Origin of the sequence: Sphingobium sp. UBA5915 (genome assembly GCF_002431195.1) — a bacterium.
GTDB classification, from domain to species: Bacteria; Pseudomonadota; Alphaproteobacteria; order Sphingomonadales; family Sphingomonadaceae; genus Sphingobium; species Sphingobium soli.
The window spans coordinates 1-87839 of record NZ_DJDV01000058.1; the positions used below are offsets into that span (position 1 = coordinate 1).

Annotated in this window: 110 protein-coding genes, 1 tRNA gene, 1 other RNA gene, 4 pseudogenes and 2 riboswitches; of the genes and pseudogenes, 69 read left to right on the forward strand and 47 right to left on the reverse strand. The window is 62.1% G+C overall.

Translation table 11 applies throughout. The annotated features are described in order from the left end of the window. A partial coding sequence (locus B2V90_RS10065; protein ID WP_293921055.1) for an ATP-binding cassette domain-containing protein occupies positions 1 to 1088 on the reverse strand: 1088 nt, incomplete at its 3' end. A 117-nt stretch (positions 1089 to 1205) separates the two neighbouring features. On the opposite strand from B2V90_RS10065, the gene B2V90_RS10070 reads away from it, so the two are divergent. Then, positions 1206 to 2579, forward strand: coding sequence for a M28 family peptidase (locus B2V90_RS10070; RefSeq protein WP_228222487.1), 1374 nt, complete (start codon positions 1206 to 1208; stop codon positions 2577 to 2579). Between the two features lie 156 nt (positions 2580 to 2735). Continuing rightward, positions 2736 to 2948 (forward strand): hypothetical protein, encoded by a 213-nt coding sequence (locus B2V90_RS10075; protein WP_009821667.1) that lies wholly within the window; start codon positions 2736 to 2738, stop codon positions 2946 to 2948. Positions 2949 to 3194: 246 nt separating this feature from the next. On the opposite strand, the gene B2V90_RS10080 is transcribed toward B2V90_RS10075, so the two are convergent. The 21 genes and pseudogenes from B2V90_RS10080 to B2V90_RS10175 all read right to left on the reverse strand — a co-directional run bounded on the left by B2V90_RS10080 (position 3195) and on the right by B2V90_RS10175 (position 12789). Beyond that, complete coding sequence (locus tag B2V90_RS10080) at positions 3195 to 4289, reverse strand: tyrosine-type recombinase/integrase (protein WP_293921057.1); 1095 nt, start codon at positions 4287 to 4289, stop codon at positions 3195 to 3197. 29 nt (positions 4290 to 4318) lie between these two features. Beyond that, positions 4319 to 4483: pseudogene (locus B2V90_RS23145) on the reverse strand (helix-turn-helix domain-containing protein); the annotation flags it as partial. Between the two features lie 37 nt (positions 4484 to 4520). Further along, positions 4521 to 4907 carry a hypothetical protein gene (locus B2V90_RS10085; RefSeq protein ID WP_293921058.1) on the reverse strand — a complete coding sequence of 129 codons (387 nt, stop codon included), beginning with the start codon at positions 4905 to 4907 and terminating at the stop codon, positions 4521 to 4523. Continuing rightward, positions 4897 to 5178 (reverse strand): hypothetical protein, encoded by a 282-nt coding sequence (locus B2V90_RS10090; protein ID WP_293921060.1) that lies wholly within the window; start codon positions 5176 to 5178, stop codon positions 4897 to 4899. Before B2V90_RS10090 ends, B2V90_RS10085 begins: the two co-directional genes overlap by 11 nt. Next, positions 5168 to 5683 carry a hypothetical protein gene (locus B2V90_RS10095; protein ID WP_293921062.1) on the reverse strand — a complete coding sequence of 172 codons (516 nt, stop codon included), beginning with the start codon at positions 5681 to 5683 and terminating at the stop codon, positions 5168 to 5170. The genes B2V90_RS10090 and B2V90_RS10095 overlap by 11 nt, the downstream gene beginning before the upstream one ends. Then, a complete protein-coding gene (locus B2V90_RS10100) occupies positions 5680 to 5868 on the reverse strand; it encodes a hypothetical protein (protein WP_293921064.1) in 189 nt (62 codons plus the stop codon). The genes B2V90_RS10095 and B2V90_RS10100 overlap by 4 nt, the downstream gene beginning before the upstream one ends. Further along, on the reverse strand, positions 5865 to 6269 hold the full coding sequence (locus B2V90_RS10105; protein ID WP_293921066.1) for a hypothetical protein: 405 nt from the start codon (positions 6267 to 6269) through the stop codon (positions 5865 to 5867). The genes B2V90_RS10100 and B2V90_RS10105 overlap by 4 nt, the downstream gene beginning before the upstream one ends. Then, a complete protein-coding gene (locus tag B2V90_RS10110) occupies positions 6259 to 6438 on the reverse strand; it encodes a hypothetical protein (protein ID WP_293921068.1) in 180 nt (59 codons plus the stop codon). The genes B2V90_RS10105 and B2V90_RS10110 overlap by 11 nt, the downstream gene beginning before the upstream one ends. Positions 6439 to 6468: 30 nt before the next feature. Beyond that, the gene (locus B2V90_RS10115) at positions 6469 to 6867 is read right to left on the reverse strand and encodes a hypothetical protein (RefSeq protein WP_293921070.1); all 399 of its coding nucleotides are present in this window, start codon (positions 6865 to 6867) and stop codon (positions 6469 to 6471) included. After that, positions 6867 to 7001 (reverse strand): hypothetical protein, encoded by a 135-nt coding sequence (locus tag B2V90_RS10120; protein WP_293921072.1) that lies wholly within the window; start codon positions 6999 to 7001, stop codon positions 6867 to 6869. The genes B2V90_RS10115 and B2V90_RS10120 overlap by 1 nt, the downstream gene beginning before the upstream one ends. Before the next feature lie 62 nt (positions 7002 to 7063). Further along, positions 7064 to 7390, reverse strand: a complete 327-nt coding sequence (locus B2V90_RS10125; protein ID WP_293921074.1) for a hypothetical protein — start codon at positions 7388 to 7390, stop codon at positions 7064 to 7066. Between the two features lie 29 nt (positions 7391 to 7419). Further along, on the reverse strand, positions 7420 to 7812 hold the full coding sequence (locus tag B2V90_RS10130; protein WP_293921076.1) for a recombination protein NinB: 393 nt from the start codon (positions 7810 to 7812) through the stop codon (positions 7420 to 7422). Then, on the reverse strand, positions 7805 to 8161 hold the full coding sequence (locus B2V90_RS10135) for a hypothetical protein (protein WP_293921078.1): 357 nt from the start codon (positions 8159 to 8161) through the stop codon (positions 7805 to 7807). Before B2V90_RS10135 ends, B2V90_RS10130 begins: the two co-directional genes overlap by 8 nt. 44 nt (positions 8162 to 8205) lie before the next feature. Further along, positions 8206 to 8601 (reverse strand): annotated as a pseudogene (gene ssb / locus B2V90_RS10140) (single-stranded DNA-binding protein); the annotation flags it as partial. After that, on the reverse strand, positions 8601 to 9566 hold the full coding sequence (locus B2V90_RS10145) for a hypothetical protein (protein WP_293921080.1): 966 nt from the start codon (positions 9564 to 9566) through the stop codon (positions 8601 to 8603). The pseudogene ssb and the gene B2V90_RS10145, both read right to left, overlap by 1 nt. Before the next feature lie 11 nt (positions 9567 to 9577). Continuing rightward, a complete protein-coding gene (locus B2V90_RS10150) occupies positions 9578 to 10156 on the reverse strand; it encodes a hypothetical protein (protein ID WP_293921082.1) in 579 nt (192 codons plus the stop codon). 513 nt (positions 10157 to 10669) lie between these two features. Then, positions 10670 to 10969 (reverse strand): hypothetical protein, encoded by a 300-nt coding sequence (locus B2V90_RS10155; RefSeq protein WP_293921084.1) that lies wholly within the window; start codon positions 10967 to 10969, stop codon positions 10670 to 10672. 2 nt (positions 10970 to 10971) lie between these two features. Beyond that, positions 10972 to 11322, reverse strand: a complete 351-nt coding sequence (locus B2V90_RS10160) for a hypothetical protein (protein WP_293921086.1) — start codon at positions 11320 to 11322, stop codon at positions 10972 to 10974. Beyond that, positions 11319 to 11597 (reverse strand): hypothetical protein, encoded by a 279-nt coding sequence (locus tag B2V90_RS10165; protein ID WP_293921088.1) that lies wholly within the window; start codon positions 11595 to 11597, stop codon positions 11319 to 11321. The genes B2V90_RS10160 and B2V90_RS10165 overlap by 4 nt, the downstream gene beginning before the upstream one ends. A gap of 24 nt (positions 11598 to 11621) precedes the next feature. Then, a complete protein-coding gene (locus tag B2V90_RS10170) occupies positions 11622 to 11999 on the reverse strand; it encodes a hypothetical protein (protein ID WP_293921091.1) in 378 nt (125 codons plus the stop codon). 178 nt (positions 12000 to 12177) lie between these two features. Continuing rightward, positions 12178 to 12789, reverse strand: coding sequence for a helix-turn-helix domain-containing protein (locus tag B2V90_RS10175; RefSeq protein ID WP_293921093.1), 612 nt, complete (start codon positions 12787 to 12789; stop codon positions 12178 to 12180). A 53-nt stretch (positions 12790 to 12842) separates the two neighbouring features. On the opposite strand from B2V90_RS10175, the gene B2V90_RS10180 reads away from it, so the two are divergent. The 47 genes and pseudogenes from B2V90_RS10180 to lysC all read left to right on the forward strand — a co-directional run bounded on the left by B2V90_RS10180 (position 12843) and on the right by lysC (position 46481). Further along, a complete protein-coding gene (locus tag B2V90_RS10180; protein WP_293921095.1) occupies positions 12843 to 13313 on the forward strand; it encodes a hypothetical protein in 471 nt (156 codons plus the stop codon). 119 nt (positions 13314 to 13432) lie between these two features. Next, entirely contained in the window at positions 13433 to 13615 is a 183-nt protein-coding gene (locus B2V90_RS10185; protein WP_293921097.1) for a hypothetical protein, read from the forward strand. A 163-nt stretch (positions 13616 to 13778) separates the two neighbouring features. Further along, positions 13779 to 14228 carry a hypothetical protein gene (locus tag B2V90_RS10190; RefSeq protein WP_293921099.1) on the forward strand — a complete coding sequence of 150 codons (450 nt, stop codon included), beginning with the start codon at positions 13779 to 13781 and terminating at the stop codon, positions 14226 to 14228. Then, a complete protein-coding gene (locus B2V90_RS10195; protein ID WP_293921101.1) occupies positions 14225 to 14857 on the forward strand; it encodes a hypothetical protein in 633 nt (210 codons plus the stop codon). Before B2V90_RS10190 ends, B2V90_RS10195 begins: the two co-directional genes overlap by 4 nt. Then, complete coding sequence (locus B2V90_RS10200) at positions 14854 to 14997, forward strand: hypothetical protein (RefSeq protein WP_293921103.1); 144 nt, start codon at positions 14854 to 14856, stop codon at positions 14995 to 14997. Before B2V90_RS10195 ends, B2V90_RS10200 begins: the two co-directional genes overlap by 4 nt. 160 nt (positions 14998 to 15157) lie before the next feature. Further along, a complete protein-coding gene (locus B2V90_RS10205; protein ID WP_293921105.1) occupies positions 15158 to 15661 on the forward strand; it encodes an HNH endonuclease in 504 nt (167 codons plus the stop codon). Then, positions 15658 to 15912 carry a DUF2312 domain-containing protein gene (locus tag B2V90_RS10210; RefSeq protein ID WP_293921107.1) on the forward strand — a complete coding sequence of 85 codons (255 nt, stop codon included), beginning with the start codon at positions 15658 to 15660 and terminating at the stop codon, positions 15910 to 15912. Before B2V90_RS10205 ends, B2V90_RS10210 begins: the two co-directional genes overlap by 4 nt. A 38-nt stretch (positions 15913 to 15950) precedes the next feature. Beyond that, complete coding sequence (locus B2V90_RS10215; RefSeq protein WP_293921109.1) at positions 15951 to 16262, forward strand: hypothetical protein; 312 nt, start codon at positions 15951 to 15953, stop codon at positions 16260 to 16262. Continuing rightward, on the forward strand, positions 16259 to 16513 hold the full coding sequence (locus B2V90_RS10220; RefSeq protein ID WP_293921111.1) for a helix-turn-helix domain-containing protein: 255 nt from the start codon (positions 16259 to 16261) through the stop codon (positions 16511 to 16513). Before B2V90_RS10215 ends, B2V90_RS10220 begins: the two co-directional genes overlap by 4 nt. Before the next feature lie 11 nt (positions 16514 to 16524). Then, positions 16525 to 16695 (forward strand): annotated as a pseudogene (locus B2V90_RS23150) (helix-turn-helix domain-containing protein); the annotation flags it as partial. A gap of 478 nt (positions 16696 to 17173) precedes the next feature. Continuing rightward, positions 17174 to 17713 (forward strand): hypothetical protein, encoded by a 540-nt coding sequence (locus B2V90_RS10225; RefSeq protein ID WP_293921113.1) that lies wholly within the window; start codon positions 17174 to 17176, stop codon positions 17711 to 17713. Positions 17714 to 17717: 4 nt separating this feature from the next. After that, complete coding sequence (locus tag B2V90_RS10230) at positions 17718 to 17924, forward strand: hypothetical protein (RefSeq protein WP_293921115.1); 207 nt, start codon at positions 17718 to 17720, stop codon at positions 17922 to 17924. Between the two features lie 30 nt (positions 17925 to 17954). Continuing rightward, positions 17955 to 18194 carry a hypothetical protein gene (locus tag B2V90_RS10235; RefSeq protein ID WP_293921117.1) on the forward strand — a complete coding sequence of 80 codons (240 nt, stop codon included), beginning with the start codon at positions 17955 to 17957 and terminating at the stop codon, positions 18192 to 18194. After that, on the forward strand, positions 18191 to 18394 hold the full coding sequence (locus B2V90_RS10240; RefSeq protein WP_293921119.1) for a hypothetical protein: 204 nt from the start codon (positions 18191 to 18193) through the stop codon (positions 18392 to 18394). Before B2V90_RS10235 ends, B2V90_RS10240 begins: the two co-directional genes overlap by 4 nt. A gap of 74 nt (positions 18395 to 18468) precedes the next feature. Beyond that, the gene (locus B2V90_RS10245; RefSeq protein ID WP_293921121.1) at positions 18469 to 19014 is read left to right on the forward strand and encodes a putative metallopeptidase; all 546 of its coding nucleotides are present in this window, start codon (positions 18469 to 18471) and stop codon (positions 19012 to 19014) included. Positions 19015 to 19028: 14 nt separating this feature from the next. Further along, on the forward strand, positions 19029 to 19523 hold the full coding sequence (locus B2V90_RS10250) for a DUF2280 domain-containing protein (RefSeq protein WP_293921123.1): 495 nt from the start codon (positions 19029 to 19031) through the stop codon (positions 19521 to 19523). Further along, a complete protein-coding gene (gene terL, locus B2V90_RS10255) occupies positions 19492 to 21000 on the forward strand; it encodes a phage terminase large subunit (protein ID WP_293921125.1) in 1509 nt (502 codons plus the stop codon). Before B2V90_RS10250 ends, terL begins: the two co-directional genes overlap by 32 nt. An 86-nt stretch (positions 21001 to 21086) precedes the next feature. Then, a complete protein-coding gene (locus B2V90_RS10260; RefSeq protein ID WP_293921127.1) occupies positions 21087 to 22436 on the forward strand; it encodes an anti-CBASS protein Acb1 family protein in 1350 nt (449 codons plus the stop codon). Beyond that, positions 22433 to 22648 carry a hypothetical protein gene (locus tag B2V90_RS10265; RefSeq protein WP_293921129.1) on the forward strand — a complete coding sequence of 72 codons (216 nt, stop codon included), beginning with the start codon at positions 22433 to 22435 and terminating at the stop codon, positions 22646 to 22648. The genes B2V90_RS10260 and B2V90_RS10265 overlap by 4 nt, the downstream gene beginning before the upstream one ends. Next, a complete protein-coding gene (locus tag B2V90_RS10270) occupies positions 22645 to 23793 on the forward strand; it encodes a hypothetical protein (protein ID WP_293921131.1) in 1149 nt (382 codons plus the stop codon). Before B2V90_RS10265 ends, B2V90_RS10270 begins: the two co-directional genes overlap by 4 nt. A gap of 3 nt (positions 23794 to 23796) precedes the next feature. After that, complete coding sequence (locus B2V90_RS10275; RefSeq protein WP_293921133.1) at positions 23797 to 24288, forward strand: hypothetical protein; 492 nt, start codon at positions 23797 to 23799, stop codon at positions 24286 to 24288. 12 nt (positions 24289 to 24300) lie between these two features. After that, positions 24301 to 25371 (forward strand): major capsid protein, encoded by a 1071-nt coding sequence (locus B2V90_RS10280; protein ID WP_293921135.1) that lies wholly within the window; start codon positions 24301 to 24303, stop codon positions 25369 to 25371. Positions 25372 to 25445: 74 nt separating this feature from the next. After that, positions 25446 to 25658: a hypothetical protein gene (locus B2V90_RS10285; protein WP_293921137.1), complete on the forward strand. Its 213-nt coding sequence runs from the start codon at positions 25446 to 25448 to the stop codon at positions 25656 to 25658. A 3-nt stretch (positions 25659 to 25661) separates the two neighbouring features. Continuing rightward, entirely contained in the window at positions 25662 to 26162 is a 501-nt protein-coding gene (locus B2V90_RS10290) for a DnaT-like ssDNA-binding protein (RefSeq protein WP_293921139.1), read from the forward strand. A gap of 1 nt (position 26163) precedes the next feature. After that, positions 26164 to 26559: a hypothetical protein gene (locus B2V90_RS10295; RefSeq protein ID WP_293921140.1), complete on the forward strand. Its 396-nt coding sequence runs from the start codon at positions 26164 to 26166 to the stop codon at positions 26557 to 26559. Further along, a complete protein-coding gene (locus tag B2V90_RS10300; RefSeq protein WP_293921141.1) occupies positions 26556 to 27746 on the forward strand; it encodes a hypothetical protein in 1191 nt (396 codons plus the stop codon). Before B2V90_RS10295 ends, B2V90_RS10300 begins: the two co-directional genes overlap by 4 nt. A 10-nt stretch (positions 27747 to 27756) precedes the next feature. Then, the gene (locus B2V90_RS10305; protein WP_293921142.1) at positions 27757 to 27975 is read left to right on the forward strand and encodes a hypothetical protein; all 219 of its coding nucleotides are present in this window, start codon (positions 27757 to 27759) and stop codon (positions 27973 to 27975) included. 1 nt (position 27976) lies between these two features. After that, positions 27977 to 28408, forward strand: a complete 432-nt coding sequence (locus tag B2V90_RS10310; RefSeq protein WP_293921143.1) for a hypothetical protein — start codon at positions 27977 to 27979, stop codon at positions 28406 to 28408. After that, the gene (locus B2V90_RS10315) at positions 28408 to 28854 is read left to right on the forward strand and encodes a phage tail terminator-like protein (RefSeq protein WP_293921145.1); all 447 of its coding nucleotides are present in this window, start codon (positions 28408 to 28410) and stop codon (positions 28852 to 28854) included. Before B2V90_RS10310 ends, B2V90_RS10315 begins: the two co-directional genes overlap by 1 nt. A 342-nt stretch (positions 28855 to 29196) precedes the next feature. After that, positions 29197 to 29460 carry a hypothetical protein gene (locus tag B2V90_RS10320; RefSeq protein ID WP_293921147.1) on the forward strand — a complete coding sequence of 88 codons (264 nt, stop codon included), beginning with the start codon at positions 29197 to 29199 and terminating at the stop codon, positions 29458 to 29460. A gap of 32 nt (positions 29461 to 29492) precedes the next feature. Continuing rightward, on the forward strand, positions 29493 to 29891 hold the full coding sequence (locus tag B2V90_RS10325) for a hypothetical protein (protein ID WP_293921149.1): 399 nt from the start codon (positions 29493 to 29495) through the stop codon (positions 29889 to 29891). Positions 29892 to 30002: 111 nt separating this feature from the next. Next, complete coding sequence (locus tag B2V90_RS10330; RefSeq protein WP_293921151.1) at positions 30003 to 30728, forward strand: hypothetical protein; 726 nt, start codon at positions 30003 to 30005, stop codon at positions 30726 to 30728. Between the two features lie 70 nt (positions 30729 to 30798). Beyond that, a complete protein-coding gene (locus tag B2V90_RS10335) occupies positions 30799 to 31212 on the forward strand; it encodes a hypothetical protein (RefSeq protein ID WP_293921153.1) in 414 nt (137 codons plus the stop codon). Between the two features lie 65 nt (positions 31213 to 31277). After that, entirely contained in the window at positions 31278 to 31583 is a 306-nt protein-coding gene (locus tag B2V90_RS10340; RefSeq protein ID WP_293921155.1) for a phage tail assembly chaperone, read from the forward strand. A 3-nt stretch (positions 31584 to 31586) separates the two neighbouring features. After that, complete coding sequence (locus tag B2V90_RS10345; RefSeq protein WP_293921157.1) at positions 31587 to 34148, forward strand: phage tail length tape measure family protein; 2562 nt, start codon at positions 31587 to 31589, stop codon at positions 34146 to 34148. Continuing rightward, positions 34145 to 34807: a hypothetical protein gene (locus tag B2V90_RS10350; protein WP_293921159.1), complete on the forward strand. Its 663-nt coding sequence runs from the start codon at positions 34145 to 34147 to the stop codon at positions 34805 to 34807. The genes B2V90_RS10345 and B2V90_RS10350 overlap by 4 nt, the downstream gene beginning before the upstream one ends. Beyond that, complete coding sequence (locus tag B2V90_RS10355) at positions 34804 to 35463, forward strand: hypothetical protein (protein WP_293921161.1); 660 nt, start codon at positions 34804 to 34806, stop codon at positions 35461 to 35463. The genes B2V90_RS10350 and B2V90_RS10355 overlap by 4 nt, the downstream gene beginning before the upstream one ends. Next, the gene (locus B2V90_RS10360; RefSeq protein WP_293921163.1) at positions 35463 to 35864 is read left to right on the forward strand and encodes a DUF6950 family protein; all 402 of its coding nucleotides are present in this window, start codon (positions 35463 to 35465) and stop codon (positions 35862 to 35864) included. Before B2V90_RS10355 ends, B2V90_RS10360 begins: the two co-directional genes overlap by 1 nt. Continuing rightward, positions 35851 to 38010: a hypothetical protein gene (locus tag B2V90_RS10365; protein ID WP_293921165.1), complete on the forward strand. Its 2160-nt coding sequence runs from the start codon at positions 35851 to 35853 to the stop codon at positions 38008 to 38010. Before B2V90_RS10360 ends, B2V90_RS10365 begins: the two co-directional genes overlap by 14 nt. Positions 38011 to 38072: 62 nt before the next feature. Then, on the forward strand, positions 38073 to 38411 hold the full coding sequence (locus B2V90_RS10370; RefSeq protein ID WP_293921167.1) for a hypothetical protein: 339 nt from the start codon (positions 38073 to 38075) through the stop codon (positions 38409 to 38411). Between the two features lie 155 nt (positions 38412 to 38566). After that, positions 38567 to 44578, forward strand: a complete 6012-nt coding sequence (locus B2V90_RS10375) for a tail fiber domain-containing protein (protein ID WP_293921169.1) — start codon at positions 38567 to 38569, stop codon at positions 44576 to 44578. Next, positions 44575 to 44709 (forward strand): hypothetical protein, encoded by a 135-nt coding sequence (locus tag B2V90_RS10380; protein WP_293921171.1) that lies wholly within the window; start codon positions 44575 to 44577, stop codon positions 44707 to 44709. Before B2V90_RS10375 ends, B2V90_RS10380 begins: the two co-directional genes overlap by 4 nt. Continuing rightward, entirely contained in the window at positions 44706 to 45077 is a 372-nt protein-coding gene (locus B2V90_RS10385; RefSeq protein WP_293921173.1) for a hypothetical protein, read from the forward strand. Before B2V90_RS10380 ends, B2V90_RS10385 begins: the two co-directional genes overlap by 4 nt. Next, positions 45074 to 45655 (forward strand): glycoside hydrolase family 19 protein, encoded by a 582-nt coding sequence (locus tag B2V90_RS10390; RefSeq protein WP_293921175.1) that lies wholly within the window; start codon positions 45074 to 45076, stop codon positions 45653 to 45655. The genes B2V90_RS10385 and B2V90_RS10390 overlap by 4 nt, the downstream gene beginning before the upstream one ends. Further along, positions 45652 to 45885, forward strand: a complete 234-nt coding sequence (locus B2V90_RS10395; protein ID WP_293921177.1) for a hypothetical protein — start codon at positions 45652 to 45654, stop codon at positions 45883 to 45885. Before B2V90_RS10390 ends, B2V90_RS10395 begins: the two co-directional genes overlap by 4 nt. A 100-nt stretch (positions 45886 to 45985) precedes the next feature. Continuing rightward, entirely contained in the window at positions 45986 to 46315 is a 330-nt protein-coding gene (locus tag B2V90_RS10400) for a hypothetical protein (protein WP_293921179.1), read from the forward strand. Then, on the forward strand, positions 46251 to 46481 hold the full coding sequence (lysC, locus tag B2V90_RS23225) for an Rz1-like lysis system protein LysC (RefSeq protein ID WP_422663667.1): 231 nt from the start codon (positions 46251 to 46253) through the stop codon (positions 46479 to 46481). Before B2V90_RS10400 ends, lysC begins: the two co-directional genes overlap by 65 nt. A 54-nt stretch (positions 46482 to 46535) precedes the next feature. On the opposite strand, the gene B2V90_RS23155 is transcribed toward lysC, so the two are convergent. The 6 genes from B2V90_RS23155 to B2V90_RS10425 form a co-directional block, all read right to left on the reverse strand. Further along, positions 46536 to 46904 carry a DUF551 domain-containing protein gene (locus B2V90_RS23155; RefSeq protein WP_414711597.1) on the reverse strand — a complete coding sequence of 123 codons (369 nt, stop codon included), beginning with the start codon at positions 46902 to 46904 and terminating at the stop codon, positions 46536 to 46538. Next, positions 46894 to 47124, reverse strand: coding sequence for a hypothetical protein (locus B2V90_RS10405; protein ID WP_293921181.1), 231 nt, complete (start codon positions 47122 to 47124; stop codon positions 46894 to 46896). The genes B2V90_RS23155 and B2V90_RS10405 overlap by 11 nt, the downstream gene beginning before the upstream one ends. Beyond that, on the reverse strand, positions 47121 to 47474 hold the full coding sequence (locus B2V90_RS10410) for a hypothetical protein (protein WP_293921183.1): 354 nt from the start codon (positions 47472 to 47474) through the stop codon (positions 47121 to 47123). The genes B2V90_RS10405 and B2V90_RS10410 overlap by 4 nt, the downstream gene beginning before the upstream one ends. A 163-nt stretch (positions 47475 to 47637) precedes the next feature. Continuing rightward, complete coding sequence (locus tag B2V90_RS10415; RefSeq protein ID WP_293921185.1) at positions 47638 to 47817, reverse strand: hypothetical protein; 180 nt, start codon at positions 47815 to 47817, stop codon at positions 47638 to 47640. Continuing rightward, positions 47814 to 48125, reverse strand: coding sequence for a hypothetical protein (locus tag B2V90_RS10420; RefSeq protein ID WP_293921187.1), 312 nt, complete (start codon positions 48123 to 48125; stop codon positions 47814 to 47816). The genes B2V90_RS10415 and B2V90_RS10420 overlap by 4 nt, the downstream gene beginning before the upstream one ends. A gap of 281 nt (positions 48126 to 48406) precedes the next feature. Further along, complete coding sequence (locus B2V90_RS10425; RefSeq protein ID WP_293921189.1) at positions 48407 to 49774, reverse strand: class I SAM-dependent methyltransferase; 1368 nt, start codon at positions 49772 to 49774, stop codon at positions 48407 to 48409. A gap of 203 nt (positions 49775 to 49977) precedes the next feature. Here B2V90_RS10425 and B2V90_RS10430 point away from each other — a divergent pair. From B2V90_RS10430 to cobO, 4 genes are all read left to right on the forward strand, one after another. Further along, positions 49978 to 50054, forward strand: a tRNA-Pro gene (locus B2V90_RS10430). Positions 50055 to 50540: 486 nt separating this feature from the next. Beyond that, the gene (locus tag B2V90_RS10435; RefSeq protein WP_228222518.1) at positions 50541 to 52574 is read left to right on the forward strand and encodes a TonB-dependent siderophore receptor; all 2034 of its coding nucleotides are present in this window, start codon (positions 50541 to 50543) and stop codon (positions 52572 to 52574) included. 21 nt (positions 52575 to 52595) lie between these two features. Further along, on the forward strand, positions 52596 to 53228 hold the full coding sequence (locus B2V90_RS10440; RefSeq protein ID WP_228222486.1) for a DUF4198 domain-containing protein: 633 nt from the start codon (positions 52596 to 52598) through the stop codon (positions 53226 to 53228). Between the two features lie 84 nt (positions 53229 to 53312). Then, a riboswitch (cobalamin riboswitch) is annotated at positions 53313 to 53536 on the forward strand. 232 nt (positions 53537 to 53768) lie between these two features. Next, positions 53769 to 54377 carry a cob(I)yrinic acid a,c-diamide adenosyltransferase gene (gene cobO / locus B2V90_RS10445; protein ID WP_009821670.1) on the forward strand — a complete coding sequence of 203 codons (609 nt, stop codon included), beginning with the start codon at positions 53769 to 53771 and terminating at the stop codon, positions 54375 to 54377. Here the strand turns inward: cobO and B2V90_RS10450 are convergent. Next, complete coding sequence (locus tag B2V90_RS10450; protein ID WP_228222485.1) at positions 54374 to 55240, reverse strand: ABC transporter substrate-binding protein; 867 nt, start codon at positions 55238 to 55240, stop codon at positions 54374 to 54376. The genes cobO and B2V90_RS10450 overlap by 4 nt on opposite strands. Before the next feature lie 41 nt (positions 55241 to 55281). Here B2V90_RS10450 and B2V90_RS10455 point away from each other — a divergent pair, with 41 nt between their 5' ends. From B2V90_RS10455 to cobU, 10 genes are all read left to right on the forward strand, one after another. Beyond that, entirely contained in the window at positions 55282 to 56286 is a 1005-nt protein-coding gene (locus B2V90_RS10455; protein WP_228222517.1) for a FecCD family ABC transporter permease, read from the forward strand. After that, positions 56280 to 57056: an ABC transporter ATP-binding protein gene (locus B2V90_RS10460; RefSeq protein WP_228222484.1), complete on the forward strand. Its 777-nt coding sequence runs from the start codon at positions 56280 to 56282 to the stop codon at positions 57054 to 57056. The genes B2V90_RS10455 and B2V90_RS10460 overlap by 7 nt, the downstream gene beginning before the upstream one ends. Before the next feature lie 46 nt (positions 57057 to 57102). Further along, positions 57103 to 57288, forward strand: a riboswitch (cobalamin riboswitch). A gap of 144 nt (positions 57289 to 57432) precedes the next feature. Beyond that, a complete protein-coding gene (locus B2V90_RS10465; RefSeq protein WP_228222483.1) occupies positions 57433 to 59376 on the forward strand; it encodes a TonB-dependent receptor plug domain-containing protein in 1944 nt (647 codons plus the stop codon). Between the two features lies 1 nt (position 59377). Continuing rightward, a complete protein-coding gene (locus B2V90_RS10470; protein WP_228222482.1) occupies positions 59378 to 59779 on the forward strand; it encodes a DUF1636 domain-containing protein in 402 nt (133 codons plus the stop codon). Continuing rightward, positions 59776 to 60792, forward strand: a complete 1017-nt coding sequence (gene cobT / locus B2V90_RS10475; RefSeq protein WP_228222481.1) for a nicotinate-nucleotide--dimethylbenzimidazole phosphoribosyltransferase — start codon at positions 59776 to 59778, stop codon at positions 60790 to 60792. Before B2V90_RS10470 ends, cobT begins: the two co-directional genes overlap by 4 nt. Next, complete coding sequence (locus B2V90_RS10480) at positions 60789 to 61358, forward strand: histidine phosphatase family protein (RefSeq protein ID WP_228222480.1); 570 nt, start codon at positions 60789 to 60791, stop codon at positions 61356 to 61358. Before cobT ends, B2V90_RS10480 begins: the two co-directional genes overlap by 4 nt. Then, complete coding sequence (locus B2V90_RS10485; protein ID WP_228222479.1) at positions 61355 to 62077, forward strand: adenosylcobinamide-GDP ribazoletransferase; 723 nt, start codon at positions 61355 to 61357, stop codon at positions 62075 to 62077. The genes B2V90_RS10480 and B2V90_RS10485 overlap by 4 nt, the downstream gene beginning before the upstream one ends. Next, positions 62074 to 63051 (forward strand): aminotransferase class I/II-fold pyridoxal phosphate-dependent enzyme, encoded by a 978-nt coding sequence (locus tag B2V90_RS10490; RefSeq protein ID WP_228222478.1) that lies wholly within the window; start codon positions 62074 to 62076, stop codon positions 63049 to 63051. Before B2V90_RS10485 ends, B2V90_RS10490 begins: the two co-directional genes overlap by 4 nt. Continuing rightward, positions 63005 to 63982 (forward strand): adenosylcobinamide-phosphate synthase CbiB, encoded by a 978-nt coding sequence (gene cbiB, locus B2V90_RS10495; RefSeq protein ID WP_228222516.1) that lies wholly within the window; start codon positions 63005 to 63007, stop codon positions 63980 to 63982. Before B2V90_RS10490 ends, cbiB begins: the two co-directional genes overlap by 47 nt. 23 nt (positions 63983 to 64005) lie before the next feature. Further along, the gene (cobU, locus tag B2V90_RS10500) at positions 64006 to 64518 is read left to right on the forward strand and encodes a bifunctional adenosylcobinamide kinase/adenosylcobinamide-phosphate guanylyltransferase (protein WP_228222477.1); all 513 of its coding nucleotides are present in this window, start codon (positions 64006 to 64008) and stop codon (positions 64516 to 64518) included. A 33-nt stretch (positions 64519 to 64551) separates the two neighbouring features. Here cobU and B2V90_RS10505 read toward each other — a convergent pair whose 3' ends face one another. The 13 genes from B2V90_RS10505 to B2V90_RS10565 form a co-directional block, all read right to left on the reverse strand. Next, the gene (locus tag B2V90_RS10505; RefSeq protein WP_228222476.1) at positions 64552 to 65295 is read right to left on the reverse strand and encodes a prepilin peptidase; all 744 of its coding nucleotides are present in this window, start codon (positions 65293 to 65295) and stop codon (positions 64552 to 64554) included. Next, on the reverse strand, positions 65292 to 66014 hold the full coding sequence (gene gspN / locus B2V90_RS10510) for a type II secretion system protein N (protein ID WP_228222475.1): 723 nt from the start codon (positions 66012 to 66014) through the stop codon (positions 65292 to 65294). Before gspN ends, B2V90_RS10505 begins: the two co-directional genes overlap by 4 nt. Then, on the reverse strand, positions 66011 to 66499 hold the full coding sequence (gene gspM, locus B2V90_RS10515; protein ID WP_037542232.1) for a type II secretion system protein GspM: 489 nt from the start codon (positions 66497 to 66499) through the stop codon (positions 66011 to 66013). Before gspM ends, gspN begins: the two co-directional genes overlap by 4 nt. Next, the gene (gene gspL / locus B2V90_RS10520; RefSeq protein WP_228222474.1) at positions 66496 to 67614 is read right to left on the reverse strand and encodes a type II secretion system protein GspL; all 1119 of its coding nucleotides are present in this window, start codon (positions 67612 to 67614) and stop codon (positions 66496 to 66498) included. The genes gspM and gspL overlap by 4 nt, the downstream gene beginning before the upstream one ends. Then, positions 67611 to 68600, reverse strand: coding sequence for a type II secretion system minor pseudopilin GspK (gene gspK, locus B2V90_RS10525; protein WP_228222473.1), 990 nt, complete (start codon positions 68598 to 68600; stop codon positions 67611 to 67613). The genes gspL and gspK overlap by 4 nt, the downstream gene beginning before the upstream one ends. Beyond that, entirely contained in the window at positions 68593 to 69228 is a 636-nt protein-coding gene (gene gspJ, locus B2V90_RS10530) for a type II secretion system minor pseudopilin GspJ (protein WP_228222472.1), read from the reverse strand. The genes gspK and gspJ overlap by 8 nt, the downstream gene beginning before the upstream one ends. A 77-nt stretch (positions 69229 to 69305) precedes the next feature. After that, positions 69306 to 69680 (reverse strand): type II secretion system minor pseudopilin GspI, encoded by a 375-nt coding sequence (gene gspI / locus B2V90_RS10535; RefSeq protein ID WP_228222471.1) that lies wholly within the window; start codon positions 69678 to 69680, stop codon positions 69306 to 69308. Next, a complete protein-coding gene (locus tag B2V90_RS10540; protein ID WP_228222470.1) occupies positions 69673 to 70158 on the reverse strand; it encodes a GspH/FimT family pseudopilin in 486 nt (161 codons plus the stop codon). Before B2V90_RS10540 ends, gspI begins: the two co-directional genes overlap by 8 nt. Positions 70159 to 70183: 25 nt before the next feature. Next, positions 70184 to 70633: a type II secretion system major pseudopilin GspG gene (gene gspG / locus B2V90_RS10545; RefSeq protein ID WP_009821690.1), complete on the reverse strand. Its 450-nt coding sequence runs from the start codon at positions 70631 to 70633 to the stop codon at positions 70184 to 70186. Positions 70634 to 70709: 76 nt separating this feature from the next. Beyond that, complete coding sequence (gspF, locus tag B2V90_RS10550; RefSeq protein WP_228222469.1) at positions 70710 to 71927, reverse strand: type II secretion system inner membrane protein GspF; 1218 nt, start codon at positions 71925 to 71927, stop codon at positions 70710 to 70712. Then, positions 71920 to 73458 (reverse strand): type II secretion system ATPase GspE, encoded by a 1539-nt coding sequence (gene gspE, locus B2V90_RS10555; protein WP_228222468.1) that lies wholly within the window; start codon positions 73456 to 73458, stop codon positions 71920 to 71922. Before gspE ends, gspF begins: the two co-directional genes overlap by 8 nt. Continuing rightward, a complete protein-coding gene (gene gspD / locus B2V90_RS10560; RefSeq protein ID WP_228226678.1) occupies positions 73455 to 75665 on the reverse strand; it encodes a type II secretion system secretin GspD in 2211 nt (736 codons plus the stop codon). The genes gspE and gspD overlap by 4 nt, the downstream gene beginning before the upstream one ends. Beyond that, complete coding sequence (locus B2V90_RS10565; protein ID WP_228222466.1) at positions 75662 to 76504, reverse strand: type II secretion system protein N; 843 nt, start codon at positions 76502 to 76504, stop codon at positions 75662 to 75664. The genes gspD and B2V90_RS10565 overlap by 4 nt, the downstream gene beginning before the upstream one ends. Before the next feature lie 164 nt (positions 76505 to 76668). On the opposite strand from B2V90_RS10565, the gene B2V90_RS10570 reads away from it, so the two are divergent. Next, a complete protein-coding gene (locus B2V90_RS10570) occupies positions 76669 to 77328 on the forward strand; it encodes a prolyl hydroxylase family protein (protein ID WP_293921202.1) in 660 nt (219 codons plus the stop codon). Between the two features lie 3 nt (positions 77329 to 77331). Here B2V90_RS10570 and B2V90_RS10575 read toward each other — a convergent pair whose 3' ends face one another. From B2V90_RS10575 to ssrA, 5 genes are all read right to left on the reverse strand, one after another. Then, a complete protein-coding gene (locus B2V90_RS10575) occupies positions 77332 to 78759 on the reverse strand; it encodes a CYTH and CHAD domain-containing protein (protein WP_228222464.1) in 1428 nt (475 codons plus the stop codon). A 145-nt stretch (positions 78760 to 78904) separates the two neighbouring features. Beyond that, positions 78905 to 81598 carry a TonB-dependent receptor domain-containing protein gene (locus B2V90_RS10580; RefSeq protein WP_293921205.1) on the reverse strand — a complete coding sequence of 898 codons (2694 nt, stop codon included), beginning with the start codon at positions 81596 to 81598 and terminating at the stop codon, positions 78905 to 78907. Positions 81599 to 81691: 93 nt separating this feature from the next. After that, a complete protein-coding gene (locus B2V90_RS10585; RefSeq protein ID WP_228222462.1) occupies positions 81692 to 83293 on the reverse strand; it encodes a hypothetical protein in 1602 nt (533 codons plus the stop codon). Between the two features lie 276 nt (positions 83294 to 83569). After that, entirely contained in the window at positions 83570 to 83953 is a 384-nt protein-coding gene (locus B2V90_RS10590) for a tetratricopeptide repeat protein (RefSeq protein ID WP_228222461.1), read from the reverse strand. Between the two features lie 302 nt (positions 83954 to 84255). Beyond that, positions 84256 to 84599, reverse strand: a transfer-messenger RNA (tmRNA) gene (ssrA, locus tag B2V90_RS10595). A gap of 66 nt (positions 84600 to 84665) precedes the next feature. On the opposite strand from ssrA, the gene B2V90_RS10600 reads away from it, so the two are divergent. From B2V90_RS10600 to B2V90_RS10620, 5 genes and pseudogenes are all read left to right on the forward strand, one after another. Next, a complete protein-coding gene (locus B2V90_RS10600) occupies positions 84666 to 85256 on the forward strand; it encodes an anthranilate synthase component II (protein WP_009821700.1) in 591 nt (196 codons plus the stop codon). A gap of 85 nt (positions 85257 to 85341) precedes the next feature. Further along, positions 85342 to 86334 carry an anthranilate phosphoribosyltransferase gene (trpD, locus tag B2V90_RS10605; RefSeq protein ID WP_228222460.1) on the forward strand — a complete coding sequence of 331 codons (993 nt, stop codon included), beginning with the start codon at positions 85342 to 85344 and terminating at the stop codon, positions 86332 to 86334. Continuing rightward, a complete protein-coding gene (gene trpC, locus B2V90_RS10610; protein ID WP_228222459.1) occupies positions 86331 to 87122 on the forward strand; it encodes an indole-3-glycerol phosphate synthase TrpC in 792 nt (263 codons plus the stop codon). Before trpD ends, trpC begins: the two co-directional genes overlap by 4 nt. Further along, the gene (moaC, locus tag B2V90_RS10615; RefSeq protein WP_228222458.1) at positions 87119 to 87592 is read left to right on the forward strand and encodes a cyclic pyranopterin monophosphate synthase MoaC; all 474 of its coding nucleotides are present in this window, start codon (positions 87119 to 87121) and stop codon (positions 87590 to 87592) included. Before trpC ends, moaC begins: the two co-directional genes overlap by 4 nt. Beyond that, positions 87589 to 87839 (forward strand): annotated as a pseudogene (locus B2V90_RS10620) (molybdopterin molybdenumtransferase MoeA); the annotation flags it as partial. The gene moaC and the pseudogene B2V90_RS10620, both read left to right, overlap by 4 nt.

Genomic DNA, 87839 nt, shown 5'->3' on the forward strand with positions numbered 1-87839 from the left:
GGGCCGATGACGCCGACGATGCCGCCGGGGGGCAGCATGAAGGACAGGTCTTCAAACAGCAGCTTGTCGCCATAGGCTTTGGAAATCCCCTTGGCCTCAATCACCTTGCCGCCCAGACGTTCAGGCACCTGGATAACGATCTGCGCCTTGCCGGGCGCGCGATTTTCCTGGGAGGCTACGAGCTGTTCGAACTTGGCGATACGCGCCTTGGACTTGGTCTGGCGGCCCTTCGGCCCCTGCCGGATCCATTCCAGCTCGTCGTTAATGGCCTTCTGGCGGCCGGTCGCCTCGCGGTCTTCCTGCTCCAGACGCTTGGCCTTCTTCTCCAGATAGGTGGAGTAGTTGCCTTCGTAAGGGAAATATTTTCCGCGATCGAGTTCCAGGATCCAGCCCACGACATTGTCGAGGAAATAGCGGTCGTGGGTGATCATCAACACCGCGCCGGCATATTCCTTAAGGTGATTTTCCAGCCAAGTGACGCTTTCGGCATCCAGGTGGTTGGTCGGTTCGTCGAGCAGCAGGATGTCCGGCTTCTGGATCAACAGACGGGTGAGCGCGATGCGGCGCTTTTCACCGCCGGAAAGGCTTTCGACGCCCCAATCGGACGGCGGGCAGCGGAGCGCTTCCATCGCGATTTCCAGCTGGTTGTCCAGCGTCCACCCATCGGCGGCGTCGATCTGTTCCTGCAAGGTGCCCATTTCTTCCATGAGCGCATCGAAATCCGCGTCCTCCGGCGGATCGGCCATGATCATGCTGATCTCGTTGAAGCGATCCAGCTTGTCCGCCATTTCGCGCGCGCCGTCCTTCACATTTTCAAGGACAGTCTTGTTCGGGTCGAGTTGCGGCTCCTGCGGCAGATAGCCGACGGTGATATTTTCACCCGGCCAGGCCTCGCCCGAAAAATCGGTGTCGATTCCGGCCATGATCTTCATCAGGGTCGATTTGCCCGCGCCGTTGGGGCCGACAATGCCGATTTTGGCGCCGCGATAAAATTGCAGGTTGATCTGATTGAGGACCGGCTTCGCCGCGCCGGGGAAGCTCTTGGTCATGCTCTTCATGACATAGGCATATTGCGATGAGGCGGACATGGGTGCGCGCTGCTCCGAAAGTCTAAGGTAGGAAAAAAGCGGATTGGAAAATTTGCGCCGGGTTAGCGGACGCGGAACATATTGGCAAATAGGGGAAGGCCCGTTACCCCTCCACCCATGCAGAAAATCCGATCGGGCACGCTGGCCGCCCTGCTCCTTGGCAGCATTTTCACCCCTTCCCTGTCTCTCGCCGCGCCTGCGGACAATGACGTGATTCGGGAGGCGGCGCTAAAGGACGATGTGGCGTGGGACTTCACTGAAGGGCTGACGACCGAAGTCGGCCCCCGCCCGGCCGGCACACCGCAGGAAGCGCGTGCGCGCGACTGGGCGGTGGCAAAGCTCAAGGCATTGGGCTTTTCCAATGTCCGCGCCGAACCCTACACCATGCCTGTCTGGGTTCGCGGACAGGACGAGGCGCGCATCCTGTCGCCCTTCCCGCAAAATCTGGTGCTTGCAGCGCTGGGGAACAGCGGATCCACGTCGGACAAGGGTATCGAGGGCGAGATCATTTACTTCCCCAGTATCGATGCGCTGGAAGCGGCGTCGGCCGCCAGCCTGAAGGGCAAGATTGCCTTTGTCGACCATGGGATGGGGGCCACGCAGGATGGCTCTTCCTATGGCTATTATGGTGCCGCGCGTCGCCAGGGGCCCAGCATCGCGTCCAAAAAGGGCGCGATCGCCATCCTGATCCGATCGATCGGCACTGATCATCATCGCGTGCCGCATACCGGGGTACAGATGTGGGCTGACGGAGCCACGCCGATCCCGGCCGCCGCCTTGTCCGTGCCGGACGCCGAGCAACTGGTGCGGGTGGTGAAGCGGGGCCAGCCGGTGAAGGTTCACCTGACGCTCACGTCGAAAATGTTGAAGGATCAGCCGTCGGGTAACGTCGTCGCCGAAATTCCCGGCAGCGATCCGGCTGCGGGCGTGGTGGTGGCGGCCTGTCACCTCGACAGCTGGGATCAGGGCACGGGCGCGATCGATGATGCGACCGGCTGTGGCATTGCGGCCGCCTCCGCCCTTCAAGTGGCCAAAGCCGGCCAGCCTCGGCGGACCATTCGCGTGTTGATGGCAGGCGCCGAGGAAGTTGGCGGTGACGGCGCTCGCGCCTATTTCAAGGCCCACGGAACCGAGCGTCACGCCTTGGCAATGGAATCGGACTTTGGCGCCGATCGCGTCTGGCGCGTCGATTTCAAGCTGCCGCAGGGGCATGATGACCTGGCCAAGCGGATTGCCATGGCGCTTGCCCCATTGGGTATTGGCGCCGGGCGGCAGGAGGCAGGTGGTGGCGCCGACATTGCGCCGCTGGTGAAGGCGGGCGTTCCGGTCATCGACCTGCAGCAGGATGGCACACGCTATTTCGACCTGCACCATACGCCTGACGATACGCTCGACAAGGTGGACGTCGCCCAGTTGCGACAGAATGTCGCAGCGTGGGCAGTGACGTTGAACCTGGTCGCCAATGCGGCAGAAAGCATGAGCGCTAACTGAACTTTTATAGTAGACAACACCCCGTCGTGTGATTCTGCCACTTCACCGACTTAGAAAAGCATTGATTTGTGCAGCGCACACGTTAATGCGGGTCGCTCGCGTAGGGTCACTCTGTAACGTGCCAGACGCGGCATAATGCTATGGGAGCCGTACACAATGAAGAAGATCGCTGTTGTTTTCGCTTCGGCCAGCCTGATGGCCCTCGCCGCTTGCGGTGAGAAGCCGGCCAACGAGACCGCGAACGCTTCGAACGCTGTCGTCGAAAACGTTGTCGAGAACGCCATGAACGCTTCGGACAATGCGATGGACGCCGCGAATGTCGCCGACAACGCCGCGATGAACGCGATGAACGCTTCGAACGCGATGTAATCTTCGCATTAGCGAGATTTCAGAAAGGGCGGGTCCTTCGGGGCCCGCCCTTTTTCATGGCGTGATCCGGGCGTCGGGCGCGAAGCCGTGCCCTGGCAAATGTCGTAAAAGACATTCCGGTGAATTTTTTCCAACTGATGATCTTTCATGGAAGATCGATTGACGGACCGCTCGTTTCCCGGCTAGGGGCCACGCAGTCGGGGAGTGGCGCAGTCCGGTAGCGCGCCTGCTTTGGGAGCAGGAATACTATGCCGCATCATTGGCTGATTTCCTAGCTTTTTCTGCCGTTTCATTTTCCGGTTCGGGACTATTCCGGGACTCGGTTGCAGCGAGCATCGCCCGCACATCTTCCTCCAGCGCATGAGCATATCGGGCAGTGGTTTTGATATCCTTGTGGCCTAGCAGCTTCTGGACGCCACGGAGATTGCCGCTGGCGCGCAGGTTCCGGGTTCCGGCTGTGTGGCGGTTGTCGTGGAACCGATAATTGTCGATCCCGGCGTCCTTGAGCGCCTTCTTCCACTTCCGTGCCCAGCCCAATTTGCTGAACGGATATCGCTCACCCTTGATGCGCCGGGGACGGTCATCGCGCGGCGGCGAATCACGCTCGGCAACATAGGTAAAAACCTGCGGGCATCCTTTCGGCTGCGCCTTGATGATCGCCACCATCCGCGGCGTCAGTGGAAAGCTATGCGGCTTTCCGCCCTTGGCCCAAACCTTTGCCCGCGCCTCCTTGAAGTCCACATCGACCCAGCGCATAGCGATCAACTCGCTGCGCCTCTGACCCGATAGGATGGCGAACTCGACCAGCGGCTTGAGGCTATCGGGCAGATGCTCGAACAGCCGGCGCTCCTCCTCCGCGGTCAATTCGCGCTCGCGCTCGACCGGCTCGGGAAGGATCAGCTTCTTCCATTTGATGTCAGGCGCTTCGTGACGGTCCGCGCACCAGTTGACGACACGCCTTAGAAGGGTCGTCTCCCGATTGACGCTGGCGTTCTTAACGTCCGCCCGGCGCCTGGCGATATAGTCGTCCATGGCGGTGACAGTGATGTCATGAAGCATCACGTTGCGCCCAAGCCCGCGGACCAGATTGCCGAGCTGATAGAGTTCGGTGTAGTGGTTTTTGTGGAACTTTCCGACGCGATCAAACCAGAGGTCGCAAGCCTTTTCCAGGGTAATGGCTGGCTTGGACTTCTCACCTAGCGCCGCCTTCCGTCGCTCTTCGGCCTCGAATCGCTCCGCATCGCGCTTGGACGTGCAGCCAGTCGATCCATGATACCGACGACCTTGGAATTGGAAGTCGAACTGGTAGAAGCGGCTTTTGGCTGGTTTGTAGAGCGACATGGCGGATTGTCCTGGCGGCGCTGGGATGCGAGATATTCCGCGCAGTCCTCTGGCGTGTAAAATACTTTCCGCGGCGATGGGCGGATATAGCGGATCATCCCGGCGGCGCGCAGGCTACGGAGCGTGCGCGGCGAGACGTGGAGGGCTTTAGCCGCTTCCTTTTCGGTCCACAGTGTCAGGCTCTCGTTGCCCATCACCCCTCCTTCGCCGCGCGGATCATGGCGGACGCAATCATGGCTTGGGTTCCTTGTGCTGGAGGGCGGCGTTAATAGCAGAATAATCAGTGAGGTCGGTCAGAGCCATCGCCTCTGCATCGTCGCCACACATGAGCGCCCTTTCAATTTGGCCGATGCGTTCATGCAACTCCGCTATCTGCGCCTCCAGGGTGCGGGTTGCGCGGCGAAGGCGATAGACCTCTGGCATGTTCGGGAGGTCGTGATTGCTCTCGACCCCGAATTTCTCAGCCTGTTTGATAGCGCAAGGCCCGCAGCGCGCAGTGTCGCCATATTCCCAGCACGCGCCCGGCGTCGGACAAATTCCCTCGACATCATCGCGCCAGAGCAGCCGTTGCGGATCTGACAATCTGCGGCGCTCGCGGTCACTCACCTCAACCTGCATGGTCTGATCCTTTCTGACGGATGGCGTAGAGGGTGATCTTTTCCAACCCAAGCGCTTCCAAAACTTGCGGTTCAGCGGCCCGCTCACCACGGACAAGCTGGCGCATCCTCTCTGGATGCAGGCCATAGTGATCGGCTGCGGCCTTAATGGTGGGGAACGGACAACCCTCGCCTATCTGGCTAGCCATCATCGGTTGCAGAAGCCGAGCGTCAAACGCACCTCTCATGCGGAGGTCGTCGAATAGATCGCGGAATATAGGCTCACTCGCCATGACACCCCTCCCCGATCTCGGAATTGGGTTCGGCGGAGGTGGCTAGGCGGTGAGGTAGACCAACTTTCTCACTAGTCGCGTTGAACTTGCGAGCGGTCGCCTCTGCCAAATCAACACCCATCCGCCGCGCCAACTTATCAAGGCAGATCAGCACATCGCCGCACTCGTCGGCGAAATCCTCTGGTGCAGCCCTTGATCCGCGCCAGCCCCTTTGCTCGCGTTCCAGTTTTTTGACGACATTCAACAGTTCGCCCACTTCGCCGCCTAGTTCGAGAGCATCGAACATAATCCCGGCGTCGTTGCTGACAGTGAGATACGGGTGCGGTCGAGTAAATCTATGCTCCTGCTTATCGAATGGCGGCGAGCAGAAGTTGTTATAGCCGGAGTCATCCGCGCTCGGCCTGTCTTTTCCGCAATGCTCGCAAAGCATCATCGGCTGTCTTGCCCATACGTCATAGCGTTCGGTATTGACCCGCCGCAGTTGGGTGAGAAAATCGTCGCTCACTTCTCTTCCCCCTGCGCTTGAGCATCGGACGCGCGCGAGTTCGAATATCGGCCTTCCTCCCAGCCGTCCGCCCAATCATCGTAGAAGATCGTGCCGCGCTGGCGATTGTTGCGGTCGCTCGGAAGGCCGGCTTTGCCAGCCTTGTTACCGGCAACCCATGCTTGCTGGCGTCGATAATCGCTCACGCTTCACCTCCATCGGCATCGGGGGATTTGGTGGAGGCGAGGATCGAAAGACATGCGTCAATGCCGGATATGACCATCCGCAGTTTGTGACGCCAATCTTCCCCCTCCCCAGCAACAGCAGCGGGCGGGTGGGCGTAGAGGGGGATTATCGTCGGCTTCATTTCCTCAAGCCACGGCTCATTCACCTCCGTCAAATCGACGCGAGTGCAGGAGCGTCCCGCGTTCCACCAGAATTTGAGATAGGCTTTTGGTTCCTCCCCCGCCCCGTCATCGGATCGCGAGAGGGTGGCGAGAGCATCGGCCGCAATATCTATCATCTGGAACACGTTGAGGAGCGGGTGACTATACCGCCCGCTGTTCGCGATCCTCTCCAGCGCCTCAACCAGCTTGTCATTCTGCATGGGGGTTCTCCACAATTCTAAGGGGCAATGGCGGCCTTTGATCCGGCTGCACGTCATCCACCAGCCGATCGCGGTAGCCGTGCTGGACTTCGCAGGTCGGGCAGATCATGCGATGGCTTGCCGGGCCTCCGCACTCGACGAACTGGTCATGGCCGTGGTGGCGGGTCATGAGCGCTCTCCGTATGCGCGGATAATTGCCTCAGCGACTTCTTGCGCAGTTTGCTGTTTTGCATCGCCCACAGCGCCATTTGCGCAGAGCTTCTGCTATCCGGTATCTATCCCACTGGTTTAACGGTATGCTCTTGCCGTCTACGGCCGCCGTAATAGTATCCAGCCAGTCCGATACCGTGGCGCGCAGTTTGGCGTTATAAAGGCGGTCACGATCTTGTTTTGACCAATCCCTATACAGGTCGCCGATGATAGTGTCGGCAAGCATAGTCCCAGCGCTTGCCTTTCGGAAAGGCCACCACCAAGACGCAAACAGGCGAAAGTGCCAAGTCGGCCAGTTGCCCTCCACGAAATAGAATATGCTGCAAAAAGCAGAGGTCAGTGCGAAGAAAGCCCCGCCCATCACAACAAAAAGACACAGCAAAAACATCACCGCCTCCCCACAGGCATGATCCACTGCCGATGCCCACGCATCCGCTCGACACGTTCACGCGGCGGGTTTGTCATCAGGGCCAGCGTCTTGGCGCGCAGTTGCTCGCGCTCGCGGTTCATCTCTGTCATCATAAATCCCTTTCCCCTCGCCACATAAAGCCAGAATGGCGAGGGTGTTGCGCTCTGGCGCCGGGTTAAGAGTGGGTGGCGGGCTGCTTCGCCGGCGCATCGCCCCTCGCAATCGCCGCCATGCGCTTGACAGTCGCGTTCGCGCCAGGGGTGGCCTGGGCGGCAATGCGTTCGAGGCGGTCGCGATAGCTGAGGATCGTGTGGCCGGATTCACGACCGCAATGGCGTGAGTAATCAAGGCTGGCCTTCAACTCGCGGATCTTCGCAATCGCGTCGCTCACCTGATGCGCCAGCGACCGACCCCTGATGCCTTCACGATCCAACAGCCGCGCCGCGTCATCAATGACCGCATCCGCCTTCGCGACAATCCGGTCATGCTCCTTCACCGTCATCAGTCCTAGAAATGCCATGGTGTTTCTCCCTATGCTGCGAGTTCGTCAGACAGCACGATCCCATGACGCGCTGCGTATTCGTGGATGGTGTCGATCAGAGCGCTGAATTGCTCCTTGGATAGCCGGGACGATCGGAACCCGACCGGCACCATGCCCTTGCCGTCCAGCGCCATTTCGAAGCGCTGCGAATGGTCTAGGGCGTGGAGGAAAAGCGACTTCCACACGTCAGGGGTGAGCGTCCGCCCCTCTGGCTTGGCGCGGCTGATTTCCGACAAGAGCGCCCACATAAGGGCGTTTTGATCGACGGTCCGGCGCGCCGCCCGAATGTTGAGAACAGCGCCTTGCGGGGCTTGTTCGATCAGTCGGTGCGCCTGCATCCGCGTGTAGTCACTGCGCAGGATGATGGTGTGTCCGTCAGGCACGGCTATCCTCCCATGCCCTGCGACCTGGCCAAGCGTTCCAATAGGCTTTCGACGCCTCCAGGGCATCGATGCGGAAATTGTCTTCGAAGGTCTGCCAGCCCCAATTGTGCTGCGCCCGGTGATGAGCAGAGCAAAGCGGGATGGCGTATCGGTCAGCGACCTTGATCCCGACGCCCTTGCCGCCCGCATAATCAACGTGTGCGGCTTCGATCCGGCCTTCGCACCCGCCCTTGTCGCAAAGCAGGCAGTTGCGACCGCGAAGCCACTGGAGGAAGGATGGAGCGCGCAGATAGAAATCAGCCTTGTGGCTGTTCTTCTTGCGCGGTGCGAAGGCGGATGACCGGAGCATCAATCGAAGCCCGGCACGTAATCATCATCGAAGCCGGGGATGAACCCTTCATCGCCCTTGCTGTAGCCACCGCCCTGCCCGCCCTGTTTGGGCGCATCGAGCATGGTCAGGACAGCGCCCGGTCCCTGCAACACAACTTCCGTGCTGTAGCGATCGTTACCGCCTTGGTCCTGCCATTTGCGGGTGCGCAGCTGGCCTTCGATATAGACTTTGGACCCCTTGCGCAGGAAGCGTTCGGCGACGCCGACCAAGCCTTCGCCCATGATGGCGATGCTGTGCCATTCCGTCCGCTCCTTGCGATCGCCGGTCTGGCGATCCTTCCAGCTTTCGGACGTGGCGATGCGAAGATTGGCAAGCTTGCCGCCATTCTGGAATGACTTGATCTCAGGATCGGCGCCGAGATTGCCGACGATGATGCACTTGTTGACGCTGCCAGCCATTATGCTGCCACCTTCTCTTCGCGGAAATGGAAGCCGGGAACACCGGCAAGGCGATGCGCCTCAATGCGGGCGTCACGGTCCGCCCAACGCTGGATCAGTGCGTGAAATTCATCCATGAAGGCCGGGTTCTGCTTGTAGTGCCCGTAAGCGAGCGCCCAGCTGTTCGGAGCATCGACCAGATCGGCGTGCCAGATCGAACGAAGGCCTACGGCGCGGACACCCTGCCCGGCGCTGACCTTCACCTTTTCCTTGGCGACACCATCAGCTTCGCGCAGCAGTGCCTTCGCCCCGGCTAGGGCGTCCTCCGCTCGGTCCATGACCGCAAGATCGGTAGTTTCCTTCGCCTCTTCGCGAAGAGCGAAGGCCTCCTTGGCGGCAATCAGCGCGGCATCAGCTGCGGCTTTCTCACGCGCCTTTCGCTCTTCTTCTTGCTTCGTCAGCCATGCCGTGGACAACCGGCCAGTGGCTGCGATGGCCTTCGTCAGGCTACCATCCGGCGTGCCCTTCAGCCCCTTCGCTACATATCCGTTGTTCCAGGACTGAATTTCGGTGATAGCATCATTGTGCGGCTTTTTCTCGGTAGCCGCATTGTCCTTCACCAGTTCGGCGGCCTGTTGCAACGATCGGTGAAGCTTGCCGACCTCTGCCGCCTGCCCTTCGGTTTCAATCGCGACGCCATCGGCCCAATTGGCTACCTCGGTAAGCAGATCCGAGACATGGACATCAATTGCTTCCCGCCCTGACACCTTAACCGCCGGCTCTTCCGGGGGCTGGTTATCGCCGACGACGGCACGCGAGTTGCCCGAGCCTTCCGCCTCCAGCTTGGCGATATGCTCGGTAAGCGCCTTGATTTCTTCAATCCGCTCGGGGCTTTCCCGGTTCAACTTCTTGAGCGCGTTGGTGGCGTATGGGAATGGCATGGTGGCGATCGGGACCGCCCCTTTGCTCGACAGATACATCGTCATTGTCGGTCCTTTCAGTAAGGGATTTCGTCGGCAAGCTCTTCGGAGCGCTGCGGATTAACGGGCTGCTTTTTGGCAATCCGATCATTCAGAGATTTCATCGCGGCAGCGAAATGGGCTGCGGGAAGATCGCGTGCGTTGCTGACCCCAGACGGGGCAAGGAACCTCGCGGGATCGACGCCGGCTTCGCGCATCTTGTCCTCAAGCATCAGTTCCTGTTCGGGGCTGAGTGTTTCTGCCTGCTGACGGCGAGATTCTGTCTTGCGGTCTTGCGTCGGAGCTTCGGTAAAATAGGCATCCTGGACGCTGTCGAAGCCTTCCAGCGGAACCTCTTCGGCAGGGGTTGTCGAAAGGCCGGCGTTCATCATAACAACGACATGCGCAAAGGCAGACCGGCACGCCCTGCTAATCGCGCGAGTTTGCGCCATCGCGCGGATCGCATAGTCCGCCCGCTTGGGCATTTCCTTGTCGAACCAGACTTTTTCGCCGCGCTTCTGGCCCCATTTCCATGAGCGCATGGTTCCGCCATACCAAGTAGGCTCGTCTTCACCGACGAAGCCTTCAGCCTCGGCGATAACCGCGCCATCGGACATGCGGCGAACCTCGCCGATGGCGCGAACGCCGCCCTCAACCTTTTCGACAGCCCGAGCCGACGCAGTGCATCCATGGGCGATGGCGATGGCCTGCCAGCCCTCTACACAGACATAGTTTCGGTCGCCCAGCTTCTTCGCGGTGTTGACCACGATGTCCTTGCAGAGGCTCGCCGCGTCAGTGGAGGCACGATAGGCGTCAACATTGGTTTGAGGATGGATAGGGACAAGCGCATTCATTGCTCGTTGCCTTTCGGTTGATAGAAGGGATCGGGATCGTTCCGGCCTGCCTCAGCAGCAGCGACGATCCAGGCGACAGGGATAGAAGCCCGGCAGGGGCGAGACGGGGACCGGCTCGACGGCGCAGCCGCGACAGCCCGACCCGAAGGGGTCGCCCGGCTCATGAGAACACCACCCAAGCCATCGCAAAAACGATCCCGGCAGAAACAATCGCCTCACCTGGCGTCATGCGCTCAAACGGGCCGGGGTAGCGGAGGGCGGATAGGATGCGGGTCATCAGAAGCCTCCCATCAGCTGGTCACGGCGGCTCTGCGCGCGCCATTCTTCCGCATCGGCGGCATCCTCGTCCCAATCAGCCAAGCATTCGGCGATCAGTTCGTCAGTCGCCTCGTAGTCGTCGGGAAGCGGGCATCCCTCGATCACCTTGATATCGTCAATTTCGACGGTCGCGGGTTCGGGCGGGTCGATATGGTCGCCGCAAAAGCCTTTGTGGCCAGTGTAGCTGACGCCAACATAGGCTTCGCATTCACCGCCCTGGCTGCCATGCCACATGATGCTGGTCTTCAGATATCCCATCACTAAGCCCCCACCTTCTTGATCGCCGCAGCCACGGAAATCACATCGTGGCGCAGGGCATCGTTGAACTCTTCGACAGCATCCCACTGGGCATCGGTCATTTCCGAAAGGCCGATCATGGAATGGTCGCAAATGGCTTCTTCGCGGACGCCCTCAATGATCGCGTAGAGGCTGGCGCTGGCCTTCTCGATGATGGGCCATGCTTTCTCAAAGGTGCGCTTGTCCGCCTCGCACAGGTCGTGCTCCGTGGCGTAAAGGCCCAACCACGCACGGATAACCGGAGCAGCGCTGGCGACCCACTGGTTTGCCCGATCAGCAGCATGCTCAAGGGATTGGGTGGCGTTCATAATCATTCCACCCCTCCCACGCTGGTATCAATGGGGTCGAGGTCGGTGGACTTGGCGCGCTCGGCCAGCATGGCGTCGGCGATGGCATATGCCTTGGCGGCAAAAAGCTGTTCCATGCTGGAGACGCCGTCGGGATAGCCAAAAGCCGCATCACCGGCGCACTGACGAACGACCGCGCCAACCGCCTGACCAGCGAACCAGTCCCGCAGGGTCATCCCGGGCCTACCCTCATAGGCGTTGAAATCGCCCGGCACTTCGGGAAACGCACTCGGATTATCCATCTCAAATCTCCTTCTGCTGGGCGATCAGGCGGCGATCGACGCGGGGCGGTTGCCAAAAATCAGCCCGCGCAGCCGGTCATATTCGGCGCGATCGTCGCCATCGTTCAGGTTGAAAATCGCTGGCTTGGCAGACGCGGCGTCAATCACCTTGTCGACACTGTCGAGGACGCCGGCAGCCAAAGTGCGACCATCGCGACAGGCCTGCGCGTCGGCCAGAAGCGGGTTCAGGTAATCGTTGCAGATGGCGTTGAGGCGCTGATACCGCCAGTCCGCGTCATCGTAGCAAAGCCATTCGTCGCGAGTGTTGTAATAGCCGCGTTCGTGTCGGATGCACTTAACCGGCGCGCTCGCAATGCCGCGGAGGATCGCCAGTGCTTCGGGTTGCTGGTGCCAGGGAGCCATCTGTCCAATCTCCTTCGGGTGATCCCGGTTGGTGAGATTGGTTGTCACAGATTGTGATGGTGGCGTCAAGCGGAAATATCACATTTTGTGATTTGCCTGCTCACAGTTCGCGAATCGCAGCCTCTCAAGGCGCGATCGTAGGCGTTTTTCTTAGCTGTAGGAAAGTGGTGTGGCGGTTTTAGCCGTCAGTGCCGGTGCGAACCAGCGCCTTGGCGACTTCGGCGAGCTGGCGGCGCTGCCCAGGGTCAGCATTCATCCAGATTTCAAGGATATCTGTAGGCAGGCTGTTCGGATCGTGGTCAAGCAAATGGCCCGGACTAATCTTCAAGGCGTCCGCAAGCCTGCGCAGCCATTTTGCGGATAGGCCTCGCTCGCCGCTTTCGAGATAGCCGATCATGTTCGCGTTGGTGCCGACCTCTGACGCAAGCTCTGCCTGCGTCAGCTTACGGTATTCCCGCCACGCCCGAAGATGGTTCGGGCCGCCATTCTTCGACTGATCGTCCATGGTCACAATATGCCATGGCTGCAAAGCTGGGTCGCCACACAGGCTGTGACATTTAGCTCTTGCCTTCAAAGTCACAATCTGTGACAAGGGCTCATGAGCAACGCACCCAGCGCACAATCCATCTGCGAGGCCGTTGGCATCAGCCCGTCCTATGCGAACAAGATCATCGGCGGGCATCGCGTCCCGCCTGTCAGCCTGGCCATCGCTATCTATCGAAAGTTGGGCTGGCGTCACCAGACGATCGCAAAGATGCGCGACGACGATATCAAGGTGCTTGAGCGCCATAATCCATGGACGCCCCCCGCCGCCCGCGCCCCTCGCGAAAGGAGTGCGGCAGCGTGAGCAATATTCCATACGCGAGCCTTGCTGACATGCAGGCATGGGCTGAAGCCGTAATGGCGCGCAATCCCGACTTCATCATAGGTGACGACTATATGCGTCGCTGGTGGGTGATCCCGCGCAACAAGTCCTGCAACGTCTACCTGCACGACATTCGGCAGTCCGACGACGACCGGGCCATGCACGATCACCCGTGGGCTAATACCAGCTTTCTCATCGCCGGTACCTATATCGAGCATACGCCGGAAGGCATTTTTACCCGTGTTGCCGGTGACGTGATCGAACGCGCTGCCAATGCGCTGCATCGCCTTGAGGTCATCCCCGGTCAACGCGCCATCTCGCTTTTCATGACTGGCCCGACAGTTCGCGAGTGGGGCTTTGCCTGCCCGAAAGGTTGGGTCCACTGGACTGACTTCGTGGACGCTCGCGATGCGGGGCAAATCGGTCGTGGCTGCGGAGAGTACGCATGACCCGCGCCCCCGCTCCAAGCCCCGACTTCCTCTGCCGCGCCTGCAAGCGCCGGATCGACGTATGCACATGCCCGGACGTGGTCGCCGCTGGCGTCGTGCCGAGCGGGAGGGGGTGAGGGATGGCTGTTATCCAGGTTCAGCATTCGTCCGACCATGATCATGACGGAAAATGGTTCGATATTGAGCATGTCGCTGATGACTGGGTTAGCGAGATTGGGCTGGATCGCGAAGCTTACATAGCCACGCGCATGGCGACGTTCCGGAAAGCCTACGGTCGTCCTGTCAGATTGGTCGAGGCCTAAATGCCCCACCACCCGCAAAGCAACGGCAGCGATGGGTTGGGCACTGCACTCCCCCACACCAGCGCGCCCCATGCTGGTGCCGACGCCCGCCGCGAACCCTCTCCCACCATGCCGGGCGTCGGGAATGTTTCTGTCAATCACGTAGATCATGGGATTTGAGATAATGACTGAGCGGAACAACATCTCATCTCGCACATGCGAAATCACGCAGGCGGTGGAAGCGGGCCAACTGGCGATGTTTCGCCTTGCCGAGCGCAATCACGGCCTGTCGCTCAAGATCCTCGCGCTGGAGAGCGGCATCCCTCACGGGACGCTGCGCTCCTACGCGCAGGGCACGGCAATGCCGGTGTCCGCGCTGGTGAAGCTGTCGGGCGTGATCCCGAACGAACTGACCAGCCTCATGCTCGATCCGGGCGGCAAGGTTCTCGCTGATGCGGAACAGGACGAAACGGACATCGATGATCTGGCCCGCGCCGCCGTCGATATCCTCCAGCGCTATGTTTCCGCGCGCCACCCTGATGGGCCTGGTGGCATCCGCATCGTCCATAGCGAGGTGTCAGACATCAAGATGGCCGCTGCCGGACTACAGGATCGTGCGGGGAAGGTCGCATGAGCCAGAACCGTAGCACCGCTGTCATGCAGCGCCGCGTTGAGGCGCATAACTCGCTGGACGATTTCCCTACGCCGCCTTGGGCGACGCGCGCGCTGTGCGAATGGCTTGGGTCAGAGCTGGGCACTGATTTGTCAGCAATGGCTGTGCGCGAGCCGTGCGCAAATCGCGGTTTTATGGTTAGGCCGCTTGGAGAGTATTTCGGCGCGGTCATAGCGAGCGACGTTCACGATTACGGCTATGGTTTTGCGATCGAGGACTTCCTGTTTCCAGGACAGATTCCGCCAGTCGATTTCACATGCATGAACCCTCCTTTTCGGCTGGCAGAGCAATTTGTCGAGCGCGCGCTGGCAACATCACGCGTGGGGTGCGCCGCTATCCTTCGCAGCGCCTTCCTTGAAGGGGTTGGTCGTTTCGAGCGCCTCTATTCCAATCGCCCCCCGTCGTTCGTTTTGCAATTTGCTGAGCGAGTTCCGATGGTCAAGGGGCGCGTAGATCCTGAAGCAGCCAGCGCGACGTCATATGCATGGCTTATCTGGTTGCATGACCAGCCAGAATCCCGGCTTCGCTGGATTGCCCCGTGCCGCAAGCGCCTGGAGCGCGCCACCGACTATCCGGACGCCGCCGCATGACCCCGCCCGCCACCATGCAGGATGCCGTCAAGGAAGCGGCGCGGAAGGCGCGGCGGGATCGCGTGCCGCAATATCGGCACATGAGCGACCGGGCCGCGCATCAAATGGCGATGAAGGCTGCGCGGGAGCAGGCTCGATGATCCGCGCTCTCCTCAACCGCTGGGCTGCCCGCCGCCTGTCCGCCGTCGCACGTGAGCATCGCTTGTCGGAGCGGGAGCGTGTGCGGGCAAAGGCTCGCCAGATGCGCGACCAGCTTGACCTCCCGCCTCTCCCTATTCTTGGCCGAGAGGGAAATTGAGCATGTCCGTTCGTGAAGTATGGATGCCGGTCCCCGATTATGACGGGCTTTATGAGGCCAGTAATCTTGGCGCGATCCGGCGTGTTGGATCCGATCAACCATTAATCCAAGTGGACGGTGGCAACGGCTACCTTGTGGTGAGCCTGTCGCGAGACGGTGTTACCCGCATGTTTCGGGTTCATCGGATCATTCTGACCGCATTCTGCGGTGCAGAGCCATTCGATGGAGCAGTAGCCGCGCATAACGATGGCATACGTTCGAACTGCCAGCTTACCAATCTTCGCTGGGCCACCCCAATCGAAAACCAGGCTGACCGGAAACGGCACGGTACGCATATCTGTGGAGCCGATGTTTTCGGGGCGAAACTTACTGACGAACGTGTCCGGGAAATTCGTGCGCTGATAGCCAAAGGCTACCGAGGGCCGCAGATCGCAAAGTCATTCGGCGTGTCCGTCTCGACAATTCATCTCATCCGCAACAATCGAATTTGGAGGCATGTCGCATGAGTGACAATGTAGCTGTTGAAGTCCTGCGCCAGCACATCGAGGCCATCGAACGGCTAGAATCCGAGAAGACCGGAATCGGTGACGACATCAAGGACCGATATTCCGCGCTGAAGGCTGAGGGCTTCGACGTTAAGGCGTGCCGCAAGCTGGTCGCCATGCGGAAGAAGCGCACCGATGAGCGCACGCAAGAAGAGGCTGTGCTGGCGACCTATGCCGCGGCGCTGAATATGCAGCTGGGGTTTGATATCTGACCGTGCGTATCGAACTGCCTTGGCCACCGAAGCAGCTGATGCCGAACTTCAAGCGCCGGCACCACTGGTCGAAGTATAGCGGTGCGACCCGCTATTACCGCAAGACCTGCTGGGCGCTATCGCTGAACCTTCTCGACGCCTCGGACATGGAGGCTTTGCCGCTTGTCATCACGTTCAACCCACCTGATCGCCGGCGGCGCGATGACGATGGATGCATTGGCGCGTTCAAAGCGGGCCGGGATGGCTTGGCAGACGCCTTCCGCTGCGACGACAATATTTTCCGTCCGACCTATCGCTTTGGCGAGCCGGTAAAGGGCGGACGCGTAACGGTGGAGGTGCTGCCGGCATGACCACCATAGAGCGCGCCTCTGTCCTTTCTGGCGTTCCTGTGTGGCTTCTGCGAAGCGACTGCCGCTTGCGTGGCCTGTGCCTCGTTCGCTTCGCTGTCATGGCCGCCATGCGTCGTAAGGGAATGACCCTGCCGGCGATAGGTCATGCCATGCGCCGCGATCACAGCACGGTCCTGTCCGGCATCCGCAAGGCCGATGATTATGCGGCGCGCTACCCTCGGTTCATGGCTTTTGTGGAGGCGCTGGCGTGAGCATCCGCATTATGTCCGAGGTGTGGGATATCGACCTGCCCGACAGCGAAAAGCTGGTAGCGCTCGCCCTTGCGGACTGGTGCAACGATCAGGGCGAATGCTGGCCATCGGTTCCACAGATCGCCCGCAAGTGCAGCAAGAGCGAGCGGACTGTTCAAGGCGTCACCGCTTCGCTCGAAGCCAAGGGCCATCTCACTCGGTTGATGATCCCAGGCAGGGGCTGCCGATACCACCTTCACCCCCGCAAGGAATGCACCACAACCCCCGCAGCCACTGCACCAGTAAACCCCCGCAAGCGCTGCGCCCCCGCAAAGAATGCACCGGTGCAGGGAACGACAGATACCCCCGCAGCCGCTGCGCCCAATACGTCAGTAACCACCATATCCTCAGAAGCTAAAGCTTCTTCGGATAGGCGCGCGAAGCCTGTGAACGAAAATTGGCACAGACTTCCTGAGGGCTGGACGCCAACCAAACCCCTGCCGACCGAATTGGCAGCTAGGGTCACGCAGTGGCCACCAGGCAAAATCGAAAACGAGTTGAGCGCCCTCCATGATTGGGCGGCGAACGCCAGCAACGAGCGCGGGAAGGGCCGAAAGCTGGATTGGGACAAGGCATACCACGGCTGGCTGAGGCGGGCCGACGAAGATTGGAGGCGACGGAATGGATCAGGATCAAGACCAGTTCAGCAATCCCCGGACGGACGCGCCATGGGACGAACAGAAGCGGCAGCACGCCAAGCTCTTGCGCGCCTCTCTGGAGGAGGAGGTTTCAGCCCTTCAGGCCAAGCTCTCCCCTCGCCCGATGGACGAAATCATGGCGGCCCTGTCGCGTTGCCTGACTCTGACCGCCCCTTCCGGCATGTCGCAGGAAGATAGGTTGGAATGGCTCACCGTTGCGGCGATGGAGTTGACCGCTGTGCCATCGGTGATCTTCGATGACGCCTGCGCAGAAGCCCGACGGACCTGCGACCATCCCTCGAAGATCGTGCCGGCTATCATCGGCTATAAGCCGCCTGTCTGGCTATCGCAGGGGTTCTTGCGGTCCCGATTGCATGAGGCGCAGCGCAAGCTGGAAAACGTAAATGCCCCGCGCATCGAGCAACAGCAGGATGATGAGGAAGATCGCCGCGGCGTCGCAAGCAGCATGGGCGAATTGCTCAAGGAAATGCAGGCCAAGATGGCCGCGCAGGGCCAGGTCTGATGCAATGCCCGCCAACCCAGGCCGCAACCCCTTCGCTGGCAATGACAGTCCGCCGCTGGTGGACATCCGCTATCGCTGCGGCCTCGTCGCTCGCGCTGTCGATCCGAACAAGCGCAGGTGGACGCCATGGCCAGGGAGGACGGACAGCTTCGACATCGTATCGTGGCAGCCGGCGACAGGCAAGGATTACGAGCTGGTCTGGCCGACCTGATTGGGCGGAGTTTTATTGGAGGGTGATGGAATGGTGAGCATCCACGTCACCCGTCACGCTGCGGATCGGTATCGCGAGAGAGTGTGCGACACTACTCATGACCAAGCGGTCGCAGCACTCTCAAGCGCGACGATCCAGCGAGCAGCAAGTTTCGGTGCCCGGCATGTCATCCTGAGCGGCGGTCAGAGGGTCGTGATCCAGGACGGGCGCGTCATTACGGTACTGCCCAAGGGATGGAGCAAGGCATGTGCGATCAAGGAGCGGGAATGATGGCAAGCGTGGCGCGTGACTGGCAGGCTATGGAAATGCTGCCCGACGATCGGCGGGACGGTCGCGATGTGCTGCTGTGGGCCGATGGATATGCGGCGATATGCTCATGGTGCGATGGATGGCGCGATGCCGTTGGGCGCGAGATCATGGCGCCGGCGGCTTGGGCCGATATTGTGGAACCGGAAGGAGTTGGGGGATGAGACCCTACCCGCCTGAAGATTTAACGACGTTCTCGGAAATTGAAATGGCGGACCGATTCATCCCCGCGCCCGACGTGCTGGACTGGCTGCGCGACACATTTCTGGATGTGGGGAGCGAACTGTTCAACGCCGATCACGCTCACCTGCGCGACGCCAAGCTGGGCATCCTCTGGACCAATTGCGACAACAGCCGGAACATGCGCAGCGTGATTGGCCAGGCCGAATTGATGCCGCCCATGGCGATGGGGAAGTGGCAGCGTGCGCGAGCCATGCAGCAGGTGGAAGAATGGTTCGGCGGTATGCCGGACTTCTTGATCACCTTCAGCGCACCGGCTGCGCACGGGATGGACGACGCATCGTTCTGTGCCTTGGTCGAGCATGAGCTTTATCACTGCGCACAGAAGATGGACGAGTTCGGGATGCCCAAGTTCAAGCAGGACGGAACGCCGTCCTTTGCGATCCGCGGGCATGACGTGGAAGAGTTCGTCGGCGTCGTGGCCCGCTATGGGGCGATCGATCCCGGCGTCGCTGCCATGGCCGAAGTCGCGAAACATAAGCCGCTGATTGGCGCGGCATCAATCGCTGGAGCGTGCGGCACATGCCTGCGCACGGCAGCTTGACGGACATTTGACGCATGGCATCCCGGCAACCCACAATCCCAGACGAGATCAAGCGCTTCATCATTAACGCGCTGGCAGCCTTTGATACGCCCAGCCAGGTCGTTGCGGCGGTGAAGGAAGAGTTCGGCGTTGAGGTGTCACGTCAAGCGGTCGAGGGGCACGACCCGACCAAGCACGCTGGCCGCAATCTAGCGGCGAAATGGCGCGAGATGTTTGAAGCGTCGCGGGCAGGCTTCATCAACGAGGCGACAGCTGTCCCGATCGCTCACAGGTCCACGCGCCTTCGCGCGCTCTATCGCATGGCTCAGGCTGCTGAGCGCAAGGGCAACTATCCGCTAGCCGCAGCTCTCAATAAGCAGGCGGCCGAAGAGATGGGTAATGCTTATACCAACCGACGCGAGCTGACGGGGCGGAATGGCGGCCCGATCCAAACCGAGGACCGCACCCCCGCAAACCTGATCGAGGAGGCGAAGCGCCTTGGCATCGACCCTGCCGCAATCGGCCTCTGACGATCGTGCTGCACGGCTTGCCCTGCTCGCCGCAGTCGTTGCCGATCGAAAGGCCAAGGCGCTGGCGCCGGAAGGGAAGCTGCTGGACTTCGCACGCTGGTATTTCCCCGAGCGCGAGGGGATGGAGTTCATCGAAGGCCCGCATCATCGCGTTATCGGCGAGACGCTGGACCGGGTGCTGGCAGGCGAGATCACGCGGCTGATCATCACCGTTCCGCCGGGCTACACCAAGACCGAAGCTGCGGTGGTGAACTTCATCGCCAAGGGCTTCCATGTGAACCCGAAAGCCCGCTTCATTCACTCCACCTTTTCCGATGATCTGGCGCGCGAGAACAGCGACAAGGTGCTGCAGCTGATCGCGCTCGATTCCTACCAGTCGGTTCGCGCCGTGTCCGTCCGCGTGGATAGCAAGGCCAAGGACAGGTGGAAGACTGTCGAGGGCGGCGGGATGCTCGCCAAAGCCGCTGGCGGCCCTATCACCGGCTTCCGCGCCGGCTACATGGATCGCAGCATCTTCACCGGGGCGCTGGTGATTGACGATCCGCTCAAGCCTGATGACGCATTCTCGGTCGCCAAGCGCAAGACGGTGAACCAGCGCGCGACCAACACCTTCCGTTCGCGCCTTGCCCATGATGATGTGCCGATCATCGTCATCATGCAGAGGCTTCATGCGGATGACTTCGTTGGGCACTTGCTGACCGGAGGCACCGGCGAAAAGTGGCATCATCTCAATCTGCCGGTGATCATCAACAACGCGGACACATACCCGCCGGAATGGACGCACGGCATCCCGATCGATCACGGCTTGCCCGATGGCCCGCTATGGGATGAAAAACATGATGAGGCGGAAATCGAAGTGCTGAAGGCTGACGCCTACACCTTCGCCAGTCAGTATATGCAGCGTCCCGTTTCGATCGAGGGCGCGCTGTTCGACATGAGCGGCTTCCGGTTCTGGAGCGAGCTTCCGGCGTTCGAATATTACACGATCTACGCCGACACCGCGCAAAAGACCGGGGAGCGCAATGACTATTCCGTCATCCAGCTATGGGGGAAGGCGCCGGCGGGGATTTATCTTGTCGATCAGGTTCGCGGTAAATGGGAGGCGCCCGAGCTGGAAAAGACCGCGCTCGCTTTCTGGGCCAAGCACAAGGGCAAGAACGTGCGCGGCTTCAAGGTGGAGGACAAGGTGTCGGGCACTGGCCTGATCCAGCAACTTCGCCGCCAAGGGGTTCCGATCAGCGGCATTCCGCGCGGCACGGACAAGAACAAATTCACGCGCGGCCTTGATGCGGCACCATGGATCGCAACAGGCATGGTCCACCTCCCCGCCGATGCAAACTGGAAGACGGCGCTTTTGGCTGAGCTTCAGATGTTCGACGGACTAGGGACCGGGCACGATGACCAGGTTGACCCGCTCATGGATGCGGTTGCCGAGATGCTGGGCGAGATGAACAGCAAGTCGGGCTGGTTCTTGTAAGCAACATCATTGCGAATTATCGCGCCATGAAGTAACTATCTTTCATGGTCGGACAATCATCCATCATCGGCAATGCAGCAACGTTCATGCGCGACAGGGTTCGTCGCATGTTTCCGTGGGCCTACGCGGCCAGTTCAAAGCATGACTACGCCAAGGATTATGGATGGCCCGAATGCCTTGAGTTCGAGCATTTCCACCGCCTCTATAAACGTTCGAGCCTTGCTGCCGCAGCGGTTGACAAGACGATCGCTAAGACCTGGCAGACGATGCCGGCAATTTGGGAAGGCGAGACGCCCGGAGAGACGCCAGCGGAAGCGGATATCTCCAAGCACTTCGCCAAGCGAAACCTCTGGCGCGCGCTTATGGACGCGGATCGCCGCAGTATGGTCGGGTGCTATGCCGGCGCTATCCTGCTGCTACGCGATGGCAAGACGCTGGATCAGCCTGTTGACCGCGTCGCCAAGGGCATCGAAAGCCTTTCGTCGATCATCCCGGCATGGGAGGGGCAGCTAACCGTTGCCGAATGGGATCAGGACGAGACCAGCGAAACCTATGGCGACCCGCTGTTCTTCCAGTTCGATGAGCAAGCCGTAGGCGATCCGCAGAATGTCGGCCGTCGGCAAGTCCGCATCCATCGCGATCGCATCCTGATTTTCTCTGACGATGGGACGGTGAATTGCTCGTCTGCGCTCGAGCCGGGTTTCAATGACGTGTCCGACGCCGAGAAAATCAAGGGGGCTGGGGGCGAAGGCTTCTGGAAGTCGGCTCGTGGCGCTCCGATGCTCGAAAGCAAAGACGGCTTGAGCATCGAGGATATGATGCGCGGCATGGGTGTGGCAACGCCAGATGAAATCCGTGACAAGCTCAATGACAAGGTTGATGAGTTTCAAGCTGGATTTGACAAGGCGTTCATGTTGTCGGGCTTCACCGCCAAGCCGCTCACCATCACCCTGCCCCAGCCCAAGGAGTTCTGGGAACCGTGCGTCCAGTCATTCGCCGCGTCCATGTCGATCCCGTTCAAGGTTTTGGTCGGCAACATCACTGGTGAGCGCGCTAGCACCGAGGACGCGGCGGAATGGGCGCAGACCAACATGGCCCGGCGCGCAAACCGCATCGTGCCTATCCTCAACGACATGCTTGATCGCCTCGTCCGCTGGGGCGTGCTGGAGGCAAGGCCGTGGACGATCGGATGGGACGATCTGCTAGACGCCTCGCCTGACGAAAAGATCGACCGCGCCGTCAAGATGGCGACCATCAACCAGACGCTGGGCAGTGAGCCTGCGTTCATGGCTGACGAAATTCGTGAGGCCGCCGGCTTCAAGCCTGCCGATGAGGTCAAGGGATTCGATGAGTTTCTGCGCGACCGACAGGAACGGCAGCGTCGTGCAGCGGAAGATGGGCCGGTTCAGACTATTCCCGATGAGGTGACGGAATGAATTTTCCTGATCATCTTGTGGCCGGCAAAGTGCCGCCATGCCGCATCTTTCTTGACGGTGTAGAGCAAGAGAAAGTCGTGGAAGCGCATCTGTCCGAAGCGTGGCTAATCAAGTTTGTTGCTGATGAAGACGGTATGCCACTCGTCAATGGCGACAAATTTGCAACTGAGCGATTGTCCGGCGTCGTCACGGCCGAATGGATCGAGGAATGACCATGAGCAAACAAGTCCGCGTAAACGTCCGCCACGCGATCAACAGCGCAGCAATCCGCCGTGAGCGCCGCGACGGCCGGGATTACATCATCGTGCCCAGCGCAACCATGCCCGATGGGATCGTCATGAACCGGGTGCGCTATCCCGCAGACGAGATTGCCAAGGCGTTCGGCAGTCTGGAAAACACGCCCGCCCCGCTTGGTCACCCGACCATCGAAGGCACATTCGTGTCGGCGAAAGACCCTGAGGGCCTGGCACGCGGGTGGATCGGGGCATGGAACCGGAACGTCCGCCGCGAGCAAGGGCGCGTGTTCGTTGACAAGGTGATCGACGTGGCGACCGCTAACCAGCTCGACGGCGGCAAGGCGGTGCTTGAGGCGATCGAAAAGGGTGCGCCGATCCACAGCAGCACCGGCCTCTATGCAATGATGACTGCGGTGGAAGGCGAAGACGGCGTGGATTGGGAGGCGTCGGAAATCGTCTTCGATCATGACGCGATCCTCCTTGGCGAAGAAGGGGCGGCGACCCCGGCGCAGGGCGTCGGCCTCATGGTCAATGCCGCGTCCGCACCCGACGGCGAAAAAATCGACGTGATCAACTCGTCATTCGCCGACGACATCGACCGGGAGATTGACTGGTCCGTTGATAGTTTATTGCGCGCAGTTGAACGAAAAGAACGTTTGCCATTGCTTGAACGCATTAAAACAATTATCGTGCGAGCAGTTCAGGGCGACCCGACGCCCGAAACCACACCGGGCGCTGCCCTGAACGCAGAGGACGAACCTATGGATAAGGCTCAGTTTGACGAGCTTTCGGGCAAGGTGGCGGCGCTGGCCGAAACCGTGTCCGGCCTTGATGAAAAGATCGGAACCGCAGTCGCGAACGCGCTCAAGCCGATGCTTGATGCGCAGGAAGCGCAGGCGCGGGCCGCCAAGGACAAGGAAGAGGCTGATCGCCTCGAACTGGTCAACAAGGTGGTGGAAGCTGGCTTGCTTGATGAGTCTGTCGCGAAAGAGGCGACCGCTCCGGTGCTGAACGCGCTGCTCTCCACCGCGCCGAAGCAGGCCCCTGCCATCCGCCTCAACGGCGCATTCACGGGCAATGGCGGCAAGCAGCCCGTCTACGCTCTTCCTGAGGGGGACTGATCCATGGCACGTTACTCTCGCATCCATCTCGGCCCGGCGCGCAAGAACGACCCGCAGGTTCGTGAAGCCGAAGCAGCCGCAGCCATTCTGCCGGGTTCGCTTGTCGTCCTGAACGGCGCTGGTCGCTTTGCACTGGCCGGCGCAACCACGGTAGGCAAGGTCTGGCTCGCGCAGGAAAACTATCTGGCGCAGAAGGGCGTCGATGTGGCTTACACCGCTTATGCCGCCGGCCCTCCGGTGGTTGACGGTGACACGGTGATCGGCCTCGAAATGCAGGACGACACGCACTATGCGGCGCGCGTTGCAACCGGCGTCAACATCACCGCAGCCGGCACGGCTCTGACGCCCGGCGCTAACGGCACGCTCGCCATTGCTTCGACCAGCGACCTTGTGGTGGCCTATTCGGACGAAGCCTACAACAACACCAGTGGCAGCAGCCAGCTTGTCCGCGTCCGCCCGGCGGCGTCGGCTAGCTACCTGTCCGCGTCGGCATAAGGGGCAAGGTCAATGCGTTATTTCTCGAAAAACCTGGTCGCGAACAGCCGGCCCCATCAGGCATGGTGGAATCAGGTCAACGCCCAGCGCGACGCATTCATTGCGGCCGAAGGTGCTTTGGCTCCGCTCATGGCCAATGCCTTGGGCGTCGCAAATGCCGCTGCGGTTCTGCCGCGCGACGCATGGTTGGAGATGGACACGATCACCCGCCGCGTGATGCGCGACGATGAAGGCCAGACCTACATGGCTGACCTGATGCCGCTCGCCCGCCCGATCAACATCGGCAAGATCGTGTTCCAGCATCGTGTTTCAGGTGATGCCGGCCTCGTTCGCCGTTCGATCAGCGGCAAGGTGCCAGAGGTGCTCGGCAAGGTCGATTATGACTACCGCAACACGCTCGTTCCGATCTTCAACACCGGCTATGGCCGTTCATGGCGCGAATGGAATGGCCTCCAGTCGGAGAATTTCGACGCTCTGGCCGACGACCAGGAAGCACATACCGCTGCGATCCGCGAGGATATGGCGGACTATGCGCTCGATGGCGACCTGACGATGAAGTTCGAAGGAGCGACGGGCTATGGCATCCGCAACCATCCCTATGCGAAGGCGATCAACCTCGGCTCCGGTGCCGGCGGTGCGAACATCGACCTCACCGACCCGACGACCACCGCCGACGAGATCGACGCTTTCTTCACCGGGGCGTTCGGGGCGATGCTGGATGCCAATCTCATCACGGCTCCGGTCAACCTCTACATCTCCCCCGAAATCGCCCGCAATTGGGATCGTCAGTATTCGGGTGCAGCCGGGTTCAAGGGTGGTCGGATCATGGACTTCCTGCTCACCAACCGCCGCATCGCGAAGATTGCGGTCACCTACAAGCTGTCGGGCAACGAGTTCTTCGGGTTCGTGCCCAACAGCAACTATATCCGACCGCTTATCGGCATGGCGGTTTCGACCACGGCGGCGGTTCGCCTCAACCCCGTGGACGATTACAACTTCCTTGTCATGGGCGCGATGGGCCTCGATATCCGGGCCGACATCAACGGCAAGTCCGGCGTGTTCTACAGCACCGTCGTGAACTGATCGGGCCATCCCGGCACGTAAGGTCTGAGGGGGCGGGGCTTAACGGTCCCGCCCTTTTGCATAGGAGAATGGACATGAAGATCAGGATCATCGCGGGCGGCATCTTCGGAGCGTTGGGCGAATTGCCGATCGGCACCGAACTCGAAGTTAGGGAAGCGCCGGCAGGTTGGGCCGGGCGGTATGAAATCGTCGGCAAAGAGCCGGCGAAGGAAGCGCAGCCCGTCACCAACCCCGCGAAGGACGAAGAAGGCGAAAAGCCGACGCGCCGCGCTCGCCCGAAGGATTGACGCATGGCCGCCTACGGCACCGACCAAGGCTTCACCGATTGGCTGGCGGAACAGGGCTATTCCCTGCCCCCGTCAGCCCCATCGCCTGCCGTCCTGCGCGCGCGTGGGAGCGCCTATGTTGATGGCTATGAGGCATTTTGGACCGGCTATCGCACCAATGGCGTGATGCAGGAACTTGCCTGGCCGCGCACCGGGGCGACGGTGAACTGCGTGCAACCTGTCCCTGTCGATGCAATCCCGCCCGCAGTGGTGAACGCATCCTATCGCGCTGGCTGGCTTGACGCACAAACACCCGGCATCCTCATCGGATCGTCTGCATCCCTTGGTCAGCGGGTCAAGCGCGAGCTGGTTGAGGGCGCTGTCGATGTCGAATATTTTGATGACGGCAAGGCAGAGCGTAGTGGCGGCCCGTCGTTCATAGACAGCCAGATCGACGGGTGGCTGTCCGCCTTCATCTGTGACGACAGCAAGGGCATGGCGTTCATGTGGACGCTGGGAAGCTGACATGGCTGACATTTACGAGCGGATGCGGGCGACTGCCCAGCGCCTCCTGGCACCGACCAGCCAAGGCGGATACGGGCAAGGCAGCATCTTGCTTGTTACCGAAATCGACGGACCCCCGCCATCGCTGCCATGGGAGCCGCCTGCCACATCGACGCGGCAAGTCACGGTCCTGAGCGGTGCCGTTCGCGGCGTCGGTAAGGAACTGATCGGGGCACCTGTTGAAACTGGCGGCCAGATCGTGGCGACCGACCTGCAAGTCATCGTCGCGCCTTGGGGTGGCGAATATGATCCGGGTCAGGTGATGGAGATTGACGGCGCGCCCGTCACCATCCTCAAGGTCGAGAATATTCCCGCTGCCGGAACGGTCGTGGCGATCCGCTTTCTGGTGCGCCGATGAACGACGACCTTCAAGACCTGATTGACCAGCTCGAACCAGCGCTGGCGGCGGCATTCATCGCGGCAATCGCCTTTCTGCGGGCGGGCATAAACTTCCCCGCCCTGCTTTCGGCGTTGCGGGACAACAATATCGACGCCGCGATTGACGCCCTCAACATCGACCGCGGCGCTTTCTCGGAATATGCGCTGGAGCGTCAATCGGGTTTCGCGAAGGCCGGCGCGGTCACTTCCGATGCCCTGACCAAGGATCGGGTAGCGTTCTTCCGCCGTGAAAGTCGCGATCCGTTCATTCGCTCGCCCGACATTGCCCCCGATCCTTCGGGGCCTGGCGGGCCGACGCGGACACCCCCCCCTTCCCTGTCGTTGGACGGGCCTGAGCCGACCAACATCATGTTTCGCTTCGACATGACGAACCCGCGTGCAGAATCGAAGATCAGGACCGAGGCAGCGTCCCGTGTCGTCGGCTATGTAGACGAACAGGTCGAAACGGCGCGCAAGGTTATCGCGGACGGATTCCGGCGCGGCGACGGGCCGCAGACAATCGCTACCGACATCGCGGGCCGGGTCAATCCGATCAGCGGAAAGCGCGAAGGCGGAATTATCGGCCTGTCCGATCCGCAGGCTGGCTATGTTGATAGCATGCGCCAACGTCTTCTGTCTGGCGACCCCGACGAGATGGTGAAGGTGTTGGGCCGGTTCAGCGATGGCAAATGGGTTGAGGGCACGGGCCAGACCTTGCGTGACCGGCGCTATGACCGCTCGATCATGAAGGCGATCCGCGATGTCGCTGCCGGCAAACCCAACCCGCTCACCCGTGACAAAATTGATGAGATGGTCGCGAAATATAGTGACCGCCTGCTAGCCCGGCGCGCGGAGGATGTGGCGCGCACGGAAACGGCGCAGGGCGTCATGTCGGCGCGGGCCGAGGCGACGCGGCAAGCGCTCGACAAGGCTGGATTGCCTGTTGAGGCGGTCACGAAAGAATGGCGTCACCTTGGCGGGATTGATGACGCGCGCGATACGCACCTTGCGATGAACGGCCGCACGGTCGACGGACTGGACGCGCCGTTCATTCTGCCCGATGGATCGGTCATGCAGCACAGCCACGATCCGCAGGGCGGCGCTCGCAACAACGTCAACTGCCGGTGCGGGACCGACTTCGACATTGATTGGGCCTACGGGCTTTAAGGAGGCGAATATGGCGTGCGTGAATTGCCAGAAAATCCGAAGCGCGATCCTGCATGGCAAGATGGCAGAGGCGGCGGGCCTCACCGTCGAAGCCCTGCGCGCGAAATTCAACATCGCCAACCCACATGAGGAAACCGTGGAAGGTCTGCGCACAACGATCGCAATAGATCCCGCGTCCGATCATCGCGCAGAGGAAGCGAAGCCGACGCCACGCAAGAAAGGCCGCTGAAATGGCGGGGTGGCAGGGCGTCGATCCTGCGAAGTGGGCGGGCAATCTCTCGACAGTCGGGCTAACCGCCCTGCTGCGCAACAGCGTCCAGGCTCTTGCCAAGGAGGCAGGCAACACCATCCCGAATGGCGGGCGCGTGCCGGTTAAGACGGGCAATCTGGCGCGGTCGGTGGTGATCGACAACAAGCCGCCGCAGATCATCGAAGGATTGGCCACGGGCGACTATTCGTTGGGGCTGGCAGCGATCAAGCCGGGGGATACGATCTATATCGGGTGGCAGGCAAAATATGCGCGCCGGCAGAATTATGGATTCGTCGGTGCTGATAGCCTTGGCCGCGTCTATAATCAGGCAGGATATGGTTTCGCCGAAGCGGCGGCTGCGAAATGGCCGCAGATCGTTGAGGCTGAGGCGCGAAAGATGAGGACCGGATAATGCCCAGCATCGAAACCACCGACTGGCTAGCCCTCCGCAGCAGAGTCGACACCCTCATCACTGATCCGGTGATCCCAATCTACGATCCCGGCGCACTGGTGACACCGCCCAAGGACGGTAGCAACAACCCCCTGCCCTTCATCCTGCTATCCGACGCGACGAACGATCCGCAGCGGATTGGCCTTTCCTCGCGTGGCATCCACGGCGTCGATCATATCCGCACCGGCACGCTCATGCTCACCTTGCAATGGCCGATCGCGCGCGACGTTAGTCATGCCCAGATCAAGGAAATAGCTGGCCAGATCGCAGCGCACTTCCCGGCTGACGCCTGCATGACCTATGGGCAGTCGCGGTTGCGCGTCACGCAGGACGCAGCGGCGATGCAGGCTTATGTCGGTGGCGCTTATCGGGTCGCTGTGGTGCGGGTTTTCTGGTCGAGCATTTGATGCTAGTCTTGGCGCGCTGCGGGTAGCTCAGGTGAAGAGCGCCGCCCCGATGGCGGAGGTCGCGATAGCTACTTGCATGTCGCCCCGCAGCACACTTTCATGCCAAACCCCACTATGGTATGACCTTGTCATGGTTGACCCGAAGAAAATAGGCAGCGATTTCCGCATTAGCCTTAGCGATGACATTGGGCATTTTGTGCCCCTAAAGTCACTCCGTGAACGTGCCGTAGAACGGGGCTATACCGATCTTCGCTTCGACCCGGAGACGATGAGTTGGGGCTATCATAAGCTAGATCAGGCAGTTGGCGAAGATGGTCGAACCTACACGAAAGTTGTCCTCCCATGACCCCGCTTGAACGCGCCGCGCGGGCTATTGCTAGAATGGACGCCGAGTTCACCTATGGCACTGCCTGCACAGACGCGGATCGTGCCGCATGCGAGCTGGAATGGCGAGAATATCTGGCTAATGTCTGCGCCGTCCTCACCGCGATCCGAGAGCCGAACAATCGCATGATCGGTGCAGGCAGGGTTGTGCTTCAGGAGGGCGAGCGCAAGACGGTCGAAGCGTATCAAGCCATGATCGACGCCATGCTGGAGGAAGGCTAGTCATCCAAGCGGTTTGCTGACAACTTGTCAGCATGAAACACCTCGCCATCATCCTCATAGGATTCGCCGCCGTCCCCGCCATCGCCGCGCCCGACACTGACTATCCCCATCGCCCATGGGGAACCGTCCTGACGCTGGATATGAGCGTCAGCGACGCAACAGCCTGCATCGCCCGCACGATGGGCCGCCACGCTGAGGCCGCTGTCATCCCCATGGAGGCCGGCAATGACATTGACGTTGCGCCAAATTCGCTATGGGGGCCGAAGCTGGAGCCGTGGATGACCTTCAAGGTCCGCGAGGAAGGCGGCGCCGTCACCATGCGGGCATTTTATCGCCACCCGGTCAAAAAATCGTCTGTCAGCAAGGATGTTGCGCGCCTCGAAAAGCGTTGCCTCCAGGTGAAGGCGCGATCGGATGATGCCACATCATGATTGAATAGTTCAACGTTGCGCATGATTGTTGCGCTTTCTCGCCTGCCGTTGTAATGTTTCGCCACCTTGGAACAGCCCAGCCATGACCCTGGGCATAAGGAGCGACGGGACATGGCATTGCAGGCAGTCAATGGATCGAAAATCTACATCGGCACGCGCGTCGCGCCGAAGGACACGGTAACGCTGGCGGATTTTACCGCTCAGGAAGCCGAATGGACCGAAATCGGCGGGTGGACGCAGAGCGGTTCGCTCGGTGACACGCAGGAAATCATCAGCCAGGCGTTCATCAGCGCGGGCCGGGTCCGTCAGATCAAGGGCACCAAGGTTGGTGCGACGATGGAAAACACCTTCGCGCCGCTGCCCAATGATCCCGGCCAGATCAAGTTCAAGGCGGCGATCGACAGCTGTTCGCCCTATGCCTTCAAGGTCGAATGGGGCGCAGGCTGCGCTTCGGAGGGTCCGGTGACGATCAGCGTTGCCAACCCGGCTGTCATCACTTGGATTGGTGGCCATGGGCTTGAGGCAGGATCCCCGATCATGTTTTCACCAACTGGCGGCAACCTGCCGACCGGGCTGTCGCCCTCGACGGTCTATTACGTGCTGGCATCCGGTCTGACGGCCACCACGTTCAGCGTTTCCAACGCCCCCAGCGGGGATGCCGTGGAAACGACTGGCCCGGCGACCGCAGAGGCCATCACTGCGAGCGCGCAGCCCGCTGGCTCGACTGACCTGTTCTTCGGTCTTGCGATGCCGGGTGCGAAACAGGGCGGCGCTGCCAACACGCCGCTGCTGCGCACATGGACGATCGCGCCCGACAGCAACATTCTCGAAGTCTGAACAAGCTAGGGGCGGCGGCTGTCGGGTCGGCCGTCGTCCTTAGACCCGAACAGGCCCGGCGAGACGAAGCATGGACATCGACCTGATCGAAAAGAAGGCGGACCTGACCGAAGGCCATTGGGTTGGCGACATTCCCGACATGGAGGGGATCGAGTTCAAGGTGCGCTCCACCAATTACAAGCCGTTCCGGGTCGCCACCGCCGGCCTCGCGCGCCGCAGCGGCAAGAAGCTCAACACGGATGAAGGCCTGTCGAACTTCACGGTCGCGACCGGAAAGCCTCTTGCTGAGCATATTCTGATCGACTGGAAAGGCGTGACTAAGGGCGGCGAGCCGCTGAAATGCACGAAGGATGCGGCGCTCGCGATCCTGACGGCTGACGATGACCACGGCATCGGCGCGAAGTTTCGGCGTGGCGTCGAGTGGGCCGGCGACCAGGTTGCGGACAAGATCGCAGCGCAGACGAAGGACGCGGCGGGAAACTGACGGCGGCGCTCGAATGGGCGCTGGACAATTACGATGCGTGGCGGGCGGCCAAAGATGCGGGGCAAGTGTCTGACGCCCTTGAGCCGCCCGACATCATCGACGGGTTCGGGGGCTGGTATGAGGATTTCTGGCAGCTTTCGACGGAACGGCAGATCGGCTTTGGCGAAGGCCCCATACCGGCAAGCGCCATAGACCGGCACACGGAGGGCTGGGGATACGAAGATGCAGATATGTTTCAGGTCTGCATCCGGGAAATGGACAGGGCATATCTGATGAAGCGGAATAATCCAGACCAGTCCCCGCAAGGCGATCCATCTGTGAGCGCACGCGACGCATTCCGCAATGCCACCTCTGGTCGCAGGGGTCGGTAAGTCATGGATGTTGCCGCCCTCTCAATGAACATCGACAGCAGCAAGGTTGTCCAGGCTGCGAACGACCTTGACCGATTTGCTGCATCTTCGGATCGCGCCGCCGCATCGGCCGCGAAGGTCAATTTCGGCAATCAGGCGGGGTCAATCGCCCGGCTAGTCGCGTCGGTGCAGTCGATCGACAACAAGATGTCGGCGCTGATAAGCACCTTGACGAAGGCGCAGCAGGCTGAACGCGCACTTGCAACCGCGAATGACAATGCCGCCACCAGCATGGCGAAGGCCGGCGCGGCTGTGGCGGCGGCCGATAGTCACGTCATTGCCTATACGCAGCATCTGGCCGGCCTAGCGGCGGCACAAAGGCAGGCGGATGCGCATGTCGTTGCCTACCGCAATAGTTTGGCATCTATTCCCAAGGTCACTGAGCCGGCAGTAGGGGCTGTAGATAGGCTGGCAACCAGAACCGCCGCCAGTGCCGGAGCAATGAAGGCGAACACCGGCAACATCGCCGCGCAGTTTCAGGATATCGGCGTGACAGCGGCTATGGGGATGAGTCCTCTCATCATTGCGTTGCAGCAGGGAACCCAACTTTCCGCAGTGTTCGCGCAAACCGGAGGTAGCACACTCGCTACACTCAAGGCTGCTTTTCTGTCCCTGATAAGCCCGGTTTCGCTGGTGACGATCGCGCTTGTCGCAGGCGCGGCCGCCTTGATCCAGCTCGCGTCATCTGGGAGCGAAAGCGCCGATGCCGCCTACCGTGCAGAAAACGGCCTCAAAACCTACACGACGCAAATGGGATACACCAAGAAGGAGGTGGAAAAGCTCAATTCCGTGACCGTCACCTTCGGCGACACGACCAAGGCGGTGTTTCAGGTCGCATTGCGCGAGGCAGCGGCATCCATGGGCGTCAGTGTCGAGGACATGGCGAAGACGTGGGAGGGATTCCTTGATCGGCTGCTGACGGGCACGCGCGCGACCATGGCAGGCATTTATGCGGCGCTTGCAGGCACCCGGTCCTACCTGGCCGAGATCGAAAAGGGTGGCGTGATCGGGCTTGGCAAGATGATGATCGGGCAGGGCGATCCTGACTTGCTCGCGAAAACCTATGGCAAAGCATATCAGGATGCGCAGAAGTTCATGGATGACGTGTCGGCACAGGCCGCTGCGAACGCCCGTAAGCGCCAGGGTGATATGGCCAAGGCGATGTATGACGCGCCGAAGGCCAAGGGTGGAAAGACCGACGCGGAGAAGCTGGCCGATATTCTTCGAAGCGCGCAGGCTGAGGTGACTGCCGAAAAGGCGCGTGCGGAGGCTGTCGGAATGTCGGCCCGTGCAGCGGCAGAACTGGAACAGCGAACCAAACTGCTGAACCAGATCGAGAAGGCGAAAATTCCGGTTACAGCCGCCGTCAGGGCGGAGGTCGACAAGCTGGCTTCGGCTTACGCCAGCGCAAAGGTGGCTGGCGAGACGGCGCAGGCGATCCAGCAGGTCACCGACAGTCTGGAACAGCAGCGGTCGGCCATCAATGATGAAACGGCGCTGATCGGCACCTATGGCGATGAGCTGATCCGCACCAAGGCCGCGCTGGAGGCTGTCACGGCAGCGCGAAATGCTTTGCCGCGCGGGGAAACCCTGTCGCCGGAAGCTGCAACCAGGATTGCGGCTGATGCCGGACTTAATGCCAACGACCAGATCAATCAGAATCGTGTCCGACGCATGGAAACGATCCGCAAAGATGCGGAAGATGCTGCATATGCGATGGACCTTGAGCGCAAAGGCTTGATGCTCACTGGCGCGGCTGCCGAATCCTATGCCTATGTCATTGAGCGCCTCAACGAGGCGAAGCGACAAGGCATCGACCTGTCACCGGATGAAATCGCTGCCATCAAGGCGGCGGGTGAGGCTTATGGCCAGACGCGCTACGCCATCGATCAGCAGGCAAAGGCCATTGCCGATGCACGCGAGGTCACGAAAGGCTTCCTCTCAGACTGGATAACCGGCGTTCGCGAAGGCGGCAACGTCTTCAAGACCTTTGCCGGCAGCGTGGTCAACAGCCTGAACCGGATAATCGACAAGCTGATGGACCGCGCCATCGACAAGTTTCTGGACATGGCGTTCACGGGCGGCGGAGGCGGCGGTTTCTTCGGGAGCCTGATGAGCAGCATTGGCCTTGGCGGATCGACCACGAAGAACGCCCTTGGCGGCGTCTATGGAACGCCACAGCGCTTCGCCAAAGGCAGCGCGTTCACGAACAGCGTCGTCAACACGCCAACCCTGTTCCGCTTCGCCAACGGCGCTGCGCTGGGAGAGATGGGCGAGGCCGGCCCCGAAGCAATCATGCCGCTCAAGCGCGGGGCCAATGGTGCGCTTGGCGTCCAGATGCACGGTGGTGGCGGAAGGAAGATCGAGGTCAAGGTCAGCAACTACAACAGCTTTGCCGGCGCGATCGGCGTCGAAAGCATCGCGGCGATGAACCAGCAGGCGGCCGAAGCGACCTATGAGCAGGTCGAACGCAACCTGACGATGATGATCCAGAAAATCCAGACGGACGGGGCGGTGGTGTCGTGAAGGTCTATCAGTTCCCGACATTCCGCATCGAGACGCAGCTATTCCATGCCCCTGGCGCTGGATATGATGGCGGCCTGACCAGCGGCATGGCGCAGTTCATCACACCCGAACCCGGCGGCTTCGGCGTCCTGGAATTGCAGCCGACTATCATTGATACGGAATGGGATAGTCCCCTCGCCTCCTGGATCATGTCGAAGATCGGCGGTCAGGTTTTCCGGGTCCGCTTGGCGCCCTCTCCGCAGGTCGCCTACAGCAAAAAACGCGGCATGACCGCGGTTCCGTGGAGCAATGGGCAGACATGGGCCAATCAGGAAAATTGGGACGGCGATTTCACCGCGACCTATGATGCTGAGGCTTTGAAAGGGTCGGTCACGGTCAAGATCGACCTGACCGGCGTCGGCCCGATCCTGTCGCCCGGTCACGTCATCGGCCACGACTTCGACACCTATCTGGTCGATGAAATAAGCTATGACGGCGACATAGCGACTGCGATCGTCACGCCTCCGCTGGCCCGAAATATCGCGGCAGGCGACAACTGCTATCTGCGCCCTTGGTTCACGGGTCGCATCAGCAATGGCGGTGATATTCGCAGCCCCTACAACAACTTGGGGCACGTCAAGCCGGGCAATATCATCCTACAGCAGGCGCGGCTTCCGTGAGCGCCTTCTATGACCAGATTGACGAAATCATGGGCGCGGCCGACGATGTGACGGACATCGTGGCGACGGTTCGCAAATGCTGGTTCTATGACTTCAAGGACGACCCGATCCGGCTTTGGGATGGTCAAGGCGACTTCACCGACAGCGCCGGCAATGAATGGCTTGGCACGGTCGATGCGAACGGACGCAACCTGCACAAATCGCCTGCGCTACAGGATGGACGGGACGGCTCAAGCGCGACCTATAATTTCTCGCTAACGATTCCCTCGATCCCTGGGCAGGAAACGCTTGCGCTCTATGAAGCACTCAAGGCCGATCAATCCAAGGTCTTTGGCCGGAAGCTGACATGCTATCTGGTCATATTCCTTGAGGGGGAAGGACTGCGACCGGATACGCCACTCTCCTTTTACAAGGAGATGGTCATGTTTTCGCCCAAGTTCTCGGAAAGCATCGAACGGGCGACATCGGGAACAATCGTCAAGACCTATACCGCTTCGATCACCGCAAAGGACAACAACCACGGGCGCAGCGAGACGCCCGACCGGACATATGCGGACACGATGCAGAAGCGCCGCGCGGCCCAGCTCGGCGTATCGGTCGATCGCGGCTCCGAATATCTCGCCCTGCTTGCCAACCGGACCTATCAGGTGCCGTGATGGATGTGGTGGACCAAACACTGCGTGAATGGCGGACGGGGCATTTCGCCTATGGTCAGTCCGACTGCATGCTGTCGATCGGGCGCTATTTGGCTCGCACCGGGCATGACGACGTGACCGGCCAATTCATCGGCAAATATGACACGGCGGAAGGTGCGCAGGCGCAGATGGATGCCCATGGCGGCGTTCCGGGGTTGATGGCTCTTGCTGGCGCGGTTGCAAAGGCCGGGTGCCCGGCGCGCGGCGACGTGCTGGAGGTCGTCTGTCGTGAGGGCGACCAGGACTATCGCATCGGCGGACTTTGCACGGGGGGCATGGTTGCCGTTCGCCTTGAGCGCGGCGTGGTCGAAGTACGCCTGCGACTGTTGGAAATTGGCGGGGTGTGGCATGGCAGTCGTTAAGAAGATCGTCGGCCTGATCGCAATCGCCGCGCTATCCTATTACGCGCCAGGATGGGGACAGGCCCTTGCCGCGAAGATTGGCCTCACTGGTGCCGCTGCCGGGTTTCTCGGTGCTGCGATCGGCGCCAGCATCGTGGTGGCTGGCACGTTTGCGATCAACGCTGTTCTGATGGGTTCCCGCAATGCCCCCGACATGGAGGCAGGCAAGGTCAACGTCCGCATCCCCGACCCGCCACGCTGGCTTAATTGCGGGCGTGCGCGTCAAGGCGGCGGCGCGCTGTTCGGTGAGTTCGATGGTCAGGGGCGCTGGTGGATGCTGATCGTCCACAGCGACGAAATTCTGCAAACCGGCCTGCCCTATCAATATTACCTCGATGACGTGCCAGTCACGCTAGACGGGTCGGGCTACGTGCGGGAAGCGGAATTTCGGCTCAAGAACAACAAGGACAAAGACCCCGCCGAAGTCGATGGCGAGGGTGTGGGCTATATCCGCATCTGGACGACGACCTATAGCGAGACAGATCCAACACCGCCGCGCATTGCCGCGCTGGACAGCGCTTTCCCGTCGAAATGGACCGCGGATCACCGACTTGTAGGCACCACATTTTCGGTCGTCTGCATGGACGCTCTGGCGATCGAGCATCGCTATAAAATCTATCGCTGGCGCGGCCCGTTCGGCCTTGGCGAGCCGGGGCTGAGCATCGTCGGTGATTGGGCGAACGCCTATGACCCGCGCGACCCGGAGCAGACGCTTGGCAACCGCACGACTTACAAGCCGACCCGCAACGCCGCACTGGTGTGGGCATGGTTCCGCACGCATCCTTTCGGGCGCAACAAGGCGGAAAGCAGCATCAATTGGGACCGCATCGCAGAACAGGCAGACATCTGCGACGAGGACGTTGAGGGAATCGAGGGCACGCAGAAGCGCTATGAGGCGGGCGTCGCCATTGTGGACAGCAAGCGACGCGTCGATGCCGAAACCGAAATCCTCATGGCGATGGATGGCCAGATCGTTTTCGATGAGGATGGCAAATCATGGGTTCGCGCCGGGCACTGGTATGCGCCTACCCTGTCCTTTTCGCGCAACCGCGACATCATGACCCTATCGTCCATGGAGGCGCAGGACGGCGAGAGCGAAACGCAGGGCGTCATCGTCAAATATATCGACCCAGCGGCGAACTTCACGGTTCAACCGTCCGCCGCGTGGATCAACCCGCTCTATTACGATCCGCTGACGACGCCGAAATTCCTGACTGTGGAAATTCAAGGGTGTCAGAATCACAACCAGGCGATGCGTCTGGCCAAAGGCATAGGCATGCGGTCACAGCCCCGGCACAAGATCGTCCCCATGGTCAATCTGCGCGGCCTGCGCGCCCGTCATGAGCGGATCGTCACGATCAATTACGACAACACGTTCGCTGGCGATTATGAGATTGCAACGCCGGTTGAGTTGGATGGCTCTGGCATTTTCACCAGCCTTGGCGCGGTGCCGATCAGCGCGTCCCGTTGGACATTGCTGGCAGGCGAAGAACAGCCAAAGCCTGTTGTTGATGGCAGTGAGGGCGTGGTCAGCTATCCGGCTATCACGGGCGAAAATGTCTATCTTTCTGAAGGCCTGATCAAGATCGACTTCCCCGCAATCCCGCGCGAAGATGCGACCTATGTTGGCGAATATATCCTGACCAGCGACATCACGGGCGACGAGAATGACCCGTGGATGCCGATGGCGGTCAACATCAACACGGCGGTCAGTGGGCTGTTGCAGGAAGGCGTCAGCTACACTGTCCGCTATCGCTATGTCACCGCATCAGGGCGCGGGCCGGCGTGGGAGTATGCGGTTATATCGACGGTAGCCGTGCTGCCACCTTCGACCGGACTGACGGTTGATGGCGACGCCGGGCAGGCCGTCGTGACATGGCAAAACCCGCAGGATCTACGCTTTAAGTCATCGGATACATGGCGCAACTCGTCGCCAGACTTCGGCACGGCAACAAAAATTGTTGATGGCCTCGCAGGCGGAGTTGGCCAGGTCCAATCCATCACGGACACTGTCGCAGCCGGCACGTGGTATTATTGGAACGTGGCAACCGATGGCGCGTCTTTGGAAGCAAGTCCTCAAGGGCCTATATCGGGGGTCGTGACATGAACGTGAAGGGAAACGTGACCGGGGGAGCATGGAGGCGTGCAGGCGGAAGGCTTGAGCCTATCATGGCGGAAAAGGGCGATGTGGGTCCGCCCGGTCCTGCATCAGCCGTGCCGGGGCCACAGGGGCAACCCGGCGCGATCCTCGCTGGAAATCTCACGATCACGCAGACTGCGGCCGTTGCAATCTCTGCCGGCATCCGCTCGCTATCATATACTCTTACGGGCGTGAAATCCGGTGACGCGCTTTCGATCGTCCCCACCGGGCCTTTGCCCGCCGGCTATGCCATCCACAACATTGTCGCCACGGGAAATAACGCTGTGCAGGTCACCCTGACCGCCCCTTTGCTCGCAATCGGCGCCAGCTACTCGATCCCCTGCCGGGTCTACAAGATCAATATCTAGCAATTTTCGGAGTGCGATCCTTTCCGAAAGTTTCAATGCTGTTGTCTATGATTGCGCAAGAGGGTATGTGAAGGACACATACTTTCAAAAGGTGCAGCGTGGGCGTAATCGAACTTCTCAGGGACGCACTTTTCGGAAACCCGCCGCAGCCGAATATGGAGCCGTCTCGCGAGGGCGTTCTCGCGGCTTTTACCGAATTGGCTGGCGATGTTTCCGGGCTGGAGCAGTTCATCACCGACGCAGGCATTGCGCCCGGTATCTATGAGACGACCACTGCCGGCCTTGCCGACACGACCGATGGCCAGCTTTTCCTTGTCAAAGGCGATGGCGAAAACGACTTCGCCACGCTCTACCAGAATGACGGCGGATCTGCGGTCAACACAGGCCTTGCCATCCCATCAACCGAACGCATCGAAGCGCTCTATGCCGATGTATCAAACCAGCTTGCAGCCCAATCCCTCATAGTCGGCAACATCACCACCACCAGCGGCGAAAAGCTGAACGAGACCTCCGCTCTGTCAGCGGTAAACGGCGGCGCGTCCCTGATCAGCGTCGGCGGTCGCGCGGTTGGCTGGACGATTCCCGCCGGCCAGACCGGTGCCGGCACGAACGTCATCGCCCGCATCCCGTTCAGCTTTGACGAAGCGGACAGCCTGGCTGGCTCGACTATTGAAATCGAAGAGGTGGCGACCGTCACCGCTGGCTATCTCGCAGCGACCCCGTTCGGTGGCAATGCTGTTCGCGTCGATCGGCAGGACGGAACGACCGACAACAACACCGGCACCGCGCTGTCCGCAACGCAAGATGGCACCCGCCTTGTGCGCCGCTTTCGCTACACCATGCAGGGCGATGAGCGGTTCGTCGGCGGGACCATGCAGGTTGGCACGAACAGCCCGACCGGCGCGACACGCTCGCTGCAAATCACGTCCGTCACATGGAAGGTGGTTGTAACCCCTGCCACCGCTGGCGCAACCGGTGCCGATGCGGCCCTTGAGGCGCGGGTATCGGCGCTGCGCCCCGCCGCGAACATGCTGGACAAGGTGGAGCCGATCTTCCAGATTTTCAACGGCGCGCAGGCACTGTTGGATGAAAGCGGTCGGACGGTCGGCGTTGTCATCCCTGACGACAGCAGCGGTCAGAACACCATCCTGCAATGGCGACTGCCGATGCAGGGACAGTTGCGCCAGATGCTGCCGGGTCGCCAGCAGCGCCTTACGCTGGGCTTCAACACTCCCGCGAACTGGTCGCGCGCGCACACGCTCAACATGCAGGTCCGCAATATCGACCTGACGACGACGAATATCGTCACCTCCGGCGTGATCGACAAGCAGATTAGCCCGACGCGCCGGGTCATGTCCTTCACCTGCCTGATCCCGACCGGGGCGGTGCTGGACGACCTGCGCCCGTTCATCGTCCTGACCGATGCGACTGCGGCGACGGCGGACGAGCCGATTGAGCTGACCGACTTCACGATCGACTTCGCGCAGAACAATTCGGACGTGATGCAGGAGGCCGCCAGCACGACCCTGCTCGGCGACGAATTCACCCGCTCGGCATCGGTTGACCAAGCTGTCGGCACCATCGACGGTACGGGCAAGCGCATTCGCTCACTGCTGCGGTCCACCGCCTTTGCCAGCATCGCAGCGGCGTTGCAGGCGGCGACGGACCTTGCTGCCCCCGGTGCGGCGGCGGCGGTCACTGTTCCCGCCGGCATCCATGTCGCTACTTCCCTCGGTGTCATCGGATCGAGCACGGACGGCGACAATGTTATCCTGCGCGGCGAAGGGATGGGCCGCTCCATCATCGACGGCCGCCTGCCCGCAAACACGCCTGTGGCAACGATCCAGGCCACCAGCCCGGTCGATTTCAACGCCAGTCAGGAAGTCAGCGATCTTACCATATGGGGCAAGAATTGCCGCTATGGCTGGCATATCGACGCGGTCAAGTTCAAGCCGAATAGCCGTCTGATCGCCCGCAATGTCGAAGTCATCCACTATGGCAATGACGAGGCCAATGCCTACTGGGGTTCGACCACATGGGCATCGCCGCATGGTATCGCCATCGGCACCTGCTCCGGGTCGATCTATCGCTTTGAGAACGTCAAGGCGACAGGGCCGCGTGCGGGTCTTAGCGCGCACGACCAGATTGATTTCACCTCCCCATCGCGGGTCGAAATCTTCAACAGCGACCTGACGGCGACATGGGCGACCTATTGGGCGCTCCGACTGGAAAGCATCGGCGCGCCGATGATGAACCAGTGCGTCATGCAGGGCACGAAACTGTCCGGCGAAATCAGCATGGCGGTCACACCTTGGTTGCCGACCGCGCTTGACCAGCAGCCGGCGGATCATCGCACATGGGATTTGACCGGCAGCGGCAACAGCCCGGCTGTGTTCCGGATCGAGGATTTCGGCCGTGCGCTGCGGATCACGTCCGCGACCACGGGGACGGCGTCAAAGGTCGTCATTTCCGGCACCGCAGCGCCGATCCTGTTCGGGAAAACGGGCACCGAAGGCATCACCCGCATTGACGGCGACGTTGGCATGGCTGGCTATGCCTATGGCTGGGCGGACATTGCCGACGCTGGTAGCAAGGCGGCCATCACGAAGCTGGGCGCGCGCCTCGGTAACCGCACGGGTTCGCCGCTCACCCTGACGGTGCAGGTCGATGCGCTTGCCCCGGTCAACATCACGCTAGACCAGAATTACACGGCGATGACAAACGCCGCGATCCTGGCGGTCATCAACACCGCGCTGGGCAGCACGGCGACGGCTTCGGAATATGCGGTCGGGCAGCGTTATCGCCCATTCTTCGCAGACGAAGAAAAGTCGCTCCAAAACACGTCTGGCACCACCATTCTGATGGGCATGGCGCTCGCTATCGATAGCAATGGCATCCGCACGGTTCGCCCGATGCTGTCCACGGACCTGCCTACCGCCTTCGCTGGCGTGGCATGGGAGGATATTCGCCCCGGTGCCTATGGCCGCGTCAAGACGGGCGGCTGGCTCCCCACGACCGATTTGCTGCGCTCCGATGGCGGCAGCCCGAACCCCGACACCACATTTACGATCGACCCAGCCAAGCCCGGCTATGTCCTGTCCAACAACGCCAGCGGGTCGGGTATCCTGCCGGTTATTCGCGGATCGCTCGGCGCCGGCCTTTGGACGGTCGCTGTGCGCACGCAGATTGATGGACAGGTCATTGTCGATCAGGCTGCGGAACTGGTGCAGGAAGCCTATGACACGATCGGCGCGCTGGGCGATTCCGATAACATCGAGGCGATCGGGCGGATACCGAGCGAGGGTGCGAATGCCATCGGTGTCCTTGGCGATGAAATCCCAATCGATGATCCGCTAACGACCGCCATCAATGGCGTCCAGAATGTGCTACCCGTCTATTTCCGATCTTCCTGGACCGGCACCAAGGAAGAGCTGCTGACCCGGGTGCAGCAGGAGATTGATGGAACGGTTCCGCCCGGCGCGCCGCCGCTGATCGATGACAGCGCCCGCCTCGCGACGGCCATGCGCAATGCCTTTGCCTTGGGCGTGCCCCTGCAATGGAACCGCCCGACCTTCACCAGTCAGAAGATGGAGGTCATTTGCGGCAATCCTTACAACGGCCGCAAGTTCAAGCTGGTTGTCGAGGGAACGGGCTGCATCGTCGCCGGCCCGACGCTTGACGGCGCTGTCCTGACGCTTCGCAACAGCACGACCACGGGTGGCACACCTGCGGCAACGGTGGACCTGCATGTCGAGAATATCGACATCGACACGTCAAAGGTGCCCGGTGATGCTTTCTCCGCGCGCGATTGCCTTTATATCACCGGCTTCCGTCGCAAGGTCGTTACCCTGTCCAGGTTCAAGTCTGGCGACAGCTATCTGGACGACAAGGGTGATAGCGCGATTTTCATCCTGGGCGATGACGTTACGATCAGCTATTGCTATCTTCAGGGCTTCCGCGATGTCGGCGTGTATATGTCGGGCAATAGCGCTGGCACTGCTCAAATCGCCAACTTCACGCTGATTGGCAACAAGTATATCAAATGCCGCAACGCGTGGAAGGGAAGCCGGAACAGCCGCAATACCATTTCCGTTGGCGAGCATTTCATCGGCTGCGTCAACGGCCCCGCCATGCCCGCGCCATCGAGCGATTGGGACGGCATGGTCGGGCGGAACGTCACGGTTGTTGGGGCGATCTTTGAGAATCCCGTCAGCCGCTGCATTGACGCGCGCAATTCGTTCAACTGGAACGTCGCCGGTATGGTTGTGGTCGGCACGCTTGGCGTCGAAAGCAACGGCAATATCGATGCTGGCGCGACAGTCGTATCCCTCACCGGAAGCAACAACTGCCGGGTTGAAGGTGTCGTATCCGTCACCGGGAGCCATGCGAACAATTCGCTTGTCCGCTTGGCAGCACTCAATTCGATCATCAGCAACCGCAACAAGATCGATATTGTCGCGACCGATTCGACCATCGGCTATGGTCTCTATGAGGTTTCTGGCGATTATAACGATGTGACGCTCAAGCTGGGTCCGAATGTCACGATCCCCTATTCGATCAGCGGCGACAACACGCGCGTTGATTGCACGCAGGAGGGTGAGCGGGTTATCCGGGTAGGTAATTTTGACCGGACGCCTGGCCGCTCGCCCTATGTCACCACGCGAACGGCAACAACGACACTTGCCCTGACGGCGGTTGACCAGACCATCCCATGCCAGCCCGCCGCTTCGACCATCAAGATGATCCTGCCGAGTGGGGCCAAGAACGGCAGTCGCATCCATTTCCAGAAGATCGCCGGGTCTGGTGTCGGGCTGGTGCAAATCCGCAATCCCGACGATAGCGCGACGATCTACAATATCGCTGATATTGGCGGCTGCGCTACGGTGAAATTCGACAATTCCGCATGGCAGCTTGAGAACCGGACTGTCACGGATCGCGGATTGACGCTGTTGCAGACGAGCGCGGCCGGTGTTGCGACGCCTCCGGGTGGAAGCAAGACCATCTTCATCGATAGCGCCGATGGCCTGCTCAAGATGAAGGACAACACGGGGGCATCCGCAGGGTTACAGTCTCAAAACGCGAACCTGACTGCGATTTCCGGTCTGACCACGGCGGCTGCCAAGCTGACTTACTGGACGGGTTCCGGCACCGCCGCACTTGCCGACTTCTCCGCATTTGGGCGCAGCCTTGTGGACGACGCTAACGCATCGGCGGCGCGCACGACCTTGGGCCTTGGAACGGCGGCGACACTTAACACCGGGACCAGTGGGGCGACTATCCCACGCAATGACGCTGCCAATACGTTTAGCGAAAATCAAACAATTAGCACGGCTGGCGCGACTCAACACGCGCTCAATGCGCCAAATGGTCAGGAAGCGGTAACGCTGTATCAAACAGGGCAATCTCTTCGCTGGAGGGTCGGCAAGCTGGGCGGGCCTGAGTCGGGCGGAAACACAAATTCGAATTTCGCCATTTTACGCTATGATGACGCTGGATCACCACTCGGAACATCAATTGGCATTATTCGAGCAACCGGGGATATAAACCTTGGTGGAATACCACGCCCGCTATCGGATAATAGCTATTCGCTTGGAACGGCTGTAAGCCGCTGGAGCGTGGTCTATGCTGGCACGGGCACGATCAACACTTCCGACGAACGGGATAAAAACTGGCTTCGCAGCGGCCTGACAGATGCGGAACTGCGTGCCGGTCGCCGCATCATGTCTGAACTCGGCACTTATCAATGGTTGGATGCGATTGCCGAAAAGGGCGAGGACGCCGCGCGCTGGCATTTCGGTGTGCGAGCGCAGCAAGTGTTTGCCATCCTTGAAGACGAAGGGTTGGATTGGCGGCGCTATGCCTGGTGCTGTTACGACGAATGGGAAGCCGTGGATGCCGTGATGGAGCCTGTCATGGCGAAGCGCAAGGTTGAGCGCGAGCGCGAAATCTTTGTCCCGACTGGAGATGTCGATGAGGAAACGGACGCGCCGTTGATGATCGCCACCACCGAAAAATATGAGGACGAGGAAGAATATGACACGGGCGAGGTCCAGGAGGTCATGCCCGCGCGCGAGGCTGGTGATCGCTACGGCCTGCGCGTCGATCAGCTTGCGCTATTCCTGATCGCCGTCAACGATGCGCGGCTTGCGGCATTGGAGGCCATATGACCCTCTCCGCCCTCCAAACCTGCTACCTCACCGGGCAGATGAGCGAAGCGCAGGCGCACGCCCATGCGCGGGAAAACGACCTGTTCGCGGCTTGGCTGCGGAAGCACGACAGGACAAGGCGATGCCGTTGAGCGACCCCGCCACCGCCGCCCAGGTCAAGGTGCTTGCCCAGCAGGCGGCAGATATCGCGCTTGCGTCGCGGTCTGAGGAAATCGCCAATCTGACCCGCGCAGTCCAGCAAATGACCGGAGCGGCGAACAGCGAAGGAGCATCCGGCATCAGCCCCTTGATGAAAGCAATCGGGGGGATCGGTAGCGCGCTTGTCGTTTCCGCCCTTCTTTGGGTCGCCAGCTCGGTGACGGCCATGCAGGAAACTCTTGCCCGGATCGATGAGCGACAGAAAGCGGCGACTGAGGCGCAGGACAGCCGATTTGCCGATTACGACCGCCGCATTTCGCGGCTGGAGAGATACCATAGCTTGGAGGGCAGCGGGACATGATCGACTGGCAACCCATGCAGCGCACGCTCGGCGTCAACCCTGACAACGATCCGGGCCGCCTGACGTTCACCGCCCTATTCCGCCGCCTTGGGGCATCGCAGGACCGCGCAGAGGAACTCGGCCTGGCCGCCGCCGTCCATCTGCGCGCCTACGGGATCATGGATAGCAAGCTGCGACTGGCGCACTTCATGGCGCAGCTTGGGCACGAAAGCGGCTCCTTCAAATATATGGAGGAGATCGCCAGCGGCGCGGCCTATGAGGGGCGCAAGGATTTGGGCAACACGCAACCCGGCGATGGCAAGCTTTTCAAAGGGCGCGGGCCGATTCAGCTGACGGGGCGGGCCAACTATCGCACCTATGGGCGCGCGCTCGGCATTGACTTTGAGCGTCACCCTGAACTGGTCGCCATTCCGTCGATCGGCCTTCTGGTCGCTTGCCGATACTGGAGCGTGAATGGCCTCAATACCTATGCCGATGCGGATGACGTGCTGACGATCACGCGTCGGATCAATGGCGGCACGAACGGGCTGGATGATCGCGAGACGCGGCTAGTAGCAATGAAGGGGCTGATCGGATGAAACCCGACCGCACCACCGGCCTGATCGCCTTCATCGCCACTCTGATCGCCGTGGTGCTGCTATCGAAGATCGGCGGCAGTGGCGCGGACCTGGCAATAATGACCGGGTTGATCGGCGTTTTAGGTATGCTCGCCCCCGGCCTTGTCCCGTCGCGCGGCAATGAAGGCAACCGGAAGGTCGAGATCGACCAACCCGCCGACAAGCCGGTCCCGGTGGAGGATAAGCCATGAATAATGTCGCCTCCTTCCTCGCCGGCTTCCTGACCTTCCCCATAATCATGGTCGCGGTCCTTGGCACATTTGCATGGCGGCATATCAAGGACGTGGCGCGATGGTGATGGCGTGGATCATGCTCAACTGGCGCGTCATTGCCGCTGCGATCGTCGGCGCTCTCCTATGCTGGCCTGTCGCCTCCTGCCAAGGCAAGCGCGAGGCCAACGCCGCATATTCCGCAAAGGTCAAGGCTGCTGCCGAACAGGTGAAGGCCGCCGCGAACAAGGCGGAACTGGCCGCCGCACTGGCTGACATGGCGCGCACGTCCAACAGCAAGGCAGAGGCGCAGGAACTTCGGGAGATCATCAATGAGACGCAATCTGATGCTGGCGTTGGCCCCGCTACCAGCGCTTTGCTTGGCGAGCTGCGGAAAAGACGTAACCGTTGAGCGCGTGCCGGTGCCAGCTCGCTTCCTGACGTGCACCGCCGAACCTGCACCGCCAGCGGAGGATACGGACAAGGCGGTGGCTGGTTTCATTGTGGATCTTATTGAATCGGGGGCCGACTGTCGGTCGAAGGTCGCCGCGATTAAGCAATGGAATGAGGGTAAGTGACGCAGGGAAGTCGCTAATCCCTCTCGCGCCGGGTCAAGCCGCGTCACCCTCCCCTTATACCCCATCTGTGGCGGGAGGGGAATCGGGAAGTGGCATCCAGTGGGTTGGAGGATGGGACAGTTTTATCGGCTGCGGATCACGGTATCGGAACATGCTGCCGTCCGCATCTAGCCATAGGTTGGGGACACGGTATCCCTTGCCAGGCTCCGCATAGCTCGGCACCCAAACATCGAACATGGTCCCATCCCTCGGCACTGTCTCAATCGGCCGCCACTGGCGCTCGCCCTCCAGCCTCGCCACCCTATCGCGCAGGGCGGTGATTTCGGCGGCGGCTTTGGCCAGGCATTGCGATCGAGCATGATGGCCATACTCGCCATCTGAATCTGACCATGCCTCTAATTCCTCCACAATATCACTCTGCATTGCTGTTCTCCAGGTGGGCGCGGACGGCTAGGCCGGTGCTGGATAGCATCACTCCAGACCAGACTGTTGTCGCCAACCCCCGTCTCACAAGACCCTTGCCAGCGGGAATGCTGATAAATCTGGAAAACCAACGGCCCAGATTCCCGTCGATCTCAGCTTTTAGCAACGCCTCGCGCTCCGCCTCCGTCAGCGCCGCCGCGATTTTCTCTATGTCGCTCATGCCCCTTCCCCCGATGCTTTGGCGCGGAGGGCCTGCTTGTCCTCGTCAGAAAGATCGACGAAGCGGCGGAAGCTGACTTCCATATCGCCCCTCTCAATCCATTGCAGTGCCTCATGCGCTCCTGCCGGTGTATTCACATCGCACGGCAGGCCGAAGATCAGATTGCACGGCCCACGGACACCGCGCTCCAAATCGGCTATAGTATAAATATAGGTCCGCTTGGCATTGAAGGGCTTGGTCATGATAACGAAGCGATCGTTGCGAGCCATGATGGTGTAGCGCTGGCGTTCATTGTTCAACTTGACCTTGGCCAGCCCCTCCACCGCGTCGGCTAGTTCGGACAGGGTCATAGAAGCCTCCTTCGCGCGATCATGCGCATGTCTCTTGCTCTGTATGGATTGACCTCGCCGCGAAAGTCGGGGTTGCCGTCCTCATCCAGATCGCACCATGTGATATAGCCATATGGATACCGGCCGCTGACGTAGGATCGTCCACGTTTTGATTCGGGAGCGCTCATGACTTCCTCGACTTCCACAGCCATTCCCAATAGCCGGCATAATCAGTGCCCATGCAGCCGCACTCGCGGCCGTCGCAGCACATGCGCGCCGCTTCATCCTGCCGACCAACATCGCGCCACCATTCGAGTAGGTGAAAGCGATAGAGCCACAGCATCTTGAGCTTGATAGCGCTCATCGTCCTTCCTCTACCGTCTTGGGGGCCCTGCGGACCTTGACCTTAATGCCCATTTCCTTGCCGAGTGCCTGGATGATCGGGATGGCAGGGAAATAGGCCACCACATCAATGCCGCCGTCTGCGCGCCGATGTGCGGTCGCCACGTCGCCTGTCGGCCCACTGTTGCCGAATAGGCGGATCGTCCTCCCGCATGTCTTGCCGGAGCGCGGAAGTGTGAGCATGACGAATGGCTTTTCGGCAAACACCTCACCGCGATTGAAGCGGTCAACAGCATCCATGCACAGGTCGAATAGCTCAACGGGTTTCATGATCCACCTCCATCTCACAGCCGAACCGGCACGTCTCGCAGCGTTCCATTAGGAGGGCCTTTCGGGGGTGGGGAGGGATTGCGAGGCGAGTCGAACGTCCTTCTTGTGCAGAAGATCGAGTTCGTTGATCATTGCGGCATCCACTATGCGGCCAACATAGCGCAACCACTCCTCGTTAGTGACAGGGAATCGCCGCCCCCGCAGTTCCAATGCCTCCACGGCGCTATGTTGGTGCGGCTCACTTAATCCGCAGATCGGACATGTAAATTTCGCCATTTCTGTCATCCCGCCTTCATCCTGAGCATCCCGGTCGGCACGTTCGTCCCGCTCTCGGAAAAGCTCCCGACAGGCAGGTCGCGCCACTCGCCTTTCAACTCGCCATGGTCGTAATGAGCGGTAGCAGGCAGGATCGACACCAGCGTCCCGCCGGGCTTCAGGAACCGCATGGCGTGCTGGACGTGCTTCACATAGTGGCGCCCGTAGAATGGTGGGTTCATCACCACCGTGTCGAACTCCGGGCGCGCGGGATGCTCAAGGAAATTGGCAGTCAGGACTGCATGACCTTTCGCGCGCGCCACCGATGCCCGCGCCGGGTGATATTCGATCCCAAGCGCCTCCTGCTGCCGCTCGCGCAGCACATCGAGAATGCGCCCGTCGCCGCATGACGGTTCCAGCACGCGCAGGACCGGCATGTCATAGCGCCCGCCCCGGTAATGCTCGGGGTTGGGAATGTGGGCGAACTCCATAGCGGCATCGACCACTGCGCGCGGTGTCGGATAGAATTGCAGATCCTTCGACACGGCAGTGCTGGCGCTGGGCTTCACGCCCTCCGGTTCGGCGTCAGGCAAGACCTCGCCATAGAACTCGGCGAGCGCTCGATTGATGTCCAGCAACGTCCCCGGCGTGAAGTAGACATGCGCGTTGCCGTTGCCAAACTTGCGGATGGACATGCCGCGATCGACGGTCGCGAAGGTTTCAACCTTTCCATAGCGGTCGGTGCGATCCACCGGGTTGCCGTCGAGAACAGCATCTTCGCCGCGCCTGTGCATCGTCTCGATTGCGGTGTATTCGGCGTGCGCGAAATGCTCTTTGCCCTGATAGGCGGCCAACGCGTTCACGATGTCGCGGAACCGATCGCGCGCCCAGCCGCTACTATATTCGCCCCAACCATTCAGGATGATGCGCTTGGGCAATCCTTTCACCCCAATCCGCACCTTGCTGTGCGACTTATAGGCCGGATCGAGGTCGGCGAAAGCTTCTGCCAGACCCTTGAGGATATGGAAGCGCGGGCGCATCAAATAGTCGCCGAACGTCGCCTTTGCGGTTTCCATCGTCAGCGGCGGCGGACTGGCAAGCGTCTGGTCGAACAGCTTCTTGTCTTTGGCGCTCGCGATCTTGCTGATTTCGAGCCGGTCATAGACTGCGCGCCAGCCCGAATTGAGCAGGTTCGCTTTGATGGCGCTGGCGTGGAGATATGACCTGCTGCCGATTGGCTCGACGTAACGGCCCATGACCGTGCCGGCCATCTGGAGTTCTTCATACGCGCGCTCGAACGTGGCGATGGCCTGGTCAACACTGGCTGCCTTTGCCTCATACTCTTCAATAAGGTCGGCAACTGTGCGCTGCCCTGCTATAGCGGTGCTAGTCATGCGAGTGCCTTTCGCGTGATAGGGCCAGGTGCGATTCCAGTCGCATTCCGGCCCGTTTGGTTGCACAGGAACGTCCCGCGAACAAAGTTCGGGAATATTCCGGGACTCCCTTTGCAGAATCACGCCTTGTTCTGCCGTGGCTTGCCACGAAAGCGCTTTTCGCTTGCTTCTCAATCCAACGGAAAGCTAAGGGGATAGCCAGTCGGGGAGTGGCGCAGTCCGGTAGCGCGCCTGCTTTGGGAGCAGGATGTCGCAGGTTCGAATCCTGTCTCCCCGACCACTCACAGACACGCTGGTACGTTAGCTGTGCAGCCCAATGTCAGTCCCGATTTTGGCGAACAGTCTTTGGTGCCGCGCCTAGTCAGCTTTGCGGCACAGAATCCACCATTCATAACGGGCCACCGCCGGCCGGCCTCGAAGAGATAGTGGACGCGATTCTGCCCTCCCAGCGGGATCGTGAATGCGCATGCTTCCCAACCGGAACGCCAAGGTCGCTGTTTTCCGAATGTGCGCGGCTTCGGCGTCCTCCAGCCTGCCGAGGGGCGGCATCTGCTAGACTCTCGCGATACAGGCGAAGAACGGGTCCGCCGGAATGACCGGCAGGAGGAAGCCTTGGGCTGCGTTGCAACGGCCATATTTTCATGGCTGCCCAACGATCCAGCCGACCCTGCTATTGCAACATAGTCTCAATAGCTATACTTGACCCCTAGAGATTAAAGGGGACGTCATGAATTTCATTCGTTTTTCGGCACTATCCTCCGTGGCGATGGTGGCGGTAGCGACACCTGTCGGAAGCTACGCACAGACGCCGGACGATAGTAGCGTGGACGGCGACACGATCATGGTCACCGCCACCCAATATGCTGGCACCAAGACGGACACACCGATCATTGAAACGCCGCAGCCCATCACCGTCATCGACGCGGACCGCTATTTGTCGCAGGGCGCGATCAGTATCAGCGATACCGTAAAATATGCCGCCGGTGTGCTCGCCAATCCCTATGGCCGGGACACGCGGGTCGATGGCTTCACCATTCGAGGCCTGGATGCCTTGCAGTTTCGCGACGGCATGCGGGACATCTTCTCTTATTATGCGTCGATCACGTCGGACCCCTATAATTTCTCCCGCGTCGAAATTTTGCGCGGTCCTGCTTCGGTCCTGTTCGGGCAAGGTTCGATCGGCGGGCTGGTGAACCTTGTGACGAAGACGCCGAATTTCACCACAGGCGGCGAAATAAACCTCGTCTACGGCAGCTATGATCGCAAGGAAGCGCTGGGTGACGTCAACTTCGCGATCGCCGACAACCTGGCTGTCCGGTTTGTCGGGCGGGCGCGCGACTCCAACACGTTCATCGATCATGTCCCCGACGACCGCGTCATGTTCGCGCCGTCGATCCGCTGGCAACCCACGCCTGCCACCGACATCATTCTGACCGGCCTGTATCAGGAGGACGATACCGGATCGACGTCGCAATTCCTGCCGATCGTCGGGACATTCCTGCCCAATCGCGTGGCGGGCGCGCAACTGGATCGCGACACATTTGTCGGGAAGGCGGGCTGGGACCGCTATGCCGGTCGTTCCTTGCAGGGCGCGGCCTTCGTCACCCATGACTTCTCGGATCAAGTGAAACTCAGCCTCAAGGCGCGCTATATCGACAGCGACCTGGAATATAACACCCATTATGCCGACAGCTATTCCAATCCCCAGGACCCCTTCTCCGTTTATGGCACTGACGGGCGGACGATCGGGCTGACCGCCGATGCCAGCGATGCGCGGATGAATGTCTTTTCCACCGACAACAATCTGCTGTTTACGTTCAACACTGGCGCCAATCTTGAACATAAACTGCTGGTCGGCATCGACTATAGCTGGAACAAGGTGGCAAAGCGCAATGCCGGCGGGACCGAGATCGTCGACCTGTACGACATCGATTATGCCGCGTTGAAAACCTATGATCCGACTGGCCCCTTTTTAGCCGACAGCCAGAAGCAGCTGGGTATCTACGTTCAGGACCAGATGCGCTTTTTCGATCGCGTTTCGATCGTGCTGGGCGCCCGTCGGGATCGGGTAACAGGGTCATCCGGGCAGAAGGACAATGCAACCACCTTTCGCGCTGGCATCATCGGCGAAATCGGGGCCGGCTTCTCCCCTTTCTTCAGCTATACCGAAAGCTTCCTGCCGGTCGCGGGCCGTATCGACAATGGCGACGGCACCTTTGGCGATCCCTATCGCCCGCAGACCGGTAGCCAATATGAAGCCGGCATCAAATGGCAGCCTGCGCCGGGGACGCTCGTCACGGCGACGGCGTTCAAGATCAAGGAGCGCAACCGTGTGCTCTACCTCGCTGCTGGCGGCACCGCGCAATCCGGGGAACTCAACACCAAAGGGTTCGAAGTCGAGGCCAGCCACACCCTGCCGGGCGATTTCGAGTTGCTGGCCAATTATGGCTATACGAAGCTCAAGTCGGAAACGAACACCAATCTCGATTATATGCCGCGCCACACCGCATCATTCTGGACGACCAAGACCTTTGGCTTGCCGGACGAAGCCCAGCTCCGGCTGGGCGGCGGCGTCGTCCACAGCGGCAAGAGCGTATCGACCAGCGCGATCTGGTCCATTGTCACGCCATCGCGGACGACTGTCGACGCCCTGGCGGAAATCAACTGGAACAGCTGGCGCTTCGCCGTCAACGCGACAAATCTGCTGAACAACCATTATTACGCGTCCTGCCTGGCGCGCGGCGACTGTTTCATCGGCGCGCCGCGCAATGTGATGGGCACGGTCGGATTCCGTTTCTGACGAATGATGAGGAGAGAGACGATGAAAGCATGCCCGCTCGCGCTGTTGGCGCTGATGACCCTGCCGGTGAGCGCGCAGGCGCATGAAATCTGGGTAGAGCGGGATGGCAATGGCCCTGCCCGCATCTATCTCGGCGAACCAGCCGAGGCCCTGCCCGAAGGCGGCGATCCGGAGTTCGAGAAGCTCAAGGCGCCCAAGCTGATCGGCGCAGCCAATGCGGCTCAGGTCCGCAAGGCCGGCTATGTCGAGGTCGCCGCGCCAGCGGGCGATGTCCGCGTTACCGACGACAGCGTGTTCGAACCCTGGGGCGAGGAGGGCAAGAAGCAAGGCGTGATCTATTATGCGCGTGCCGGCCGATCGGACACAAAGGCGGTGCTGCCGCTGGAAATCGTCCCGACGGCTGCGGGCGCGAATAGCTTTACGCTGATGCGTGAGGGTAAACCGGTTCCCGCCGCCAAGCTGCTGGCAATTTCGCCCGACAAATGGTCGAAGAGCTTCACCACGGACGGTCAAGGCCGGGTATCCCTGCCCATTTCCCTCAAGGGTCGCTATATCCTGAGCGCTACCCAGGAAGAGACGGGCGACTTGAAGCTGCGCGGCGCGCCGGTGTCCACGATCTACCATATGACGACCACCAGCTTCGTCCACGACTGATAGCGAAACAGAGGTGCGGCCTTGCGCCCGATTGCCAAGGTCGCGCCGTCCGCGCTATGGCGCGGGCGCGGACTCGCAAGATGTCCGTCAAAGATCGCGCTGGTGCCCGTCATGGGCTTAATAGGGAATATGGTGCGGCCGCGCCTTGGAGCGGCCAACGCCATGGCTGTCCCTGCAACTGTAAGCAGTGAGCGCGTCGCACGGGTTCCGGCCATTGCCGGAACGGCCACTGGACATATGCGTCCGGGAAGGCGTGCGACGGGCGATGACCTGCGAGCCAGGAGACCTGCCGGCGTGGGTCGCTCTTGCCCTTGGTCCAGGGAATGACCGGGGCGCGGCATGTCCGGCGAGCGACGACCAGGCGGCAGGGGTCGCCACGGCAGGCTGGTCGCCCGGCGTCCTGACGCGGACGCCCGGCCCGCCCGACGGTCGATCGCACCGCGTATCGACAGATCCCTTGCCTTCGTTGCACATGCGTCGAGGACATGGGGATATGAGGTCGATCATCAGCATTTGCTCAGCCATGACAGGCTCAGTTCAGTGAAAGCGCGCACCGACGCAGAGCATCAGGAGAAGATGCGCAAGCTCAAGGTCGCTCAGGACAAGAAGATTGCGTCCAAGACCGTCGAAAAGGGCCTGGTCATTGTCCATACCGGCACTGGCAAGGGCAAGACCTCCGCTGCGCTCGGCATGGTGGTCCGCGCCATCGGCCATGGCATGAAGGTCGGTGTCATCCAGTTCGTGAAGGGGGCGATGCAGACCGGCGAAAAGGCGGTATTCGATCGCTTTCCCGATCTCGTCGAATTCAGGCCGATGGGTGAAGGCTTTACCTGGGACACGCAGGACCGCAGCCGTGACATCGCGGTTGCGCGCGCTGCTTGGGATGAAGTGAAGCGGATGATCGCCGATCCATCCTATCAGATGGTTGTCGCCGACGAACTCAACATCGTGCTGCGATACGACTATCTCCCCCTTGACGAGGTTCTGGCCGCACTGGAGGACAAGCCTGAGATGACGCATGTCATCATCACCGGCCGCAACGCGCCTCAGACCCTGATCGACGCGGCGGACCTCGTCACCGACATGACGCAGGTCAAACACCCTTTCCGCGAACAGAATGTAAAAGCGCAGCGAGGCATTGAATTTTAATGATGCTGCGCGTCGAACCGGGCGATTTGCGCCGACATGCTATGCGCGGCACGGACATAGGCGGCGCTACCGCACACTGTCCAGGCCTGTGGAATGCTGATGCGGGGAATGTCCCGCAGCGCCGGGTGATGCAGCATTTCGCTGCCCTGATCCGTCACCTTATCCGTCGCGCTTTCGACAATCAGGAAATCGGGGCGTGCCGCCACCATCTCTTCCAGGCTGACCTGCGCAAGCGCTGGCTTGCCCAGTTTCGCCGCCAGATTGGTGAGGCCCATCCGTTCCATCAGGTCGTCCACCAGCGTGCCGGTGCCCGTCATGTAACCTCGTCGCTGATAATAGGCGGCAATCCGCCCGCGCCCCGTTTTCTTCAAGCTGGCCAGATCGCGTTGCATGGCCGCGATCATACGCCTTCCGCGTTCCGGATGGCCGAGGGCCGCGGCGGTTTCCCCGATTGCGTCGTAAATATCAGCCAGCCGGTCCGCACTTTTAAGGTTCAGCGTCCGATAATCATGCCCCTTGAGCGCCGCCAGCGCCATGCTGCGGCTGGCGGGCATGCCCACGACCAGATCGGGATCGATCGCCAATATATGCTCGGCCGAACTGCTGAGCAGCGGCAGGCCTTGCGCCCGTGTCGCCTCGGCCGACATTTCCCGGTCGTCGGCGTTGCGGGTCAGGCCGGCAATCTGGTTCCGGTCCGCCAGCGCCAGCACAAGCTGATCGGCGCACAGATTCACCGACACGATCCGCTTGGGCGCATGGCCGGTCGATCGGCCGGCGACGGCGTTCGACGCCCAAATGGCGGAACCAGCGGCGGTCGCGAGCAGGCAGAGGACGGAAACCGGAATAAGAGCCTTGTGCATCATGCCAAGTGCCATAGTCGTCACATCACGGCCGGCCAATGGTAATGATGATCCATAATCTACGGGGCCGCATGCTCCTGCTGGGCGGGCTGACCCTGTTGATGGCCGTTGCGGCATTCGGGTCCCTGTTGCTGGGCGCTGTCCCGCTGCCGCTGCACCGCATCCTCGCGGCACTGGCCGGACATGGCGATAGCGTCACCCGCACGATCCTGTTCGACCTGCGCATCCCGCGCACGCTGCTGGGCCTAGCGGTCGGCGCGATGCTGGGCCTCTCGGGCGCTTCGCTCCAGGGTTTTCTCCGCAACCCATTGGCTGAACCATCGGTGCTGGGCACGTCGAGCGCGGCGGCCCTGGGGGCGGTCGGCGCGCTGTATTTCGGTTTCGCACAGCTTCACGCGCTGATGCTGCCGGCAATGGCGATCGGCTCCGCCTGTCTCTCGCTGGTCCTGCTCTTCTTTCTGGCGGGGCGGTCGGAAAGTTCGCTGACCCTCATTTTGGCAGGGATAGCCGTCGCCACCCTGGCGCAGGCGGGCATCAGTCTGGCGCTCAACCTGTCCCCCAATCCCTTCGCCGCCATGGAGATCATGACCTGGTTGCTCGGCAGCCTGGAGAACCGGTCCTTCGATCATCTCTGGATCGCCCTGCCCTGCGTCGCCATCGGCATTGTCCTGCTGATATGGGATGGGCGCGCACTCGATGCGCTTACATTGGGCGAAGACGGCGCCATTGCGCTGGGGGTCGACCTTCGCCGCACGCGCTTGCGGCTGATGCTGGGCACCGCCATCGGCGTGGGTGGCGCGGTGGCGGTATCGGGAACGATCGGATTCATCGGCCTTATCGTCCCGCACCTCATAAGGCCGCTGACCGATCGCAGCCCTTCGGCTATCCTGCTGCCCTCGGCACTGGGAGGGGCGGCATTGCTGACCCTGTCCGACATCGCGGTGCGCCTGATCCCGACGACCAGCGAATTGAAGCTGGGCGTCGTCACGGCGTTCCTGGGCATCCCCATCTTTCTTCTCCACCTTTTGCGGGAGCGGCGGCTATGGTGATGCTCACGCTGAGAGGCGTCGGCGTGACGCTTGGCCGTCGCACGGTGCTGCGGGATATCGACGCCTCCCTGACAGCTGGAATGCTGGTCGGCGTCGTCGGCCCCAACGGCGCCGGCAAATCGACACTGGCGCGCGCGATCATGGCGCTGGTCCCCTCCCGCGGAGAAATCGCGCTGGACGGCCGGACGGTGAGCACGCTTCGGCGGCCGGACCTCGCCAGGCAGATCGCCTATCTGCCGCAGGGACAGACATTGCATTGGCCCCTTACGGTCGAACGCTTGGTGGGCCTTGGCCGGCTGCCGCATCTCGGTCCCATGTCGCGCCTTGGCGATGCGGACGCCGCCGCGATCGAGACCGCGATGCGCCGTGCCGATGTTGCCGACCTTCGGCACCGCATCGCCACGCAATTGTCCGGGGGGGAGCGCGCCCGGGTGATGCTGGCGCGTGCGCTCGCCATCGAAGCCCCGGCCCTGATCGCGGATGAACCGCTAGCCAGCCTTGATCCGGGGCACCAGATCGACGTCATGGACCTGCTGCGCGATCAGGCCCGTCAGGGGGCTTTGGTCATCGCGGTGCTGCACGACCTCACCATGGCGGCGCGCTATTGTGATCGGCTGATCCTGATCGATGAGGGACGTCTGATCGTTGACGGCAGTCCTCAGCAGGTGCTGACGCCGGATCACCTGGCCATGGTCTATGGCATAGACGCGCGGGTGGACATGGAAGGCGCCTGGCCCAGCATCATCCCCATGGGCCGGCGTCACCTGTAGAATTTTGCTCTCGCGAAACGATTGACGGCTTGCCACCATCCGATGTAACGGCCGCGCTGCGACAGGTTCCCCGGCGACGGGGATGAAAATGGGAACGGATAACATCCGGCTGCCCCTGCAACTGTATGCGGTGAGTCATCGGCCATATGCCATTGGAAGCGCAGCTTCCGAGAAGGCGACCGACCGGCGTTGACCCGCAAGCCAGGAGACCTGCCCGTCGCCGTCGTCTTTCGCGCGGACAGGGTGAGCCGGGCGGACGGGGGTAAACCCGCATGACGACAGGAAGCGTCGCGCTTTGCGCGGGCGATGTCGTTTGTCCTTTTTGCAAGGGACGGCATGGCCCGCATGCGCGCGGCTCGTGTCAAAGGGGGTTACCATGCAGAGCCTGTTGCTCAAGAATTCCGTTGCTTTCGTCGCATTGTCCATCGCCTTTCCGGCTCTGGCGCAGGCGCCTGAGGAAATGTTTGACGATAGTGGTATCGTCGTCACCGCCACCCGGACGCCCACGCCACTTGATCAGGTGCCCGCTTCGATCACGGTGCTCGACAAGGCCGCGATTGACCGGGCGCAGGATATCGGCGCTACCGAATTGCTGTTGCGCACGCCCGGCATCAGCATGTCGCGCAATGGTGGCTATGGCACCGCCACCTCGCTGCGCATTCGCGGCGCGGAATCCGAACAGACCGTCGTTGTCATCGATGGGGTGAAGCTCAATGATCCGTCCTCGACCGGCGGCGGCTATAATTTCGCCAATCTGCTGATCGGCGATGCGCAGCGGATCGAGGTCCTGCGCGGCCCGCAATCGACGCTTTGGGGCAGCCAGGCGATCGGCGGCGTGGTCAACATCGTCACCGCCAGTCCTCAGGCCCCGATCGAGGGCAGCTTCGACATCGAAGCGGGATCGCGCGATACCGTCAGCGCCCGCGCCGCACTGGGCGGCGTGTCCGGTCCGCTCAGCTGGCGGATCGGTGGCCAGTCCTTCACCACCGAAGGCATCTCGGCTATCGCGCCGGCCTTTGGCGGCGGCGAGCGGGATGGTTACACCAACCGCAATGTCGCCGGTCGGGCGGAACTGGCGCTGGGCGCCAACGCCAGCATAGACCTGCGCGGCTATTATTCGACAGGCCGGGTGGAGATTGACGGGTTCAGCGGCGACGCGCCCGATTACAGCCATAATCGCGAGTTTGTCGGCTATGCCGGCCTCAATTTCGCTCTGCTTGACGGGCGGCTGCGCAACCGCATTGCCTATAATTATACCGACACCGATCGCGACAGCTACAGCCCGGAACTTGAACAGCCCCTGAGCTTCGAGGCGGCCGGTAAGAACCGCCGGTTCGAATATCAGGGCATCTTCGACCTGTCCGATCGCATCTCCGCCACCTTCGGCGTGGAAAATGAGCGGTCGCGCTTCAAAAGCCGGTCGCCGTCCGGCTCCCTGGCCGATCCGCTCCCCGACTTTGTCAGGGGCAAGGCGGAAATAACCAGCGTCTATGGCCAACTGACCGTCCGCCCGCTCGATGGCCTCACCATCAATGGCGGCGTGCGCCATGACGATCATAATCGCTATGGCGGACGCACGCTTTTTTCGGCGGGCGGCATCTGGACCCTGCCCAGCGGGACAACGCTGCGCGCCAGCTATGGTGAAGGGTTCAAGGCCCCGTCCCTCTACCAGCTGTTCAGCGAATATGGGAATGTGAACCTCGACCCTGAACGTGCTCATGGTTGGGAAGCGGGCGCGCAGCAAGCGTTCTTCGGGGACATGCTGACGATCGGCGCGACCTATTTCGAGCGGACCACGACCGGGCAGATCATCTATAATGGCTGCGACGTCGGCACCACCGATCCGCTTTGCGTCGTGCCCGGCACGGACACGCCGCGCTGGGGCTATTATCTGAACGTGGCGCGTGCAGAAGCGCATGGCGTCGAAGCGGATGCGGCGTTTCGCCTCGGCGGATTGACGCTGGATGGCAATTATAGTTGGACCGTGGCGGAGGATCGCTCCGCCGGCACCGCCAATGAAGGCAACTGGCTGCCCCGTCGCCCGCGCCATCTGGCCAATGCGTCCCTATCCTATGACTTCGCCTTTGGTCTGACCCTGGGTTCTGCGGTGCGCTGGGCGGGCAAAAGCTATGACAACGCCTCCAACGCTACGCGGCTCGACGATTATACGCTGGTCGACCTGCGGGCGGAATATCGGCTGAGCGACAGCCTCCGGCTGTTCGCGCGGGCGGAGAATGTCTTCGACGAACAGTATATGACGGCGTATCGCTACGGCACTCTGGGCCGCAGCATCTATGCCGGGATCAGAGGTCGTTTCTGACATGCTGACCCCGGTCGATCCCGGTCCAGCCGTGGTGGCGTGCAGCAGTTGCCGCCGCCCCGGCAGCCGGGCGTCGGGCGAGCCGCGCGATGGCGCGCGGCTCGTCGCGGCGCTGGATCGGGTGCAGGCGAGCGATCCGGCCTATCGGGACATCGCCATCCAGTCGATGCCCTGCCTGTTTGCCTGCGGTGATGGCTGCACGGTCCATCTGCGCGCGCCCGGCAAGATGGGCTATGTTCTGGGTCGGTTCGAGCCCGATGAGGATGCGGCGCGCGCGATCCTCGACTATGCGCTGAACCATGCGGCCAGCGCCGAAGGACAGGTGCCCTACGCCCTGTGGCCGCAAGGTGTGAAGGGCCATTTCCTGGTGCGCGTTCCTCCGGCAGGATATGTAGCGACATGACTGGCTTTCCCACCATAACGGCATTCGAACACGCCCTTGCCGATTTGCCCGCCCCCGATCCAAAAGCGCAGGCAGCGGCGCGTGCCCGGCAAGCGGAACTGACGAAACCGGCGGGATCGCTCGGCCGGCTGGAGGAGATCGCGGTCTTCTTCGCGGGCTGGCAGAAACAGGAACGGCCCCGTATCGACACCGCCCGCGCCGTCGTCTTTGCCGGCAATCATGGCGTCACCGCACAGGGGGTCAGTGCCTTTCCCGCCAGCGTCACCGCCCAGATGGTGAGCAATTTTGAAAGCGGCGGCGCGGCCATCAACGCCCTGACCCGCTCGGCTGGTCTTGACCTTCATGTCGTGCCCATCGATCTTGACCGGCCGACGCAGGATTTCTCGCTGGCGCCGGCCATGTCCGTCGACGAATGCCTGTCCGCGCTCAGTATCGGCGCGGCTCAAGTGGAGGCCAATCTCGACATGATCGTGCTCGGCGAAATGGGCATCGGCAATTCGACGGCCGCAGCTGCCCTGTGCGCGCGCAGTTTTGGTGAGGCCGCTGCGGCATGGACCGGCCCAGGCACCGGCGTGGATGACGCAGGCGTCCAGCGCAAGATCGCGGTCATCGATCGCGCGCTAGCTTTGCATCGTACAGCGCCGCCTTCCGCCTTTGAAACTTTGCGCCACGTCGGTGGCCGGGAAATCGCCGCCATGGCCGGCGCGATGCTGCGCGCGCGCCACCTTGGCGTGCCCGTCATCCTCGATGGGTTTATCTGTTGCGCAGCGCTTGCCCCTTTGGCGGTCGATAATCCAGCCATTACCGATCATTGCATCGCGGGCCATTGTTCGGCCGAACCGGGGCACGCCCGACTTCTCGACCGGCTGGGGCTCGATCCCCTGCTGTCCCTTGGCATGCGTCTGGGCGAAGGTAGCGGCGCGGTGGTGGCGACCCATATCGTCCGGTCCGCGCTTGCCGCCCATGCCGAGATGGCGACCTTCGCCGAAGCCTTCGTTTCGGATAGGCAATGAGTTGTTATCGCCTGCACCTTCTTCGCCACGGCGAGCCGGTTCAGCCGGGCCTGATGCTTGGCCGTACAGATATGGCGCCGACGCCGGAAGGGATCGACCAGTGCCTGCGTCAGGCGCGGGGCCTGGACGTCGATCAGTTGATCGCTTCGCACCTGGAGCGATGCCGCCTTCCCGCTGAAGCCATTGGCGCGGAGCAGGATCTGACCCCGGCGCTGGACCCACGCTGGCGTGAACTGGATTTTGGAGATTGGGACGGACGCGCCGCCGCCGACCTCGATGCCGAGGCGTTGGGCCGGTTCTGGGCAGATCCGGACACAAGTCCGCCCCCCGGGGGGGAGCGCTGGTCCGATCTGGTCGATCGCATTTCCGTCGCGCTGTCAGGCCTCACGCCACGGCCTACCCTCATCCTGACGCATGGTGGGCCAATGCGCGCGGCCCTCCATCTGCTATGCGGGTTCGATATGAGCCAACTCTGGTCGTTCGATCTGCCTTATGGCGCGTTGCTGTCGTTTCAGGTCTGGCCCGGCGAACAGTCATCAGCCCAGTTGACCGGTCTGGGGCGATGAGGCGCCTCATCCTCGCCTTTCAGTTTCTCACGCGCCTTCCCTTGCCCGCCGTCGCCCCGCAGGCGGATGACTTTGCCGCCTCGATCCGATGGTTCCCTGCTGTCGGGATCGTGATTGGCCTGCTGGTCACGGCGGCGGCCTGGGCCGGGACAATGATAGGCGAATGGACCGGGGCATTGGCGGCGCTGGCCGTCTGGACGTGGATCACCGGCGCGCTGCATCTTGATGGGCTGGGCGATATTGCCGATGCGGCCGGTGCGGCGCACAAGGGCAAGGATGACATTCTGGCAGTGCTGCGCGATCCGCATGCCGGCAGTTTCGCCATCGTTGCGATCATGATGCAGCTGATCGCAAAGCTGGTCCTGCTCCATCATCTTATCATGACGGACGCGCTGTTCGCCCTGGCCCCCATTCCCTTTGCCGCCCGTATCGCACCGCTTTGCTGGGCGCGCTGGTTGCCGCCGCTCCATGAAGGGCTGGGGTCGCGCTTTCGTCATGCCGTGCGGACGATCGACCTGATCGTCTGGGCTTTGGTCCTGATCGCCACCACGGTGATGCTGTCGCTTTCGCTGTCGCTCCTTCCATTTGCGACGCTGGTCTGGGGGCTGTGGATCAGGCGGCGCATCGGGGGCATTTCAGGCGATGGCCATGGCGCTGGCATCGAACTCACCGAGACAGCCCTGCTGCTGGCCGCGGCCATCGCCAGCGCCCTGACATGAGCAGCCCCTTTGTCTGGCACGGCGGCGCTTTGGAAGCGGCCAAGCGGGCATTTGGCGGTGATGCGCCGTGGATGGACCTGTCCACCGGCATCAATCCCGATCCATGGCCCGGTGCGGCACCAGATTCTTTCGATTGGGCACGTCTGCCCGAAATGTCGGCCCTCAAGGAACTGGAGCAAGTCGCCGCGGCCTATTTCGGCGTCGCGCCCGTCCATGTCTGCGCCGTTCCCGGCACCGAAATCGGGATGCGGCTGGTAGGCCGGATGCTCGGCGGCCCGGCCCATCATGTCGAACCCGGCTATCGCACCCATGCCGAAATGATCGCCGGCAGCATTCCCACAGCAGCGCATGATGCGAGCGGGACATCAATCACGCTGATATTGGCCAACCCCAACAACCCGGATGGTCGGACGATCGCGCCCGCCGAGATGGATGGCTTGCTCAGGAAACGATCCGATACCAGCTGGCTGCTGATCGACGAAGCCTTTGCTGACGTCGATCCCCGCATCAGCATGGCAAGCGACGTGCGCGACGCGGCGCGGCTGGTCATCTTCCGGTCCTTCGGCAAATTTTTCGGATTGGCCGGCGTTCGCCTCGGCTTCGTCCTTGGCCCACAAATTATCATCGACCCGTTACGCAGCCTGCTGGGGGCCTGGCCCCTGTCAGCCGCCGCGCTGGCGATCGGGACCGCAGCCTACCAGGATCATGCATGGATTGCGCGGACGCGGCTGGGTCTGTTCGACGCCGTTGCCGCACTCGACGCCCTGTTGACCGACCACGGATATTCCCCGATCGGGGCCTGCCCGCTGTTTCGCCTGATCGAGGTCGATGACGCCCATGCGCTGTTCGACCAACTTGCCCGGCAGGCGATATTGACGCGCCCCTTTGCTGATCGCCGCCATTGGCTCCGCATAGGATTGCCGCGTGATGCAGCATCGTTCGACCGGCTGGACCGGGCATTGCGTCATGGTTGAACCGGCCGCAATGATCGCCTTGATTGTGGATGCGGCTGTGGGTTGGCCCGATCGTCTCTATCGCAGCATCGGCCATCCGATCGGCCTGTTTGCGCGCGCGATCGACGGTTGCGAACGACGGTGGAACCGGCCATCCTTCACTTTTAGCGCGCGCCGCGCATTGGGGCTTGCGACCCTGGTCCTGCTGCTCGGTGTGGTGATCGGCGTCACGGTCGCATTGACGCTGATGATCGAGCATCTGATGGCCGACTTCGCGTGGATCGGCCTTGGCATCCTGGCATGGCCTGCGCTCGCGCAACGCAGTCTGTTCCAGCATGTTCGCCCGGTCGCCGCCGCCCTCCATTCCAGGGACCTGCCCGTCGCGCGGCAGGCCGTGAGCGCGATCGTCGGTCGAGACACCGGCGCGTTGGATGAGGCCGGCATTTCCCGCGCCGCCATCGAAAGCCTGGCGGAAAGCCTTTGCGACGGGGTCGTCGCGCCACTTTTCTGGCTGCTGCTGCTGGGCCTTCCGGGCGTTTGGACCTATAAGGCTATCAATACTGCGGATAGCCTGATCGGCCATAAGGAAGAGCGCTGGCGCGCGTTCGGCTGGTCAGCGGCGCGGCTGGACGATGTGGCGAACCTTATCCCTGCGCGCCTTTCCGCGCTGCTGCTGTGCATGGCGGGCGGACGCGGCTGGCGCATGGCATGGCGCGACGCGGGCAAGCATGCTTCACCCAATGCCGGCTGGCCCGAAGCGGCGATGGCCGGCATATTGGACGTTCGGCTGGCGGGCCCCGTCGCCTATGATGGCGTCCAGCAGGACAAGCCATGGATCAACGCGGAGGGGCGATCGGCGGGCGCCATCGACATCGATCATGCGCTGCGCATCTATATCCGCGCCTGCTTCCTGTTATGGGTGGTCACCGCCCTGACAATTTGGCCGCTCTGATCTGCAACCAGGAACCGTTCGCTATGACCCGTCACCGTCTCCTGTGCCTGGGCGGCGCGCGTTCAGGCAAAAGCCGCTACGCACAGCAGCGCGCCGAAGCAGCGGCTGGCGCGCCGGTTTTCATCGCCACTGCCCAAGCGTTCGATGATGAAATGCATGCACGCATCGCCCGTCATCGCGCCGACCGGGACGCGCGCTGGGACTGCATCGAAGCGCCGCTCGCCCTTGCCCCAACGATCGACGCATTGTCCGGCCAAGGCAAGGTCGTGCTCGTCGATTGCCTGACGCTCTGGCTGTCCAACCTCATGCTGGCTGACAGGCCGATCGAGGCCGAAATGTCGAGCCTGACGCAAGCCATGGATCGCTTTGACGGCACGATCATCCTGGTCGCTAATGAGGTGGGCTGGGGCATCGTTCCCGACAATGCGCTTGCAAGGCGATTTCGCGACCATGCCGGTCGTTTGAACCAGGCGATGGCGACCATCTGCGACGAAGTGACCCTCATCGTCGCGGGCCTTCCCCTCTGCTTGAAATGAGTGCACCGCCGGCCTTTCGCAGCCTGTATCCGATCACGGCATCAGGTAGATTGTCAGCATCCAGCCCGGCACGGCGGCGATAGCCAGAAATGTGCCGAGCGGCGCTCGCGCGGCGGCACTTTTCGCCCGGCCCGTCAGCAGCATGACCAAAAGCCCCGATCCCGCGGCACAGAACAGGATCAGCGGCAATGCCTGCCATCCGAACCAGGCGCCCAGCGCCCCCAGCAGCTTGGCATCCCCCAGCCCCAGCCCGTCCCTGCCCCTTATCGCGCGATAGGACAGGGCAATCGCCAGCAGCACGCCATAGCCCAGCGCTGCACCAATGCCCCTGTCCATCACGCCAACATCGGTCGCGTAGGGGCCGAGCGCAAATCCAAGGAATGCGAGCGGAAGGGTGAGCGCGTTCGGCAGCCAGAAATGGCGCCAGTCCAGGATCGCCAATGGCAGCAGCAGCCAGCCAAGGGATGCCCAGGCAATGCCAGCAAGGTTCGGCGCAAAACCCAGCGCGAAGCATCCGATGACCGCGCAGCCAGCTTCCACCCGTCCATGCAACGGATCGATCCGGGCGCTGCAGGACCGACACCGGCCGCGACTCAGCAGCGCGCTGACCAACGGAAAAAGGTCGCGGGGGCCGAGCGTCCGGCCACAGCTGTCGCAGGCGGAACGGCCGCGCATCACCCCCCTGCCCTGGGGCCAGCGTATAATCACCGTAGCGAGGAAGCTGCCAAGGATGGCACCCGCCAGCGCGCCCAGCAACGCGGCCAAGGGGGACATCACAACCTGCCTTCGACCTTCAACATCCTGGCGTTGCCCTCAGCGGTGAAGCCTGCCTGTTCCAGAGTCGAGGCCAAGGTGGGGTCCGTGGTATCGACCCGCATTTCGGCGACATATCGGCCCGAACGCCAAAGACGCAGGGTGATTTTTTCCAGCCCCGACTGGCTGACCAGCGGCAGCAGCAGCGCTTCCCCGTCGCATGCCGCAACGCCTGACAGGCCTTGCGACAGGTTGAGGCCGGGAAACTGCCCCGCCAGGCGCGCGCGCACGCGGCCTTCGGCATGGCCACAGCGATCGCCGACAAAATACCCGCTGACATCCTCCATCATCAGGCTGCTGACCGGCAGCGGCGCGAACGTGCGTCCCAACGGAACGGCGCCCGTCACATCGTCGACCCCGATCCGTCCGAAACCCACCGTGATCGCGCCGGCAATATCATCGGGCAGCCCCTTTTGCCGGGCTATGTCAAAACGCGCCCGGCCCATGAACAGGCCGATCGGTGATAGTCCGGCGCGAACCGTGCCCAACGGCATGTTGCCAAGCATCAACTGGTCGATCCGTCCGCTCCAGACGGTGCCGCTGATCGCGCGCGCGGAAACGCCCAGCCGCTCCAGACCGGCCAGCCCAAGCGCCACGCGCATCGGCAGGAAGAGCAAGAGAGCAAGGAGCAGCATGACGACGAGGAAGACACGCATGCGGCGGGACAGGACCAGCCCCATCATTGCCCCTCTCCCCGTTCCAACACGGCCTGCACGGAAATGCTGCCCGCCGTGGGGGACGGGCGCGCGCTCATGGTGACGACGCGCACACCCTGCCCTTCCAGTGTCGAAAGCCACGAAAACAGTGCGATCGGTCGCACCGAGGCAATGGCAATATCCATCCGGTCATTCCCCTGCGCCTGGGCGCGCTCCAGCGTCAGGCCGGCCTCCCCGGCGCTTTGCCCGACAAACTGGTCGAGCGGCACGGTCGATCCGACATTGGCTGGCGCGCGCGGCAGCGCCTTGAGCTGCGCCACGGTGGCGCGAATGGCGGCATTGCGCTCGGTCGCCTCCACCAGCCGGTCGCGGGCGTCACGCTGCGCCCGGTCGAGCGGGACGGCAATGCCAAACCAGAGGATGACGATCGCCAGCAGCGCGAACATCACGCCCAGCATCCAGCGTTCGCGAGGCGAGCGTTCCGCCCAATAAAGTCCCAACCTGTCCATCATGCCCGCACCGTGATTTCCGCCAGCGTCCGGCCGCCCGGATCCTGGGACGACGTGGCCGTAATCGTAAAGCCCGCCGCCTGAAGCGCGAGCAGCACGATATTGATGTCTTCCGCCTTGGCGGATGCCAATGTGGCGCGAACCATGCCGTCGGCATCCCGCGACAGGGTAGTGAGCGCAACGCCCGGTGCGTCCTGCATGGCCGACAGCAAGGCGGCAACAGGCGCGGTAAAGGCGCGTCCGCCAGCACCCCGCGCAGCCAGCCGGCCCTCCATTTCGATCTGCGCCTGCGCAGCGTCAGATGCGTTCGGCAAAACCTCCTGCGCCAGCGCCAGGCTTTCGCGATCCAGCCGGTTCGCCTCGCTATGCTGACGTGCAAGCCAAATCAGCGCCGTCGCCAGCAACAAGAACAGGATCATCCCTGTCCAGACCGCGATGCGTTGAAGCGCACGGCGATCCAATGCCGGTCGCACCCGCTTGGCGAAATCGCCCTGGCGCATGTCAAGTGGTGGTCGGTCCAGCGCCGCGATCGCGCGTCCCTCCACCATGCCGGTGGTGACGTCGATCATCGGCGCATCGGCGATCAGCTCGGGCAGCGCCATGTCCTCGGGCAGCGCCATATTCTCACCGCGCAGCACCGCCGCACCGCCGATCATGGCGCGGCCCAACCCCTGTTCTGGCGCTTCGATCAATAAGGGGGCGGGCACGATGATATCAGGATCAAGGCCATGATTCTGGGCCCAAAGCATCCAATGCTGCATATCGCTGCGGCTGGCCAAAGCGATCAGATGCGGCGCGGACGGATCGTCATTTTCATCGACAGCGGCGAATAGCTGGTCGGCAGGCAGCAGCCCGCTCGCCAGCACCGCCAACCGCGCAGCCGCCCGTCCCTGCCGCGGAGGAAGATCGGGGTAGGCCATCCAGTGCAGCGTCACCAGGGCGGCCGGCGGCACCAGCAGCACGCGGGCCTGTTCGGGCAAAGCGGCTATGCCGCAGGCGGCGAGCCAGTTGGCGCCTTCGCCCGACTGGACTAGCGCCCCATCGATCACCCGCATCCAGCGCACGGGCAGTTCCGCCGCTTCGGGCAGGAACAGGATCAGCGCGTCGCGGCTGCTCACGCCCCCGCGCCCCAGCTACGCCGCACCAATTGCGCCGGGCTTTCCCGCGCATCGATCAGCGCGCGTTCCACCACCTGCGTTCCCCCGACATTCACCGAAACCGTCACTCCAAAAAATCCCGTCTTCAACTTCACCTGCTCTGCGACCTCTGCCGCGGGCGACAGGCCGACCAGCGAGGGCAGCTTCCAGAAACCCGGCACGCTGCCGTAGCCATCCTCCGGCCGCTGCGCCAGCAATTGCCGTGCCTGCGCGACGCTCAGCTCGCCCGGCAGCAGCATCGCAAAAAGGGGCGCCTGCGCGGGCAGCAGCGTATTGATGTTGATCGGCGACAGGTCTGTGACAGGCAACGCGCAAATCCAAGGCTTCACCAGATCATAGATGGCAGGCGTGATACCGGCGACCGCGCGCAACTCGCTTGGGTCGATCATCATGCGATTGGCGGCGCGATAGGGCCGCTCCATGCCGGCATAGGTTTCATCCTCCGCACCGCCCGGTTGTGGCACGGTGTCGCTGTCGACCCAGTCGGCCAGGCTTGACGCAGCCGTCGCTGCCTGACGCGCGTCCACGCCTAATGCCTCCAGCAGCGCCTGGAACTGGGACACGCCGACCGGACGCACCTTGAGGAGGGCCTCGCTTCGTCCGCTGACCACGCTGTTGAGGTTGAAGCAGTTACCGCCATCGGTCACTTGCGCGGTCGCCAGACCGCCAGGCACGGGAATTGTTTGCGGCGTGCCCATCCACCCGCCCGCCAGCGTGATCTTCGCAGGATTGGATTCGACCAGATCGTTGATGCGCAACCGCGCCATTTCCGTGCCGGCGTCAGCGAAGGCGCGCGCCTGATCCACCGCGCCGCCATTGCCGGTCATGCGCGTGGCAAGCGCCACGCGTTCCAGGGCGGTCGACGCGACCACTGCCATCACCGCAACCAGGAGCAGTACGGTCAGCAGCGCGGCGCCCCGTTCTTTTGGATTGCCAGGATCAGGCACCGGCCGCTCCTTCCGCGCCTTCCAGCTTTTCGACCGGACCCGGTGCAACCAGAAAGCGCATCATGACCGGCGGCTCACCGGTGCGCGTCACCGTCATCTCGACCGCCTTGGGCAGCAAGTCGGGCTGGCTTGGTGTCCAATCCTCCCGCCACTGCCCCTGCGCATCGCGAAAACGCAGCGTCACGGCCTCGACATTATCGAGCAGCGCGGCAGGATCATCCCCCGCAGCGCCATCGAGTTGCGCATAGGTCCGCCGCTCCAGCCGCCCTTGCCGGACCCAATATTCGACCTTCTGCAAGGAGGGGCGCGGCATGTCGCCCAGATTGTCCCACCCCCCGCGCACGAACTGCATCACGGGTTGCGCGTCTCCAACATCATGTGCCCAGAAGGCCGGTGCCAACGTGCCCGCCTCTGTCCGGGTGATGCGCGGCACCGCCTGTCCCAAGTCCCCGGCGAGCGCGCCGCCGGCCCGCTGCACCGCGGCCATATCATCGAGCCGCGCCTTGACCTGCGCCTGCGCCGACACGCTGTTGCCCAGCAACAATACGCCCGCACTCGCCAGCATCGCGAAAATCATCAACGCGACCAGCAGCTCGATCAGCGTGAAGCCGTGTTCGGCGGAACGCATATCAGACGTGAAGCCGTGTTCGGCGGAACGCATTTCGGGCTCGAAGCCCCGTTGCACGACGATTTGCCTGCCCTGCGTCATTCCACCACCCGCACGAAGCTGAGCGCGACCGGCGATGCGCCGGGCTGGCCATCAACCGTCAGGTCAACCTGGAGCAGACGGCGGTCGTCGGTAGGCTTGACCACGCGGCTCCAGCGCCAGCGACGTCCCCCATTGGAAACCTCACCGTCTTCTTCGCCAATCGAGGGGGGAACAGGATCAGTCTGCACGTCCACCATAAGGTTGCGTGCAACGATCTGGCCCATCGCCTTGCTATCCAGGTCGGCCGCCGTGCGCAGCGTCACGCCCTGCAACCGGACAAGCGCCAGCGCGGCCAGGCTGAACACAGCGAGCGCCACCAGCATTTCCAGCAGGGTAAAGCCCCCTTCCCCCTGACGCGCGCGATCAGCCATCGACCATCACCTTGCCTGCCATGTCGATGCTGACGGACACGCGTTCACCTTCGCGCGCAAGGGTCACGGTGAGGGCATCGGTGGGCAGGCCCGTCCCGTCGAAGCCGATCTGCAAGCGCCCATCCCGCCCGACTTGCGCGCGCGTGCCGGGCTTCCAGTTGGTGGTGACGAACGGCTTTTCTTCCAGCGGCGTCCATTGGCCGCCATCGCGGCGCTGAAAGCCGTAGCCGGACGCGGATACCCACAGGCCCAGGGGGCGCGCGGTCACGACCGCTTCGTCGCGCGCGGCGGCAACGCGCGCGGCAAAGCGGTCGGCATCCTCGATCACGCGGCCGCGCGGATCGGGGATGGCCAGCACAACGGCCGCCGAAATGAAGCCGATGATCGTCAGCACGACCATCAGCTCCAACAACGTAAAGCCCTGTTGGGCGGAACGCGCAAAGGACCTGAAGCCCTGTCGTGCGGAACGCGCGTTCACCGCGCATCCCGCCTTGGACGTCCGCTCAGAGTTCGCTGGAATAGATGTCCGCATTTTCCTGCTCTCCGCCCGGCTGACCGTCGGCGCCCAGCGAGCTGATGTCGAACGCGCCGCGACGACCCGGCACGGTGTAGACATAAGCGCGGCCCCAGGGATCATCAGGCAGTTTCTTGATATAGCCTCCGCGCCGATAACGCTGCGGCTGCGCAAGCGAGGGCGGCGGGTTGAGCAGCGCCTGGAGGCCATCCGATGCCGACGGATAGGTCAGATTGTCGAGCCGATACTGCTCCAACGCCTGTTCAATGGTTGCGATGTCCGCCTTGGCCTTCTCGACGCGCGCGGTGTCGGTGGCAGGGATGACGTTGATCGCCACGATCGTCGCCAGCAAACCGATGATGACGATGACGACCATCAGTTCGACGAGGGTGAATCCCTCTTCGCCCGACTTTCCCCCTTCATTCCTGTCAAAACGCATTGCGGCTTTGGAAGAAAGGCGCGTGGCGTTGCCATATTTGGCCCGAAGTGATGTCACGAAACGCATATATACTCCTTCAAGCCCCGGTGAGGCTTTGCAGCTGCAGGATCGGCAGCAGGATGGACAGGATGATGACGGCGACGATGCCCCCCATCAGGATGATGATGACCGGCTCCAGCATGGCCAGAGCAGCTGAAGTGAAACTGTCAAATTCGCGCTCCAGATAATCGGCGGCGCGCTCCAGCATCGTGTCGAGCCGCCCCGCGCTCTCGCCACTGGCCGCCAGATAGACGAGCAGTGGCGGGAACACGCCCGCCCGGCGCAGCGCGGCCGACAGGCTGCCGCCGCCACGGATCGCTTCGACAATGTCGTCGGAGGCGCGGCGGAGCACCCGGTTGTGGACGGTGTTCGCCGTGAGCGACAGCCCCTCCATCAACGGCAGGCGGCTGGCCACCATGGTAGACAGGGTCCGCGCCATGCGCGCTGCGTGCAGATCCCGGATCAACCGGCCGAGCAGCGGCAGACCAAGCAACGTCGCGTCGAACCGATAGCGGAAACTATCCACCTTCAGCGCACGCCAGAACATCAGGCCCGCTATCGTCAGCAGCAGTAGCAAGAGCCACCAATAGCCGGCGAGGAACGCCGACAGGCCCATCACCATGCGGGTGAGCAGGGGCAATTCCTGCCCCACCGTATCGAATTGCTCCACGACCTTGGGCACGACGAAGATCATGAGCGCGGCGACGACGCAAACGGCGAAGGTGGCGAGGACCGACGGATAGGCGATGGCGGTGAGCACCTTCGAGCGCATCAGCGCCTGCCGCTCCATCAGGTCCGACAGCCGCTCCATGATGGTCGGCAGGCTTCCCGAACTTTCGCCGGCCGAGATCATGGCCCGATAGAGCGGCGGGAAACTGCGTGGCTCGGCCCCCAGCGCGTCGGCCAGGCGCCGCCCCTCCAGAACGCCGCCATGCACCGTGCCGACGATGGCGCGGACATGGTCCTGCTCGCTCTGGCGGCCAATCGTGCGCAGCGATTCCTCCAGCGGGCTGACCTGGATCAGCGTCGAAAGCTGGCGAGTAAAAAGCGTCAATTCCTTGGCGCTGAGCCGTGGCGCGCGCAGCGACAGGCCCGCGCGCTGCCGTGCCTTCGTTGCCGCTCCAGGCTCCAGCCGCACGATGAACAGCTTACGCCCGTCCAGTCGGGCGCGCGCGTCATCAACCGTATCGGCCCTGACCTTGCCCGACCGTTCGCGCCCTGCCGGGTCGATCGCCACATAGTCGAAATCAGCCATCGGCGATGGTTTCCACCTCGGTTGCGTCCCGGCGCGAAACGCGGATCGCTTCTTCGGCCGTGGTCTGCCCATCGCGCACGAGCGCGCGGGCCGCCGATCCCAGATTGGGCGCGTTGAGGAAAGCGTGGCGCGCGATCAGCGATTCATCGCCGCCATCGTTGATCAGGCGGCGGATCGTGTCGTCGACACGGATCGCTTCAAATACGCCGATCCGGCCCTTATAGCCCGAACCGCTGCATTCATCGCAGCCGCGCGCCTTGTAGATGATGGTCCCGGGGTCGAAGCCCAGCAGCGCGCTGGCTGACTTGTCTGCCTGCACCGGCTCGCGGCAATGCTGGCAGAGCCGGCGGACAAGCCGCTGGGCAATGACGGCGCGCAGCGTCGAGGCAAGCAGGAAGGGTTCGACGCGCATGTCGCGCATACGCGTGATCGCGCCGACAGCGTCATTGGTGTGGACGGTCGAAAGGACAAGGTGGCCCGTCAGCGACGCCTGCACCGCAATCTCCGCCGTCTCGCGGTCGCGGATTTCGCCGACCATCACGACGTCCGGGTCCTGACGCAGGATCGCGCGCAGGCCCGCCGCGAAGGTCAGGCCGACCTTGGCATTGACCTGTGTCTGGCCGACGCCTTCGATCGCATATTCGACCGGGTCCTCCACCGTCAGGATATTGCGGCTGCCATCGTTGAGCTGGCGAAGGCCCGCATAGAGCGTGGTCGTCTTGCCCGAACCCGTAGGCCCTGTGACCAGGATGATGCCGTTGGGTTCGGACAGTCCCTCGCGGAAGATGCGGTCGGGCGCACCCGTCATGCCCAGCAGGTCCAGGTTCATGCCCGCATTCTCCTTGTCGAGAATACGCAGCACCACCCGCTCGCCTGCCCGGCTCGGCAACGTGGACACACGGACGTCGAGCAACTTGCCGCCCAGGGTCAGGCCAATGCGCCCATCCTGCGGCACGCGGCGCTCGGCAATGTCGAGCCGCGCCATCACCTTGATGCGACTGACCACCACCGGGGCAACGTGCGGCGGCATCCGTAGCGTTTCGCGCAGCACGCCATCGACGCGCATCCGCACGATCAGCCCGGTTTCATATGGCTCGATATGAATATCCGACACGCCCTGCCGCGCGGCTTCGGCGATGATGCCGTTGATCAGGCGGATCGCCGGCGCGTCGTCCGCGCTGTCGAGCAAATCGTCGGCGGTGGGAATGTCGGCCGCCAATATGTCCAGTTCATCCGCCCCCACCTCGAGCGATCCTGCCATCGCAGCGGCGCTGCCCTCCATCGCATAATGGTTGGACAGATGGCGGTCGAACTCGGATGGCTCGACAAAGCGCACATCGAAGCTGCGCGCCAGATGACGGCGCACTTCCAGCAGGACGCGCGGATCGCTGCCCGCCCGCACCGCGATCACGATCCGATCACCCTCCTGCGGCAGCAGGACGACGCCATGCTTGCGCGCAAAGACATAGGGAATGTCGATCGGCCGCGGCGGCGATGGGATCGCGGCCTCGACGCTCTCCAATTCGCTCATCGCTGCTCTCCGCTCGCGGGGATTTCGACCGGGCGCACCACGCCGCTCGACTGACGGACGGTGGGTTCGATGACGTCGGGCTGCACGCCTGCCTGCGGCTGTACCACCATATCGCCGGGCTGCGGCGGCGCGATCGGAGGCGCTGCGCCCATATAATCGCGCACCAGCTCGTCGATCGTCGGCTCGGAGTCCGGATCGCGCTGCAACTGCATGCCGCGAATATAGCCGTAGCGCTGCTGTGTCAGCTTCTGCGCATCTTCCTTGGACCGGAGGATGGTCGGGCGGATGAAGACCATGAGGTTGGTCTTCGTCCGGCTGCGGCTGCGCGATTTGAACAGCTCGCCAATGCCCGGAATGTCCGATAGCAACGGAATGCGCTCGATCGTCTTGCGCTCATTGTCGTCGAGCAGGCCGCCCAGCGCCAATATTTCGCCGTCATCGACGGTCACCGTCGTTTCGATCTCGCGCTTGTTGATGATGAGGTCGCTGTTATCGTTGCTGACCGGTCCGGCCACGCTCGACACTTCCTGACGCAGGAACAGCTTGATTGCGCCGCCGGTATTGATCTGGGGCTTAACCTCCAGCTTGATGCCGACATCCTGGCGCTGGACCGTGCGGAACTGGTTGTCGAAATTCTGGCTGAGCGCCTCACCAGTGGTGACGGGCACTTGCTGCCCCACGAGGATCGACGCCTTCTGATTGTCCAGCGTCATGACCGAAGGCGTGGAGAGCAGGTTGCTTTCGGTGTCGGATTTCACTGCATTGATGATCGCACCGAAAATGCCGTTGCTGCCAATGCTGCCGCCTAGGCCGGCAATCGCGCCGGTCGCGCTTTGCAGACTGTTGATCGCTGCTTGTTGCAGCGTGCTGGCAAGATCGCTGTTTTCGCGCACTTCGGTGGTGGTGCGGGTGCCGTCAGGCGCCACCACCGTCGTCGTCGTCGTGCCCAGCTGATTCGCGCCATAGGCCCCGGCGAGCGTCAGCAGATTGGGCGAGGCATTGCTGTAGTTGGTCGCGGCAAACCCGGTCTTGGTACTGCCGATCAGGAACTGCACGCCCAGTTTCTTGGCGGCGGCATCGCTGATTTCGACGATGATCGCTTCCACCAGCACCTGCTCGCGGCGCGTATCGATCTGGCGGATCGTTTCGCCCAGCATACGCTGCACATCGCTGTTGGCGGCGACGATGATGGCGTTCGCACCTTCATAGCGAGTCACGATTGCCGGGCCGCGCGTATTGATACCGCCGCCGGATGAGGATGCGGACGAAGACGCCGCGACGGGTGCGGCGGCCTGGGACGCGGGTGCGCCGCCCTGCCCGCCCGACGCGGGCGTTGCAGATGTTACCGGTTCGCTGGTCGATTGCCCCACCAATTGCTGCAAGACTGGCAACAGCTTTTCAGCATCGGCATGCTCCAGCCAGTAGACCCGGATTTCCGTGCCGCTTGCCGCCTGGCGGTCCAGTTCGCGCGCCATATTGGCGAGCCGGGCCACCGTCCCGGCGTCACCGCGAATGGCCACCGAATTGCTGCTGTCGATCGGCACCACGGTCGCGGCTGACGGCGCGGCATTCTCGCCCCCGCCGCCATTCGTCACCAAGGCCTGAAGCGACGTCGCAATCTCCCGCGCGCCGGCGTTCTTGAGTGCAACCATCTGCGTGGCGGCAGTGTCGCGGTCGATGCGGGCGATCACCTGGCGGATGCGGGCGACATTATCGGCATAGTCAGCGACGACCACGCTGTTGCCGGCGCGGTTGGCCGTGACCGACCCTTCCTTGCTGACCAGCGGGCGCAGGGTTTCCAGTGCGCTCGCCGCGTCGATCGACCGGAGGCGAAACACTTCCGTCAGGAAGCTGTTGCGGTTGGCGGCGCGGCCGACGCCGCTTGGCTGACCCGCCGCCCCATCGACCGGCTGGATGCGATAGGCGCCGCCCGGCGCAGGCACGGCCACCAGCCCGTTAGCGCGCAAGGTCGACAGGAAAATCTCGAAATATTCCGATCGGCTGAGTGGCCGGTCGGTGACGACCGATACCTTCCCCTGCACCTTGTTGTCGATGATGAAGGTGCGGCCCGTAACCCGCGCCGCATCCTGAATGAAAGCGCGAATGTCGGCGTCGCGCACATTGAGCGTCTGTTGCGCCCGAACAGACGCGATCGGCGTCGCCAAAGCGAGGGCCATGGCGGCGGAGAGGAGAAGTTTGCGGGTCATTGGCCTTGCACTATGAGGTTGACCGAGGCGACGGCCGCGCCGCGCTCGACGGTCAGGGACAGGCGCGCACCGGGCGCGATCTGGTTCTGGAGGCTTTGCAGGTCGCCGACCGACTGGCCGTTGACCTGGGTCACGATATCGCCGGGACGAAAGCCTGCGGTAGCGAAGCCCGGGCCCTTGGCCGCGACGACGAGGCCGGTCACCCGGCCATTTTCCATGCGGGGGGCAAAACCGATGTCGCGCTTCAGCATATCAGCGGTCACGCCGCCTCCGGGCGCTGCCGGAGGCGGCGGAGCGGCGCTGGTCCAGCCCGCACCGCCGGCCGGTGGGGCTTCAGCGTCTGTTGCCGACGTCGACTGATCGAGAAACGCCTGTTCCTCCGCTCCGCCGCGATCGATCGTGACATGATCGAACGCCACGGCTTTCAGCACCACGCCGGGCATGATCTCATCACCCACAGCGTAGCTGTTCTGGACGCCGTCGGGCGTAGCGATGATGGCGGACCCCAGGCCCGAGCCCTCGTTAAGGCGTATGCCATAGACCGTCAGCGCCAGGGAAGTGACCACACCGCCCGATTGCTCCGGCGCTTCAGCGCGAAAAAAGGGATCGAAGCTTCCAAACAACAGCGCACGGGCCTGGGGCGACAATAGCTGAGCCTGACGTCCTTCCCATGGTCCAAAGCTGCCGACCGGGGTCACGACGGCCCACACCAGGCGCACCAGCAGCAGCGCCAGAACGACCAGCAATGTCTTTTCCAGAAGACCAAGCCAGTCGATACCGCGCGTAACAAGCCGCGCCCGCCGCCAACGGTCAATCCTGTCACCTACCGCAACGCGCATGATGTCCGACAAGCCCCCCGAAATATGCGAGCCTGCTAGGCGCGGCGCTTTACATCAAAATGACGGTTATATTGCTTTATTATGACAGGCTTGCATGCAGAGCATTTCTACGGCTGAAGGTCAACATTTGCGACCATCAAGGCATGTCATCGACACGAGGCTCCATGACCCCAGAGACCCTTTCACCGCCCGCGCCTGCCGGCGTTGACGCCGATCCGGCCTGGATTGCGGCACATCCTCGCGTTCAGCGAGTCCCCAACAAAGACCTCGCGCTTTTCATCCTGCGTGACTTTCTGAGCGCGGGCGAATGTATGGGACTGATCGACCGGATCGATGCGCAACGCCGTCCGTCAACCATCGCCGATCATAATGGCGACGGTTATTTCCGGACGAGCGAGACATGCGATCTCGATCACGGCGATCCCTTCGTCGCGGCAGTCAATGCGCGCCTCGACGCGTTCACGGGAATCGCAACCGAACATGGCGAACCCATTCAGGGACAGCGCTATGCCGTGGGGCAGGAGTTCAAGGCCCATACCGATTATTTCGATCCTAAGGGCGCCGATTTCGACCGTTACTGCGCAGTGGCCGGCAATCGCACATGGACGGTGATGCTCTATCTTGATCAGCCCACCGCCGGCGGCGCCACACGCTTCACCCGCATCGGCAAGACGGTTCAACCCGAAACCGGCAAGCTTCTGGCGTGGAATAACCGCCTGCCATCAGGCGCGCCCAACCCAGCCAGCATCCATCACGGTATGAAAGTGCGCAGCGGGGTCAAGCATGTCATCACCAAATGGTATCGCGAGCGGCCCTGGGGCTGATGCCTAGCGCCAGAAACGCGGAGCCTGCGCGAAGCGGTCATGGGCTTTGCCCGCCTTACGCAGCAGTTGCTTCTCCGATTTGATATCCAACCCGATATTATCGGGCAGATGGTAGCGTGCGAACAGCGCTGGTGCCGTTGCCAGATCGTTAAGGTCGCCTAGACGATCCTGCAATTTGGCCAGCGCCTTGACATACGCGCCATGCGCCTTCTGCGATGGCTTGTCCTGATAAAGACCCGCAAAGAATTCAGAGCCATAGCGCAGCTTCTTGGCCTCTTTACGGACCTTGTGCCGCAAATCCGACGGCAGTCGCGCCAGATCATCTCCCCCCTTGGCGACTCGCTTGTGTAGTTTTTTAAGGCGACTGGCCGCGAAATCCGCAACTGACGCATCCGATGCACCACTGCATCCCGCCCCCAGCGCCAGCCATTCGGCAATATCCAGCAGCAAGCCGCGAATGCGTGCCGATTCGAGCCATTCGCGCACCCGCGCATGGCTTTCCGCGCGCGCCTCCGCAATCGCCGCCTGGGCAACGGGGTCCAACCGCCCGTGCAGCACATCCAGATCGCGCGCCTCCCCCAGCAACGCCGCCAGCCAGCGCAACTCCTGTTGAAAGCGTGCGACGTCTGCCTCCAGCAGCACCGTCTTGAACAGGGTCAGCGCACTGCGCAACCGGCGCACCGCAACACGCGCCTGATGCAGGGCCCGCTCTCGAAATTCGGCCAGCAACAGCGACTCGTTGCGGCGATAATGGCGCAAGCATGCGCCCGCGATCGCCAGAAACGCATCGCGGATCGTCATATCGGCGTCGAGCAGGACCGGCTCAGCCTTGACCGATTCCCTTATCGGTCCCCGCAGCAGATAGCCGCGCTCCGCCTTGCTCAGAACCGCAGGGCGCACCGACACCTCGGCATCTATGCGGCGCGCGATTGCGAACAGCGCGGCAGGTGCGCCAGCGACAAGTTCGAGTTCGACCTCGCAAAGGTCTGCTTCGCGCGCACCCGCCCGTACGACGCCCCGGTCGATCACCATCTCCACCTTCGCATCGCCCTCTTCGATCTGCCAGCGCATGCGTTCGATATCGGTTTCAAACATCGGCTCGATCTGGTCGACAGCCTCGCCCAATGCGTCCCGCACTGGCGTTTGCGCATCAAGCACTGGCCTGTTCGACCGGACGGGTCGTTCCCATTCCTGACGCGTGAACAGCCCACCCGCAGCCGACCCGTCGCCCTTGACGGTCTGCACCCTGCGCCGCCCGGACTGCCGAATCCGCAGGCTGATCCCCTTGTTCGCCAGTTGCGTATCGGGCGTATCGAAATAAATGGCGCGCAGACGGGCGACATCCTCGCGCTCAGGCAGCATGTCCCATTGCGACAGACGGCTGGCGCCATCGTCCGACAGGTCCAGCTTGAGTTCGATTTCGCGGCCCATATATCCTCCATCATACGCCGCAAGGGGGCGGATGCATAGCAGGACGCGTGGCCCCGGGGCGTCGTTCCAGAATCGCAACGGCCGGCCTGTCGAATGACGGGCCGGCCGCACGATCCGGGGGGCGATCAGCCCCCACTGGCAAGGTTTAGAACGCCACCGTCAACGACGCGGCGATCGTGGTGCCGATCTTGTAGCGGTTATAGAATATCTTGGTGCCGCCGGCCTCTTGGAATTCCTGATATTTCCGGCCCGTGATGTTCCGAGCCTCAAATTTGAATTCGCTGTTGATGCCGCCCGGCAGCGTCACACCCCGACGGGCGACGAAGTCCAGCGTCAGGCCTGGCTTTTCCTTGATATCGGGTTGCAGGTTCGGACCACGGCTGGTGACGCGAGGGCTGGCATAGGTGAGCAGCAGCGTCTGCTGCGACAGCTTGTCCGTATCTTCGAGCCCGATCTGGACGTTGACCAGATGGTCCGACTGGCCCGTCAACGGCGCGCCGTCGACGAAATAGTCGGACGCGGCCGGCAGGTCGCCGGTGGTGTAGGTGTAAGGAATGGTCGTGTCGCCATCGCTCACCTTCAGTTCCGACTGAGTGTAGGTGTAGTTGCCGATCAGCACCACGCGGCGGGTCTGGAAGAAGTTTGAATCCATCCCGTCGAGCGGAATATATTTCTGCGCTTCTACCTCAAAGCCGTACAGCGTCGCTTCCGGCGCATTGGCGAAGCTGGTGGTCACTGCATAGGTATCGGTAATGGTCGTGAAGGTTTCGATCGGATTGTCGATCTTCTTGTAGAAGGCCGACGCCGTCAGCCTCTCATCGCGCCCCATATACCATTCCGCGCGAATGTCGGCGTTCCACAATTCGCTGTCCTGCAGGAACGGGTTGCCGCGATAGAAGCGGTTGGATTCGGTGTCGATGAACGGCTGGGCGATCAGTTCGCGAAACTGCGGACGAGCGATCGTCTTGGACCCCGAGGCGCGGAACTGCAAACCGCCGCCCACGTCATAGGTCAGCGTGACGGCCGGCAACCAATAGTCATTCTTGACCTGGTTGAACGGCGTCTCGCCGGTCGAATAGACGTCGACGCCCGTCACCGACTGGCGGCCATTTTCGTAGCGGACGCCAGCATCGATGCTGAGGCCTGGGAACAGCTCTGCCTTTACCTGCCCATAGCCGGCATGGACGCGAAGCGCGGCGTCATAGACCGGATATGGCCCGGAAAAGTCGAGCAGGCCAAGATCGTAGAGCTGGATGGTCGCATCCGACAGCAGATAATCGGGCCGCAACTGCTGCACCGGCACGGGCAGGTTCACGGCATCGAAATGCAACTCATAGCGCGACGATGTACGCTTCGTATCCGTATAGGCATAGCCCGCCGTCACGGTGAAGCTTGGCGCGATCTTGTAGCTGAGATCCGCGCCGCCCGACCACAGGTCTTCGTTCAGGTCGCTGAACGTGACCGATGCATCGCCACGCTGGCGATTGAGCGCATTGATGAAGCGGTCGCCCACCGGATCAATGTCCAGATCGCGGTTCGAACGGACATAGACGAATTCGCGTTCATAGGGGGCTTCGCGCTGCGAATTGGCATAGCCGCCCCGCACATCGAGGCTCAACGCTTCGTCGAACTTGAATTCGCCGACAAATTGCGTGTCGATCAGCTGACGCTCATACCAGGCGGTCTGCTGGGTCAGATAATCAGCGCCCTGAATTTGGCCGTCATTCTGGCCGATGGCGAGCGAGGCACGCTTGAGCGTGTCGCGGATATAAAGGTTGGTCCAGCGCAGCTTCTGCTCGCCCCACTCAACGCCGACACCCAGCAGTCCGTTAACGGTGACCTGATTGTCGGTGACGACCTGATTATAGCTTTTGCCCGCGCCTTCTTCGACGGTCAGCGACGCCTGCTGCAAGTTGTCGCGCGTGCGCCATTTGTTGCTATATCCCGCCGTGGCGATGATGCCGACCCGCGCATCGCTGCCAACGTCGAAGGCCGTGCCGCCGTTGATCGAGCCGGAGAAGTTGAACGGCAGGCTGTTGGTGCGCTGAAGCACCGACGTCTTGCTGTTCAAAAACTGCATGGCGATCGCTTGCTGGTCGGAGCGATCGATATTGGCGAAGGGCACGCCCGCGCCAAAGGCATCCTTGAGCAGCGGCGGCACGTCGCGCGAACTGTCGTCAAAGCCGGTCCAGTCCGACTTGCTGCCATAGTAGGTATAGCCAAGCTGACCCGAGGTTTCGGTATTCGCGGAGCTTCCAACGCCGATTTCCAGATAGGATTCGGTCGGGATCGCTTTTGTCGTCAAGTTGATCACGCCGCCGCCAAATTCACCGGGGAAGTTGGCCGAGAAGCTTTTCTGCACCAAAGTCGACGCAATTACGCTGGTCGGGAAAATGTCGAGGGGCACGACACGCTTGAGCGGCTCGGGACTGGGCAGCGGCGAACCGTTGAGCAGTGCGAGCGAATAGCGATCGCCAAGGCCGCGGACATAGACATAGCCGCCCGACACCACGGACAGGCCAGTGACGCGCTGAAGCGAACCGGCGATGTCACCCTCACCCGTGCGCTTGATGTCGGCCGCCGACAGGACGTTCACCACCTGCGGCGCCGCCTGCGAGATGTTGCTGGTGCGGCGACCGGTGACGACGATGTCGGAACCGGGAATGGAAACATCGACGTCGCCCGACTGGGCGGCGGCTTCATCGGCGGCGCTGGGCGTCGTCGAGAGGCCGGCGTCGCCGGCGGACGATGAACTGGTGTCGGTCTGCGCCATCGCCACGGGAGCGACCAGCGCGGTGGAAATCAGGAGCAGGCGCGCCAAGGTCAGCGGCTTCGACATGCTAGGGGTCCCCCTTTGGGAATATGCAGTGTGCAAGAAAGGCGGGGAAGCGCCGATTCACGCTCCCCCGCCCCTATTGAGGTCAGGTGCCGATCAGGTCGTCGGAATGGCCGTGCAGTTGCCGCTGGCGCTGCCGAAGCTGGCCGTCACGGAATTGCAGGTCCAGCCGGCATACCAAGTGTCGCTGCTGTCCTTGACCGCGCCGACATAGTTGGTCGTGGCGAAGGCGCTGTCGATCGTCTTGGGATCTGTTGCCGTCACCGCGGTTTCGGTCGCGCCGTTGATGAACAGGCTGGTCAGCGACGGCGTGTAGTTGATGCTGCTGTTCGGGCCAGCTTCGAAGATCGACTGGACGACCGAAGCCTCTACCCCGCCCGTGCCCTTGAACGGCTCGCTGTTGCATTGCATGACCACCGAAATATAGCGCGGCTTGCCGGCATCCTGAAGAGCATCGTCGGCGTCGCGAACGGTCGCGGCACTGTTGATGCGCAGGCAGCTTTGGTTGGGGCTGACGATGATGCCGTTGACCAGCGCCAGGTCGGCGCCGCCGCGCAGCAGCATGGACGCGCCGTCGTCACCAGTGTTCGAACGCTGGATGTGGGTGAAGTTGGCGACCTTCAGATACTGGCGCGGCAGGGCGTCTTCGCTCGCGTTGCTGTTGCTGGTCGAACCGTTCGAGTCGGTTTCCAGGAAGGTATCGCCGATATTGTTGTTGGCGCGCTGGACCGAGATCAGGAACTGCGCCGTACCGCGGAAACCGACGTCGGTGTCCAGATTGTCGTCTTCGTTACCGGTCAGGACCAGATATTTCATGTTGGCCGAGCCGCCGAAGGCTTCGATGCCGTCGTCCGAGCTGTTGTGGACCTGGATATGATCGATGACGGTTCCGGTGCCGACGCCCGAGGGGGTCAGGCCCTGCAATTCCTTGCCGTCGGCCAGGACAAAGCCCGAATAGCGGATTTGCACATAGGACAGGCGGCCAGAGCTGTCGGCGTCGTTCGCGCCGCCATACAGGGCGTTGCTGGTGCCTTCGGTGTCACGCTCGCACGCCGTCGTACCGGGCGCGGCGGCAGGCGCCTGGCAATCGGTGATCTTGCCGCGGCCCAGCAGCACGATGCCGCCCCACTGGCCCGACGACTGATCGGTGGCGGCGCCGGTGACGTTTTCGCGGCTGGTGAAGATGATCGGCGCGGTGGCGCTGCCAACGGCATTGATCTTGTTACCGCGATTGACCGCCAGATAGGCGTTACCCGTGCTGGCGAAGACGACGACGCCCGGATCGATGTTGAGCGTGACGTCGGTGTTGCTCGTGCCGGCGCCCTGATCGGTGCCGACATCGACGCGGCCGGGCAGCGAATAGATCACGCCGGTGGCCTTGGCGATCGCCGTCGTCGCGGTGAAACGCGTCGGGAAGCCGCAATTGCGCCAGGTATTGGTGCCGTCGGTGATGGTGCCAAGGTCATTCAGCTGGTTCGGGCCAGCGATCGACGGGCAGCTCGCCGCGGGCGTCACCGCCGTCGGGGTGGGCGTGGGCGTCGGGGTAGGCGTCGGCGTCGGCGTCGGGGTAGGCGTCGGCGCGGGGATGACGATGGTGCCTTCGCCGGGCGAAGCAATGTCGTCAGCGCCACAGGCGCTCAGACCTACGCAGGCGCAGCTCGCCATCAGGATCGTGTGGATACGGTTAATCTTGGCCATGTCATCTCCGCTCCGGCTTTGCCGGCGTTGTGGAACTGCGGAGCGCAGGGGAATTTACGAATCGGACAACGCCCCCTGTCGCCCTCTTTGCGGGGCACTAGGCGGCCCAAGTGACAGGCTCATTCCGCTTCCATGACAGTGGAGCGTCTTTGATATGACGAAGACATGACAGTCATGTCAGGGAAAAGACATCGTCGAAAAGTGGAGCGAAAAAAGGGCGCCGTCCCGCAGGACGGCGCCCTCCCCTCATGAATGGCTTTTGACCGGGCCGCGCCCTTAGCGGGCAGCGAAGCTCGGATTCAGGCGGCCCATGGCGCGACGTGCAATCACGCGCGACGACTCTTCCTCGCCATTGGCCAGCAGAAGCATCATTTCCGGCGCGAAACGTGCGGAGCGATAGGCTTCGCGCGCCTGCTTCATGCGGCCGGCACCAGCATAGGCGTTGCCCAGGTTGATCAGACGCGCCGGGTCGTTGGCGCTGTAGGGCCACATCGGCTCCAGCCGTTCGATCGCGGCGTCGAATTGCCCGGACGCAATCGCGTTCGCGGCGAGGTTGCCATCCTGCACGCCAAGAACGACAAGGCTATCGGGAGCGGACTGTGCCATGGCCGGCCCCGCCACGACCAGTGAAACCCCGAACATGATTGCGGCCTTCAACATCTCTCATCTCCCAAAAAAACTTCCCAATATAGCCAGGATTATTTCATCTAGATGACAATGGCGCAAGCAGGCTGCATGGGTATCGCAAAGAGTTTGTTTTCAGGAAAATCAAGGCATTAGAAATTTTACGCCATTATGTCATAAAAGCGTAATCGAATTAGCAAGCTGAATTCTGCCCGGCGCGAATCGCTTTGACACAGCACGACCTATGCCTCGGCCGGGCTAGAGACCCCGCGCAGCAAAATGACCGGTGGTTGGGAAAGGTCCGGAGGCTTCTGTTGCCCGGCGCCTCCGGGTGCCGCTGAATTCCCTTCTGTTGCCCGGTGGGTTCAACCGCGCTATTTTAGAGTAATGTCAGGCCGTGAGGCCCTCAATTACGCTGCAATGGCGAGTGCTTCGTTATCGTTGGCACTTGTGAGTTTTGCACAGTTTAACGGCGTACACGGGCCGGGTAAAAGCATCGCTTTTCAACACACGTCGATCCTAGTTCGGCCCCGTCATCTTCCCCGCGAAGCGAGGGAGGTGGTGGAGCCGCCGGGTACTGCCCCCGGGTCCGCTGCGTCTATTATACGACACACTTTATCACCATAGCCGGTCGAACCCGGCAGCTGTGCATATGGGCGCAAGCAAATGATTCTTCAAGCGCTCCGCGCAACAAGCTCTTGCGCCCAGACATCTTTCCACCATGGCGCTTAGCCGCTAGAAGCCTTCCATGATCCTCGTCATCGACAATTATGACAGCTTCACCTGGAACCTCGTCCATTATCTCATGGAACTGGGCGCCAGGGTGGAGGTCGTCCGCAACGACGCCATTTCGGCCGGCCAGGCGCTTTCCAGCGGCGCCAAGGCCTTCCTCCTGTCACCTGGCCCTTGCACGCCCAATGAAGCCGGCGTCAGCCTGGACCTTGTCGCAGCCTGCGCCGACGCCGGCGCGCCGCTGTTGGGCGTTTGCCTGGGTCATCAGGCCATCGGCCAGCATTTCGGCGGCAAGGTGGTGCGTGGCGGGTTGATGCATGGCAAGACATCACCGGTCAGCCACGATGGCACGGGCCTGTTCCAGGGCTTGCCCTCCCCCTTCACCGCCACCCGCTACCATTCGCTGATCGTCGAGGATGTTCCGGGCAGCCTGATCGTCAACGCCACCAGCGAGGATGGGTCGGTCATGGGCTTTCGTCACGCCAGCCTGCCGATCCATTCGGTCCAGTTCCATCCTGAAAGCATCGCCACCGAACATGGTCATGCGATGCTGGCAAATTTCCTGACGCTGGCCGGATTGCCCGTCCGGCGACGCGAAGCCGCCTGATCGGACAGGCGGGTATCGCAAAAAGCGTGGCGCGCCCGCCTTGCCCCTCGACTTACCGTGCCGGCGCTGATTAAGGCGAGGCATCATGACCCGTTTGCCCGATCCTTCCGCGCCGCTGTCCGGTGAAGCCGCCGCGATCGCCTTCGACCTGCTGTTCGATGCCGACCTGCTGGACGAGGACATATCGGCATTTCTGGTAACAATGGCGCGGCGAGGCGAAACGGCGACGGAAATCGCCGCCGCCGCCCGCGCCATGCGCGCGCGCATGATCCCGGTCGGTGCGCCGGCCGGCGCAATCGACGTGTGCGGTACCGGTGGAGATGGACACCACACGCTAAATGTTTCGACCGCCGTCAGCCTGGTGGTCGCCGCAGCGGGCGTGCCGGTCGCCAAGCATGGCAATCGCGCAGCCTCATCCAAGGCCGGCGCGGCCGATACGCTCGAAGCGCTCGGCCTCGACCTTGACCGGGCGGCCGCCACCGCCGAAGCGACGCTAGCGGATTTGGGCATCGGCTTCCTCTTCGCGCAAAATTATCATCCTGCACTCAAACGGCTTGGTCCCATTCGCCGCGCCATCGGTGAGCGCACCATCTTCAACCTCATGGGGCCGCTCGCCAATCCGGCCAATGTCCGTCGCCAACTGGTCGGCATTGCCCGGCCCGCTTATGTGCCCATCTATGCGCAGGCCTTGGCAGAACTCGGCGTTGACCGGGCGATGATCGTATCGGGTGACGAAGGACTGGACGAATTGTCGCTCGCAGGCGGCAATGACATGGCAGAGGTGAGGGACCATGCGTTGGTCGCCATGCACCGCATCGATGCGGCCGATCTGGGGTTGCCCACCCATCCCGTCTCGGCAATCCGTGGCGGCGATGCGGCCTATAATGCCGCGGCCCTGCGCGCCTTGCTTCAGGGCGAGAAAAACGCCTATCGCGATGCCGTCCTGCTGAACGCCGCCGCCGCGCTGGTGGTGGCGGACGCCGCCGCCGATCTGCGCGAGGGGCTGGAGGAAGCGGCCGAAACGCTCGATCGTGGCCTTGCCAATGCGCTTTTGAATTGCTGGATTGCCTATACATGACCAACAAGCTGATCGAAATTTGCGACGTCAAGCGCGGGGAGGTCGCTCGGAGAAAAGCGGCGACCAGCATCGCCAGCCTTCAGACGCGCGCCGCCGAGCAGACGCCGCCGCGCGGGTTTCGCCGCGCGCTGGACGCAGCCTCTCTATCAGGCTTCGGCCTCATCGCGGAGGTCAAGAAGGCCAGCCCGTCCAAGGGATTGATCCGCGCCAACTTCGATCCGCCGGCTCATGCCGCCGCCTATGCGGCCGGTGGCGCGGCTTGTCTGTCCGTCCTGACCGACGAACCCTATTTCCAGGGCGCAGACGCCTATCTTGTCGCCGCTCGCGCCGCCTGCGTGCTTCCAGTGCTGCGTAAGGATTTCATGGTCGATCCCTGGCAGGTGCTGGAAAGCCGGGCACTGGGCGCGGACGCCATCCTGATCATCGTCGCCGCGCTGGATGACGGCCTCATGCGCGAGATAGAGGATGCCGCGCTGGGCCTTGGCATGGACGCGTTGATCGAGGTGCATGACGAGGCTGAACTAGAGCGCGCCCTGGCGTTGCGCTCTCGTCTCATCGGCGTCAATAATCGCGACCTGCGTGATTTCAGTGTGGACTTTGCGCGCACCTATGAACTGGTCGACAAGGCACCGGCAGGCTGCACCTTCGTCGCCGAAAGCGGGCTTGGCAGTCATGATGACCTTGTTGCCATGTCCGGCCATGGCGTCCGCAATTTTCTGGTAGGGGAAACATTGATGCGGCAGGCCGATGTCGAATCCGCCACGCGCATCTTGTTAAACGGGGCATGAGCGGCCTCACGCATCTCGACGCCGACGGCTCTGCCCGCATGGTCGACGTGTCGGCCAAGGCCGTCACTGCGCGCGAAGCCATCGCCGCAGGTCGGATCGACATGAGCGATGAAGCTGCGCGGGCCATCGCAGAGGGGCTGGTCAAAAAAGGCGATGTGCTGGCGGTCGCACGTGTGGCGGGCATCATGGCGGCAAAAAAGACCGCCGACCTTATCCCGCTGTGCCATCCGATCGCGCTCAGCGCAGTGACCGTAGATTTTACGCTCGACGATCATGGCGTCACGGTCAAAGCGACCGCGCGGACGGCTGGCCAGACCGGCGTGGAGATGGAGGCGCTCGCCGCAACGTCCGTCGCTCTGCTCACCATTTACGACATGGCCAAGGCGCTGGACAAGGCGATGGTCATCCGCGACGTCAGGCTGATCGCGAAGACCGGCGGCAAGTCGGGCGATTGGCGGCGACCGGAATGAGCCTGCTGCCGGTCGCAGAGGCGCAGGCCCGCTTGTTCGCTCTTGCAGAGCCGCTGTCGGCGGAGACGGTGCCGATCGGCGAGGCTGTCGGCCGCTGGCTGGCGCAGGATCTGATTGCCTTGCGCGACCAGCCCTGGGCCGATCTGTCGGCGATGGATGGTTATGCCGTGCGCGCGGCCGAGCATCCGGGGCCTTGGCGCGTGACGGGCGAAAGCACCGCCGGCTGTGCTTTCGCCCGTCACGCGCC

Coding starts and splice junctions, on each gene's coding strand:
- cobU (WP_228222477.1), top strand. CDS start 64,006: ATGACCCGTCACCGTCTCCTGTGCCTGGGCGGCGCGCGTTCAGGCAAA.
- B2V90_RS10305 (WP_293921142.1), top strand. CDS start 27,757: ATGGCGTGCGTGAATTGCCAGAAAATCCGAAGCGCGATCCTGCATGGC.
- B2V90_RS10345 (WP_293921157.1), top strand. CDS start 31,587: ATGGATGTTGCCGCCCTCTCAATGAACATCGACAGCAGCAAGGTTGTC.
- B2V90_RS10085 (WP_293921058.1), bottom strand. CDS start 4,907: ATGCAGGTTGAGGTGAGTGACCGCGAGCGCCGCAGATTGTCAGATCCG.
- gspD (WP_228226678.1), bottom strand. CDS start 75,665: ATGACCCGCAAACTTCTCCTCTCCGCCGCCATGGCCCTCGCTTTGGCG.
- moaC (WP_228222458.1), top strand. CDS start 87,119: ATGAGCGGCCTCACGCATCTCGACGCCGACGGCTCTGCCCGCATGGTC.
- gspF (WP_228222469.1), bottom strand. CDS start 71,927: ATGGCTGATTTCGACTATGTGGCGATCGACCCGGCAGGGCGCGAACGG.
- B2V90_RS10120 (WP_293921072.1), bottom strand. CDS start 7,001: ATGATGACAGAGATGAACCGCGAGCGCGAGCAACTGCGCGCCAAGACG.
- B2V90_RS10410 (WP_293921183.1), bottom strand. CDS start 47,474: ATGACCCTGTCCGAACTAGCCGACGCGGTGGAGGGGCTGGCCAAGGTC.
- B2V90_RS10175 (WP_293921093.1), bottom strand. CDS start 12,789: ATGGCGCTCAAGCACCTTGATATCGTCGTCGCGCATCTTTGCGATCGT.
- B2V90_RS10210 (WP_293921107.1), top strand. CDS start 15,658: ATGAGTGACAATGTAGCTGTTGAAGTCCTGCGCCAGCACATCGAGGCC.
- gspI (WP_228222471.1), bottom strand. CDS start 69,680: ATGGCTGATCGCGCGCGTCAGGGGGAAGGGGGCTTTACCCTGCTGGAA.
- cbiB (WP_228222516.1), top strand. CDS start 63,005: ATGCAGCATCGTTCGACCGGCTGGACCGGGCATTGCGTCATGGTTGAA.
- B2V90_RS10125 (WP_293921074.1), bottom strand. CDS start 7,390: ATGACGGTGAAGGAGCATGACCGGATTGTCGCGAAGGCGGATGCGGTC.
- gspM (WP_037542232.1), bottom strand. CDS start 66,499: ATGATGGACAGGTTGGGACTTTATTGGGCGGAACGCTCGCCTCGCGAA.
- B2V90_RS10390 (WP_293921175.1), top strand. CDS start 45,074: ATGATCGACTGGCAACCCATGCAGCGCACGCTCGGCGTCAACCCTGAC.
- B2V90_RS10150 (WP_293921082.1), bottom strand. CDS start 10,156: ATGTCCGATGGCGCGGTTATCGCCGAGGCTGAAGGCTTCGTCGGTGAA.
- B2V90_RS10600 (WP_009821700.1), top strand. CDS start 84,666: ATGATCCTCGTCATCGACAATTATGACAGCTTCACCTGGAACCTCGTC.
- B2V90_RS10570 (WP_293921202.1), top strand. CDS start 76,669: ATGACCCCAGAGACCCTTTCACCGCCCGCGCCTGCCGGCGTTGACGCC.
- B2V90_RS10310 (WP_293921143.1), top strand. CDS start 27,977: ATGGCGGGGTGGCAGGGCGTCGATCCTGCGAAGTGGGCGGGCAATCTC.
- B2V90_RS10165 (WP_293921088.1), bottom strand. CDS start 11,597: ATGGATAATCCGAGTGCGTTTCCCGAAGTGCCGGGCGATTTCAACGCC.
- B2V90_RS10195 (WP_293921101.1), top strand. CDS start 14,225: ATGAGCCAGAACCGTAGCACCGCTGTCATGCAGCGCCGCGTTGAGGCG.
- B2V90_RS10115 (WP_293921070.1), bottom strand. CDS start 6,867: ATGTTTTTGCTGTGTCTTTTTGTTGTGATGGGCGGGGCTTTCTTCGCA.
- B2V90_RS10155 (WP_293921084.1), bottom strand. CDS start 10,969: ATGGGATATCTGAAGACCAGCATCATGTGGCATGGCAGCCAGGGCGGT.
- B2V90_RS10265 (WP_293921129.1), top strand. CDS start 22,433: ATGAATTTTCCTGATCATCTTGTGGCCGGCAAAGTGCCGCCATGCCGC.
- B2V90_RS10110 (WP_293921068.1), bottom strand. CDS start 6,438: ATGACCCGCCACCACGGCCATGACCAGTTCGTCGAGTGCGGAGGCCCG.
- B2V90_RS10405 (WP_293921181.1), bottom strand. CDS start 47,124: ATGAGCGACATAGAGAAAATCGCGGCGGCGCTGACGGAGGCGGAGCGC.
- B2V90_RS10215 (WP_293921109.1), top strand. CDS start 15,951: ATGCCGAACTTCAAGCGCCGGCACCACTGGTCGAAGTATAGCGGTGCG.
- B2V90_RS10230 (WP_293921115.1), top strand. CDS start 17,718: ATGCCCGCCAACCCAGGCCGCAACCCCTTCGCTGGCAATGACAGTCCG.
- B2V90_RS10465 (WP_228222483.1), top strand. CDS start 57,433: ATGCAGAGCCTGTTGCTCAAGAATTCCGTTGCTTTCGTCGCATTGTCC.
- B2V90_RS10200 (WP_293921103.1), top strand. CDS start 14,854: ATGACCCCGCCCGCCACCATGCAGGATGCCGTCAAGGAAGCGGCGCGG.
- B2V90_RS10270 (WP_293921131.1), top strand. CDS start 22,645: ATGACCATGAGCAAACAAGTCCGCGTAAACGTCCGCCACGCGATCAAC.
- B2V90_RS10425 (WP_293921189.1), bottom strand. CDS start 49,774: ATGACTAGCACCGCTATAGCAGGGCAGCGCACAGTTGCCGACCTTATT.
- B2V90_RS10225 (WP_293921113.1), top strand. CDS start 17,174: ATGGATCAGGATCAAGACCAGTTCAGCAATCCCCGGACGGACGCGCCA.
- B2V90_RS10365 (WP_293921165.1), top strand. CDS start 35,851: ATGGCAGTCGTTAAGAAGATCGTCGGCCTGATCGCAATCGCCGCGCTA.
- B2V90_RS10170 (WP_293921091.1), bottom strand. CDS start 11,999: ATGGCTCCCTGGCACCAGCAACCCGAAGCACTGGCGATCCTCCGCGGC.
- B2V90_RS10360 (WP_293921163.1), top strand. CDS start 35,463: ATGGATGTGGTGGACCAAACACTGCGTGAATGGCGGACGGGGCATTTC.
- gspJ (WP_228222472.1), bottom strand. CDS start 69,228: ATGCGTTCCGCCGAACACGGCTTCACGCTGATCGAGCTGCTGGTCGCG.
- B2V90_RS10145 (WP_293921080.1), bottom strand. CDS start 9,566: ATGACGATGTATCTGTCGAGCAAAGGGGCGGTCCCGATCGCCACCATG.
- B2V90_RS10420 (WP_293921187.1), bottom strand. CDS start 48,125: ATGAAACCCGTTGAGCTATTCGACCTGTGCATGGATGCTGTTGACCGC.
- B2V90_RS10335 (WP_293921153.1), top strand. CDS start 30,799: ATGGACATCGACCTGATCGAAAAGAAGGCGGACCTGACCGAAGGCCAT.
- B2V90_RS10250 (WP_293921123.1), top strand. CDS start 19,029: ATGGCATCCCGGCAACCCACAATCCCAGACGAGATCAAGCGCTTCATC.
- B2V90_RS23155 (WP_414711597.1), bottom strand. CDS start 46,904: ATGCAGAGTGATATTGTGGAGGAATTAGAGGCATGGTCAGATTCAGAT.
- B2V90_RS10220 (WP_293921111.1), top strand. CDS start 16,259: ATGACCACCATAGAGCGCGCCTCTGTCCTTTCTGGCGTTCCTGTGTGG.
- B2V90_RS10455 (WP_228222517.1), top strand. CDS start 55,282: ATGATGATCCATAATCTACGGGGCCGCATGCTCCTGCTGGGCGGGCTG.
- B2V90_RS10240 (WP_293921119.1), top strand. CDS start 18,191: ATGATGGCAAGCGTGGCGCGTGACTGGCAGGCTATGGAAATGCTGCCC.
- B2V90_RS10320 (WP_293921147.1), top strand. CDS start 29,197: ATGACCCCGCTTGAACGCGCCGCGCGGGCTATTGCTAGAATGGACGCC.
- gspN (WP_228222475.1), bottom strand. CDS start 66,014: ATGATGGGGCTGGTCCTGTCCCGCCGCATGCGTGTCTTCCTCGTCGTC.
- B2V90_RS10415 (WP_293921185.1), bottom strand. CDS start 47,817: ATGAGCGCTATCAAGCTCAAGATGCTGTGGCTCTATCGCTTTCACCTA.
- B2V90_RS10295 (WP_293921140.1), top strand. CDS start 26,164: ATGGCTGACATTTACGAGCGGATGCGGGCGACTGCCCAGCGCCTCCTG.
- B2V90_RS10285 (WP_293921137.1), top strand. CDS start 25,446: ATGAAGATCAGGATCATCGCGGGCGGCATCTTCGGAGCGTTGGGCGAA.
- B2V90_RS10090 (WP_293921060.1), bottom strand. CDS start 5,178: ATGGCGAGTGAGCCTATATTCCGCGATCTATTCGACGACCTCCGCATG.
- B2V90_RS10105 (WP_293921066.1), bottom strand. CDS start 6,269: ATGCAGAATGACAAGCTGGTTGAGGCGCTGGAGAGGATCGCGAACAGC.
- gspG (WP_009821690.1), bottom strand. CDS start 70,633: ATGCGTTTTGACAGGAATGAAGGGGGAAAGTCGGGCGAAGAGGGATTC.
- B2V90_RS10185 (WP_293921097.1), top strand. CDS start 13,433: ATGGCTGTTATCCAGGTTCAGCATTCGTCCGACCATGATCATGACGGA.
- B2V90_RS10590 (WP_228222461.1), bottom strand. CDS start 83,953: ATGTTGAAGGCCGCAATCATGTTCGGGGTTTCACTGGTCGTGGCGGGG.
- B2V90_RS10480 (WP_228222480.1), top strand. CDS start 60,789: ATGAGTTGTTATCGCCTGCACCTTCTTCGCCACGGCGAGCCGGTTCAG.
- B2V90_RS10275 (WP_293921133.1), top strand. CDS start 23,797: ATGGCACGTTACTCTCGCATCCATCTCGGCCCGGCGCGCAAGAACGAC.
- B2V90_RS10280 (WP_293921135.1), top strand. CDS start 24,301: ATGCGTTATTTCTCGAAAAACCTGGTCGCGAACAGCCGGCCCCATCAG.
- B2V90_RS10565 (WP_228222466.1), bottom strand. CDS start 76,504: ATGCGCGTTGCGGTAGGTGACAGGATTGACCGTTGGCGGCGGGCGCGG.
- B2V90_RS10450 (WP_228222485.1), bottom strand. CDS start 55,240: ATGATGCACAAGGCTCTTATTCCGGTTTCCGTCCTCTGCCTGCTCGCG.
- B2V90_RS10260 (WP_293921127.1), top strand. CDS start 21,087: ATGCGCGACAGGGTTCGTCGCATGTTTCCGTGGGCCTACGCGGCCAGT.
- B2V90_RS10395 (WP_293921177.1), top strand. CDS start 45,652: ATGAAACCCGACCGCACCACCGGCCTGATCGCCTTCATCGCCACTCTG.
- B2V90_RS10070 (WP_228222487.1), top strand. CDS start 1,206: ATGCAGAAAATCCGATCGGGCACGCTGGCCGCCCTGCTCCTTGGCAGC.
- B2V90_RS10135 (WP_293921078.1), bottom strand. CDS start 8,161: ATGCTCCGGTCATCCGCCTTCGCACCGCGCAAGAAGAACAGCCACAAG.
- trpC (WP_228222459.1), top strand. CDS start 86,331: ATGACCAACAAGCTGATCGAAATTTGCGACGTCAAGCGCGGGGAGGTC.
- B2V90_RS10580 (WP_293921205.1), bottom strand. CDS start 81,598: ATGTCGAAGCCGCTGACCTTGGCGCGCCTGCTCCTGATTTCCACCGCG.
- B2V90_RS10435 (WP_228222518.1), top strand. CDS start 50,541: ATGGTGGCGGTAGCGACACCTGTCGGAAGCTACGCACAGACGCCGGAC.
- B2V90_RS10485 (WP_228222479.1), top strand. CDS start 61,355: ATGAGGCGCCTCATCCTCGCCTTTCAGTTTCTCACGCGCCTTCCCTTG.
- B2V90_RS10325 (WP_293921149.1), top strand. CDS start 29,493: ATGAAACACCTCGCCATCATCCTCATAGGATTCGCCGCCGTCCCCGCC.
- B2V90_RS10190 (WP_293921099.1), top strand. CDS start 13,779: ATGACTGAGCGGAACAACATCTCATCTCGCACATGCGAAATCACGCAG.
- lysC (WP_422663667.1), top strand. CDS start 46,251: ATGCTGGCGTTGGCCCCGCTACCAGCGCTTTGCTTGGCGAGCTGCGGA.
- trpD (WP_228222460.1), top strand. CDS start 85,342: ATGACCCGTTTGCCCGATCCTTCCGCGCCGCTGTCCGGTGAAGCCGCC.
- B2V90_RS10075 (WP_009821667.1), top strand. CDS start 2,736: ATGAAGAAGATCGCTGTTGTTTTCGCTTCGGCCAGCCTGATGGCCCTC.
- B2V90_RS10585 (WP_228222462.1), bottom strand. CDS start 83,293: ATGGCCAAGATTAACCGTATCCACACGATCCTGATGGCGAGCTGCGCC.
- B2V90_RS10080 (WP_293921057.1), bottom strand. CDS start 4,289: ATGTCGCTCTACAAACCAGCCAAAAGCCGCTTCTACCAGTTCGACTTC.
- B2V90_RS10205 (WP_293921105.1), top strand. CDS start 15,158: ATGTCCGTTCGTGAAGTATGGATGCCGGTCCCCGATTATGACGGGCTT.
- B2V90_RS10400 (WP_293921179.1), top strand. CDS start 45,986: ATGGTGATGGCGTGGATCATGCTCAACTGGCGCGTCATTGCCGCTGCG.
- gspE (WP_228222468.1), bottom strand. CDS start 73,458: ATGAGCGAATTGGAGAGCGTCGAGGCCGCGATCCCATCGCCGCCGCGG.
- B2V90_RS10575 (WP_228222464.1), bottom strand. CDS start 78,759: ATGGGCCGCGAAATCGAACTCAAGCTGGACCTGTCGGACGATGGCGCC.
- B2V90_RS10330 (WP_293921151.1), top strand. CDS start 30,003: ATGGCATTGCAGGCAGTCAATGGATCGAAAATCTACATCGGCACGCGC.
- B2V90_RS10370 (WP_293921167.1), top strand. CDS start 38,073: ATGGCGGAAAAGGGCGATGTGGGTCCGCCCGGTCCTGCATCAGCCGTG.
- B2V90_RS10235 (WP_293921117.1), top strand. CDS start 17,955: ATGGTGAGCATCCACGTCACCCGTCACGCTGCGGATCGGTATCGCGAG.
- B2V90_RS10160 (WP_293921086.1), bottom strand. CDS start 11,322: ATGATTATGAACGCCACCCAATCCCTTGAGCATGCTGCTGATCGGGCA.
- B2V90_RS10470 (WP_228222482.1), top strand. CDS start 59,378: ATGCTGACCCCGGTCGATCCCGGTCCAGCCGTGGTGGCGTGCAGCAGT.
- cobT (WP_228222481.1), top strand. CDS start 59,776: ATGACTGGCTTTCCCACCATAACGGCATTCGAACACGCCCTTGCCGAT.
- B2V90_RS10490 (WP_228222478.1), top strand. CDS start 62,074: ATGAGCAGCCCCTTTGTCTGGCACGGCGGCGCTTTGGAAGCGGCCAAG.
- B2V90_RS10380 (WP_293921171.1), top strand. CDS start 44,575: ATGACCCTCTCCGCCCTCCAAACCTGCTACCTCACCGGGCAGATGAGC.
- B2V90_RS10315 (WP_293921145.1), top strand. CDS start 28,408: ATGCCCAGCATCGAAACCACCGACTGGCTAGCCCTCCGCAGCAGAGTC.
- B2V90_RS10375 (WP_293921169.1), top strand. CDS start 38,567: ATGGAGCCGTCTCGCGAGGGCGTTCTCGCGGCTTTTACCGAATTGGCT.
- B2V90_RS10460 (WP_228222484.1), top strand. CDS start 56,280: ATGGTGATGCTCACGCTGAGAGGCGTCGGCGTGACGCTTGGCCGTCGC.
- B2V90_RS10440 (WP_228222486.1), top strand. CDS start 52,596: ATGAAAGCATGCCCGCTCGCGCTGTTGGCGCTGATGACCCTGCCGGTG.
- B2V90_RS10290 (WP_293921139.1), top strand. CDS start 25,662: ATGGCCGCCTACGGCACCGACCAAGGCTTCACCGATTGGCTGGCGGAA.
- B2V90_RS10300 (WP_293921141.1), top strand. CDS start 26,556: ATGAACGACGACCTTCAAGACCTGATTGACCAGCTCGAACCAGCGCTG.